Below are 115,343 nucleotides of genomic sequence, written 5' to 3' on the forward strand. Positions count from 1 at the left end.
CGCGACTGGTGGCAGAGCATCGATCAATGGCGTTCACGTCAGTGCCTCGAGTTTGACCGTACCAGCGATAAGATCAAGCCGCAGGCGGTGATCGAAACCATCTATCGCCTGACAAATGGCGATGCTTACGTCACTTCCGACGTGGGTCAGCACCAGATGTTTGCTGCGCTCTATTATCAGTTTGATAAACCACGCCGCTGGATCAACTCCGGTGGCCTGGGAACGATGGGCTTTGGCCTGCCGGCTGCACTGGGCGTGAAGCTGGCTCTGCCGCAGGAAACCGTCGTGTGTGTCACTGGCGATGGCAGTATTCAGATGAATATCCAGGAGCTGTCTACCGCGTTGCAGTACGGCATTCCGGTACTGGTGCTGAATCTGAACAACCGTGTCCTGGGCATGGTGAAGCAGTGGCAGGACATGATTTATTCCGGTCGCCATTCGCAGTCGTATATGGAATCGCTCCCTGATTTTGTCCGCCTGGCAGAGGCTTATGGTCACGTAGGTATCTCCATCAGCCATCCTGATGAACTGGAATCGAAGCTGGCAGAAGCGCTCGAACATCTGGGCCGCGAGCGCCTGGTGTTTGTTGATGTTAACGTTGACGGCACGGAACACGTTTACCCGATGCATATTCGCGGTGGCGGTATGGACGAAATGTGGTTGAGCAAAACGGAGAGGACGTAACTATGCGTCGTGTATTATCGGTTCTGCTGGAAAACGAATCCGGCGCATTGTCCCGCGTGGTAGGCCTGTTCTCCCAGCGCGGCTATAACATTGAAAGCCTGACCGTGGCACCCACGGACGATCCGACGCTGTCGCGTATGACGATTCAGACCGTGGGTGACCAAAAGGTTCTGGAGCAGATCGAGAAGCAGCTGCACAAGCTGGTTGATGTGCTGCGTGTCAGCGAACTCGGGCAGGGCGCTTTCGTCGAGCGTGAGATCATGCTGGTGAAGATCCAGGCCAGCGGCTATGGGCGTGAAGAGGTCAAACGCTGTGCTGAAATTTTCCGTGGTCAGATTGTGGATGTAACGCCATCGCTTTACACGGTTCAGCTTGCGGGCACCAGTGACAAGCTGGATGCCTTCCTCAGCGCCGTACGTGAAGTCGCGGAAATCGTTGAAGTTGCGCGTTCAGGTATTGTTGGTGTGGCGCGCGGCGAACGCATTATGCGTTGATAGCTTCCCACCCGAATCCCGAATGTTTGTTAACCCGGCGTAATGCCGGGTTTTTTTATTTTGTCACAAAGCCCCTGTCGCAGATGAAAAGCGGTTGCTCGCTAAACTATTCTGCGGTTAGATGTTACAAATACTAATCCATAGCGAATTGTGGGGTTATTGTGAAACTGGATGAAATTGCGCGCCTCGCGGGTGTTTCGCGTACGACGGCCAGCTACGTGATTAATGGCAAGGCCAAGCAGTATCGTGTCAGCGATAAAACCGTCGAGAAGGTTATGGCGGTGGTGCGTGAGCATAATTACCATCCGAATGCAGTGGCTGCGGGGTTACGCGCCGGACGCACGCGTTCGATAGGACTGGTTATTCCTGACCTGGAAAATACCAGCTACACAAGGATTGCGAACTATCTGGAGCGCCAGGCCCGCCAGCGAGGCTACCAGTTACTGATCGCCTGTTCGGAAGATCAGCCTGATAACGAAATGCGCTGTGTGGAACACCTGCTGCAACGCCAGGTGGATGCCATTATTGTCTCTACCTCCTTGCCGCCGGAGCACCCGTTCTATCAGCGCTGGATTAACGATCCACTGCCTATCATTGCTCTGGACCGTGCGCTGGATCGTGAGCACTTTACCAGCGTGGTGGGTGCCGATCAGGATGATGCCGAAGCATTGGGTGCTGAATTGCGTAAGTTGCCCGCAAAATCAGTGCTTTTCCTGGGGGCGTTACCGGAACTGTCCGTCAGCTTCCTTCGTGAGTTGGGCTTTCGGGATGCATGGAAAGGGGACGAACGGCCGATCGACTACATTTATGCCAACAGTTTTGAGCGCAGTGCCGCAGCAACATTATTTGAAAAATATCTGGAAACCCATGACATGCCTGAGGCGCTGTTTACCACATCTTTCGGCCTGTTGCAGGGCGTAATGGATGTGACGTTGCGTCGGGAAGGGCGGCTGCCGCAGGATTTGGCCATCGCCACATTTGGCGACCATGAGTTACTGGACTTCCTCGATTGCCCGGTGCTGGCCGTGGGGCAGCGACACCGCGATGTTGCGGAGCGTGTCCTTGAGTTGGTGCTTGCCAGCCTTGATGAGCCCCGTAAACCTAAACCGGGTCTGACACGAATCCGTCGTAATCTTTATCGACGGGGTCGTTTAAACCGTAAAACAAACTGAAAACTCAGGGCAGCGAAAGCTGCCTTTTTCTTATCTGTCCAACAGGGTGGGCACAATTTAGCCATGATGGTGGAGAGAGGTCGGGTAAATAAAAGTAAAAAGATAGGCTGAATGTCAGCATCTGATTATAAAGCCTGACGTTTATAAATACTCTGTAACTTGCCAGTCACAGTACCCTGCGCTGTCACTGGGGTTGTGCTGGGAAAATTTTAAGAAATAACTTAAAATGCCGCCCACGTCGCAAAGCGGGCAGCTTATTTTTTGCGATGAATAGGTGGTAAGTTTTTGAGCAATTGACAGGCTTGTGAGAATTTCCTGCCATTATTCATTAGTTTATTTTTAAATTTCCTCTTAAGGTCGTTTGTTTTTAACTTCCCCCTATTTTACCTCACGAAGAAATAGTGCCATTCAGTCATTGCTGCGGCTTGACAATGTTTTCCTCTGCTCCGTACACTCTTTTGGTGGGAATTTGTGGAGTTAAGTGGTGATCTTGGGTAACTGGGGGGTGAGACTGGCATGTTCCGAGGGGCAACGTTAGTCAATCTCGACAGCAAAGGGCGGCTTGCCGTGCCAACGCGCTATCGCGAAACGCTGATCGGGGAATCACAAGGGCAAATGGTTTGTACCATTGACCTCCACCAGCCATGCCTGTTGCTCTATACCCTGCCCGAATGGGAAATTATTGAACAAAAGCTGTCTCGTTTATCCAGCATGAACCCAGCAGAGCGCCGTGTACAACGCCTGTTACTGGGGCACGCCAGTGAATGCCAGATGGATAATGCAGGCCGTTTGTTGCTGGCGAATACCCTTCGTCAACATGCGAGTCTGACAAAAGAAGTGATGCTGGTTGGACAGTTCAACAAGTTTGAGCTGTGGGATGAACAGACCTGGTATCAACAAGTCAAGGAAGATATTGACGCAGAGCAGTCCTCTCAGGCGCCTTTGTCTGACCGGCTGCAGGATTTGTCGTTATAGCTATGCAGGATACTTTTAAACACACCACAGTGCTTTTAGATGAGGCGGTAAACGGCCTCAATATTCATTCTGACGGCATCTACATTGATGGCACCTTTGGGCGCGGTGGACATTCACGCCTGATCCTTTCCCAACTGGGAGAGCAGGGACGTTTGTATGCCATCGACCGCGATCCGCAGGCTATTGCCGCCGCTGCTGAGATCACCGATCCGCGCTTCAACATCATTCATGGCCCTTTTTCCGCACTGGCGGAGTATGTCGAAGAGCGTGGGCTCACCGGAAAAATCGACGGGATCCTGCTGGATCTGGGTGTTTCTTCACCCCAGCTTGATGATGCCGAACGTGGTTTCTCCTTCATGCGCGATGGGCCGCTGGATATGCGTATGGACCCCACGCGCGGTCAGTCGGCGGCCGAGTGGCTGCTGAAAGCAGAAGAAACAGACATTGTCTTTGTGCTGAAAACCTTTGGTGAAGAGCGCTTTGCTAAACGTATCGCACGCGCCATTGTTGAGCGCAACCGCGAACAGCCAATGACCCGAACCAAAGAGCTGGCCGACGTGATCTATGCGGCAACGCCAGTCAAAGACAAGTTTAAACACCCTGCTACGCGTAGTTTCCAGGCAATCCGTATCTGGGTAAACAGTGAGTTGGAAGAAATTGAGCAGGCGCTGAAAGGTGCACTGAGCGCATTGTCTCCGGGTGGACGTCTCTCGGTGATCAGCTTCCACTCGCTGGAAGACCGCATTGTGAAGCGTTTTATGCGTGAACAGAGTCGCGGTCCTCAGGTGCCTCATGGTATCCCGATGACCGAAGCACAGCTGAACAGCCTGGGCGGACGTCGTCTGAAAGCCCTGGGGAAAATGATGCCTGGCGACACTGAAGTTGGTGATAACCCGCGCGCGCGCAGTTCCGTACTGCGTATTGCGGAGCGCACGGCGTCATGATCGGCAACGAACGTCACAGCCTGCCGGGAGTGATCGGCGGGGACCTGCTGCGCCATGGCAAGATCCCTCTGATCCTGCTGGTTGCCTCGCTGGTTTCAGCCGTGCTGGTGGTGACGACGGCACACAAAACTCGCCTGCTGACCGCTCAGCGCGAGCAGCTTGTGCTGGAACGCGACGCCCTCGATATCGAGTGGCGTAACCTGATCCTTGAAGAGAATGCACTGGGCGATCACAGCCGGGTGGAACGCACAGCAACGGAGAAACTTCAGATGCAACACGTTGATCCTTCTCAGGAAAATATTGTGGTACAGCAATAAGGACATACGGACTCAATGAGAGCCGCAACCAAAACGCAGAAGTCGAAACGCACGGAAGATCAGGCCAGCTTTGTAAGCTGGCGTTTTGCGTTGCTGTGTGGCTGTATTTTTCTGGCGCTGGCAGGCCTGCTGTTGCGGGTTGCGTATCTTCAGGTCATTAACCCTGACCGACTGGTGCGAGAAGGGGATATGCGCTCACTGCGCGTTCAGGCCATCCCAACCTCGCGCGGGATGATCAGCGACCGTGCGGGCCGACCACTGGCGGTCAGTGTGCCGGTCAATGCGATCTGGGCCGATCCGAAAGAACTGCACGACAAAGGCGGTATTACGCTAGACAGCCGCTGGAAAGCCTTATCCGATGCGCTTTCTATCCCCCTTGACCAGTTGGCGGCACGTGTTAATGCCAATCCGAATGGCCGCTTTGTTTATCTGGCGCGTCAGGTGAATCCAGCCATTGGCGATTACATCAAGAAACTCAAACTGCCGGGTATCTTCCTGCGTGAAGAGTCACGCCGCTATTACCCTGCCGGGCAGGTGACCTCCCATCTGATTGGTTTCACCAACATCGATGGACAGGGCATTGAAGGCGTTGAGAAAAGTTTTGATAAGTGGCTGACAGGTCAACCGGGCGAACGTACGGTGCGTAAAGACCGTTTCGGCCGCGTGATTGAAGATATTTCCACGGTAGACAGCCAGGCAGCGCATAACCTGGCGTTGAGCATCGACGAACGCCTTCAGGCACAGGTCTATCGCGAATTGAATAACGCCGTGGCGTTTAACAAGGCGGAATCAGGTACGGCGGTGCTGGTGGATGTGAACACGGGCGAAGTGCTGGCGATGGCGAACAGTCCGGCCTATAACCCGAATAACCTGTCTGGTACCACCAAAGATGTGATGCGTAACCGTGCTATCACCGATATTTTCGAACCGGGTTCCACCGTCAAACCGATGGTGGTGATGACGGCGCTGCAACGTGGCGTGGTTCGTGAAGGTAGCGTACTCAACACGGTGCCTTACCGGATTAACGGCCATGAGATTAAAGACGTGGCGCGTTACAGCGAATTGACGCTGACCGGGGTACTACAGAAGTCGTCTAACGTCGGTGTTTCACGACTGGCGTTAGCGATGCCGTCCAATGCGTTAGTGGATACTTACTCTCGTTTTGGGTTCGGCAAAGCGACCAATTTGGGGTTGGTCGGAGAAAGCAGTGGCTTATATCCTCAAAAACAACGGTGGTCTGACATAGAGAGGGCCACCTTCTCTTTCGGCTATGGGCTAATGGTAACGCCGTTACAGTTAGCGCGAGTCTACGCAACAATGGGCAGCTACGGCATCTATCGCCCATTGTCGATTACCAAAGTTGACCCGCCGGGGGGGGGGCAACGCGTTTTCCCTGAAGCGCAGGTGCGCACCGTGTTGCACATGATGGAAAGCGTTGCTTTGCCCGGTGGCGGTGGCGTGAAAGCTGCGATCAAGGGTTACCGTATTGCGATTAAAACCGGTACGGCGAAGAAAGTCGGTCCGGACGGCAAGTACGTGAACAAATACATTGCTTATACCGCGGGTGTTGCACCCGCCAGCAACCCTCGTTTTGCACTGGTGGTGGTGATTAACGATCCCCAGGCAGGAAAATATTACGGCGGTGCGGTATCTGCGCCCGTGTTTGGCGCCATCATGGGCGGTGTATTGCGCACCATGAATGTTGAACCGGATGCGCTACCCACCAGTGACAAGAACGAGATGGTAACTAACAAGAATGAGGGATCGAGTGACCGATCGTAATCTGCGCGACTTACTGGCCCCCTGGGTGCCTGGCGCACCGGAGCTCCCACTGCGTGAAATGACGCTGGACAGCCGTATTGCGGCATCCGGCGATCTGTTTGTGGCGATAAAAGGCCACGCGGCCGACGGGCGCCGTTTTATTCCTCAGGCGATTGCCCAAGGCGTGGCGGCAGTGATTGCCGAAGCCGAAGGTGAAGCAGAAGACGGACAGATCGTGCAGATGCACGGTGTGCCGGTGATCTTCCTCGCACAGCTTTCTCAGCGTCTGTCTGCGCTGGCCGGGCGTTTTTATCAGCAGCCAGGTGAGAAACTGAAGCTGATTGGCGTCACGGGTACTAATGGAAAAACCACCATCACCCAGCTGCTGGCTCAGTGGGCGCAGTTGTTGGGCGAAACCGGTGCGGTGATGGGCACGGTGGGTAACGGTGTCTACGGACAACTGGCACCTGCGGAAAATACGACAGGCTCGGCGGTGGATGTGCAGCACCTGCTGGCCTCGCTGGTGAACAAAGGCGCTACGCTGGCAGCGATGGAAGTCTCCTCACACGGCCTCGTGCAGCATCGCGTGGCTGCTTTGCCGTTTGCGGCAGCTGCGTTCACCAACCTGAGCCGTGATCACCTTGACTATCATGGTGATATGACGCGTTACGAAGCGGCTAAATGGCTGCTGTTCTCCGAGCATCAGGTGGGCCAGGCGATCATTAATGCGGATGACGATGTGGGTCGCCGCTGGCTGGAAAAATTGCCCGATGCCGTCGCGGTCACGATGGAAAATAATTTACAGCCCGGCTGCCGTGGGCGCTGGCTGAAAGCAACAGACGTTAACTACCACGATGGTGGGGCCTCTGTGCGTTTTGAATCCAGTTGGGGGAACGGTGAAATTGAAAGCCGCCTGATGGGGGCATTTAACGTCAGCAATCTGCTGGTGGCACTGGCTACGCTGCTGTCTCTGGATTATCCGCTGGCTGCACTGACCTCTACCGGCCAGCAACTGCTGCCAGTGACCGGGCGTATGGAAGTGTTCAGCGCACCGGGCAAACCAACGGTGGTGGTGGATTATGCCCACACGCCGGATGCTCTGGAGAAAGCGCTGGCAGCCGCGCGACTGCACTGTAAAGGTCAGCTGTGGTGCCTGTTCGGCTGCGGTGGCGATCGTGACAAAGGTAAACGTCCGCTGATGGGGGCCATTGCCGAGCAGTTTGCCGATGTCGTGGTGATTACTGACGACAACCCACGCAGCGAAGATCCGGCGGCGATTGTTGCCGATGTACTGAGTGGACTGCTGGATGCGGGCCGTGCACGCGTGGTGATGGGACGTGCGCAAGCGGTCACTAACGCGGTAATGCAGGCGCAGGAAGGCGACATTGTTCTGGTGGCGGGTAAAGGCCATGAAGATTATCAGATCATCGGTAACCAGCGCTTTGATTACTCTGACCGTGTGACCGTCGCACGTCTGCTGGGGGTTCTCGCATGATTGCTTTTACGCTACGGCAACTGGCAGACATCACCGGCGGCACGCTGTATGGCAGCGACCTGACGATGGATGCGGTCACCACGGATACCCGTAAGGTCACCGCAGGCTGTCTGTTTATCGCCTTGAAAGGCGAACGCTTTGATGCACATGACTTTGTTGCTGATGCACTCACCTCGGGTGCGCTTGCGTTATTAGTGAGTAAGCACTTACCTGTCGCCGTGCCGCAGGTGGTGGTGGCGGATACCCGTATTGCACTGGGCCAGCTGGCAGGTTGGGTCCGTCAACAATCGGGTGCCCGCGTTGTGGCGCTGACTGGCTCCTCTGGCAAGACCTCCGTGAAAGAGATGACGGCCGCTATCCTGCGCGAATGTGGTGAGACGCTGTATACCGCCGGAAACCTGAATAACGACATCGGTGTGCCACTGACGCTGCTTCGTCTGACAACCGATCATCAGTATGCGGTGATTGAACTGGGGGCTAACCACCAGGGCGAGATCGCATACACCACTGAACTGACCCGGCCGGAAACGGCGCTGGTGAATAATCTTGCTGCCGCGCACCTGGAAGGGTTCGGGTCGCTGGCGGGCGTGGCGAAAGCCAAAGGTGAGATTTTTAACGGCCTGCCGCTGCATGGCACTGCGATTATCAACAACGACAGCAACGACTGGCCGCACTGGCAGCAGGCGCTGCATGCCAAAACGGTCTGGCGTTTTTCGCCCGAGCAGCAGGCTGACAGTGATTTTTATGCCACGGACGTGACATTTAGCACTCAGGGCACGCAGTTCACCTTACATACGCCGAAAGGCGATGTGGCGGTGATGCTGCCGCTGCCGGGGCGTCACAATATTGCCAACGCGCTGGCCGCCAGTGCACTGGCGTTATCGGTTGGCGCGCCGCTGAGTGCAGTAAAACAAGGGCTGAGTTCGCTGCAAGCCGTTCCGGGGCGTCTGTTCCCGGTGATCTTGGGTGCGGACCAGTTGCTGCTGGACGACAGCTACAACGCCAACGTGGGTTCGATGACCGCCGCCGCACAGGTACTGGCTGAGATGCCGGGTTATCGCGTGATGATCGTCGGCGATATGGGCGAACTGGGGGCTGAGGCCGCCGAGTGCCACCGTCAGGTGGGTGCAGCCATACAGGCCGCCGGTATCGACAAAGTATTAAGTGTAGGTTCACTCAGCCAGGACATCTCTGATGCCAGCGGTGTGGGTGAGCACTTCCGTGATAAGGCAGCACTCAGCGCGCGTGCGCGTGAGCTACTGTCACAACATCAACAGATTACCGTATTGGTTAAAGGTTCACGCAGTGCTGCGATGGAGCAGGTTGTGCAAACCTTACAGGAGAAAGGCGCATGTTAGTCTGGCTGGCCGAGCATCTGGTCACATTTTATTCCGGCTTTAACGTCTTTTCGTATCTGACGTTTCGCGCCATTGTCAGCCTGCTGACCGCGCTGTTTATCTCCTTGTGGATGGGGCCGCGAATGATTGCCCGCCTGCAGGAAATGTCTTTTGGTCAGGTTGTACGTAACGACGGCCCGGAATCGCATTTCAGCAAGCGCGGCACGCCGACGATGGGCGGGATTATGATCCTCACTGCCATCACGATTTCAGTGCTGCTGTGGGCCTATCCTTCCAATCCGTATGTCTGGTGCGTACTGTTCGTGCTGTTAGGCTATGGCGCCGTTGGCTTTGTGGATGACTATCGTAAAGTCGTGCGCAAAGACACCAAAGGCTTGATTGCCCGCTGGAAATACTTCTGGCAGTCGGTGATTGCGCTGGCTGCGGCTTTCGTGATGTACATGATCGGCAAAGATACCCCGGCGACCGAACTGGTTGTGCCGTTCTTTAAAGACGTGATGCCGCAACTGGGGCTGCTGTATCTGCTGCTGGCTTACTTTGTGATTGTCGGCACCAGCAATGCGGTCAATCTGACGGATGGCCTTGATGGCCTGGCGATTATGCCCACCGTTTTTGTTGCTGCGGGCTTTGCCCTGGTGGCCTGGGCAACGGGTAACGTGAAGTTTGCTGAGTATCTGCATATTCCGTATCTGCGCCATGCCGGTGAACTGGTGATTGTCTGTACCGCGATTGTCGGTGCGGGCTTAGGGTTCCTGTGGTTCAACACTTACCCGGCACAGGTCTTTATGGGTGATGTGGGTTCACTGGCGCTGGGCGGCGCGCTGGGAACCATCGCCGTGCTGCTGCGCCAGGAGTTCCTGCTGGTGATCATGGGCGGTGTGTTTGTGGTGGAAACGCTGTCGGTGATCCTGCAGGTCGGGTCGTTCAAACTGCGCGGGCAACGTATTTTCCGCATGGCGCCGATCCACCATCACTATGAATTGAAAGGCTGGCCAGAACCTCGCGTCATCGTGCGTTTCTGGATCATTTCACTGATGCTGGTGCTGATTGGCCTGGCAACACTGAAGGTGCGTTAATTATGGCTGACTATCAGGGTAAAAAAGTGGTCATTATCGGGTTGGGTCTGACGGGCCTCTCCTGTGTTGATTTCTTTGTCTCACGCGGCGTAACGCCACGCGTGATGGATACCCGTGTCGTGCCACCGGGGTTGGAAAAGCTGCCGGAAAACGTCGAGCGCTGGTTGGGTTCGTTAAATGATGACTGGCTGCAAAGTGCCGATCTGATTGTTGCCAGCCCGGGTATGGCGCTGAGCCATCCTTCGCTGATGGATGCCGCCGATGCGGGGGTGGAAATCGTTGGCGATATCGAGCTGTTCTGCCGTGAAGCGCAGGCACCGATTGTGGCTATCACCGGTTCCAATGGGAAAAGCACCGTCACCACGCTGGTGGGAGAAATGGCGAAAGCGGCGGGCTGGCAGGTGGGTGTCGGCGGCAATATTGGTTTGCCAGCGCTGATGCTGCTGGACAACCCCGCGCAGCTGTATGTGCTTGAGCTCTCCAGCTTCCAGCTGGAGACCACCGTCAGCCTTCGGGCGGCAGCGGCCACGATCCTCAACGTCACTGAAGATCATATGGATCGCTATCCGCTGGGAATGCAGCAGTATCGCGCCGCTAAGCTACGTATTTATGAAAATGCCGCCGTCTGCGTGGTGAACGCTGACGATGCGATGACCATGCCAGTCCGCGGAGCGGATAAACGCTGTGTCAGCTTTGGTGCTGATGTGGGCGATTATCATCTTAATCGCCAGCAGGGCAGTGTCTGGCTGCGCGTGAAAGGCGAGAAAGTCTTAAACACCGACGAAATGCACCTCGTCGGTCAGCACAATTATACCAATGCCCTGGCGGCACTGGCGCTGGCCGATGCCGTGGGCCTGCCGCGAGCCACCAGCCTGAAAGCATTAACCACCTTTGGAGGCCTACCACACCGCTTCCAGCTGGTGCATGAACACAATGGCGTACGCTGGATTAATGACTCCAAGGCCACCAATGTCGGCAGCACAGAAGCTGCGCTGAATGGTTTACAGGTGAAGGGAACGTTGTGGTTGCTGCTGGGCGGTGATGGCAAATCGGCGGATTTCAGCTCGCTGAGCCGCTATTTGCAGGGCGACCGTATCCGTACTTACTGCTTTGGCCGTGATGGTGCGGCGCTGGCCGCCTTGCGTCCGGAGATTTCAGTGCAGACGGAAACGATGGCTGAAGCGATGCAACAGATTGCCGACCAGGTTCAGCCGGGTGATCTGGTGCTGCTCTCTCCCGCCTGCGCCAGCCTGGACCAGTTTAAGAACTTTGAGCAGCGTGGTGACGTCTTTGCTCAACTGGCGCGGGAGGCAAACTGATGCGTGTACCGGGTCTGAGCCTGGCCGGTGGCCTCTCCGAACGCCTGAAATCCTGGGTGATGGGATCGCGTGAAAGCGATACCAACTCTATCGTGTTGTATGACCGTACCCTGCTGTGGCTGACCTTCGGCCTGGCGATTATTGGTTTCGTGATGGTGACGTCCGCGTCGATGCCGGTAGGGCAGCGTTTGTCTGACGACCCATTTTATTTTGCCAAGCGTGATGCCTTCTACATTGCGCTGGCGCTGGGGATGTCGCTGGTCACCCTGCGCATCCCGATGGATTTCTGGCAGCGTTACAGCAACATCATGCTGCTGGCCTCCGTGCTGATGCTGCTGATCGTGCTGGTGGTGGGTAGCTCGGTCAACGGGGCTTCGCGCTGGATCGCTCTTGGGCCACTGCGTATTCAGCCTGCAGAATTATCGAAGCTGACGCTGTTCTGTTACCTCGCCAGCTACCTGGTGCGCAAGGTAGAAGAAGTACGTAATAACTTCTGGGGCTTCTGTAAGCCAATGGGTGTGATGGTGGTGCTGGCTGTGTTACTGCTGGCCCAGCCTGACCTTGGCACGGTGGTCGTGCTGTTTGTTACTACGCTGGCCATGTTATTCCTGGCGGGGGCGAAACTGTGGCAATTCCTGGCGATTATCGGCTCCGGCATTTTTGCTGTGTGTTTGCTGATTGTTGCTGAACCTTACCGAATGCGTCGTGTGACCTCCTTCTGGAATCCCTGGGAAGATCCCTTTGGCAGTGGTTACCAGTTAACCCAATCGTTGATGGCCTTTGGCCGAGGCGAATTCTGGGGGCAGGGATTAGGTAATTCTGTGCAAAAACTGGAGTATTTACCTGAAGCACACACCGATTTTATCTTCTCGATTATCGGTGAAGAACTGGGTTATATCGGTGTGGTTTTAGCCCTGTTAATGGTATTCTTCGTCGCTTTTCGCGCGATGTCCATCGGACGTCGTGCTTTAGAGCTCGATCAGCGTTTTTCGGGCTTTCTGGCGTGTTCTATCGGTGTCTGGTTTAGCTTCCAGGCGTTGGTAAACGTTGGGGCCGCAGCGGGCATGTTACCGACCAAAGGTCTGACGTTGCCGCTGATCAGTTACGGTGGATCGAGTCTGATTATTATGTCGACCGCTATCGTATTTTTATTACGCATAGATTATGAAACGCGCCTGGCGAAAGCGCAGGCGTTTAGCAGAGGGTAGTCGATGAGTGGAAAGCGACTGATGGTGATGGCAGGCGGTACTGGCGGGCATGTTTTTCCCGGGCTGGCGGTCGCACACCATCTGATGGCGCAGGGCTGGCAGGTGCGCTGGCTGGGTACCGCTGACCGGATGGAAGCGGACTTAGTGCCGAAGCATGGTATCGACATTGATTTTATCCGCATTAGTGGACTGCGTGGCAAAGGGATTAAAGCGTTGCTGGCTGCGCCATTGCGTATCTTCAATGCCTGGCGCCAGGCGCGGGCAATTATGAAAGCCTGGAAGCCCGATGTTGTGTTGGGTATGGGCGGTTATGTGTCCGGTCCAGGTGGCCTTGCGGCATGGAGCTGTGGGATTCCGGTGGTGCTGCACGAACAGAACGGGATTGCCGGATTAACCAACAAATGGCTGGCAAAGATTGCGACCACCGTAATGCAAGCCTTTCCCGGCGCGTTTCCCAAAGCGGAAGTGGTGGGTAACCCGGTGCGGACCGATGTACTGGCTCTGCCGTTACCGGCGGTACGTTTAGCCGGACGCGAAGGCCCAACCCGTATACTGGTCATTGGCGGCAGTCAGGGCGCGCGCGTGCTCAACCAGACGATGCCTCAGGTGGCAGAGTTGCTGGGTGATGACATCAGTTTGTGGCATCAGGTGGGTAAGGGCGCGCTCGACGCGGTCAATCAACATTATGCTCGTGTGAACCAGACGCAACATCGGGTGTCGGAATTTATCGACGATATGGCCAGTGCTTATGCCTGGGCCGATGTGGTGGTGTGTCGTTCCGGTGCGTTGACCGTCAGTGAAGTGGCGGCAGCAGGCTTACCGGCGATCTTCGTGCCATTCCAGCACAAAGATCGTCAGCAGTACTGGAATGCCCTGCCGCTTGAGCAGGCCGGAGCCGCCAAAATTTATGAGCAGCCGGAATTTACCGCCGAGATAGTGGCTGCCACTCTGGCTCGTTGGGATCGTGCAACGTTATTGCAGATGGCTGAAAAAGCGCGTGCGGTGGCGATCCCGGATGCAACTGAGCGTGTCGCAGCTGAAGTCAGCAAAGCGGCAAAATAATTTCCAGGGGTCGGGCATACCCGACCTGATTGAGAATAGTAGGGGCCAGGCATGCCTGGCCCGCAGCAACACAGGTAAGAGATGAATACACAGCAACTGGCAAAACTGCGTTCGATCGTGCCCGAGATGCGTCGCGTCCGGCACATTCACTTTGTTGGCATCGGTGGTGCTGGCATGGGTGGTATTGCCGAAGTGTTAGCGAACGAAGGATATGAAATCAGTGGGTCAGACCTGGCACCGAATGCGGTGACGCAGCATCTGAGCGCGCTGGGGGCGACCATTTACTTTAACCATCGCCCGGAAAACGTCAGTGATGCCAGCGTCGTGGTGGTGTCTACCGCGGTATCGCAGGACAACCCGGAAGTGGTGGCCGCACGTGAAGCCCGTATCCCGGTGATCCGCCGTGCGGAAATGCTGGCTGAACTGATGCGCTTCCGTCATGGCATTGCGATTGCGGGTACGCATGGCAAAACGACCACCACCGCGATGGTGTCGAGCATTTACGCTGAAGGCGGCCTCGACCCGACGTTTGTTAACGGTGGCCTGGTGAAAGCCGCAGGGACGCATGCGCGCCTTGGCAGCAGCCGCTACCTGATTGCAGAAGCCGATGAGAGTGATGCATCGTTCCTGCATTTGCAGCCGATGGTGGCAATTGTGACGAATATCGAAGCCGATCATATGGATACTTACCAGGGCGACTTCGAAAACTTAAAGCAGACGTTTATAAACTTTCTGCATAACTTACCGTTTTACGGGCGTGCAGTGCTGTGTGTCGATGATGCGGTGATCCGCGATTTGATCCCACGCGTTGGCCGCCAGATCACCACCTACGGCTTCAGCGATGACGCTGATGTGCGCGTTGAGAACTACGAACAGCGCGGTGCACGTGGGCACTTTACGCTGGTGCGCCATGATAAGCCGCTGATGCACGTTACGCTCAATGCGCCAGGCCGTCACAATGCGCTGAATGCAGCGGCTGCAGTGGCAGTAGCGACCGAAGAGAACATTGAGGATGAAGATATCCTCAGTGCGCTGGAGAGCTTCCAGGGCACCGGACGTCGCTTTGACTTCCTTGGTGAGTATCCGGTGACGGATGCGAAGGGTCAAAGCGGTACTGCGATGCTGGTGGATGATTATGGCCACCATCCAACGGAAGTGGACGTAACGATTAAAGCAGCACGTGCAGGATGGCCGGATAAAAATCTGGTGATGATCTTCCAGCCGCACCGTTATACCCGTACCCGCGATTTATATGATGATTTTGCTAATGTTTTGTCGCAGGTTGATGTGTTATTGATGCTGGATGTCTATGCTGCTGGTGAGTCACCGATTCCCGGGGCAGACAGTCGCTCCCTGTGCCGTACTATTCGTGGTCGTGGCAAGGTTGACCCTATCCTGGTCTCTGATCACGATGCGGTATTGGAAATGCTGTTGCCAAAACTGTCCGGCAACGATCTGATTCTGGTTCAGGGTGCCGGTAACGTTGGGCGTATTGCCCGCACCTTGTCCGAGCAAAAGTTACAACTGCAGACGATTAATGAGGAACATCATGGCTGAGAAAGTAGCGGTATTGCTGGGTGGAACCTCCGCAGAACGTGACGTATCGCTGTTATCTGGCGCTGCGGTACTGAAAGGTTTGCAGGAAGCGGGTATTGATGCACATCCGGTAGATATCCGCGATGTGCCTGTTTTACAACTGAAAGCACAGGGCTTTGATAAAGCCTTTATCGCCCTGCATGGTCGTGGTGGTGAAGATGGGACATTGCAGGGCGTGCTGGAATTTCTCAACATTCCTTACACCGGCAGCGGTGTGATGGCGTCCGCAATCACCATGGACAAACTGCGCAGTAAGTATCTGTGGCAGGGGTGCGGTTTACCGGTTTCGCCGTTTGTCGCCCTGACGCGTAAACAGATGGATGACGGCCTGACGCCTGAGGAACTGGCAAGCATCGATGCGCTTGGCCTGCCGTTGTTCGTTAAACCGAGCCGTGAAGGGTCGAGCGTAGGTATTTCGCGGGTGAATGAAGCCTGGCAATTCCCTGCGGCACTGGATGAAGCTTTCCGTCATGACGATGAAGTGCTGGTTGAAGCATTTCTTAGCGGGCCGGAGTATACGGTGGGCGTGATTGGTGAAGAAATCTTACCTTCTATCCGTATTCAGACCGCCAGTGAGTTCTATGACTATGAAGCAAAATACATTTCTGACGATACTCAGTACTTCTGCCCATCTGGGCTGAGTGCGGAGCAGGAAGCGGAATTAAGTGAACTGGTGATCGCGGCATGGCGTGCACTGGGTTGCAGCGGCTGGGGCCGTGTTGATGTGATGATGGGTGGCGACGGGCGTTTCTATCTGCTCGAAGTCAATACTTCCCCGGGAATGACCAGCCACAGTCTGGTTCCGATGGCGGCCAAACAGGCTGGCATGAGCTTTTCACAGCTGGTGACGCGCATTCTGGAACTGGCCGACTGATATGTCTCAGGCTGCTCTGAATGTCCGCAACCGTGAAGCGCAAGAAAAAGCACGCCCCGGTACCGGGCGCAGCAACGGTTCGCGCCTTGCTGGGATCGTTTTCCTGCTGATGGTCATGGGTGTGATGCTGGCTGGCGGTTTTGTGGTGTTGAAGTGGATGAACGATGCCTCCAGGCTTCCGTTGTCGAAGCTGGTGGTCACCGGTCAGACGCATTACACCACGAACGATGACATCCGCCAGGCGATTTTGTCGCTGGGTGAACCCGGCACATTTATGTCGCAGGATGTGGATGTTATTCAGCAACAGATTGAACGCTTGCCGTGGATTCAGCAGGTGAGCGTACGTAAGCAGTGGCCGGACGAATTAAAAATTCATCTGGTTGAGTATGTCCCGGTTGCACGCTGGAATGATGTGCATATGGTTGATGCAGAAGGTAAATCGTTTAGCGTTCCGGCCAGTCATCTCGGCAAAGAAGTGATGCCAATGTTGTATGGCCCCGAAGGCAGCGAGTCCGAAGTGTTAACCGGCTTCCACCAGATGAGTGATGTTCTGGCGGCCAGTAAATTGAAATTGAAAGCGGCATCCATGACCGCACGGCGTTCATGGCAGTTGGTGCTAGAGAATGATATCCGGCTTGAGCTGGGGCGAAACGAAGACATGAAGCGGCTGCAACGCTTTATCGAGTTATACCCCACCCTGCAACAGCAGGCCCAGTTGGATAACAAGCTTATTACCTACGTTGATCTGCGTTACGACTCTGGCGCAGCAGTAGGATGGGCACCAGCACCTATCGCGGCCGCTGACAGTAATCAGCAACAGCAACAAACTCAGGCACAGGCACAGGCTAAACAACAATGATCAAGTCGACGGACAGAAAACTGGTAGTTGGACTCGAGATAGGCACCGCGAAGGTGGCCGCCCTGGTAGGGGAAGTTCTGCCTGATGGCATGGTGAATATTATCGGGGTGGGCAGCTGCCCGTCTCGTGGGATGGATAAAGGCGGGGTCAATGACCTGGAATCGGTAGTCAAATGCGTTCAGCGTGCTATCGACCAAGCCGAACTGATGGCTGATTGCCAGATTTCGTCTGTTTACCTTGCATTATCGGGCAAACATATCAGTTGTCAGAACGAAATAGGGATGGTTCCTATTTCCGAAGAGGAAGTGACACAGGAAGATGTGGAGAATGTGGTACACACCGCAAAATCCGTCCGTGTTCGTGATGAACACCGCATCCTCCATGTTATTCCGCAAGAATATGCGATCGACTATCAGGAAGGGATCAAAAACCCGGTCGGATTATCCGGGGTGCGCATGCAGGCGAAAGTGCATCTGATCACCTGTCACAATGATATGGCGAAGAACATCGTCAAAGCGGTAGAACGCTGTGGCCTGAAAGTGGATCAGTTAATTTTCGCCGGGCTGGCCTCCAGCTTTGCCGTATTGACTGAAGATGAACGCGAGCTGGGCGTCTGCGTGGTTGACGTGGGTGGCGGCACAATGGATATCGCTGTGTATACCGGTGGCGCGCTGCGCCATACCAAAGTGATCCCGTACGCGGGTAACGTGGTCACCAGCGATATCGCCTACGCCTTCGGCACGCCGCCGACAGATGCTGAAGCGATTAAAGTTCGCCACGGCTGTGCACTGGGTTCCATTGTCGGCAAAGACGAAAATGTGGAAGTCCCCAGTGTGGGTGGCCGTCCTCCACGCAGCCTGCAACGTCAGACGCTGGCAGAGGTTATTGAACCGCGTTACACCGAGCTGCTGAATCTGGTGAACGACGAAATCCTGCAATTGCAGGAGCAGTTACGCCAGCAGGGCGTTAAACATCACCTCGCGGCCGGTATCGTACTGACGGGTGGCGCAGCACAGATTGAAGGATTGGCGGCTTGCGCCCAGCGTGTATTCCACACGCAGGTGCGCATCGGACAGCCGTTGAATATCACGGGATTAACGGATTACGCGCAGGAGCCGTACTACTCAACAGCGGTTGGCTTACTGCACTACGGAAAAGAATCTCACCTTAACGGTGAGGCAGAAGTAGAAAAAAGAGCCTCAGTGGGTAATTGGTTCAAGAAAATCAACAGCTGGCTGAGAAAAGAGTTTTAATTTTTACCAAAGGGGATCATGCTGTACCTAAGCAATTTTTACGTTGCAGGTATAGACTTATTGGTGATCTCCAGGCGAACAGGCACATAACGGAGAGAAATTATGTTTGAACCTATGGAATTAACCAACGACGCGGTGATTAAAGTCATCGGCGTCGGCGGCGGCGGCGGTAACGCTGTTGAGCATATGGTGCGTGAGCGTATTGAAGGCGTTGAGTTCTTCGCGGTAAATACCGATGCACAGGCACTGCGCAAAACGGCAGTAGGCCAGACAATTCAGATTGGTAATGGCATTACTAAAGGCCTGGGTGCGGGTGCAAACCCGGAAGTGGGCCGTAACTCTGCAGAAGAAGATCGTGAAGCACTGCGTCAGGCACTGGAAGGTGCAGACATGGTGTTCATCGCCGCAGGTATGGGTGGTGGTACCGGTACAGGTGCTGCGCCGGTTGTGGCGGAAGTGGCTAAAGAACTCGGCATTCTGACCGTTGCTGTAGTGACTAAACCCTTCAATTTTGAAGGGAAGAAGCGCATGGCGTTTGCCGAGCAGGGGATTGCCGAGCTGTCGAAGCACGTCGACTCACTGATCACCATTCCAAACGACAAGCTGCTGAAAGTACTGGGTCGTGGTATCTCTCTGCTGGACGCATTCGGTGCGGCTAACGACGTGCTGAAAGGTGCAGTGCAGGGTATCGCAGAACTGATTACCCGTCCGGGCCTGATGAACGTCGACTTTGCTGACGTGCGCACCGTGATGTCCGAAATGGGCTACGCGATGATGGGTTCAGGCGTGGCGTGTGGCGAAGACCGTGCTGAAGAAGCCGCTGAAATGGCGATCTCAAGCCCACTGCTGGAAGATATCGACCTGTCAGGCGCACGTGGTGTGCTGGTTAACATCACTGCAGGCTTTGACCTGCGTCTGGATGAGTTCGAAACCGTGGGTAACACTATCCGTGCTTTCGCTTCTGATAATGCCACCGTTGTTATCGGTACATCGCTCGATCCAGAAATGAATGACGAACTGCGCGTCACCGTGGTGGCAACCGGTATCGGCATGGACAAACGTCCAGAAATTACCCTGGTGACCAGCAAACAGCCGACTCAGCCGCTGATGGACAACCGTTATCAGCAGCACGGAATGGCCCCGCTGCCGCAGGAACAAAAACCTGCTGCGAAAGTGGTTAATGATCCGGGTGCACAGACGAACAAAGAGCCTGATTATCTGGATATTCCGGCCTTCCTGCGTAAGCAGGCAGACTAAGAATAACCTGAGAAATTGGGATTCTTCGCTCTTTGTGTTAAAGTGTTTGCCCGTCAGTGAAGTAAACTGACGGTCGGATGACTAATTTTTGCGAGATAATACGATGATCAAACAACGGACATTAAAACGTATTGTTCAGACGACTGGCGTCGGTTTACACACCGGCAAGAAAGTCACGCTGACGTTACGCCCTGCGCCGGCTAATACCGGGGTCATCTATCGTCGCACTGACTTGAATCCACCGGTTGATTTCCCGGCTGATGCCAAATCCGTGCGTGATACCATGCTCTGTACTTGCCTGGTTAATGAGCATGACGTACGTATTTCAACGGTCGAACATCTGAATGCAGCCCTTGCGGGACTTGGCATTGATAATATCGTGGTGGAAGTGAACGCGCCTGAAATTCCTATTATGGATGGCAGCGCCGCACCCTTTATCTATCTGCTGATGGACGCGGGTATTGAAGAACTGAACAGCGCCAAGAAATTTGTTCGCATCAAGCAGCCTGTCCGGGTTGAAGATGGCGACAAGTGGGCTGAGCTTTCGCCGCACAACGGTTTCTCACTGGATTTCACCATTGATTTTAACCACCCGGCAATTGACTCCAGTTCACAGCGCTACCGCATGGACTTCTCTGCAGAAGCCTTTGCGCGTCAGATCAGCCGTGCTCGTACGTTTGGCTTTATGCGCGACATTGAAGCATTACAGTCCCGTGGCCTGTGCCTTGGCGGCAGTTTTGACTGTGCAATCGTGGTGGATGATTACCGCGTATTGAACGAAGATGGTCTGCGCTTTGAAGACGAATTCGTCCGTCACAAAATGCTGGATGCGATCGGTGACCTGTACATGTGTGGCCATAACATTATTGGTGCGTTTACCGCATTCAAGTCTGGCCATGCGCTAAACAACAAGCTGTTACAGGCTGTTCTGGCGAAACAGGAAGCTTGGGAATGGGCAACGTTTGAAGACGAAGCTGCACTCCCGGTGAAATTCAAGGCACCAAATCTGGTTCTGGCGTAAGCCTGAACTTACTTATTACGACTGGTTGAGCTGGTACCCTCTCCGGCCAGCGAGGCCAGTCGTTCTAATATTCTCTTCAGTTTTTCCGGGCTCTGGCTCGCGACACTTCGCAACATTTCTGCACTGTGCTCACTAATCTGTCGTAACGGCGGTTTTTCTGCGTCCTTTGCCTGATTGCTTCTTTCTTGTACAGATTCCTGACCTTTTGCCGCCAGCGAAGGATTTATCCTGATGTCGATTGACGTCAATGATGGTAATATTTGCGCACGTAAAGCTGACAGCAGACTGGATTGTTCATAGCGTAAGCGCATCAACCAGCTGGCATTAGCCGTTTCGATGACCAGAATCCCCTGACGGAAGTTTGCCACACGGCACCAGGGATGCAGTTGAGCGGGGATGACACCCTGCACTGCGCGATTCAATTTGTTCAGGGCAATGGCACGTTGCTGCACGTTTTGCAGCACGCTCTGGTCCTGGGCCATATCGAAAAAACTTTCAATTGATTGTGGGCGACTATCTCGCATAGCAAGCTCCGGCGGAACACAGTGATCGGTATTCTTAATCGTTGGCGACAATTTGGCAGACGCTATTTCTGGCCGCATCTCCTTTTGGGGATGGTCGCGGCGAGTCTTGGGCTGCCTCAAGCGTCAGCGCACGAGCGTACTACCTTAGCAGAAACCTCGTCACGAAGCCTGAATATTGGCACCGCCGCACGCTTTGACAGCCTGGCATTGCTCGAAAGTGCTCGACGCCCATCATTCAGCGTAGACTACTGGCATCAGCATGCTATCCGCACGGTCATCCGCCATCTGTCGTTTACGCTGACACCATCGGTGTCACCCGCAGCGGTTGCCGAACAGCCCCACGAAGCGCATAAACTGGCGCTGCTGGATACGCTCAACGCGCTGCTGACTCACGAAGCCAAACCGCCGGTCATTATTCGCTATACAGCCCAACGTCAGGTCGAAGCTGCACCCCGTCATCAAACCGGCCTCTGGCTGGCTCAGGTTCAGGGCATTCGTGCCGGACCCGTTCTCATCTCTTAATTCATAAAAAACAGTCTGTTTAAAATCAAACGTTAAGTGCCCATCGTGAACAGCGGTGGCTGAGAGAAATTATTCATTATGTTAATCAAATTATTAACCAAAGTTTTTGGTAGCAGTAACGACCGCACACTGCGCCGTATGCGTAAATCTGTAGAACAGATCAACAAGATGGAGCCGGATTTCGAGAAGCTGTCTGACGACGAGCTGAAAGCGAAAACCGTCGAGTTCCGTGCGCGTCTGGAAAAAGGCGAAGAGCTGGATAGCCTGATCCCTGAAGCCTTTGCAACCGTACGTGAAGCCAGTAAGCGTGTGTTTGCCATGCGTCACTTCGACGTACAGCTGCTTGGCGGTATGGTGCTGAACGATCGCTGCATCGCGGAAATGCGTACCGGTGAAGGTAAAACCCTGACCGCAACGCTGCCAGCCTACCTTAACGCGTTGAGCGGTAAGGGTGTTCACGTGGTGACCGTCAACGACTACCTTGCCCAGCGTGATGCGGAAAACAACCGTCCTCTGTTTGAGTTCCTCGGTCTGAGCATCGGCATCAACTTGCCAGGTATGCCCGCTCCAGCAAAACGTGCCGCTTATGCTGCTGATATTACCTACGGCACTAACAACGAATACGGTTTTGACTACCTGCGCGACAACATGGCATTCAGCCCGGAAGACCGTGTACAGCGTAAGCTGAACTATGCGCTGGTGGATGAAGTTGACTCCATCCTGATTGATGAAGCACGTACACCGTTGATTATCTCCGGCCCTGCTGAAGACAGCTCTGAGCTGTATATCAAGGTCAATAAAATCATTCCTAACCTGATCCGTCAGGAAAAAGAAGATTCTGACAGCTTCCAGGGGGAAGGCCATTTCTCTGTTGATGAAAAATCGCGTCAGGTTCACCTGACCGAACGCGGCCTGGTGGCCGTTGAAGAATTGATGGTCAGTGAAGGGATTATGGCTGAGGGAGAGTCTCTCTACTCGCCAGGTAACATCATGATGATGCACCACGTGACCGCTGCACTGCGCGCCCACGTGCTGTTTACCCGTGACGTTGACTACATCGTTAAAGATGGCGAAGTGATCATCGTCGATGAACACACCGGCCGTACCATGCAGGGCCGTCGCTGGTCTGATGGTTTGCATCAGGCCGTTGAAGCTAAAGAAGGCGTGGAAATCCAGAACGAAAACCAGACGCTGGCTTCAATTACCTTCCAGAACTATTTCCGTCTGTATAACAAACTGGCCGGAATGACCGGTACTGCCGACACTGAAGCGTTTGAGTTCAGCTCTATCTACAAGCTGGATACCATTGTGGTGCCAACCAACCGCCCAATGGTTCGTAAGGATCTGCCGGATCTGGTCTATATGACTGAAATGGAGAAGATCGGCGCGATCATCGAAGACATCCGCGAGCGCACCGCTAACGGCCAGCCAGTGCTGGTCGGGACCATTTCGATTGAGAAATCGGAAGTGGTGTCTAATGAGCTGACCAAAGCGGGCATCAAGCACGAAGTGCTGAACGCCAAGTTCCACGCACGCGAAGCGGATATCGTCTCTCAGGCGGGCCAGCCAGCAGCGGTTACCATTGCAACCAACATGGCGGGTCGTGGTACTGACATCGTGCTGGGCGGTAGCTGGCAGTCAGAGATTGCTGCCATCGAAGAACCAACGGCTGAACAAATTGAGGCAATCAAAAGCGCGTGGAAAATTCGCCATGATGCTGTGCTGGCCTCCGGCGGTCTGCATATCATCGGTACTGAGCGTCATGAATCACGCCGTATTGATAACCAGCTGCGCGGCCGTTCAGGCCGTCAGGGTGACCAGGGTTCTTCCCGCTTCTACCTGTCAATGGAAGATGCCCTGATGCGTATCTTCGCCTCAGACCGCGTCACCAATATGATGCGTAAACTGGGTATGAAGCCTGGCGAAGCGATTGAGCACCCATGGGTGACCAAAGCCATTGCCAACGCTCAGCGTAAAGTAGAAAGCCGTAACTTCGATATCCGTAAGCAGCTGCTGGAATACGATGACGTTGCCAGCGATCAGCGCCGTGCTATCTATACACAGCGTAATGAACTGCTTGATGTGTCTGACGTGTCAGAAACCATTGCCAGCATTCGTGAGGATGTGTTTAAAAGCACCATTGATAGCTACATACCGCCGCAGTCTCTGGAAGAGATGTGGGATGTTGCTGGTTTGCAGGAGCGCCTGAGCAACGATTTCGACCTCAATCTGCCGATTCAGGAATGGCTGGATAAAGAGCCAGAGTTGCATGAAGAGACGCTGCGTGACCGCATCATGGAGCAGGCGAAAGAACAGTATCAGCGTAAAGAAGAAGTGGTTGGCGTTGAAATGATGCGCAACTTCGAGAAAGGCGTGATGCTGCAAACGCTGGATTCCCTGTGGAAAGAACACCTGGCGGCAATGGACTACCTGCGTCAGGGCATCCATCTGCGTGGCTATGCGCAGAAAGATCCTAAGCAGGAATACAAGCGTGAGTCCTTCGCTATGTTTGCGGCAATGCTGGAATCACTGAAGTATGAAGTGATCAGCACCCTGAGCAAGGTTCAGGTGCGTATGCCGGAAGAAGTTGAACAGATGGAAGAACAGCGTCGTCTGGAATCTGAGCGCCTGGCACAGCAACAGCAGTTAAGCCATGTGGATGCCGATACCGAAGCGGCCCAGTCTCTGGCTGATCAGACCGGCGAACGTAAAGTCGGACGTAATGATCTGTGCCCGTGCGGCTCGGGTAAAAAATACAAGCAGTGTCACGGTCGCCTGGCGTAGTCAGCCACGAACGATAACACCAGGGGCCGGAAATTTTCCGGCCCTTTTTTTATGTGTTTTGCCAAAGGAACAGTATCCAGATCGCCGCTGCCAGCGCCGGGCCAAAGGGCAGTCGTGCCGACAGTGAGCGCTTAACCACCAGACGCGCCAGCATGAAAACAGTGATACCCAGAGATGAAGCCAGTAGTAGTAATGGCGGAAGGGTTTGCCAGCCCAACCATGCCCCTCCGGCAGCCAGTAATTTCGCATCGCCCCTTCCCAGACCTTCTTCACCACGCACGATCTGATAACACCACGCGAGTAGCCAAAATAACCCATAACCTAGCACGGCGCCGGCAATCCCCTGTTCCAGAGACACTGATGGCATCACTCCGGCAAGATGGCACAGCAGACCTACCCATAACAAAGCAAGCGTCAGGCTGTCCGGTAATAAAAAATGCATACTGTCGATGATCGCCAGCGCCAGTAATAGCCAACTCAGCAGCAGAGCGGCCAACAGCAGCAGTCCTGCAGGCAGGAGGCAGGCGACCAGTAATGTGATCAGCAGTGACAGACTTTCGATGGCGGGGTAACGCCAGGAAATGGTTTCCTGGCATCCTCTACAGCGCCCGCGCAGCCACAGCCAGCTAAACAGAGGAATGTTATCGCCCATCGTCAGTGTTATCTGACAGTGTGGGCAATAAGAGCGTGGAAATCCCAGGTTGAACCGGTGAGGGTCGTTTCGCTGTATCATTAGCGGAAGCCTGAAAACCACCACATTCAGCAGACTGCCTGCACACAGTCCAGACATCACCAGCAATGCCCAGTAAATCCATACTGATTCCGTCGCAAATTGCAGCATTATTTTCTCCCTCTCTCATCCATGATGCTGCGCACTATAGCGCCGGATACCGGGTGAAGGCAGGGCTGAATGCATTTGCACCATGTTACATTTCAGCCATGCGGCGAGGCTCGATCTTTCCGATCTTACCCGCATAACAACTTGTCATTGGGGGGCAACGCTGGAATAGTGGCGGGAAAAATAAGTCAGCCAGTGAAGTGAGGAAAACATGAAGCACCTGCAAGTGGCCGTTGGCATTATTCGTAAAGATGGAGAAATTTTTTTAGCGCAACGCTCCGCAGACTCCTATATGGCCAACCGCTGGGAGTTTCCTGGGGGGAAAATGGAAGAGGGTGAAAGCCCCGAACAGGCGCTGAAACGTGAGTTGCTGGAGGAAACCGGCATCGAGGTGGTGAATGCCACGGCGTACGATACTGTCGATCACACCTATGACGATTTGCGCGTTACGCTGCACTTTTTCATTGTCGATCGCTGGAATGGCGAGCCGTGGGGGCGTGAAGGGCAGCCACAGCGCTGGGTCAGGCAGAGCGAACTGGATGCGGAGGCATTCCCCCCCGCAAACGTTGAGATTGTTGCGCGACTGAAAGCCAGCGCTTAATCATTAATCGCGATCAAATGGCTGCTCACTCCAGTCATCGCTGTCAGTCTGGTCACCGCTGCTGGGAATACGTTTCTCTTCAGCGGCCCATTCACCCAGGTCAATTAACTGACAGCGCTTGCTGCAGAATGGCCTCCAGGTACTGAGTTCATCCCAGATAACCTGTTTACTACAGGTCGGGCAGTTCACTACGGTTACATCATTCATTACACTTACCTTAACAACAGGCCAGCTCGAAATCGAAGCGGGCAGGAACTTCACCACGTTCGCTGTCCAGTGGCAGAAAACGGATGGCATAACGGCTTTTATGGCCAGAAATCTGAGGATATAACGCATCATCCAACCGGAGTTGCATACGCAACAGGTCAGCTCCTTCCGCATTATCCTGGAAGAAACCATTCAGGCTGGTGTGATTACGGAATATCCCTGACTGGCGAATCAGATCGAGGATCATTGTCAGCGCCTGTTGTATCGGTACGAGCGATGCCATCCAGGTGGTCACCTGCTGGTCACGCAGGTGCTGTTCAATATGAAGCCAGATATGTAGCGTAGGCAGATCAAAGCTACAGCAGCCTCCTGGAATGCTCAGGCGCTGACGCACCAGGGCTATCAGCCGTTCTTCGCGTAAAATCTGGCCCATGCGGGGGGCGGACATCAACGTAGCACCGAAACTTTTAAGATCGCTGCGCAGTGTGTTAATACGCGCCATATCTACGCCAGGCACTTCCGCCCAGCCCAGCAGTTTCTGCTGCTGACGTTCAAGTTCTTTCAGGATATCTGTACGAAGCTCGCCGCGCTCAAAGACGTCCAGGAGTTCGGCAGCATTACGGAAAAAGGTCAGGGCACCCAAATGGTCGGTGATTTTCTGGCTGGCAGTCAGCTGTTTTAGTAAAAATTCGATACGCAGCCAGGTGCGCATTTTCTCATTCAGAGGGTGCTCAAATAGAACCATTGTACTCATACTGTTAATCCCGATAGCGTGTCGCAGCCAGCGCCAGATAACGCTGGTTGAGTTCGGCAACGTGCGCTGTCACCGTCTCAAGCGACCCGCAGTTATCAATAATATCATCCGCTACTGCCAGACGCGCTTCGCGTGTTGCCTGTGCAGCAAGAATATTCTCAGCCTGTTCACGGCTAATGTTATCACGGCTCATGGTCCGGGCCAGTTGCGTTTCACGGTCTACATCGACCACCAGTACCCGGTCAGCCAGATGCTGCAAATTATTCTCCACCAGTAGAGGAACCACCCACAGACACCATAGTGACTGGGTTAATGCTAGCTGCTGTCGGGTTTCTGCATGGATAAGAGGATGTAACAAATTATCAATCCAGCGTTTTTCCGCTGGAGAGCTGAAAATTTTCTGGCGTAATGCCGGCCGGTTTAACGAGCCATCCGGGTGCAGCACATCGTCGCCAAATCGGGCGTGAATAGCGGCTAGCGCGGGCTGGCCCTTTTCCACCACCTGACGTGCGATAATATCCGCATCGACAATATCAACGCCCAGTGAGGCAAAGGCATTCGCAATGGTACTTTTTCCGCTGCCGATACCACCGGTCAGCGCTACGGTATAGCGCATAGGTCTTGATTCTCTCTGCCTTGTCGTACTGGAATTTGCGCGTTGAAGGCAAATTTGAGGCACAGATCACAAGACAAATTCACAGGTAAATTTCTCGAATTGTAGCCTAAATAAATCAAATTTCGCAGTCTTGTCGGCGCGTTTTTAGCGCGTATGATAGCGTCACTGGAGCGGGCAATTTGCTTATGACCAAAAGTGTTGCCCGCAGAGTGCGTTATTGCACCAACGCCATCAACCAGGAAATCTGTTATGCGTATCGAAGAAGATATTAAGTTAGGCTTCAAAGATGTTCTTATCCGGCCAAAGCGTTCAACGCTGCAAAGCCGTTCTCAGGTTGAGCTGGAGCGTCAGTTTACCTTCAAGCATTCAGGTATTGCCTGGTCAGGCGTACCGATCATTGCCGCGAATATGGATACCGTCGGTACTTTCAGCATGGCACAAGCACTGGCCTCATTCGATATCCTCACCGCAGTGCATAAGCATTACAGCGTTGAGCAGTGGCGGGCATTTGTTGAGCGTTCCACGCCTGCGGTGCTTCAGCATGTCATGGTGTCGACCGGCACGTCTGAGGCAGATTTCCTGAAGTTACAACAAATCCTGGCGTTATCCCCGGCACTCAATTTTATCTGTATCGATGTGGCTAATGGCTACTCTGAGCACTTTGTGGCTTTCCTGCGGCGGGCACGCGAAGCCTGTCCGGGGAAAACCATCTGCGCCGGCAACGTCGTGACGGGCGAAATGGTCGAGGAACTGATCCTTTCCGGGGCAGATATTGTGAAAGTCGGTATCGGCCCGGGTTCTGTTTGTACTACCCGAGTGAAAACGGGGGTTGGCTACCCGCAGCTGTCTGCCGTTATTGAGTGTGCCGATGCGGCGCATGGATTGGGCGGCCAAATCGTGAGTGATGGTGGTTGTTCGGTGCCTGGCGATGTTGCAAAAGCTTTCGGCGGCGGAGCCGATTTTGTCATGCTTGGCGGTATGCTGGCGGCCCATGATGAATGTGAAGGGACGCTGGTCGAAGAGAACGGCGAACAGTTTATGCTGTTCTACGGCATGAGTTCAGAGTCGGCCATGAAGCGTCATGTAGGCGGTGTTGCGCAATACCGTGCAGCTGAAGGAAAAACCGTTAAATTGCCGCTTCGTGGGCCTGTTGAGTTTACCGCACGCGATATTCTCGGCGGCCTGCGTTCAGCTTGTACTTATGTGGGCGCTGAGCGCTTGAAAGAACTGACCAAGCGCACGACGTTTATTCGTGTTAATGAGCAGGAAAACCGCATTTTTAACCGATAAGAATAGCCTTTAACGCCACAAGTGCTCCCGCCCAACCGGGCGGGGACATGGTTTTTAGCCGAGCGCATCCCCTAACCGGAACACGGGCAGATACATCGCCACCACCAGCGTGCCCACAATTCCCCCAATGACCACCATCATTAATGGCTCTAGTGCGGCGGCCAGCTGGTCTGCCAACTGATGGGTCTGTTGTTCATGCCAGCTTGCCAGTCTTTCCAGTAACGTATCCAGTGACCCTGACTCTTCGCCCACCTTGACCAACTGATAACACAGTGGGGTGAACAACGTATGCGACTTCAGCGCCTGATGCAGCGGATTACCGGCAGCGATATGTTGCTGTAACTGCATGATGGCCTCACGCCAGAGTAGGGGCGAAAGCGTTTTCTCAACCGCCTGAAGGCTTTGCAGCAGAGTCAGCCCGGCACGCTGAGTCATGGAGAGCGTGGTAAATATCTGGGTCAACAGACTGCCCTGATACAGCGTGGCAATCAGCGGCAATCTGAGTAACAGACGCTGTTCTCGCCGCTGCCAGGCTTGGGATGTCCTGCGCTGAACGTTCCAAAAAACACCGATACTCACAATAAACACCATAAATATCAGTGCCTGTTGCTGTAGTAGCTTAGAAAAGGCAATGACCGCGGAGGTAAAGGCGGGGAGTGGCGCGTTGAAGGTGCGGTAAATTTCGACGAACTCCGGTAACACAAATACCAGCATACCGATGCTGACCAGCAGGGCGACTGCCAGAATAAAGAGTGGATAGCGTAGTGCTTTTTTCACTTTCAGCTGTAGCTGTTGCTGCCGTTCTTGCTGGCTTGCCAGTTGCTGGCAGCACTCATCCAGCTCCCCTGTCAGTTCGCCAATGTGCACCAGTGCCGGAAACAGCGGTGGGAAAACATCCGGCCATGCAGCCAGCGCCTGCGAGAAAGGTTCTCCGGCGGAAATGCTCTGCTGAAGCCGCAACAACAGCGCCTGCCAGCCGGGTTCAGGGTGATCTTCGCCCAGCAGCTGTAAACTGCCCGTCAGGGGAATTCCCGCTTTCAGTAACGTTGCCAACTGGCGGACAAATGCGTTCTTCTGTTGCCACTGCCAGTGACGCGGAGCATAGCTGCGGCCACGGGCGATCTTTAACGGGAGCTGATGAACAGCCGCAAGATCCTCAATAATCTGCCCGGCGCTGGTGGCAAAACTGCTTCCCTGATGTAACTGCCCGTCGTCGTCAATCGACTGCCAGCGGAAAAGTGTTCGTTTATTCATCACTACCACCCGCTACACGGGTTAACTCTTCCAGAGTGGTATCGCCACGATTCACGCAGTGAAGCCCCTCAACAAACAGTGAGTTCAGTCCTTGTTGACGTGCAATATCTGCCAGCTCTTCCGGGCGTGCCGATTTTGCCAGCGCATTTTGCAGCCGCGCAGTGATGGGTAGTAGCTCAAACAGTGGCAGACGCCCATAGAAACCAGAAAAACAGTGTTCACAACCCACCGCACGCCAGTTCTGCACGGTACCCGGCCAGATATGAGGCGGAAAATGGGCCGTTGCTTCTGCGGGCTGGCGGCAGTGTTTGCACAGCCTGCGAACCAGACGTTGAGCAATCACCAGTTTGAGCGCAGAGGCTAGCAGATAGCCTGGCACCCCCATTTGCCCCAAACGTACCAGCGTTTCAGTGGTGGAGTTAGTATGCAGAGTCGATAGCACCAGATGTCCAGTTTGAGCGGCTTTAACGGCGATCTCAGCGGTTTCTCCATCGCGGATCTCACCGATCATAATGACATCGGGATCCTGGCGCAGCAGGGCGCGTAATACGCGATGAAAATCGAGCCCGGATCGGGCATGAATCTGGGTTTGGTTCACGCCTGCCAGGGGGATCTCCACCGGATCTTCCACGCTGCAAAGATTACGTGTGGCGACATTTAGCCAACTGAGGCCACTGTAAAGCGTGAACGTTTTTCCACTTCCAGTGGGGCCGGTGACCAGAATCATTCCCTGAGGGCGGGATAATGCATCACGGTAGCGCTTGAGAAGCGGGCCAGGCATACCGATATTCTCCAGTGCAATTGCCCGCGTATCGCTTTGCAACAGGCGCACCACCGCCTTTTCACCAAAGCGGGTGGGCAGCGTCGACAGGCGAAATGATTCCGTCGTATTGTTCAGCGCCAGTGAAAACTGCCCGTCCTGTGGGACGCGGCGTTCCGCAATATCGAGGCCCGCAAGAATTTTAAGTCGTGCGATGAGTGCTGCGCTATTTTCACAGCCTGTTGCCGGCAGCAGTTGCATGACGCCATCGACGCGCAAGCGCAGACGTAACCCATTTTCCTGTGGTTCGATATGCAGGTCAGAGGCACGTTTTTGCAGTGCCTGGGCCAGCAGATAATCCACTTTTTCTACCGCTGTACCGCTATGCTCTTCCGGGGCAGGTTCTTGCGCGGCTGTTGTCATTGTCTGTCGGGAAAACTGCTCCAGCCTTGCCTGTGGCCAGCATTCGACATTAATTGCGCTATGCGTAGCGAAGCGTAATTCAGTCATCATTTCATGACTGGGTGAGTCTGCCAGCGCAATGTGAAGCCGTTGCGGATTGCATTCAATAATTACGGCTTGGTAACGGTGGCAGATAGCCTCCAGCGCCCGCTGTGTCTCTACTGTCATGGCGTCTCATCCTCATCAAAACGGAATACATCCTGACAGGCGTCCTTCAGTCCGCTATTGGTGCTGCTACAACTGCGCTGCCAGCTTAACTGGCCATCATTGCTATTCCACTGGGGGCTCAGTTTCACACTCAGCCCTTTGAGGCTCTCCTGGCCGGTAAGCGTGATGACTCCTGCATTGGTGGTCAGTGCCGAAACATAGCGTGAGGTCCGTTCAGCCGGAACCCCGTTACTCCCCGCGCTACAGTTTCCACTGCCACCGCGTTCAATGGCGCACAGCTCTACGGCGGTTTTATACGGCATCGCCGTTTGCAGCATATCGGTGAGTGCGGCTTTTTGCAGATAGCCCTGGTAAGCGGGCAGGCCGATGGCGCTGAGAATGGCAATAATCGCGATGACAATCATCAGTTCAATCAGGGTAAAGCCCTCTTGGTAGTTCATGGTAAACCTCCTTGTGTATTGAGGCTGGCAACATAAACCCGGGATGTGCGGTCAGCCAGCGGCAAACGGCAGCTTTCAGAGGAGGGACGTAAAGAGTTTTGGGCGTTACAGAGAGTTGCGGGTAACCAGGAAGCCATCTCGCAAAACCGAAACGCAGGCAGAAAAAAGGCCAGCATGTATGGCTGGCCTGGGGTACAACGAGGACATTGTCTGACGCGATATCTCTTAAGCGTCGTTACCTTTTAGCGAAAGCGCATCGACAGGTCGAGGGCACGCACATGTTTGGTCAGAGCACCTACGGAAATATAGTCCACGCCAGTTTCGGCAAAGGTCCGCAGGGTTTTATCCGTCACATTACCCGACACTTCCAGCAGTGCACGGCCATCGCTCAACGTGACGGCTGCACGCATCTGTTCAACGGTAAAGTTGTCCAGCATCACGATGTCAGCACCGGCCTGCAACGCCTGTTCCAGCTCGTCCAGCGATTCAACTTCCACTTCTACCGGTACATCAGGGCGCAGCCAGGAGGCTTTCTCGACCGCCTTGGCAATCGAGCCGCAGGCAATAATGTGGTTCTCTTTGATCAGAAACGCATCGGACAAACCCAGGCGATGGTTCGCTCCACCGCCGCACAGAACGGCATACTTCAGCGCAGTGCGCAGCCCCGGCAGGGTTTTACGCGTGTCGAGCAACTGTGTGCGTGTGCCTTCCAGCAGGGCAACATAGCGGCTGACTTCTGTCGCCACGCCCGAGAGCGTCTGCACAAAGTTCAGCGCGGTGCGTTCAGCCGTGAGGATCAACGGCGCCGGGCCGGTGACTTCAAACAGGATTTGATCGGCGGTGATCGCATCACCATCTTCAACGTGCCAGGTCACTTGCGCGTTGTCGCCCAACTGGATAAACACCTCTTCTACCCAGCGTTTACCACAAAAAACACCGGGTTCACGCGTGATGACTACCGCATGAGACAGGGTGTCGGCAGACAGCAGGCTGGCGGTGATGTCTTTACAGGGATCGATTTCCCCGCCCAGATCTTCACGCAGCGCCTGGGCAACGCCAGGGGGAATATCATCTTCAATACGGCCCATCAATTCAGCTCGGCGGCTGTCCGGATCGTAACGGCGGGAGGTCATGATCAAACTCCGAAAGGTCGGATAACAGAGGCTGACATGCTAGCGCGTTTACTGCACCCATACCAGCCAGCGCCACGTGATCATCCGTCATTCTCCACCGGCCAGTGAAAGGCGTTACCGCTGGCAAAAGACCAGTCCTCTGGCTGCGTAAAGCTCAGGGTGACCATCACATCCTCCGGGCACACCGACAGTTCAGAGGCCAATCGGTGTGCCAGATGATGATAGAACTGATGTTTTTGCTGTGTCGAGCGGGGCCGGCCGGCAGTGATATGGAACCAGATAAATCCCTCCGAGCGTGGGCCGCCAAGATAGTGGCGCGGGAACACGCGCTGGCCTGGCGCATATTCATCCAGTAGCTGAAAACAGTCGTCGGTGGGGACGTCGAAGAAGTCCACCAGGGTGCGGTGCAGAATCTCAGACAACGCCTGACGGAAAACAGGCGTTGTGCCTGCGGGCAGGGCAATACGGCTGAAAGGCATGTCGGTTACTCCTGAGGTTGATGACCGGGCTGGGTTAAATGGCCGAGGGCTGAGACGGCAGCGGGCCAGCCGCAGTAGAACGCCAGGTGCGTCATCACTTCGGCCAGTTCGGCGTTACTCAGGCCATGTTGCCGGGCATAATCCAGGTGCCAGGGTAACTGCTGGTCTCGGCCGAGGGCGATTAACGCCGCCACCGTGATCAGGCTGCGCTCGCGCTTACTCAGTTCGGGTCTCTGCCAGATCGTGCCGAACAGTGTCTGCTCAGTTATCGCTGCCAGCGTGGGCGCGACGCTGGCCAGGCTGTGACGGTCAAGAGGGGTGGTCATGTTGCTGTTCCTGTAGTGAGGAAGAAGTCAGCAGCATAGAACGCGAAAATAGTTTATAAAATCGCATAGATTGGTATCAATAATCCCGAAAAACAGGATGATTAATGCAACCGTTTAAACGTATGACTTTCGATCTGGATGCGTTACGCACGTTTGTTCTCGGTATTGAACTGGGAAGTTTTGCGCAGGCGGCCGATCGCCTGAACCGCTCGACATCTGCCGTCAGCGCACAGCTTAAAAAACTGGAACAGCAAACGGGGTTACTCCTGTTGCAGAAAAGCGGGCGACGCCTGATGCTCACCGATGATGGAGAGTTACTGATGGCTTACGGGCGGCGCCTGCTGGCGCTCAATGATGAAGCGTTTAGCGTATTGTCCGGGCGGGATATTGCTGGCAACGTGCGCATTGGGTTACAGGAAGATTTTGGCGAGACGTTGCTGCCAGCGCTGCTGGGGCAGTTTTCCCGGGCACACCCTCTGATACAGATCTCCGCGCGCATCGGGCGTAACAGCGAACTACTTCAGGGGATTCGTCAGGGAGAGCTGGATCTGGCACTGTGCTGGCAGGGTGAGGAAACCTCACGTTTCATGCAGCCACTACCCGCAGCACCGCTGTGCTGGATAGGGTGTGATGAGCAGCAGTTTACGCAATGGATTGAACAGGGCGATGTTTTACCGCTGCTGCTGTTTGATGCACCTTGTGTGATGCGGACCCGTGCTATTGATGCACTGGACCATGCCGCAATTCCGTGGCGGGTGGCATTTACCAGCCGGAGTCTGAGTGGCATCTGGGCCGCCGCTGCCGCCGGGTTGGGCGTGACGCTACGTAGCGGGTTTGGCCTGCCAGTCGGACTACAGCGACTGCAGCATCCGCTGTTGCCGCAAGTGGCCGATTTAGGCCTGGTGCTGCATCTGGGGCAGGAGATTTTACCTCCTGCCGCCGCTCGTTTACGCGAAATACTGCTTGCACAGCTGGCCCCGGTGTTGCCGCAGGCCAGCCTCGCTACAGCGGGATAACTTTACCGCTGTACAGTACGGGGCCGGTCGGCTGCCCGGTTGGGGAGCCACCGCGCGGTTCAAGACTGATAGCAAGCGTTGGCAGGCTGGCCAGCTGAATTTCCTTCACGGCCACCTGCTGAAGAGCTGAATGATCAATCAGCCCAAGCGATTGCGGTTTTTCCCCTGGCGGGATCAGCCACAGCTGCAAGCTGCGATCGGACTGCACGGCAGAGGCATTGATGGCCTGGACTGTGAGCTGCGTTTTATCCGGGCTGAGGCTGACCACCCAGGATCCTTGCTGGCTGTCACCGTTAAGGACCGCCACGGTCTGCGGTGCCGGAGGCACAGTAAACTGGTTATACAGCAATGCCCCGGCAAACGAGGCGGCCAGCGCCCAGCCGAGCCATGGCCAGCGCACACTGCTCTTACGCATTTTATCGGCAGGAAGCCCACGGGCGATGCGTTGCCACACCGCTTCCGGCGGGATAACAGGCGTAACCCGCTGATCCAGTTCAGAGAGTGAATTCTGCCAACGGCTGACTTCTGCCGCCAGCTCAGGTTCCTGCGTCAGGCGACGGGCAAAACGCTGGCGTGCTGCACCACGCAGGGTGCCAAGGGCATATTCTGCGGCCAGTGCTGAGTCAAAATCGCGTCTGCTTTTCATATGCCCACACACTCTTTTAGTTGAGTTAATGCACGGCGGATCCAGCTTTTAATGGTTCCGGCAGGCTGCTCCAGGTGCAGGGCAATTTCACTGTGCGACAGCCCCTGGTAATACGCCAGCGTGATGCTTTGCCGCTGTTCAGACGTCAACTGCGTCATACAGTCTGCCAGCCTGCGCGACTCCGAGCCTGAAGGTAACTCTGCTGGTGAACGGTCAACATCGAAAAGGGTGTCATCCTCTTCCAGTTCTTCAACGCGGTTATCCTGCAGGCGCAGATAATCAATAGCGCGATTGCGCACAATATTGGTGAGCCAGGTCTTGGGGGCACTGAGCGCCGGGTCGAAGCTGCCAGCACGCTGCCAGACAGTAAGGAAACTGTCGTGCAGAACCTCTTCTGCCCAGTCGCGTCGGCGTAACATCCGCAATGCGATGGCAAAAAGGTAGGGTGAATAACGGTGGTAGGTCGCTTCAAAAGCCCGTTTATCGCCGGCCGCAATGGCCTTCATTAACAAAATCTGGCTATCTGTTACGTCGTCCGTCATGAAACGTCCTGAAAAAAAAGAGGTGCAGAAGGAGTATGAAAAAAACCTGCTGCACCAATTATATACCCTTTATTTTTACATCAGCGGGTATATTTAATTTTTCCCTTGGTGTTGGCACACGATGGATTAAGGCATCAGTACCGTATCAATTACATCAATCACGCCATTTTTTTGTTGCACGTCATAGGTGCTGATATTGGCAACATTGCCTTTATCATCTTTTACCTGAATATTGTGTGGGCCATTCATCATCAGCCACAACGGGGCGCCATTCACGGTTTTCAGCTCAGTGCTGCCGTTGCCTTGTTTGATTTTTTTCACCAGCGTCTTCATATCATACTTTCCGGCCACCACATGGTAGGTCAGCACGCTGGTCAGCGTTGCTTTGTTTTCCGGCTTCAGCAGGTTATCCACCGTGCCAGCGGGCAGCTTGGCGAAAGCGGCATTGGTGGGGGCGAAGACGGTGAAGGGGCCAGGGCCTTGCAGTGTATCCGCGAGGCCTGCCGCTTTTACAGCAGCGACCAGCGTGGTGTGATCTTTCGAGTTCAGGGCATTCTCAACGATATTATGGGAAGGGAGCATAGCGGCCCCACCCACCATCACGGTATTCTTGGACATCTCAGCCATTGATGCGGCACTGAACAACACTGAGAGACACAGAGCGGTACGGATGAACGTTTTCATGATGAATTCCTTTGGGTAAGAGAAGGCATTTTTGCCTTACATAGTCCCGTCATGTTTGAAGCGGCAACGGCATGAGCATCATCGGATGCTGGCCTGCTGTAACCCCAATTATGCTGGTTATATCTATCTACGGTTGAGAGTGGAAATCGGATGCAAAAAGATGAAAATATTTTTTGCCACAGTAAAAAGGCCGACAGATAAGTTTGATTACGCTGAAAAAAACCATGTTAATCTGCGAGAGTCTGAACACAGGAGATGGATATGCAGTTGCAAGATGGGTGGATCGCGGGCGTGCGGCATGTTCCGTCGCCGCATGTTAATCAGCGACCTGACGATGAAGCACCTTCACTGCTGGTGGTGCACAATATCAGCCTGCCGCCCGGTGAGTTTGGTGGCCCCTGGATCGATGCGCTGTTTACCGGTCAGCTTGATCCTGGCATTCATCCCTATTTCGCTGATATCTGTCATTTACAGGTGTCTGCGCACTGTCTGATCCGCCGCGACGGCGAGATCGTGCAGTATGTGCCTTTTCATCTGCGGGCATGGCACGCCGGGGTTTCTCGCTATAAGGGGCGTGAAGTCTGTAATGATTTCTCCGTAGGTATCGAGCTGGAAGGCACGGATACGCTGCCCTATACCGATGCGCAATATCAGGCGTTGCAGGCCGTGACGCAGCTGTTAATTGAACACTACCCGATGATGGCGCAGCACATCACCGGGCACAGCGATATTGCACCTGAACGTAAGACGGACCCTGGACCCTCTTTCGACTGGGCGCGTTTTCGCGCCGACCTTGGGCATAACACCCTGACCACACTCAATGGGAGTTAAGGCATGACGTTATTCAGCCTGTTGCTGGTTCTCGGATGGGAACGATTATTTAAAATGGGTGAACACTGGCAACTGGATCATCATCTGGTGCCACTGTTCCGCGCTCGTCAGCGTTTTTCTCTGGTGCGTACGCTGTTGATGGTTGTGATGATCATGGCTATCGTCGCTCTGTGCTTACTGGCGCTAAAAGGGCTGTTTTTTGGAGTGCCTAAGCTGCTGTTCTGGATACTGATCGGTCTGCTCTGTATTGGCGCCGGGTCGGTGCGTCTGCACTATCACGCTTATCTGAAGGCGGCCAGCCATAACGACACTGATGCTCATAACGCCATGATTGAGGAATTGACGTTGATCCACGGCGTACCCGGCGAGTGTAGCGAACGTGAGTTTTTGTCTGAACTGCAAAATGCGCTGCTGTGGATTAACTACCGTTTCTATCTGGCACCGCTATTCTGGTTCGTGGTGGGGGGGCCTGGGGGGCCGGTGCTGCTGGTGGGCTATGCGTTCCTGCGTGCCTGGCAGAGCTGGCTGGCGCGGCAGCAGAATCCGCTGGTGCGCGCACAGTCCGGTGTTGATGCCATTCTGCACTGGGTTGACTGGATCCCGGTACGGTTGGTGGGCGTAGCTTATGCCTTGCTGGGGCACGGTGAGCGTGCATTACCCGCGTGGTTTGCGTCTCTGGGCGATCGCCACACACCGCAGTATCAGGTGCTGACACGTCTGGCCCAGTTCTCACTGGCGCGCGATCCCCACCTGGATAAGGTGGAGACCCCGCGTGTGGCAGTGATGCTGGCGAAAAAAGTGTCGCTGGTCCTCGTGGTGGTGGTGGCGTTACTGACTATTTACGGCACGCTGGTGTAACACGCTGTCTGCAGGTGGTGTGCCGAACTGCGGCATGCCATCGGCACTCCAGCTGAATGTTTTCACCCGGGTATGGCGGTTAGGGTCGTATAGCGGGTCACCTTCAATTTCGGTGTAATTGCGTGCGTGATACACCAACACGTCTTCGCCGTTCTCCCCGACCGTAAAACTGTTGTGGCCCGGACCATATTGATGGTTCTCCCAGTCGGTGGTAAACACGGGCGCAGCAGATTTGTGCCAGTTTTCTGGCTGTAGCGGATCCGCATCGACATCAATCCACAACAGCCCCATACAGTAATTCTCATCGGTGGCGCTGGCCGAGTAGCTGACAAACAGGCGCCTGCCGTGATGTATTGCCGCCGGGCCTTCATTGACGCTAAATCCTGCACACTCCCATTCATACTGCGGGCGGCTGAGCATCACCGGCTCGCCTTTTATCTGCCAGGGGGTAGCCAGCTCTGCCAGGTAGAGGTTGGAATTACCGGGGATGGCCGGATCTTTCTGCGCCCACAGATACCAGTTTTTCCCCTGATGGACGAAGTGTGTGGCATCCAGCGCGAAGCTGTCGATGGGGGTCAGGATCTGTCCGCGTTCGACCCATTCTCCTTTCAGTGGATCGATATCATCGCAGGTGAGGGCAAACATGCGGTGCTGGAACAGACCTTGTTTAATCTCCTGTGATGGCGCTGCTGCAAAATAGATCACCCACTGGCCGTCAATCAGATGCAGTTCCGGTGCCCAAATCAGGGCGCTCATGGGGCCATGCTCAGGTTTGCGCCAGACGACGACGGCATCGGCCTGTGCCAGTTCTGCCAGGGTAGCGGCGCGGCGGATCTCCAGCCTGTCGTACTCCGGTACCGACGCGATAAAATAGTAGCTCCCCTGATGGCGCAGAATAAAGGGATCGGCGCGCTGTTCAATCAACGGGTTAGGCCAGTGGTTCATCGTGCGGCTCCTTGTGGTTTGGTTTTCAGTTCTTTGTGTTCGTGATAGTCGTTCAGCTCCTGATAGTTTGTACGGCGCTGTTCAAGGTCACTCTGGATTTGCAGCATCAGCGTGCGGTCCACTTTCAGCAGGCGAACCACGCCAGCCGTAATCAGGTATCCCACCGCAGGGATAACGGTAAACAGCAGCACGATACCGTTCAGCGCAGCGGGGCTTTGTTGTTTCGCGCCAGCATTGTAACCGTACCAGGAGAGCAGGAAACCGACCATGGCACCGGCCACCGCCAGCCCGACTTTGAGGAAGAACAGGTTGCCGGAGAAGCTGATACCGGTAATGCGTTTACCGGTTTTCCACTCACCGTAGTCATCAACGTCGGCCATCAACGACCAGTGCAGTGGTGACGGGATTTGATGCAGGATGTTCAGCAGGAAGTACATCACCAGCACCAGCATCGTTGCCTGCGGGTCAAGGAAGTAAAAGCCACCGGAGAATGCTGCCAGCACGATGTTGGTCCAGAAGAACACTTTCAGCTTGCACCAGCGGTCGGTCAGGATCTTCGCCAGCGTACTGCCGATCATCATGCCTACCACGCCAAGGCTGATAAACAGCGTGGCGAAGTGAGTCGATTGCTGCATCACCCAGGTGACGTAATACATGGTGGCAGCCATACGAATAAAGCCAGGGCAGACGTTGCAGAAGGTCAGCAGCAATATGCGTACCCACTGATCGTTCTTCCACACGTCGCGCAGGTCAGCTTTCAGGTCGTCATTGCTGGGCACTGCCGGACGAATACGCTCGCGTACCGTGGCAAAGCTGAACAGGAACATCAGCAGTGCCACCAGCGCCATCACACCCATAGCCATCTGGTAGCCGCGCGCCTTGTTGTCACCGCCAAACCACTCTGCCAGCGGCAGCAGCGTCAGTGACAGGATCAGCGTGGCAATCCCGACCATCACAAACCGGTACGACTGGCAGGAGACGCGTTCGCCGGGATCGTTGGTGATCACGCCACCCAGGGAACAGTAGGGGATATTGATCGCGGTATAGGTCAGCGACATCAGGAAGTAGGTCGCAAACGCCCATATGACTTTGCTGTTATAGCTCCAGTCTGGAGTGGTGAACATCAGCACACTGAACAGCACATAGGGTACGGAGACCCACAGTAACCAGGGGCGGAAACGACCCCAGCGACTCTGAGTCCGGTCGGCAATCGCACCCATAATCGGGTCCGTGACTGCATCCAGCACCCTGACAGATAACAGGAGAACGCCCACCAATGCAGGCGCCAGTCCGAAGACATCCGTATAAAAATAGTTAAGAAAGAGCATGATGGCGCCGCCGATCATATTGCATCCGGCATCGCCCATTCCGTAACCAATTTTCTCTCTGACTGAGAGTTTTGAGCCCTTCATGGATAATTCTCCCGCGTGTCTTTAGTGCTTGAGAGTATTCACGCTTATCGGATGCGGTGCGCAGGTGCAAAACGTCGCAGAGATGGACAAAACGCCTGGAGAAGGGAAAGTGTGAAGCAGATAACAATTCGGCCAGCTAATGCTGGCCGAATCAATAGCGGGCGTGATGATTACGCGCGCTGCGTGCGGTTTTTAATCCAGTAACCCACGGCGAGGATCAGTACCCATACCGGGATCAGCCAGACAGAGATCGCCATGCCTGGGGTCATTGCCATCAGTACCAGAATTCCCGCGAGGAACAGCAGACAAATCCAGTTACCCAACGGATAAAGCAGCGCCGGGAAGCGGGTGGTGACACCCTGCTGATCTTTCTTACGGCGGAACTTCATATGCGCGAGGCTGATCATCGCCCAGTTGATCACCAGAGCTGAGACCACCAGCGCCATCAGCAGACCAAACGCCTCACCCGGCATCAGATAGTTGAGCAGTACGCACAATGCCGTCGCAATCGCGGAGAACAGGATAGAGATCACCGGCACGCCGCGGCTGTCGACTTTTAACAGCGCTTTAGGGGCATTACCCTGCTGCGCCAGGCCAAACAACATACGGCTGTTACAGTAAACGCAGCTGTTGTATACCGACAGCGCAGCCGTCAGGATCACCACGTTAAGGGCATTCGCCACCAGCGCATCACCCAGCTCGTGGAAAATCAGAACGAACGGGCTGGTATCAGACGTCACGCGGGTCCATGGCATCAGCGACAGCAGGACCGCCAGGGAACCAATATAGAAAATCAGAATGCGGTAAATCACCTGATTGGTGGCTTTTGGAATGCTGGTTTCCGGGTTATCCGCTTCCGCAGCGGTAATGCCGACCAGTTCAAGACCCCCGAAGGAGAACATGATAATCGCCATCATCATGATCAGCCCGCTAAAGCCATTGGGCAGGAAGCCGCCCTGTTCCCAAAGGTTACGCACGCTGGCCTGTGGGCCACCCGTGCCGCTGAACAGCAGCCAGCAACCGAACAGGATCATAGCCACCACGGCAACGACTTTAATAATCGCGAACCAGAACTCCATCTCACCAAACACTTTCACGTTGGTCAGGTTGATGGCGTTGATGAGCACAAAGAACACCGCTGCCGACATCCAGGTAGGAATATCCGGATACCAGAACTGAATATATTTGCCTACGGCTGTCAGCTCTGCCATCGCCACCAGCACATACAGTACCCAGTAGTTCCAGCCAGAGGCGAAACCGGCAAAGTTGCCCCAGTATTTATAAGCAAAGTGGCTGAAGCTTCCGGCTACCGGCTCTTCTACCACCATCTCGCCCAGCTGGCGCATGATCAGGAAGGCAATAAATCCGGCAATAGCATAACCCAGTATGACGCCTGGTCCTGCGGATTGGATGACCGATGCGCTGCCCAGAAACAGACCGGTACCAACGGCACCGCCTAATGCGATCAGCTGAATATGGCGGTTTTTCAAGCCACGTTTCAGCGTTTCGCCCTGCTGATGTTCCATGTATGACCTCATGATGTTTTATTATTTTTTATGTCTACGGCTGGCCCTGTTATCCAGGTGTATTAAAAACTTTACGACACTGTGTAAGTAAATATAATTCAAGGCGTAGCCTCAGGATGAGAATAGTGCTATGTGCAGAGGTTTGCACTCGCTTTCTGATAAACATGCGCAGGAACGACTAAAAAAGCAGCGCGGCGTCTCATTTATCGCTGTATTTGTTTTGTCATAAATTATCGAAAATGACGAATAACATTGTCTTATGACGGGGCGTTACGAGTGGGGCTGAAGAACGTTCCGGCCGTAGGCTGCCGGAACGTGGATAAAGGAGAGGGAGATCAGGTGCGCGAAGTGCGGCGCTTAACCTGGTAGCCGATAGCCAGGATGCCAATCCATACCGGGATCAACCACACCGAAATAGCCATACCCGGCGTCATTGCCATAATAACCAGCACCCCAGCCATAAAGACCAGGCACAGCCAGTTGCCAAACGGATAAAACAGGGCCTTAAAGCGAGGCTGAACCCCCTGCTCGACGAGGCGTTTGCGGAACCGCAGGTGGGAAAGGCTGATCATGGCCCAGTTGATCACCAGCGTGGAAACCACCAGCGCCATCAGCAGCTCGAAAGCAGAAGCGGGCATCAGATAGTTGAGCAGCACGCCGAAGGCGGTGGCAGTGGCAGACATCAGGATAGCGGCGACCGGCACACCTCGTGAATCAACTTTTAGCAGGGCTTTTGGTGCATTACCCTGCTGCGCCAGGCCAAACAACATGCGGCTGTTGCAGTAAACGCAGCTGTTATAGACCGACAGTGCCGCGGTCAGGATCACCACATTCAGTGCGTTAGCCACCAGAGCATCACCCAGCTCGTGGAAAATCAGTACAAACGGGCTGGTATTTGCTGTCACACTCGTCCATGGCATCAGCGACAGCAGCACGGTGAGTGAACCGACATAGAAAATCAGGATGCGCCAGATCACCTGATTGATTGCCGTCGGGATGCTTTTTTCCGGGTTCTCTGCTTCTGCGGCGGTCAGGCCGATCATTTCCAGCCCGCCAAAGGAGAACATGATGATGGCCATCATCATCACCAGCCCGCCCATGCCGTGCGGCATAAAGCCACCCTGGCTCCACAGGTTACTGATGCTTGCCTGTGGGCCGCCTGTGCCGCTGAACAGTAGCCAGCCGCCAAAGGCAATCATCGCGACAACGGCGATAACCTTAATAATGGCAAACCAGAACTCCAGTTCGCCAAACACCTTCACATTGGTCAGGTTGAGCGCATTGATGATCACGAAGAACACCGCCGCTGTCATCCAGGTCGGAATGTCCGGATACCAGAACTGGATATATTTGCCCACGGCGGTCAGTTCAGCCATCGCCACCAGCACGTAGAGCATCCAGTTGTTCCAGCCGGAGGCCAGGCCCGCAAAAGCGCCCCAGTATTTGTGGGCGAAGTGACTGAAACTGCCGGCAACTGGCTCCTCGACAACCATCTCACCCAGCTGACGCATAATCAGGAAGGCGATAAACCCGGCAATGGCATAGCCCAGAATGACTGCCGGACCGGCGGATTTGATCACCGATGCACTGCCCAGAAACAGTCCTGTGCCCACGGCCCCGCCTAATGCGATCAGCTGAATATGGCGGTTTTTTAATCCGCGCTGCAGCGTCTCTCCCGGTTGTTGCTCCATAATAATCCTCGTAATGCGCTTTCTGTGTATGACTGCATCGGCTAAAAAACCAATAACGTACTGATATATTTACACTTATGTCAGTACGAAAATGCGTATGAGTCTGGTATGGCGCAGAGAATAATGTTAGGAGCGGTACTTTGCACTTTCTTTCTCATTATGTGTGCTGGGTTGGATAAAAAACCACCGATCGCACCGGGTGCGATAAGGTAAATAACAAGATGCAGAAAAGGGTAATAACGCCTTATCTGCGAAGGTATGGGTATCGTATTCTATCCACTAAGCTGCTGCCTGCTTTCGAAAAAGTGACGAAATTTAACATTTGTCGTCAGGTAAATTCGCGTGTCAACGGCGTGCCTGTGCCCTGACAGAGAAGGAGACGGCGGTCTGGTTTCGGGCAGTTGCCATATGGACATCAGGTGAATACTTTGTTACTTTACGGGCACCTTTTTGCAATTGGTATTACCAATTTACTCTGGCAAATCGAAAAGAAGGGATGATGGCCTACAGCAAGATCCGCCAACCTAAGCTCTCTGATGCTATTGAGCAGCAGCTTGAGTCCCTGATTATGGAAGGGACACTGCGTCCCGGAGAAAAACTGCTGCCTGAGCGAGAGCTGGCCGTGCAGTTCGATGTCTCCCGTCCCTCCCTGCGCGAAGCTATTCAGCGTCTGGAAGCCAAGGGCCTGCTATTACGCCGTCAGGGCGGTGGCACTTTCGTCCAAACCAATTTGTGGAAAAGCCTGAGCGACCCGCTCGTAGAATTACTTGCCGGCCATCCTGAATCCCAGTTCGACCTGCTCGAAACACGTCATGCACTGGAAGGGATTGCTGCCTATTACGCCGCATTGCGCGGCACTGACGACGATCTGGAACGCATCCGCGACTGCCATCTGCATATTCAGACCGCCCAGCAAAATGGCGATCTCGACGCAGAAGCGGGCGCGGTGATGCAGTATCAGATCGCTGTAACAGAAGCGGCGCATAATGTGGTGTTACTGCATTTGCTTCGTAGCATGGGTCCGATGCTGGAACAGAACGTCAGACAGAACTTCGAAATGCTCTACACGCGTCGTGAGATGCTGGAGAAAGTAAGTAGCCACCGCGCCAGTATTTTTGAGGCGATTGTGGCACGTGAGCCAGAGCAGGCACGCGAGGCTTCACACCGCCACTTGGCGTTTATCGAGGAAGTATTGCTGGACAGAAGTCGGGAGCAAAGTCGTAGAGAGCGCTCCTTGCGACGTTTACAGCAACGTAAGGATTAACGCGTAAATATAACGCGGCACGTACCTATAAAGGTATAAACGACGGGCCTGTCTCTTTGTGTTTTGCCCACAGAGCACAAAGAGACAGGCTCCAGACAATTCAACGTAATTAGACACAGATAAGGAATACCCCCCATGTCAGAACGTTTAAATAATGACGTGGATCCGATCGAAACTCGCGACTGGTTAGAAGCGATCGAATCGGTCATCCGTGAAGAAGGTGTTGAGCGCGCACAGTATCTGATTGACCAGGTATTGAGCGGTGCACGCAAAGGTGGCGTTAAAGTGGCTGCCGGCGCGGGAGCCAATAACTACATTAACTCTATTGCTGTTGAAGATGAGCCGGAATACCCGGGCAACACGTCTTTAGAGCGTCGTATCCGTTCCGCTATTCGCTGGAACGCCATCATGACCGTTCTGCGTGCTTCCAAGAAAGATTTGGATCTGGGCGGCCATATGTCTTCCTTCCAGTCTTCTGCCACCGTGTATGAAGTGTGTTTCAACCACTTCTTCCGTGCGCGCACTGAAAAAGACGGCGGCGATCTGGTTTACTTCCAGGGCCACATTTCTCCGGGCGTTTACGCGCGTGCCTTCCTGGAAGGTCGTCTGACCGAAGACCAGATGAACAACTTCCGTCAGGAAGTTGATGGTAAAGGCCTGTCCTCTTACCCGCATCCTAAACTGATGCCTAACTTCTGGCAGTTCCCGACCGTATCTATGGGCCTGGGCCCACTGGGTGCGATCTATCAGGCTAAATTCCTGAAATATCTGGAACACCGTGGCCTGAAAGATACCTCTCAGCAGACCGTTTACGCCTTCCTGGGCGACGGTGAGATGGATGAGCCGGAATCCAAAGGGGCGATCACTATCGCGACCCGTGAAAAACTGGATAACCTGGTCTTCATCATCAACTGTAACCTGCAGCGCCTGGATGGCCCGGTGACGGGTAATGGCAAGATCATCAACGAACTGGACGGCATCTTCGGTGGCGCTGGCTGGGAAGTGATCAAAGTGATCTGGGGTGGTCGTTGGGATGAGCTGCTGCGTAAAGATACCAGCGGTAAACTGATCCAACTGATGAACGAAACCGTTGACGGTGACTATCAGACCTTCAAATCCCGTAACGGTGCCTACGTTCGTGAGCACTTCTTCGGTAAATATCCGGAAACGGCTGAGCTGGTGAAAGATCTGACCGACGACGAGATCTGGTCTCTGAACCGTGGTGGTCACGATCCGAAGAAAGTCTTCGCTGCACTGAAAAAAGCGCAGGATACCAAAGGTAAACCTGTGGTGATTCTGGCACATACCATTAAAGGTTATGGTATGGGTGAGACTGCTGAAGGCAAAAACATTGCGCACCAGGTGAAGAAAATGAACATGGATGGCGTACGCTATATCCGTGATCGTTTCAACGTGCCGGTCAGCGATGAAGCCATCGAAAAACTGCCGTACGTGACCTTCGATAAAGGGTCTGACGAATACAACTACCTGCATGGTCAGCGTGAAAAACTGGGCGGCTACCTGCCAACCCGTGAGCCGAACTTCAGCGAGAAGCTGTCCATGCCTGTACTGGAAGATTTCCGTCAGCTGCTGGATGAGCAGAACAAAGAAATCTCAACCACTATCGCCTTCGTACGTGCCCTGAACGTGATGCTGAAGAACCCGTCGATCAAAGATCGTCTGGTGCCAATCATTGCCGATGAAGCGCGCACCTTCGGTATGGAAGGTCTGTTCCGTCAGATCGGTATTTATAGCCCGAATGGCCAGCAGTACACCCCGCAGGACCGTGAGCAGGTTGCTTACTATAAAGAAGACGAGAAAGGTCAGATCCTGCAGGAAGGCATCAACGAACTGGGTGCAGGCGCATCATGGCTGGCGGCGGCAACGTCTTACAGCACCAACAACCTGCCAATGATTCCGTTCTACATCTACTACTCCATGTTCGGTTTCCAGCGTATCGGCGACCTGTGCTGGGCAGCAGGTGATCAGCAGGCTCGCGGCTTCCTGGTCGGCGGGACTTCCGGTCGTACCACCCTGAACGGTGAAGGTCTGCAGCACGAAGATGGTCACAGCCACATTCAGTCTCTGACTATCCCGAACTGTATCTCTTACGATCCAGCTTACGCTTACGAAGTCGCGGTCATCATGCATGACGGTCTGGTGCGTATGTACGGCGATGCTCAGGAAAATATTTACTACTACATCACCACACTGAACGAAAACTACCACATGCCAGCAATGCCGGCCGGTGCAGAAGAAGGTATCCGTAAAGGTATCTACAAACTGGACAGCAAAGAAGGTAGCAAAGGTAAAGTTCAGCTGCTGGGTTCAGGTTCTATCCTGCGCCACGTGCGTGACGCGGCAGAGATCCTGGCGAAAGACTACGGTGTCGGTTCTGACATCTACAGCGTGACTTCCTTCACCGAACTGGCCCGTGATGGTCAGGACTGTGAGCGTTGGAACATGCTGCATCCAACAGAAGAAGCCCGCGTGCCGTACATCGCTCAGGTGATGAACGATGCACCTGCTGTGGCATCAACTGACTACATGAAACTGTTCGCCGAGCAGGTTCGCAGCTATATCCCTGCCAGCGATTATCGCGTACTGGGTACTGACGGCTTCGGTCGTTCAGACAGCCGTGAGAATCTGCGTCACCACTTCGAAGTGGACGCATCTTACGTGGTGGTTGCAGCCCTGGGTGAACTGGCTAAACGTGGCGAAATCGACAAACAAGTGGTGGCAGACGCTATCGCTAAGTTCGATATCGACGCTGATAAAGTCAACCCACGTCTGGCATAAGAGGTAATAGAGTAATGGCTATCGAAATTAATGTCCCGGACATCGGCGCAGACGAAGTTGAAGTCACCGAGATTCTGGTCAAAGTGGGCGACACTGTAGAAGTTGAGCAGTCACTGCTGGTCGTTGAAGGCGATAAAGCCTCAATGGAAGTGCCGTCCCCACAGGCTGGTGTGGTTAAAGAGATCAAAGTTGCTACCGGCGATAAAGTCGAAACCGGCAAACTGATCATGATCTTCGAAGCGGCAGGCGGTGCAGCAGCACCGGCAGCAGCCGAAGAGAAGAAAGAAGAAGCGGCTCCGGCAGCCGCACCTGCAGCGGCCCCGGCGGCCAGCGCAGCAAAAGAGGTTAACGTACCGGATATCGGCGGCGACGAAGTTGAAGTCACCGAGATCATGGTGAAAGTGGGCGACAAAGTTGAAGCTGAACAGTCGATCCTCACCGTTGAAGGCGACAAAGCCTCAATGGAAGTGCCTGCACCATTCGCGGGTACGGTTAAAGAGATCAAAATCAGCGCTGGCGATAAAGTCAGCACTGGCTCTCTGGTAATGGTCTTCGAAGTGGAAGGCGCTGCGCCAGCCGCCGCTCCTGCCGAGACCACTGCTGCCGCTGCACCTGCTCCGGCTAAACAGGAAGAGAAAGCCGCTCCGGCTGCTGCGCCTGCGAAAGCGGAGGCGAAGTCAGAATTCGCAGAAAACGATGCTTACGTTCATGCCACCCCGGTTATTCGCCGTCTGGCACGTGAATTCGGTGTAAACCTGGCGAAAGTCAAAGGCACCGGACGTAAAGGCCGTATTCTGAAAGAAGACGTGCAGAGCTATGTGAAAGACGCGGTGAAACGCGCTGAAGCACCTGCTGCTGCTGGCGGCGGTCTGCCAGGCATGCTGCCTTGGCCGAAAGTGGACTTCAGCAAGTTCGGTGAGGTCGAAGAAGTTGAACTGGGCCGTATCCAGAAAATCTCTGGTGCGAACCTGAGCCGTAACTGGGTGATGATCCCACACGTGACTCACTTCGACAAAACCGACATCACTGAGCTGGAAGCGTTCCGCAAACAGCAGAACACCGAAGCTGAGAAGCGTAAGCTGGATGTGAAGTTCACCCCGGTGGTGTTCATCATGAAAGCGGTCGCGGCTGCGCTTGAGCAGATGCCACGCTTCAACAGCTCGCTGTCTGAAGACGCACAGAAACTGACGCTGAAGAAATACATCAACATCGGTGTGGCGGTTGATACGCCAAACGGTCTGGTGGTTCCAGTGTTCAAAGATGTGAACAAGAAAGGCATCACTGAGCTGTCTCGCGAACTGATGGCTATCTCCAAAAAAGCACGTGATGGCAAACTGACTGCGGGCGAAATGCAGGGCGGTTGCTTCACCATCTCCAGCCTCGGTGGTATCGGGACGACCCACTTCGCGCCTATCGTTAACGCGCCGGAAGTGGCTATCCTCGGTGTGTCCAAGTCTGCGATTGAGCCGGTCTGGAATGGTAAAGAGTTCACGCCGCGTCTGATGATGCCGATGTCACTCTCCTTCGACCACCGTGTTATCGACGGTGCCGATGGTGCGCGTTTCATCACCATCATTAACAACGCACTGGCCGACATTCGCCGCCTGGTGATGTAATCCTGAAGAAGGCCGGCGTAAGCCGGCCTTCTGGTAAGTTGTTGTAGTGATTCGTGGCGCCGCGCTTTGCAGTTTATTAACAATTCTGTAAACTCTTGCGGTGAACGCGTCCCGGTGGATGAAGGGCGTTGAAATATATACCCAAAATAATTGGAGCTGCATCAAGGCGGCAAGCGAGGGAATCCCGATGAGCTTACATAAGTCAGTGATTCGGGTGAGCGAGCGTAGCCAACACAGATGCAGATTCAAGTATGACGGGTATCAGCTCTGACGCGCCGGACAATCAATTAAGAGGTCATGATGAGTACAGAAATTAAAACTCAGGTCGTGGTACTTGGGGCAGGTCCTGCAGGCTACTCTGCAGCCTTCCGTGCAGCGGATTTAGGTCTGGAGACCGTGATCGTTGAGCGTTACAACACCCTCGGTGGTGTTTGTCTGAATGTTGGCTGTATCCCTTCTAAAGCCCTGCTGCACGTGGCGAAGGTGATTGAAGAAGCCAAAGCGCTGGAAGAGCACGGTATCGTGTTCGGCAAGCCGCAAACAGACATCAACAAGATTCGTACCTGGAAAGAGAAAGTCATCACCCAACTGACCGGTGGTCTGGCAGGTATGGCGAAAGGCCGCAAAGTGAATGTGGTCAACGGTCTGGGTAAATTCACCGGTGCTAACACGCTGGAAGTCACCGCTGAAGACGGTTCTAAAACCGTTATCACTTTCGACAATGCCATCATCGCGGCGGGTTCCCGTCCGATTGAACTGCCCTTTATTCCCCATGAAGATCCACGCGTGTGGGACTCCACTGATGCGCTGGAACTGAAAGAAGTGCCTGAGCGTCTGCTGGTTATGGGCGGCGGCATCATTGGTCTGGAAATGGGTACCGTGTATCACGCGCTGGGTTCTCAGATCGACGTGGTCGAGATGTTTGACCAGGTGATCCCGGCGGCTGATAAAGACGTGGTGAAAGTCTTCACCAAACGTATCAGCAAGCAGTTCAACCTGATGCTGGAAACCAAAGTTACCGCTGTTGAAGCCAAAGAAGACGGCATCTATGTAACGATGGAAGGTAAAAAAGCCCCGTCAGAACCACAGCGTTACGATGCGGTTCTGGTAGCGATTGGCCGCGTACCTAACGGTAAAGGTCTGGATGCAGGCAAAGCGGGCGTGGAAGTGGACGAGCGCGGATTTATCCGTGTCGACAAGCAACTGCGTACCAACGTGCCGCACATCTTCGCCATCGGCGATATCGTGGGTCAGCCAATGCTGGCACACAAAGGTGTGCATGAAGGCCACGTAGCGGCAGAAGTGATTTCTGGTCTGAAGCACTACTTCGACCCGAAAGTGATCCCATCGATCGCCTACACTGAGCCAGAAGTTGCCTGGGTCGGTCTGACCGAGAAAGAAGCGAAAGAGAAAGGCATCAGCTATGAAACGTCCACCTTCCCGTGGGCAGCATCAGGCCGTGCTATCGCTTCCGACTGTGCAGACGGCATGACCAAACTGATCTTCGACAAAACCACTCACCGCGTGATCGGTGGTGCGATTGTTGGCACCAACGGCGGCGAGCTGCTGGGTGAAATCGGTCTGGCTATCGAGATGGGTTGTGATGCTGAAGATCTGGCTCTGACCATCCACGCTCACCCAACCCTGCACGAATCGGTGGGTCTGGCGGCGGAAATCTTCGAAGGTAGCATTACCGACCTGCCAAACCCGAAAGCGAAAAAGAAATAACTCGCCTTCGTGTTTAAAAAACGGCTCCTGCGGGGGCCGTTTTGCTTTCTGTCTTTCCGTAAAAAACCGCGCAGGGCGCCGCAAAATCGCGTATCTTTGCTGGCAATTTCTGACCGGTCAAAAGGCTCGTTGTGTCGAATAAAGTTGCCCTGATCACCGGTGCCTCACGTGGTATCGGTCACCATCTTGCCCGCCATCTCCATGCTGCGGGCTATCACCTGATACTCATTGCACGGAATGCGCAGGCGCTGAACGCCTTAGCAAACAGTCTCGGCTCTGCACGCGTGCAGACGCTGGCACTGGATGTTTGCGATTATCCGGCGGTGGCACAACAGGTGCAGCAGGCACTGAGCGTGCACGCACAGCTTGATGTGCTGATCAACGCGGCGGGGATCTTCCGTGGCGGATCAACGCAGACAGCGCTGGATGATTTCAGCGCCATGCTGGCGACCAACGTCACTGCCATTCATCATCTCTGCCAGCTGTGTGTTCCCTGGCTGTCGAAATCGCCTGAGGGGCGCATCTTTAATCTCGCCTCTGTGAGCGGCATACAGCCGTATGGCAGCGTGGCCAGCTATGCCGCCAGCAAACATGCGCTGGTTGGATACAGCCGATCGATTGCGCGTGAGCTGGGAGCTCAGGGGATTAAAGTCACCACGCTGTGCCCCGACGTGGTGGATACCGATATGGCGCAGGGTTCCGGTCTGGCCGTCGATGAGATGCTGAGTACCGACGATCTGTGCCGCGCGGTTGATTTCGTGATGTCGTTGTCCCCGGCTGCGGTTGTGGAGCAACTCACCATCGGGCGGCAGTATCGTCCGCGTAAACCCGTCTGACCCAGGAGACGTTATGCTGGAACTGAAAGGGGTATCGCATGCTTATGGTGAGCGTAAGGTCCTCGATAACATCACTCTGCAACTCGCAGAAAAGCGCATTGGTATTGTTGGCAGCAACGGGTGCGGCAAAAGTACCTTTGCCCGTTTGCTGAACGGCCTGTTGCTGCCGCAACAGGGCGAGGTGCTGGTTGATGGCTTGAACACCCGTCAGCAGGGGAAAGCGGTACGGCGTAAAGTCGGCTTCGTGTTTCAGAATCCGGACAACCAGATTGTCTTCCCGGTGGTTGAAGAAGATCTCGCTTTTGGCATGAAAAACCTTGGGCTGTCAAAGCAGGTGATCCGCGAACGCACCGATGCGGCGCTGGCACGTTATGATATGCAGGATCTGCGTCAGCATCCGGCTCATCTGTTAAGCGGCGGGCAAAAGCAACTGCTGGCTATCTCTGGCGTGCTGGTCATGGAGCCGGAATATATCGTCTTTGATGAGCCAACCACGTTACTCGATCTGCGTAATAAACGGCGCATTGCGCAGGCGATTGCCGATCTCGATCAGACGGCGATCGTGGTCTCTCACGATCTGGAATTTTTACAGGATTTCGATCGCGTGCTGGTGTTTGATCACGGGCAGGTGGTGATGGATGACGTGCCCGCAGTGGCACTGAAAGAGTATGTCAGGATGATGTCATGATATTAAGCGATTACGTCCCGGGAAATTCGATCATCCACCGGCTGCCACCCGGCCTGAAGATCCTTTCGCTGGCGCTACTGGGCACGCTGCTGTTTGTGTTCCCCCGGCTGGAAACCTCGCTGGCGGCTCTGCTGCTGGTAGGATTGCTCTATCCACTGGCGCGTATCTCACCCCGTATTATGTTGTTGCAGCTTAAACCGCTGCTGTGGGTACTGGTGCTGTTGTTTGCCGTGCAGTGGTGGATGGTCAATTGGCAGTCCGGCGTGCTGGTGATTGCACGGCTGGCAGCGCTGATGCTGATGGCGGCGCTGGTGACGCTCACCACGCGCACCACTGAGATGATTGACGCCCTGGAGAAAGGCCTGTTCTGGCTGCGTTATGTACGTATCAATCCGGCGAAGGTCAGCCTGGCGCTGTCGCTGGCGATGCGTTTTATTCCGGTACTGGCAGCGATTGTTGCTGAAGTGCGGGAGGCGCAAAAAGCGCGTGGGCTGGATCGCAGCCTGATCGCCATTGCCATTCCGGTGATCGTTCGTACCCTGAAAATGGCTGATGATATTGCGGCGGCGCTTGAAGCCCGCGCTTATGACCCCCAACTGCGCCGTGAGCGCACCGATGCTGAGAAAGTGAGAGGATCTTAATGTCCACCCGAGATATTGTTTATATTGCGCTGTTTGCCGCCATCACTGCCGCGCTGGGTCTGTTTCCGGCGTTCAGTCTGCCGGTGATTGCTGTGCCGATCACCGCTCAGACTTTAGGCCCGATGCTGGCCGGTGCCATTGCCGGGGCGAAGCGCGGTGCGCTGGCACTGGTGCTGTTTGTGGTGCTGGTGGCGATTGGCCTGCCGCTGTTGGCGGGCGGTCGCGGTGGTTTAGGGATTTTCCTCGGTCCAAGCGGTGGCTTTATTCTGGCATGGCCGCTGGCAGCATTACTGATTGGCTTCCTGTATCAGCGTAACCTGCGTTCACTGACGCTGGTTAAAGAGGTGCTGTTCCTGGTGTTGGGCGGGGTAGTGCTGATCTACTCGGCAGGTATTCCGTGGATTGCGGCAGTGGCCGGGTTATCTTTAAAGCAGGCGGCGCTGGGTTCACTGGGCTTCCTGCCGGGCGATATTGTCAAAGTGGTGCTGGCGGTGCTGATCATTCGCGCGGTGCGCCGGGCTTATCCGACGTTGTAAACGGGGCGGGCATGCCCGCCCCCTACGGGGATCTGCGTGGGGGCTTATCTGACATTGTAAACGGGGCAGGCATGCCCGACCCCTTACGGGAATCTGCGTGGGGGCTTATCTGACATTGTAAACGGGTCGGGCATGCCCGACCCCTACGGGGATCTGCGTGGGGGCTTATCTGACATTGTAAACGGGGCGGGCATGCCCGACCCCTTACGGGAATCTGCGTGGGGGCTTATCTGACGTTGTAAACGGGTCGGGCATGCCCGACCCCTTACGGTGATCTGCGTGGGGGCTTATCTGACGTTGTAAACGGGGCGGGCATGCCCGCCCCCTACGGGGATCTGCGTAGGGGCGAGGCAAGCCTCGCCCGGGTTTTTTCCCGGAATAATGGTTACATCCGCAATAAAATCTTCCCTTTCAACTCCCCTGACTGCACGGCTTTGACCGCCTGGTCGATCTCCTCCAGCGCATATTCGGCGACAATCTCGGTGGCAATCACGCCGTCGCGGATCAGCGCCATCACCTCATTGATTTTGCGTTGAACCCGCGTCTTCTCATGGCCGTGCACCCACAGACGCAGATGGAAATTAGAGAAGCGAATATCCGGGCGGCTGCGCCAGAAGGTCGCCGGGATCGGCTGACCAGACAGCAGGCCATAGTGAATAAACTGCCCACCCGGCGTCAGTGCCTGGGCCAGCGCCAGAGACTCTTCACCACCGATGCAGTCGAAAATAGTCGCTACGCCGCCGCGTTGTGCTAACGCGGCCAGCGCCTGTGGATAATCTTGTGCGCTGCTGTTCAGCACCTGCTCTGTGGCATACCCGCCGAAGATGTCGAGGTTCTCTGCTTTACGCACAATTGCAATCGGCTTCAGCCCCAGATGATTGGCGATGCGGATCAGCATTTTACCGATGGCCGAGTTCGCCGCATTGATGATAATGCGCATCCCCGGGGTGAAATGCATTTCCTCGGTCAGCATCAGCAGCGCGGTCATTGGATTGACGTAGCTGGTCGCCGCCTGCTGGTCAGTCACGAAGTCTGGCAGCGTAAAACACCACTGCGGATCGCTGTCCTTATAATGCTGCCAGGCTCCCATGCTGCCAACGGGTAACACACGCTGGCCAACAGGCAACCCGGCCTCATTACTCTGGCTTATTCTGCCCATTCCCTCGAAGCCCGGCACAAAGGGCAGGGCGATACGTGAACGATAGGCACCAGAAATAGTAATAATATCAGAGGGGTTGATGGTGGCGAAGGTCATTTTCACCCGCACCTGGCCTGCGGTTAACTCTGTGAGTGGACTCTGTTCAAGCTGCATCACCTCACCGATTTTGCCGAACTCCCGGACGACTGCTCTGGTGAATAAAGTCTCTTTCATGGTATATTTTCTTCAGTGTTGTCCGGTTGACAGGTTAATGTTTTTTATGCAGGAACAGTATAATAGCGAAACATTTCGCGTATCAATGCGCGATATAGATTTAAACGGTCACGTGCATAATTCTGTTTATTTAGACTATTGTGAAGATGCCGTGGTTAATGCGTTTCGCCGCGCTGATATTCTGCCTTTATTTCGACCACACACTGCGGGTGTGGCCTACCACGTGAAAAAATGCGAAGCCACTTTCTCTCATCCGCTGTCGGTGGATGATGTGGTGTTACCTCAGGTGTTGATTGAGAAAATCGGTAACAGCAGTTTAATTTTCACCATCCGTTTAATGCTCGATGATAAAACCACGCTGTGCGCCGAAGGCAAATTCATCTGGGTCTGTGTGAATCCAACGGATAATAAGCCGTGCCCGATCCCGGATGAAGCCCGTCAGGCGCTCACCCGGCACTTTCCGTTTGTCGGGGCCTGATCGTCATGCCGGTTCACGACAGAGTTAAGCAGCATGCAGAAAACCATCCCGACCTGACCGCCGTTGATATTGAAGGTTACACGCTGAGCTGGCAGCAGCTGTGGCAGCGTGCGCAGGTGCTGTACCAGCAGCTGTGCAGGATACCTTCCACTAGTGAAAACCGCACTGTAGCAATAGCCATCGGTAACGATATTACCTTCCCCGTTGCCTGGCTGGCGGCCACTGCGCAGCCTTTTACGGCGGCGATTATCGATCCTCAGGTGCCAGTTGAACAACGCCACGATATGCTGCAACGGCTGGCGCCGGATCTGTTGCTGCTGAAAGCAGAGGATCGGGCGCTGATCGCACAGGCCGAGCAGCTGGCGATCCGCTGGCTGGCCGTCGATAGCGAAACCGCACCATGTGTTCTGCCAGAAGATCCCGCATTTACCGCCGGTATGCAGGCCGACACGCCGTTTCTGATCAACTTTACCTCCGGCACCACCAGTCTGCCGAAAGCCTTTATCCGATCGCGACGATCCTGGCGCTGTAGTTTTGAAAACGGTGAAGCGCTCTTTGGATTAAAACATGCCCCCTCAACGCTGTTTCCCGGTCCCCTCTCTCACGGTATTGGTCTTTACTGCCTGAATGAAACGCTGTACGCCGGAGGGACCTTTTACAGCCCCGGGCAGTGGCAGCCTGCGGCGGCGCTGGCATTGATTGCGCAGCGACAGATCGAACGGTTGGTGGTCGTTCCCACGATGATCGCCGGGTTTGCCCGTGTGGCAAAAGGCAGCGCATATCCCAGCCTCCAGCGCCTGTTAAGCGCGGGTGCCAAGCTGGAGCTGAATCACTACCGTCAGGCGCGGACACTGTTTCCCGCCGCGCGAATGCAGGAATATTACGGCGCCTCAGAGCTGGGCTTTATTGCCGTTTCCACCCTGGAGGATGCCGATATCAGCGCATCGCTGGCAACGGTCGGCCAGGCGTTTCCCGGCGTGGAGATTAGCATCCGTAATGATCAGGGTGAGGTTCTTCCCGCGAACCAGCCGGGCACCATTTATATTACCAGCGAACAAATTATCGACCGTTATTTGTGGGGCGATGACGGCAGCGCCTTTGTAAAAGATCAGTCAACGGCGACCGTGGCTGATATCGGTTATCTCGATGATGATGATCGCCTGCATGTCATTGGCCGTCGGGGAAATATGATCCTCAGCGGTGGCAATAATATTTATCTCTCTGAAATAGAGTCAGCGATTAAATCATTGCCGGGAATTATTGAAGCCGTAGTGATTGCGGTTGATGATGATTATCTGGGTAAGAAAATGGTCGCTATTGTTGAGGGCGCACCAGAAGAACTGACACAGTTATCACAACGTTGTCGCTCACTGCTGGCGAAATATAAAATTCCGCGCCAGTTTTATCATATTACACACTGGCCACTGACGCCGAGCGGTAAAATAAAACGCACCGAGCTGGAAAAAAGGATCGCACAACATGGCAGCAGCAAAGAGCTTACTGAATTACCAGCCTGAGGATGACTGGCAGCCAGTGATCGTCGCTGCACGACGTACTCCGGTTGGCAGAGCTTATGGCATCTTTGACGGTGTGCCAATGGCCGAGCTGCTGACACCGCTGTTTGAGCAGATCATGGCGACCCTGCCAGCGGGGTTTACCGCGATTGATGAAGTGATTATCGGTAATGCGACGGGCGGCGGCGGCAATATTGCCCGGCTGGCAGCGCTGACGGCGGGCTTGCCGCTCTCTGTTCCTGCCGTCACGGTGGATCGCCAGTGTGGTTCCGGGCTGGAAGCGGTGATTAATGCCTGCCGTCTGGTGCAGGCCAGAGCAGGGGAGTGTTATCTGGCGGGCGGCGTTGAAAGTGTCAGTACTGCACCGTGGCGCGTGGAAAAACCCGCATCGCTGAAACAGATGCCGCGTTTCTACGGGCGAGCACAGTTTTCACCGGATGATATCGGTGACCCGGAGATGGGCATGGCGGCCGAGAATGTGGCGCGCCAGTGTGGCATCAGCCGGGAGCGTCAGGATCAGTTTGCCCTGCGCAGCCATCAGCGTGCGCTGGCGGCACAGCAGCAGGGGGCATTTCGGCAAGAGATTGTCCCGGTTAGCGTCAGGGGGCGTCTGGTGGAGAACGATGAGTGTCCGCGTGCCGACACCTCGCTGGCTAAGCTCTCGGCATTGTCGCCGGTGTTTGCCGCTGACGGAACAGTAACGGCGGGCAACTGTTGCCCGCTGAATGATGGCGCATCGTTGCTTCTGGTGATGAGCCGCCGCAGGGCACGTGCCAGTGGTTTTACCGAAGGACTGCTGTTTGCGGATGCCTGCAGCGCAGGCGTCGATCCCAATCTTCTGGGCCTCGGGCCGGTGCCCGCCACGCAGAAACTGCTGGCGCGCCAGCCGGGTCTGACGCTGGATCAGGTCAACGTCATTGAGTTTAACGAAGCTTTTGCTGCCCAGGTTCTGGGGTCTGTTGATGCTTTGCATATTGATGAGATGCGGATTAACCGCCAGGGCGGCGCTATTGCTCTGGGGCATCCTTATGGCGCATCAGGTGCGATAATGGTAACGCGTCTGTTCAGCCAGCTTCTGGGCCAGCCGCACAGTGGCGGCTTTGGTCTGGCGATGTTGGGCATCGCCGGAGGGCTGGGATTAAGTGCGTTATTTAAAGCCGTGCGGCTTTAAACCTATTTTCCGCGCCACTGCGGAGCGCGCTTTTCGCTGAAGGCGAGCAGACTTTCCTGATAATCCAGGCTCGCCTGGAGCTGCTGCAATTCTGCAGCGCTGATTTGACAAAGATCCTGGGCGTGGGCTGCTTTCAGCAGGGCGTTACAGGCTTGAACGGCCAGCGGTGCGTTGCGGTTAAGGCTGGCAGCCAGCGTCAGTGTATTTTCCAAAAGGTCTTCCGCTGTGGTCACCTGGTAAAACAGGCCCAGCGCCAGCGCACGCTGAGCGTCCATGGGCTCACCAATAAGCAGCATCTCTCGTGCAACGCTCGCAGGCAGCCGTGTTGCCAGTTGGCCGATGGCCCCGCCAAGCGGCAGCAGGCCATGCTTCACTTCGGGTAGCGCAATTTTCACCTGCTCAGCGGCAATAATAAAATCACATTCCAGCGCCAGTTCCAGTCCACCACCAAAGGCATGACCATTCAGTGCCGCTATCCAGATTTTGCGCCGTGGCAGATGTTGCAACGGGTTAAACCCACCGTGCGAATTGATCAGGCCTTTGCCACCGTCGGTAAAGGCCTCCTGTAGATCGGCCCCACCGCAAAACACGGTTCCGCTGCCAGTAAGGATAACGGTGCGGATATCGGCCTGCTGTTCGCACCAGTTCAGGCACTGTTCCAGCTCGCTGATCATGACGGCATTATAGGCATTACGCGCGGCGGGGCGGTGGAGCGTCAGGCGCGCAACGTGTGGGATGGGGCGGTCGCAGCGGACCAGTTGCGTATTCGGTTGTTCGCTATTCATCGTGGCTCAGCGTGATTCAGCAAGGAATTTGAGTGTATCACGCCGCGATTGGCCTGTTGTACCCACTCAATAAAGCAGCGCATCGCGGCGGAGTGGTATTTACGGCTGGGGTAATAGAGCCAGAAACTTTCAGCTGGCGCCACATAGTCAGTCAGCAGCTCCACCAGTTCCCCGCTTGCCAGCGCGCTTTCACTCAGGTTGCGCAGCACAAAGGCGATGCCGGCCCCGGCTTGTGCGGCCTTAATCATCATCTGATCGTTATCCAGTGTCAGATTGCCGTTGACCGCAATCTCCTTCAATTTGCTCTGCACCTGGAACTCCCATTTATATTGCATTCCGCTGGGAAAACGCCGCTGGATACAGGGATAGTCTGGCAGTTCATCCGGATGCTGCGGCGCACCGTGATGGGCAACAAACGCCGGGCTGGCAATCACTGCGCCAGTGACGGGCATGCCGAAGGGGATCGCCACCATATCCTGCGGAATGACGTTGCCAAAACGTACACCGGCATCAAAACCCTCTTCCACAATGTTCACAAAGCCATCGCTGGTGGCTATCTCCAGGGCAATGTCGGGGTACTGCTGGCGGAACGGCAGCAATACAGGGTGCAGAGCAAGGGCTTCCGCATTGCGCGGCATATTGAGACGCAGTGTGCCTCGTGGATCGGCACGCCAGGTGTTCAACTCATCCACCGCACTGGACAAATCGACCAGTGCCGGTTCAATACGCGACACAAAAGCACGACCCGCCTCAGTTAACGATACGCTGCGCGTGGTGCGGTTCAGGAGCCGCAAACCGATACGCTGCTCCAGATTTGTGAGGGTATGACTCAACGTCGAAGGTGTGACATTACGCTCCTCCGCCGCCTTGCGGAAATTGAGATGGCGGGCGATGGCAGCGAAAATCTCTAATTCCTGTAGCGTAGTGCGATTTTTCATATTGATGATTATTTTTCATTAAAGCGCTTAATTAGCGTCAATTGTTGATTTTAACCGGGGAAAGTATAACGACATTGTCGCTAATCAACGGGATAAAAATGATGAAACAAAGAACATTAGGCAGTGAACATTTTCACGTTTCCGCTCTCGGTCTGGGATGCATGGGAATGAGTTTTGCCTACGGGCAGCCGGGCGATGAACAGCAGATGATCAAAACGCTGCATCGCGCCTTCGATCTGGGCATAGATTTCCTTGATACTGCGGAAGTTTACGGGCCGTTCACCAACGAGTCTCTGATTGGAAAAACACTGAAAGGCCACGCGGGTAAAGTAAAGGTCGCTACCAAATTTGGTTTTCATATCACGAATGAGGGGGAAGGCTGGGAACGTATTAAAGGCGTGAACAGCCAGCCTGAAAATATTCGTGCCTCGGTAGAGGCATCCTTACAGCGTCTGGGGGTAGAAGTGATTGACCTCTACTATCAACACCGCCTCGACCCGAGCGTAGCAGTGGAGGACGTGGTGGGAACAATGGCCGACCTGGTACGTGAGGGGAAAGTTCTGCACCTGGGTTTGTCAGAAATTTCCAGCGAAACATTACAGCGTGCACATGCGGTGCATCCCATTACCGCCGTGCAGAGTGAGTATTCGTTGTGGTCACGTGAGCCTGAACACTGCTTGCTCTCAACCTGTCGTCAACTTGGCATCGGTTTTGTCCCTTACAGTCCATTGGGCCGAGGTTTCCTTTCAGGAAAGCTTCCCGTGTTGGCAGCCGATGATTTCCGTCATTATCTGCCGCGTTTCCAGAAAGAGGCGCTGGCCCACAATCTTTTGTTAGTCGAGCAGCTAAAAGACGTGGCTTACGGCTATAGCTGTAGCGCGGCGCAGATGGCGCTGGCCTGGGTACTGGCGAAAGGTGAGAACATTGTGCCTGTTCCAGGTGCCAGCAAAATTCCCCATCTGGAAGATAACTGCCGTGCCGTCGATATCCGTCTGGCAGAGGATGACCTGGCACTGCTCGATCGTTTGTTTGCGGCGGAGAATATTATCGGTGAACGCTATACGGCACAGGAGCTTACGCTGGTGGAAAGCGATTTACCCCGCTAAGCATTATCATGTCGATAATGTCACCCGTGGGCGCAGCGTTTGCTGTTTGGCAATCCTGAAGGGCCACGCGTTGACTGAAGCATGTGCATGTTAAAAATAAATGCAGGAAAAAGTTGAACGTAGCCTAAATTATTTTCGAGTAATGGCTTTCTTGGCATGGATATTGATTTTTACCTTGTTTTTTTGCCCATTTATAATGATTTCTACCCGGTTTGGCGGACAGCTGGCGTTTATATCACCAGATTTTCTCCCTGCCTGACAATTGAGGTGATAAACACTGATAATAATCACATGGCATTAAAAACAGTATTGACTCTTGTTTTTAAAGCAGTAGATTAGAACTCACAGCACGGGAATATTACCGGGTTGTGTCAGATAAAGTTTAATGTTTATTTTGCGATGAAGGTCACGAAGTATTTTTGTATGGGAGAGTCGTTGTGAGTTTAGTTATTGTTATCCACTCGCTTCGATGATGCTTAAGGCCACGCAGTCAGTTGCGAAATCGCAGGGTGGGAACGTAAGCGCGATGACATAAGGCTATGTTTTACCGATATAAGCGAGTCCGAATGTTGTGATGTGTGTTAATAAGTCACAATGGAAGTCAAGCCACGTATCAAAGAGTCTACGTCGCGTTGGGTGTGTACTTGTTTAACCGGCCATGTCTTTCGACAGGCATGATGATGTTAACTGTCATTTATGGAGGTAAGCTAGAATCTTAGTCACTTATACTATCCGTAATAAACACGTACATTTGACGAAGTACTAATAGAAGTCATTACTCGTTAAGTTCATTAATGTTAAAGTTTGAGTTAGCAGTACCTTAAAAGCCCTGGCAATCTCTGTCAGGGCTTTTATCATTTAAGCCTGGTGACATTTTCATGAGCTCACCCACATGAGCACTTATCCTTCAGTACAACCCGCTGACCAGACGTGAACCATAAAGTTCAAAAAATATAAGTGAAATGAATCCTTGCTTGTTGAGTCTTATCCGGTCTACTATGCCTCATCGGTTTGGAATACAGACCTTATGAAAGCAGTTTTAGTAAAGCAGTCCTCAGTACAAGTGTTATCAAAGATATCCCTTCATCGAGAGCCTCCTCCTAAGTGCCCATAAGTTTAAATCTGATGAACAGGCCATGTTCGCCATGTTAAGTGGCTCAAAAATTGAAAGGAAATATCTATGTCTAACAAAATGACTGGTTTAGTAAAATGGTTTAACGCTGATAAAGGCTTCGGTTTCATCACTCCAGCAGACGGCAGCAAAGATGTATTCGTACATTTCTCTGCTATCCAGAGCAGCGATTTCAAAACCTTAGATGAAGGCCAGAAAGTTGAGTTCTCTATCGAGAACGGCGCTAAAGGTCCATCAGCTGTAAACGTTATCGCTCTGTAATTTGCGATAATCTCGCTAACACCGACGACAGCGATGAGGGCATTAGCCTGAGCAGTGATGTGTTAGTGATAAAAAAGCCGCCAAGTGCGGCTTTTTTTGTTTTTCTCCCCGCAAAAAATATCCCCTGTGTGCCCCTCTCCATAAGTCATCGAACCGCTGTTTAAAATAAGCTGCATTTATTTCCACAGGTAGTAGCGGGAGATTGCTGTGCGGCAGGAATGCGGTTTTTTAGTCGCAAGTGAAGAACATCCAATATGGTCATGTTAAAAAAGCAGCTAAAAACGCTGGAAAAAGGCTTTTTTGCCCATAAAAACTGTCAGGCTATTGATGTTGCTTTTTTGTAAACGGATTAACACGCAACCGAAATCCTGCTATGCTGGCCCTCGCGGAACCGGGCACCTTACCCTACACATGGATGGTTTTCACTTTGCGGTGAACTCAGGTAGCCCGGGATGCTAAATACAATGAGAGCGAGGAGAACGTCGTGCTAGAAGAATACCGTAAGCACGTTGCCGAGCGTGCTGCCCAGGGGATTGTTCCAAAACCGTTAGATGCTTCCCAAATGGCCGCGCTGGTTGAACTGCTAAAAGCCCCTCCAGCGGGTGAAGAAGAATTTCTGTCCGATCTGTTAATCAATCGAGTGCCGCCGGGCGTTGACGAAGCGGCGTATGTCAAAGCGGGTTTCCTGGCTGCTGTCGCGAAAGGCGAAACAACTTCTCCTCTGGTTACTCCTGAACTGGCAGTCAAACTGCTGGGCACCATGCAGGGCGGTTATAACATCCATGCGCTGATTGACGCGCTTGACGATGAAAAGCTGGCACCGATTGCCGCTGAAGCGCTGTCCCACACGCTGCTGATGTTCGACAATTTCTACGATGTCGAAGAAAAATCTAAAGCAGGCAACCCACACGCGAAAAAGATTATTCAGTCGTGGGCTGATGCTGAATGGTTCCTGAAACGCCCTAAACTTGCAGAAAAAATCACCGTAACCGTGTTCAAAGTGACCGGCGAAACCAATACCGACGACCTCTCTCCGGCGCCGGATGCATGGTCTCGCCCGGATATTCCACTGCACGCGCTGGCGATGTTGAAAAACGCCCGTGAAGGCATCGAACCCGACGATGCTGGTAACGTAGGCCCGATCAAACAGATCGAAGCATTACAGGCTAAAGGCTTCCCACTGACCTACGTTGGTGATGTGGTCGGTACAGGTTCTTCGCGTAAATCCGCTACCAACTCGGTGCTGTGGTTTATGGGCGACGATATTCCTTACGTGCCGAACAAGAAGGGCGGTGGCGTCTGCCTCGGCGGTAAAATCGCACCTATCTTCTTTAACACGATGGAAGATGCAGGCGCACTGCCAATTGAAGTCGATGTTGACCGTCTGAATATGGGCGATGTTATCGACATCTATCCGTATAAAGGTGAAGTCCGCAATCACGACACCAACGAAGTTCTGGCTAACTTTGAACTGAAAACCAACGTACTGTTGGATGAAGTTCGTGCTGGTGGCCGTATTCCACTGATCATCGGCCGTGGCCTGACCACCAAAGCCCGCGAATCTCTGAATCTGCCGCACAGTGATGTGTTCGAGCAGGCGAAAGATGTGGCAGCCAGTACCCGTGGCTTCTCACTGGCGCAGAAAATGGTCGGCCGTGCATGCGGCGTTGACGGTGTGCGCCCTGGTGCCTACTGCGAACCGAAAATGACCTCGGTTGGCTCGCAGGACACCACCGGTCCAATGACCCGCGATGAACTGAAAGACCTCGCCTGCCTCGGTTTCTCTGCAGACCTGGTGATGCAGTCCTTCTGCCATACCGCGGCTTATCCGAAGCCGGTCGATGTGACCACGCACCATACGCTGCCTGACTTCATTATGAACCGTGGCGGCGTGTCGCTGCGTCCGGGTGATGGGGTAATCCACAGCTGGCTGAACCGTATGCTACTGCCGGATACCGTAGGTACAGGCGGTGACTCACATACTCGCTTCCCAATTGGTATTTCCTTCCCGGCGGGTTCAGGTCTGGTGGCCTTTGCTGCTGCGACCGGCGTTATGCCACTGGATATGCCAGAGTCCGTGCTGGTGCGTTTCAAAGGTGAAATGCAGCCGGGTATCACTTTGCGCGATCTGGTGCATGCGATCCCACTGTATGCGATTAAAGCTGGCCTGTTGACCGTTGAGAAGAAAGGGAAGAAAAACATCTTCTCAGGTCGCGTGCTGGAAATCGAAGGCCTGCCGAAACTGAAAGTTGAGCAGGCATTCGAACTGACGGATGCTTCAGCAGAGCGCTCCGCAGCCGGCTGTACCATCAAGCTGGATAAAGAGCCGATCATCGAATATCTCAGCTCGAATATCGTGCTGCTGAAATGGATGATCTCTGAAGGTTACGGCGATCGTCGTACGCTTGAACGTCGTGTTCAGGGCATGGAAAAATGGCTGGCCGACCCGCAGTTGCTGGAAGGCGATGCGGATGCGGAATACGCTGCGGTGATCGACATCGATCTGGCAGATATTAAAGAGCCGATTCTGTGTGCCCCGAATGACCCGGATGATGCCCGTCTGCTGTCTGATGTGCAGGGCACAAAAATCGATGAAGTCTTTATCGGTTCCTGCATGACCAACATCGGCCACTTCCGTGCGGCTGGGAAACTGCTGGATGCGCATAAAGGCCAGCTGCCTACGCGTCTTTGGGTGGCTCCGCCAACCAAGATGGATGCGGCACAACTGACCGAGGAAGGCTACTACAGCGTATTCGGTAAGAGCGGCGCGCGCATTGAGATCCCGGGCTGTTCACTGTGCATGGGTAACCAGGCACGTGTGGCAGATGGCGCAACGGTGGTATCGACCTCCACGCGTAACTTCCCGAACCGTCTGGGAACGGGTGCAAATGTGTACCTGGCGTCTGCTGAGCTCTCCGCAGTCGCTTCTCTGCTGGGTAAACTGCCAACGCCGGAAGAGTATCTGACGTTTATGGGCCAGGTGGATAAAACCGCTGTGGACACCTATCGTTATCTGAACTTCGACCAGTTGAGTCAGTACACCGACAAAGCCGACGGCGTGATTTTCCAGACTGCGGTTTAATCTTCAGTTAGCGCTAAGAAACCGGGCCATGTGCCCGGTTTTTTTATGTGCTCAGTGGATGGCTGCGATCTCGAATTTCACCTGATAGCCGGCTTTGGCAAGCAGTGTGACGAGTTTATCCAGACTGAAAAGATGAAACTTTCCACTACGAATTTCGGAAATACGTGAGACGGTGACGCCGAGCAGTACGGCGGCCTCTTTGAGCGGCATGCCGTCAATTTTTTCCTGCAACGCCATCAGTAATTGTGAGCGTGCTTTGAGCTGTTCGGCCTCTTTCGGGGTGTCGGCAAGGGCATCCCAGACACTGTCGAAACGCTGGATCATGAGCTGAACTCCTGTATCAGTTGCTGATAACGCTGGCGGACCAGTGCCACATCCTGCGGGCTGGTCTTGAGCGTTTTCTTATGGAAAGCATGCAGTACATAGATAGCATCGCGGAGCTTTGACACGTAGACCACGCGAAATGTCCCGCTGTCACCATCATGTATTCGCAATTCCCACACCCCACTGGCAACAGCAGCCAGTGATTTAAAATCTGCGGGTGTCGCACCCGCCTGTAGCTGAGCGAGTTGATAACCCGCATCATGCATCACATTCCTGGGAAAGCGTTTAAGGTCGCTCAACGAGCTACCAAGAAAACAGATCTTTTTCATTCGATTCTTCCCTGTTGATGAATTTACGGAATTACGTAATTTTAAGCAACTGTTTTTCCGTGATTACGTAATTTTATGTTGCTGGTGAACGGGTATTACCGTTGTGCCGGGCAGAACATGCCATGGGGGAAAGCGGACAGGCCAGTATTTTCACTGTTCCGTTATCAATATTGGAAAGCGCTACGTAAAACCTCCTGCTTTTCCCGCGCCGGGCTGCGATAATGCGCGCCAAAGCTCAGTATTGTCGCGGCAGACGCGCAAAATGTGGTTGAGCCTGTGAGCAGGCTGGCCGGGAGGAAAGCGCGATGGAATATGAATTTTTAAGAGATATCACCGGTGGTGTGAAGGTTCGCATGACGATGGGCCATGAAGCCGTCGGTCACTGGTTTAATGATGAAGTGAATGAAGACCTCACCCTGCTGGATGAGGTCGAAGCCGCTGCCGAAGACGTCAAAGGCAGCGTGCGTCAGTGGCAGCGCGTGGGCAAAGAGTACACGCTGTTACTGGATGAAGAAGAAGTGATGATCCGTTCAAACCAGCTCAACTTTGAAGGCGATGAGATGGAAGAGGGGATGAATTACTACGATGAAGAGAGTCTGTCATTCTGCGGAGTGGAAGACTTTCTGGCCGTGATTGCCGCCTACCGGGAATTTTTACAGGGGCGTTAACGTTTACGCCGAAGCCCCGCAGGAACCGGGCATGCCCGGCCCTTGCCAATACATGCCTGTTTTATAACGATGCTCCACCGCACATCACCAGCTCCTGCCCGGTAATGGCGGCGGCGGCAGGTGACAGCAGATAGCCCACCAGTTCGGCAACTTCCTGCGGCTGAATAAAGCGGCCGATGGGTGGCAGTTTTGGCGGCGAACCTTCGCGTCCGGGGCTGTTCAACATCGGTGTCTGTGTGGCGCCAGGCGCAACGATATTGGCCGTCAGCCCACGAGGTGCCAGTTCTGCTGCCCAACTGCGAACCATACCTATCATGGCCGATTTGGTGGCGACATACTGACTACGGCCTGCTGCCCCGCGTGACGTGCGGCTGCCCAGTAGCACGATGCGCCCACCGCTGCGCATATGCGGCACAAAGGTATTGGCCAGCGTTTCCGCCACGGCAATATGCAGCTGCCACAGTTGCTGGCTGGCCGTGACATCCAGCTCCCCCAGCAATGCCGCTTTCATCATCCCGGCCGCGTGAACAATGGCCTGCGGTGTCTCCATCCCGGCAAGTACCCGGGCCAGCGCGGCATTGTCGAACAGGTCCACGCTGACAGACCGAAACTGCGGGTTATCATGTTCAATGTGGCTGCGGCTTAATCCTGTCACCTGCCAGCCCTTTGCTAACAGATGATCAACAATCGCCGCCCCAATGCCTGAACTGGCGCCGGTCACCAGCGCATGACGGCTCATAGTGTGCCCTCCAGCATTCCCACCGGGATCTTAAAAACGGCCTTGCGGACCATCATCGGTTGCCCGATGGCGCACAGTGCCTGATGCGCTTCGCCTGGTGCAAACGTTACAAAGTCGCCGGGACGCAGATGGACCTGCTGCGTCAGCTGTGGATCGGCGACGATATACAGATCCGCTTTACGTTCTTCACCGCCGGCCGGGCGTGCATCGGTCAGTCCGTAGCGGATAACCTCCTCGCCCGTCAGCACGATCTGAATATCGAGATATTCCCGGTGAAACTCGGTATGGCGTGTGACCGCTGGTGCACTCTGCTGTGAGCCGATATGACAGAACCAGGCGGCCCCCTCCGGCTGCCATCGCCCATCGGGCAGCGCACTCAATGCCGCCACGCTGTGCGCGGGCTGCGCCAGCAGTTGAAACAGCGATGCAGGCAGGGTAGCCAGCGTCAGATGGTTGAGGTTACCGGCGATCATCGGCGATCTCCTGTCACCCATTCCTCTTCCACACGCACATATTTAATCGCCTGGCGGAAATAGGTGTAGGCAATATGCAGTTCCCCGTTCAGCCCCTGCTTAATACTGGGGTAGGAGAACTCACGGTTCAGCTTCTGCTGCGAATTATTCGTCATACAGTAGCCGTCACCTTCATCCAGATTACGCCGGAACGGCCAGCTTTTTCCGCCATCACGTGAAATCGCCAGCGTCATGGGGGCTCGTGGTGCTCCCCAGAAGGCGGTTTTACCGCTGTGGATCACCGGTTCGGCGGCGACCGCCACGTCATCCTCTTCATCTTCAATTTCGTCATACAGTGAGGTGCGGCGTTCGCTGGCCCCTTCGGCACTCATGGCGTTAAACACCAACGCCAGGTCACCGTTCGCCAGCGTGGTCACCTGAATCGACGAGTTATTGTTTGGCAGTTCGGTGGCCTGTGGGGCGGACCAGCTTTGCCCGCCGTCGTCGGACCGGCTTTGATAGATATGATCTGCCCAGCGGCTACGATACAGCGCCAGCAGCGAGCCATCTTTCAGCAGCGTAATATTCATATGGACGCAGCCGGTGCTGTCCGGCACGGCCACATCGTGCCAGCTTTTGCCTTTATCCCGCGAGATTTTCACCGCGCTGTCGTCATTATTGCCCACCCATTTTTCACCCGGTTGGGTACGGCAGTAGAACACCGGCAGCAGCCAGTCGCCGTTAGCCAGCACGACTACTGGCTGACGGATAAAGGTGCCGGGCTGGTCGAGCAGCGTGGCAATCGGTCCCCAGCTCTGGCCGAAGTCCATTGACTGGCGGTAGCGCACAATTGCCGTATCCTGATTGCCGGACTTTTGCGCGGTGTACAGCAGCCACAGCACGTTGTCCGGGGCGAGGAACAGTACCGGGTTCTGCTCCGAGCGGGTCGGGTCGTCCGAGAGTTTTACCGCGTCGGACCAGCGCTCGCTCCCTTTCTCCAGGCGTGAGCACCAGACAGAAATATCGGCGATCCCTTCCTGAGTACCGCCAAACCATACGCACAGCACATCGCCATCCGGCAGCGGCAGCAGGTTAGCCGCATGATTTTGCGGGCAGGATGAGGGCAGCATCGCCTGCTGCCTGTCACCCTCGGTAGCGATAATGCCGTTACGTTCTACGGTGAGCGTTTCCAGTGTCATATCAGGCTCCACTTTTTTGAATTTGGTGTGCGGTTTTTTTCTGGCTGTCCCGCGATGGGATCATGCGATCAATCACCATCACCAGCGCCGGAACAATCAGGGCGATGTACATGTTATTGATGCCGAACGGATCGCCCATGACAAACCAGACCGAGGTCACGACGCAGGAACCAATCAGCCCCCAGTTTGCGCCGCGCGCACTTTTAAACATCGGCAGGTAGAAGGCGATAATCGCCACCACGGAAATCGACAGACGGATAGCACGGGTGAAGAATGATAGTTTCAACACTTCCGGCACCAGCAACACAAAAATCAGCGGGGCAAAGCCGATGGCCAGCGACAGCCAGCGCGTCATTTTGAACTCACGCTCTGGCGTTGGGTTACGCATCGGCACATAGAAGTCCTTCACAATCAGCGATGCAATCGCCAGCGCTACCGTACTGACGCTGACGAAGATCGAGGCCACCAGCGATGTCGTGACCACACCCGCCAGCCACGGGCTCATATCCTGTAAAAACACGGGCAGGGCATACAGACTGTTGATGTCCGGATGCAGGAATTTGGCCGCCACGCCAATCACCGCAATCGCCAGGCCAATCGGCAGACAGAAGAAGAAGGCCACCCAGGTGGCACGGCGCGCAGAGGCCGGGCTTTTGGTGGAGGAGATCGCCTGGATCACGAACTGGGTACAGAAGATCGAACCGATAGTTCCGATCAGCCACGCCATAATCGTACTGGCACCAACGTGACCATCCCAGGTCCAGTAGAACGATGGCATTTTCTCAACCATGGGCGTAATCCCGCCGGTCATCTTCAGTGCCACGCCTAGAATAATCAGAATACCGATGTACTTCAGGCCACTGTGCAGCATCGTGACCCAGGCCATCCCCTTCATACCGCCAAAGGCAAAGTAGAAGGTGCTGACAATGGCGGTAATAAAGGCCGCCACCGGCAGGTTCACTTTCAGCACGGTTGAGATCGCCGCCGCACCGCTGACGTAGTTACCCACGTTCACCAGCAGCAGGGCGTAGATCATAATCAGCGAGATAATGCATTTGGTGGTGTTGCCGTACTTCTCGGCAATGGCACCAGAAATAGTAATTTTTCCGGTGTTATAGATGCGTTTTACCAGCAGCAGACCGAAAATCGGGAAGCCAATGGCGGCACCAATCACCGACCAGGAGGCCGCGAAGCCATCTTCGAACGCCGCCTGTGCGGTACCAATGGTGGATTTGGCACCGATATATTCGGACATCAGCAGGATGCCGACGATAAACGCGGGCATGGCGCGTGCGCCTTCCATATGTTCACCGGAGGTTTTACTGCGCAGTCGCCAGGTCAGCCAACTGGTAAACAGGATGTACACCAGCACCATCCCGACGATGATCAGCGTACCTTGCGTGGTAAATTCTTTCATAACAACCTCTTAAGTTGTAGGAAGCGCGCTGGCCTTCAGGCTCTTGTGACGCTTCAGTAGGGTACAAAGGCAAAAGAGAGCGATGCACACCTCACAGGAAGGTGTGCCTGTATTGCTGTTCGTGTCTGATTTAGCCGTGACTGGCTGAAGTTTGAGAAAGAGCAGGTTGATCCTCATCGATGATGGGTTCGACCTTACCCAGCAGGAACAGGTAGTTCAGGATCCCCAACACCACCAACGCGGCTGAGAACACCAGTGCATAAGTAAAGGATCCTGTCGCGGCGACGATGGCACCGGTGATAATCGGGCCGACCGCGCCGCCCATATTGGAGACGGTGTTTTGTAGCCCGGCGACCATCGACACACTATTTTTTGGTGCCACATCGCCCGGCAGTGCCCAAACTTGAGACGCCGCTACCGTGGTGCCTGATTTGGCAACGCACAGCAGGAACACGGTCATAAAGACGGAATCTGTGAAAGGCGCGAATCCGATGCACAGTGCCATCAGCAGGCCAATCGTCAGGAACAGTTTGCGGGTGGCGGTCAGCGACAGCACTTTTTTATGGACCATACGATCGGATGCCCAGCCCGCGATCACTTCGATCACCATGCCACACAGCAACGGCAGAGCGGCAACCATCCCCATCTTGATGAAATCCATGCCTTTATCTTTCACCAGGTAGGTCGGTAGCCAGGTGATAAAGAAATAGGAGGTGTAGTTAATGGTGAAAAAGCCCAGGCACATCGCCCAGATATTGCGGTAGCGCAGTAGCTTGTACCACTTCATCGGCAACACGTTTTTATCGCCATGCTTCTGAGCCTGACCATCACGGATCAAACTGACTTCTGCCTTGCTGATTTTCGGATGATCTTCCGGGTTTTCGGCGTAAATCAGATACCATGCGATCACCCACAGAAGGCCGACGCTACCGATGATCAGGAAGGTCATGCGCCAGTCGACCATATAGATCATCCAGACGATCAGCGGCATCGCCACGGCACCGCCAAATTTCGAGGCACTGTCAAACAAGCCAGAGACGGTGGCGCGCTCTTTATCCGGGAACCAGCGCGCGGTGATCCCGGCATTGCTTGGATACGCCGCCGCTTCACCCACGCCGAGCGCCAGGCGTAATGCCAGCAGGGATTTAAACCCGGTGGCCAGGCCCATCATTGAGGTGGCAATAGACCACCAGGCAACGGCAATCCCCAGCCCTTTTTTCTGGCCGTAGCGATCGGCAAACCAACCCGCCGGGATCTGCAACAGCGAATAGGACCAGAAGAAGGCCGCCATAATAAAGCCCATCATTTCCGGATTCAGGCTAAGTTCATCGATCAGGTGCGGAGCCGCCGCTGACAGCACGGTGCGGTCAATGTAGTTAATGGCAATTGCCAGCCACATCAACCCGGCGATCCACCAGCGAATTCTGGTGCTGCTTGCAACATTATTCATCGTAGTAACCGAGGTCAAAGTTATCGTAGGCTACTGATTTAACAGCAGCGTTGTAATTTTCAGAGCTGATTCATAATATTGACGGGCTTCTGGCGTGCTTTAATGCACTGAATAATTTGCTGCACGCAGCGTTCACCCATCGCGCCAATGGCACCGTCGGTATAGCCGGCAATGTGCGACGTCGGCAGGAAATTATTCAGGGTAAAGAGGGGGTGGGCTTCCAGCGGCTCATGCTCAAAGACATCGGCTGCCGCACCGGCAATCACGTTATCGGCCAGCGCCTGATAGAGGTCGGCTTCATTAATAACGCCACCGCGTGACACGTTCACGAGGAAGGCGGATTTTTTCATACGCTTCATGCGGACAGCATCAAACAGATTGTGGGTTTCGGCCGTCAGTGGCGTGTGCAGGGTGATGAAGTCACTCTCCTGCGTCAGATGGTCCATGCTGACGAATTGAATGTCATGGTCGGCGGCAAATTGCTGGTCAGGATAGAAATCAAATGCCAGCACGCGCATATTGAAACCGCGTGCCCGCAGTGCCACCTGCTTACCAATATTGCCCAGCCCCACTATGCCAAGGGTTTTGCCGTACATATCGGTGGCAAAAATACGTGGCCACTGCCCGGAGCGGGTGTCGTTGATGGCCTGATTCAGCTGCCGGGCGCTGTTGAGCATCAAGGCAAAGGCAAAGTCAGCCACCGCATGTTTATTGGCATCCGGTACGTTGGTGACATAGATGCCGCGTTCGCGGGTAGCATTCAGGTCGATATTGTCGACGCCCACGCCGTGCTTGCAGACGATCGCCAGTTTTGGTGCGCACGCCAGTAGTGCCTGATTCACGTCCGTAAAGGCAACGATCATCGCCACGGTATCGGCCAGATGTGGCTCCAGTGCACTGAGCGGTGCATCCGCAGGCAGGCTGATCAGTTCGAAGCCCTGTTCACGCAATGTGGTGATAGGCTGGGCATCATATTTAGCAAAAGACGGTGAAGTACAAATCACTTTCATGACAGGGATCCCCGGTGTCAGAGCAGGCGGCATCGCAGTGCCGCTGCCGGAAAATTATTGAAGATACTGGTTAACGATCTGGCGAATTTTTTGCTCTTCTTCCGCGCTAAACTGCACCGCGTAGCGGCTGTCACCCACGTCAAAGCCCATCAGTGCCACGGCTTTTTTCACCGCTGCGGGTGAGAAGGCCACGGCATACAGGTCGGTACGCAGTCCGGTGACGTTCTCCTGGGCTTTGCGTGAGGCCGCGATATCGCCCGCGTGGAAGTGCGACCAGATGGCGTTGATCTCTTGCGGTGCAACGTTAGCCAGACCGGAAATACACGCCGAGCAGCCGTCCACGAATCCTTGATGGATCAACGAGTCCGGACCGTTCAGCACGTTAAAGTGATCAATACCTTCGGCTGCTTTCAGGAAGCCGCTCAGGCTCTCATAGCTGCCTGCGCTGTCTTTGATGCCGATAATGTTGGGGTGGGCAGCCAGCTGGCGAACGGTTTCCGGCTGTAAGGTATTGCCGGTACGCGCCGGGATGTTGTAGAGAAACACCGGCACCGTCAGTGCATCGGCCACGGCGGTGTAGTGGGCGATCAGCTCTGACTGTTTGAGTGGAACAAAGTACGGAGTGATCACCGACACGGCATCCACACCCAGCGCGGCAACCTGTTTACCGAGGCGAATGGTTTCACGTGTGGATATCTCGCCGACGTGGGCCACCACATTGGCTTTTCCGGCCACTTCGTCGACGCAGGTGGCCGTCACAGCCAGCTTTTCCTGTTCGTTTAATACGAAGAACTCACCGTTGGTGCCGCCGCAGAAAATACCGTTTCCGGCCGCCAGCTGGCGCTGCACCTGACGGCGCATGGCTGCTTCAGCATAGGCGCCGTCATGATCGAAAGGTGTGACGATGGCGGTCAGTACGCCCTGAATAGTTTTGCTCATCATAATCTCTCTGTTAGTGATTCAGTGCCGGAAACAGCGTCAGGTACACGTTACGCACGTCGTTTGCGCTCACCGGTGCCGGGACATTTTTCATCAGGCGCTGCACATCGAGTGCCGCTTCCACTAAATAAGGCAGGTGTTCTGAGGTGATCCCCAGCTCGTCGAGGCTGGCAGGCAGCTTCAGTCGCTGGACCAGGGCCGCGAAGTAATCCACCAGTGCGTGAGACTTCTCCTCCGCGTTGAGCTGCGGGTTAGCCTCTGGCAACAGATCGTAGACTTCGGCGAATTTGCTTACCGCCGCCGGGCGCACAAAGCGCATGCAGGGAGCGAGCAGAATGGCGTTCGCCACGCCGTGCGGCAGGTGATATTTGCCTCCCAGCGGGTAGGACATGGCGTGCACCAGATGAGTCCCGGCATGGGCGATGGCCGCCCCGCCGTAATAAGACGCCCACAGCATATTCAGTCGGGCTTCCAGGTTACCGGGTTCAGCCACGGTGGTTTCCAGGCTGGCAAACAGCTTCTTCATCCCGATCAGCGCGTAGTTGTCACTCACCGGGTTTGAAACCGTCGCGGTAAAGCACTCAATCAGGTGGCAGAGCGCATCAATCCCGGTTGAAGATGCAATATGTGCCGGCATGCTGGTGGTCAGTTCCGGGGCCAGAATCACATAGTCCGGCAGCATCACTGGGGAAATAATGCCGACTTTCGTCTCTTTCTCCGGGATGGCCAGAATGGCGTTTGGCGTGGCTTCTGACCCCGTACCTGCAGTGGTCGGGATCAGCAACGAGGAGGTGCGTCTCTGAGGTTTCTCTCCGGCCAGCAGGGCCTCTAGCGTAGGTGCATTCTCAACGCACAGCACCGACAGCAGTTTTGCCACGTCCAGCACGCTGCCACCGCCTACGCCAATCACCAGATCCACATCGCGCGAGGCCAGGCCGGCGAGGATCTCTGCTACATCATGCTGGCTCGGCTCGGGTGGCACGTTGCTGACGGTATGTAAGGTTGAGACCTGACGGCGTACCTGCTCCGTCAGCGTCTGCACTGCCGGGATCGCCGCAATATTCTTATCGGTGACCAGCAACACACGCTGCTTACCTTTTAACAGGTAGCCAATGTCATTGAGTGTCTGGTAGCCCGCGATCACGGTACTGTTTATGTTCATGCCTGATTTCTCCTCATCACGCCGCTTTCAGTTACGGGTGATTGTATTTCGTCATTTGTAAGGGCTTTCCGACTTTGATGGGTAATTTATAGGGCATATTGATTCTGATTAATTTGAACTTGCTCACATTTAATCAAATGTGATTGAATATAATCATATTCAGATAATGAGTGGTGTCCTGAACCTCTCTTCACAGACAGGCACCTCAATGTTCCGTACAGGAGTGGCGATGACGCAGCGTAAATGGCAAACGCCGGTACTGGTGATTGCGGATGATTTTACCGGGGCCAATGATGCGGGCAGCGGGCTGGCCAGAGCGGGAGCGCGGGTGAATGTGCTTTTTGACAGCCAGTCACCGCGTGGTGACGAGCAGGCCGACGTCTGGGTGGTTAGCACGGACAGCCGCGCGCTCTCTGCCCAGGATGCTGCAGAGCGGGTGCATCGTGCGCTGATGCACTGGTCGCCGGTTGCCCGCGAAGGCTGGCTGTTTAAGAAGATGGATTCCACTCTGCGCGGCAATCTGGGCGCAGAAACCGAAGCGGCTCTGCTGGCCAGCGGTGCATCGCTGGCGCTGGTAGTTCCGGCGGTTCCACGGCTGGGGCGCATTACCCGCGACGGCGAGTGCTTTATTCACGGCTTGCGACTGACCGAGACCGAATTTGCCAGCGACCCGAAAACGCCGGTGACAACGGCGAACATTGCCCGGCGGTTATTGGAGCAGAGCACATTGCCTTGCGGCGGCCTGACGCTGGCGCAGGTGCGCGGGCCACAGCTGCTGGCGCTGATGCAACAGGCCGCCGACAGCGCACCGTCGCTGCTGGTGGTGGATGCAGAAACCGATGATGACTTACAGCGCATTGCGCAGGCAGCGTCCCGCCTGGCACAGCGTCCGCTGCTGGTCGGTGCTGCCGGGCTGAGTGATGCTCTGACGGCGTTGCTGGTGGATCGCCACCCGTCACCGCTGCTGGCAGTGGTGGGCTCGATGAGTGACATCGCCCGTCAGCAAATTGACCGGATTCAGCAGCAGCATCCTGTGACGCTGGTGGATATCGATATTGCCGAACTGTTTTATCGCCCGCGTTGGGTATCGTTTCCCACCTGGCGCCAGACCGTGACCAATGCATTACGCGCCGGGCAGCACTGTGTGGTCCGCACCTGCCAGCATAACGGGCAGCGTGAAGCGATTGCTGCACTGTGTGAAGAACATCAGCTGAGCCGTGCTCAACTGGGTGAAGAAATTTGCCAGCTACTGGCACAGCTCACGGCTGAAGTGCTGGCAGAAGCCCAGCCTGGCGGGTTGTATCTTTCCGGCGGTGACGTGGCGATTGCCGTGGCGCGCGGGCTGGGTGCCAGTGGATTCCAGATTCAAGGCCAGATTGCGGGCTGTGTGCCCTGGGGCCGCTTATTAAATGTGACTGAACCCTTGCTGGTGATGACCAAAGCCGGTGGCTTCGGTGATGCAAACACCCTGGTCGACGTTATTCGTTTTATTGAGGAGAAATCGAGTGAGTAAAATTATTGCGATCACTATGGGCGACCCGGCGGGTATCGGTCCGGAAATCATTATCAAATCACTGGCCAGCGGTGAGCTGTCCGGGGTTCCGGCAGTGGTGGTGGGCTGTGCCAGTACCCTGCGGCGCGTGCTGAGCCTGAATATTACCCCGCAGGCAGAACTGCGCGTGCTGGATCGCGTGGCCGATGCTCACTTCGCCCCTGGTATTATCAATGTTATCGATGAACCGCTGACCGATCCGGCTGCCCTGAAGCCCGGAGTCGTGCAGTCGGAAGCGGGTGATCTGGCGTACCGCTGCGTTAAACGTGCCACGGAACTGGCGCTGGCGGGGGAAGTACAGGCGATTGCCACCGCCCCGTTAAATAAAGAAGCGCTGCACTCAGCCGGGCATCTTTATCCCGGGCATACCGAACTGCTGGCGAAGCTGACCGACAGCAAAAATTACGCGATGGTGCTGTATACCGACAAGCTGAAGGTGATCCACGTCACCACGCATATTGCGCTGCGTCAGTTCCTTGATACCCTGGGGCGTGAACGTGTTGAGACGGTGATCGGCATGGCGGATACCTTCCTCAGGCGCGTTGGTTTTGAGAACCCGCGTATTGCCGTGGCCGGGGTGAATCCGCATGCGGGTGAAAATGGCCTGTTTGGCGATGAAGAGATCACTATCGTCGGCCCATCGGTAGAGGCGATGAAAGCGCAAGGGCTGAACGTGACCGGGCCGTGCCCGCCGGATACCGTTTTCCTGCAGTGCCAGGAAGGCCAGTACGATATTGTAGTGGCGATGTATCACGATCAGGGGCACATTCCGCTCAAGCTGTTGGGCTTTTACGATGGGGTCAATATTACCGCCGGGCTGCCGTTTATCCGTACCTCGGCAGACCACGGCACGGCTTTTGATATTGCCTGGACAGGAAAAGCGAACTCTGCCAGCATGGCGATCTCTATTCAGTTAGCGATGCAGCTTGCATAAGGACATATGAAGGGACAAAGCCGCCTCGATCAGATTATGGACTATCTGAAAAGTCATAATCTGGTCACGGTCGAACAGCTGGTGGCTGCCATTGCGGCGTCACCCGCCACCATCCGACGCGACCTTATAAAACTCGATCAGGAAGGGGTGATCAGCCGTAGCCACGGTGGGGTAACCCTGAACCGCTTTATTCCCAATCAGCCCACCACGGTTGAGAAGATGCAGCGCCATCTGGCAGAGAAACGGGTTATTGCGCATACCGCGGCCAGCCTGGTGAAATCCGGTGATGCTGTGGTGCTGGATGCCGGCACCACCATGCTGGAGCTGGCACGTCAGCTGACGCATTTGCCGCTGCGGGTGATCACGGCTGATTTGCATATCGCGTTGTTTCTTTCCGAGTTTAAGCAGATTGAAGTGACGATTATCGGCGGGCGCATCGACGACTCCAGTCAGTCCTGTATTGGTGAGCACGGACGCCGTCTGCTGCGTAATATCTATCCGGATATCGCTTTTGTCAGCTGTAACTCCTGGAGCCTGGAGAAGGGCATCACGGCACCGACGGAAGAGAAAGCCGGACTGAAGCAGGACCTGCTGGCCAATGCGCGCCGCCGGGTGCTGCTGGCCGACAGCAGTAAGTACGGTTCCTGGTCGCTGTTTCAGGCGGCACCGCTTCAGCAATTGACGGATATTATTACCGACAGGCTGCTAACCGATGAATCTCAGAGTGAGCTGAGTGAGCAGGACTTTACGCTGAGGCTGGCGCTGTAACCACAAGGCTCTGAACTCACCTCCACGATTGAAAACCTTAAGCCTTCCGTCTTCAAAGTTGGGATTAATCCCAACTTTGAATATCATCACTGTGTAGTCATGCGCACCTGATAAACCTTTTTTCACTATGTTTAACTTTACCCGATGGCAATTTTTTTTGAATAGCCAGAAAAAGCTGTGTAATATTTGATGGTTCTGAATTAATTATCCCTTTTAAGGGAATGAGTTGGGATAGGGATGAACCCATTTTTTTATTCTAAAAAAAGTATTTTTTCAAAAGTGAACATGACAGTTTTGGCCATGTTTTTGGTAATGGGTCTTTGGTTCTGGTACATGATATGGGCTTCCATCCTATCACATCGAACTGTTTTGATGGAGTTTGTTCCTGAATGGATGGTGTATATCACCACTGGAGCAGTTATTGGGCTTTTTTTTGCGGGGAGAACGGTTTACAGACGCCCAGTCAATAAAACACCGAAGTATGTTCTGGAGATGTTCTTTGGTGGTTTCTGTTTTGGCTTTATCTGCGTGTTGAATATTTTCGATGTCTATATTTATTGCTTCCCTGATAATTTAATCCGTTATGAGTCAGAGTATGAGGTGGTTTTTCCTGGTCCATCGAGAGGAAAATCTGGTCATTGCGAAGCAGGACTCTGGATTAAAGATCCTCACACCAACAGATGGTTACAACTTTGTACTAATAAAAAAGAGCTAAGCTATAAACGTAGGCAAGGGATGGATCGTGTATGGGTGACGGCAAAAGTGAATCATATTGGTTCTTATATCGTTGAGTATGAATTTGTTTATCATTAAAAGCTTTTTTTGATAAAAAGCGACCCGAAGGTCGCCTTTTTGCGGATATCAATACACCCAACCAGTTACTGCGTTTTTAATCCCAACGACGGAATATTGCGGCCGTAATAAATCTCACGCATCTCTTTCCACAGTAAATCCGTAATGCGTTTATGTTCCTGTGGACTCAGATCGGCGGGTTCGGTATTGAACAGATAGTGTTTCAGATCGAACTCTTTCAACAGCATTTTGGTGTGGAAGATATTTTCCTGATACACATTCACATCCATCATGTCGTACATCGATTTCATATCATCCGACATGAAATTCTGAATAGAGTTAATCTCGTGATCGATAAAGTGTTTCACCCCGTTCACATCGCGGGTAAATCCACGTACGCGATAATCGATGGTGACAATATCGGATTCCAGCTGATGAATTAAATAGTTCAACGCTTTCAGTGGTGAAATGACACCACAGGTCGAGACTTCAATATCTGCACGGAAGGTACACAGACCGCCTTCAGGGTGGCTTTCCGGGTAGGTATGTACGCAGATATGACTTTTGTCGAGGTGCGCCACAACGGAGTTGGGCAGCGGGCCAGGATGTTCGGAGGTGTCGATGTCGCGCGGATCGATCGGCTCTTCACTGACCAGAATCGTAACGCTGGCCCCCTGGGGTTCATAATCCTGACGCGCGATATTCAGCACGTTGGCACCGATAATTGAGCAGGTCTCGCTCAGGATCTCGGTCAGGCGGTTAGCATTATACTGCTCATCAATGTATGCAATATATCCGTCACGCTCCGCATCGGTGTTTGCGTAACAGATATCGTAGATACAAAAACTCAGGCTTTTCGTCAGGTTGTTGAAGCCATGTAGTTTAAGCTTTTGCAATTTAGTTCACCCCCTTGAAATACCTGGTTAGTCGGCCAGCGCATTTAACAGATATTGCGGCAGGGCAAAGCTGCCAGTGTGGATCGCCGGATTGTAGTAACGGCAGTTCAGGCCTGCTTGTGCAAAGCGTGAGGCAATCGTCGCAGCATCGAGCTGGCGCAGCGCCGGATTATCACTGGCCCAGGCGAAGGTCATAATGCCGCCGTAGTAGGTCGGGATCGCGGCCTGGTAGAAGCTGACATCAGCGAAATAGTGGCTGAGTTTGCGATGGCTGTTCACCGCTTCATCCTGCTGCAGGAAACAGACGCCGTTTTGTGCCACGAAGATGCCATTTGGGTTCAGGCAGCGGTGGCAGCCTTCATAAAAATCGGATGTGAACAGGCTTTCTCCCGGCCCAATCGGGTCGGTGCAGTCAGAGATAATTACATCGAATTTTTCGCTGGTCTGTGTAACGAAATTCACGCCATCGTCAATCACCAGGGTAAAGCGCGGGTCGTCATAGGCGCCCTGGCTGTGGTTCGGCAGGTGTTCTTTGCAGAAGGTCACCACGCCAGCATCGATTTCAACCATCGTAATCTGTTCGATGTTTTTATGCTGGGAGACTTCACGCAGCATGGCACCGTCACCGCCGCCGATGATCAGCACTCGCTTTGCTGCGCCGTGGGCCAGCAGCGGAACGTGGGTCATCATCTCGTGATAGATAAACTCATCGCGTTCGGTGGTTTGTACCACACCGTCCAGCGCCATCACCCGGCCTAACGCCGCATTCTGGAAGATAATCAGATCCTGGTGTTCGGTCTGCTCGCGATACAGTACGTTGTCGACAGAAAAATACTGCCCGAATCCGGCATGAAGCGTTTCATACCACATTTCTTTATCGGTCATGGTGGGGGTTTTCATCCTCATATACTCTCCGTCATGCACGTTGCAGCCCGGCGGCACCCGTGTGAACACTGTGTGACGGGGGAGCAAACGTGGCCTGCGCAGGTGCAGGCTGAATCAGGGCGAATATAACAGCCGCGAAAAATGGGCCAGTATCATAGCGATTAATGACCGCAGTTGCACGGTCAAATCAGCAGCAGGAGGGCGAGAGAACGATTACTTCACGTAGGCCAGCAGGCTCAAAGAGTCACGCGCCAGAGATTTACACTTAGTATCGTTCGGTACGGCAATACCACTGAGATCGCGATAGCTGTCTTCACCTAATGCTTTCATATTAAAGCTGTTGTAATTGGTTAAATCCCAACGATTTTGCTGTGCGAAAAACACCAATGCACGGCGAATTTGCCCGTCGGGGAGATCCTGATAACCACAATCGTTTTTCAAATAAACAAATACGGCGGTTAAATCTGCCAAATCTTCTGCTTCCGATTCGCTGAGGGCGAAACTGGTGGAGGAGAAGCCAAACAGCCCTAACAGCAACAGAGCCTTGATGCTTTTCTTCATGGTTTATCTCATACGTGTGCAATAGCTTGACGTTAGCACAGTTCAGGCCGGGTGCCAGCCACTTTTAAGACAGAAAAGTCCTGAAGGGCTTATCTGCATTCTTTTAGCAGGCTTGACCTTCCCGCTGGGGCAGGGTTTATGCTGTCAGTCGCTATCGATATCTGACACAGACATCTTACACAAGGACTGAATAAGGAATGGATGATGCAACGTCGTGATTTTATCAAATTAAGCGCCGCTATCGGCGCAGCCAGTGCCTTGCCACTGTGGAGCCGTTCATTAATGGCGGCTGAACAGCGCCCGCTGTTGCCGATACCCACGTTACTGACGGCCGATGCGCGCAGTGAAATCACCCTGATTGCCCAGACCGGTAACAGCCTGTGGCGCGGTAAAAACGTGCCAAGCTGGGGCTATAATGGCAGCCTGCTTGGCCCGGCGATCCAACTGGATCGTGGCAAAGAGGTCAACATCACCGTGCATAATCGTCTGCCCGAAACGACGACGGTGCACTGGCACGGTCTGGAACTGCCGGGCAACGTCGACGGTGGGCCACAGGCGCGGATCGCGCCGAACAGCAGCCGCCGGGTGACATTCACGCCCGATCAACCGGCTGCGACCTGCTGGTTCCATCCGCATCAACATGGCCGTACCGGTTACCAGGTCGCGCAAGGACTGGCTGGGCTGGTGCTGATCAACGACCCGGAAAGCGGCAAGCTGCTGCTGCCCAAACAGTGGGGCGTTGATGACATTCCCGTGATTTTACAGGATAAGCGACTGAGTGCTGACGGCAGCCAGATCGATTACCAGTTGGATATTATGAGTGCGGCGGTGGGCTGGTTTGGCGACACGATGCTGACGAATGGGGCTATCTACCCGCAGACCGGCGTACCGCGAGGCTGGCTGCGCCTGCGTCTGCTAAATGGCTGTAATGCCCGTTCGCTCAATCTGACCACCAGCGATCAGCGCCCGATGTATGTGATTGCCAGTGATGGCGGCCTGCTGGCTGAGCCCGTGCAGGTCAGCGAGCTGCCGATGCTGCCGGGTGAACGTTATGAAGTGCTGGTAGATACCTCTGACGGTAAACCTTTCGATCTGCAAACGCTGCCGGTGCGTCAGATGGGCATGACACTGAAGCCCTTTGATCAGCCGTTGCCGGTGTTGTCGATCAACCCATTGCGGGTGTTGGCCAGCGGAACGCTACCGGACAAGCTGGTGGATATGCCCGCTGTTCCTGCGACTGACGGGCTTAAAACTCGCTGGATGCAATTAATGATGGATCCGGAACTCGACCGTCGCGGCATGATGGCGCTGATGGAAAAATACGGACATGCGTCAATGGCGGGTATGGCGATGGACGGGCACGACAGCGATAAACCGGCAAGCCCGGCGAAATCTGATATGGCTGGAATGGATCACGGCAACATGGCCGGAATGGATCATGCAAAACCGGTGAAAGGCTATGATTTCCATAACGGTAATCAGATCAACGGCGTGGCCTTTAATATGGATAAACCCTCGTTTGAGGTCGCGAAGGGCGTGTATGAGAAGTGGACCATTTCAGGTGAAGGCGATGAGATGCTGCATCCGTTCCATATTCACGGCACCCAGTTCCGTATCCTGTCGGAAAATGGCAAACCCCCTGTCGCACATCGCAGCGGCTGGAAAGACACCGTTCGTGTTGAGGGCTGGCGCAGCGAGGTGCTGGTGCGCTTTAACCATCAGGCCGATGCCGCCAATGCTTATATGGCGCACTGCCATCTGCTGGAGCATGAAGATACCGGCATGATGCTGGGCTTTACCGTGGCGTAATCACCACGGTGTGACAGACCCTTTTTTTAGATGTGTTTTTATCTAACTGATTTATATCAGTATAGGGATATGGCGATCAAAAAGGGTCTGGCATGATAAAAAGTGATAAAAGGTAATTAAGTTAACAGGTTAGCGTTGTAAGCTAACGGGTTCACTGCCGTACAGGCAGCTTAGAAAAGGCGGACCGGAAAAAGGGTCCGCCCCAACATTGGGCTGGCGCAGCGCAAAACGTTATATCTCGCGCTCTACAAACGAGAGCTTCTCTGCGCTGCGGATAACACGTTTAGCCCAGCGATAACCTGACGTCTTCAATCAAATCATCTTTATTCTCAATACCAATCGACAGACGAATGGTGGATGAGGTGATACCAAAACGGTTGCGCACATCAAGCGGTACGCCGGAGTGGGTGGTGCTGGCCGGGTGGCTGGCGAGGGATTCGGTGCCGCCCAGGCTCACCGCCAGCTTAAACAGTTGCAGACTGTTGAGGAAACGGAACGCTGCTGCCTCGCCGCCGCGAATATCAAAGGAGAAGGTCGAGCCTGCGCCGCTGCACTGAGTGGTATACACCTTGCCCTCTGGGGAGGCCGGGTCCAGGAACGGCAAATAATGGACGTGCTCCACCTGCTGATGGCTGCGCAGGAACTCAGCAACCGCCGTGGCGTTATCGTTGGCGCGTTCCATACGCAGCGCCAGCGTCTCCAGCGAGCGGCCAATCATCCAGCTGGAGTGTGGGTCCAGTTGGGTGCCAATGGCACTGCGCAGGGCTTTTACCTGGCGAATTAACGCCTTGCTGCCCATGGCGGCTCCGGCAATCAGGTCGGAGTGGCCGCCTACGTATTTGGTCAGTGAGTAGAGAGAAATATCGGCACCGTGTTCCGTCGGTCGTGAAAACACCGGGCCGAGCAGGGTGTTATCGCAGGCGATCACCGGGCGATGCTGCTGCTGGCGCTCAATATGGTCGGCTACACGCTTAATCAGCGCAATATCCACCAGGCTGTTGGTCGGGTTTGCCGGGGATTCAATCAGGATCACCGATACCCGTCCCAGCTTCATCGCTTCTTCAGCGGCGGCTTGCACCACGGCTTCGTTCACACCATCCGCAAAGCCAAGCGTCGAAACGCCCAGATTACGGAAGGTTTTACTCAGCAGCGTCTCTGTGCCGCCATACAGCGGCTGTGAATGCAGGATGGTATCGCCCGGTTTGACGAAAGCCAGCAGCGTGGTGGAGATCGCTGACATGCCGGAAGAGAACAACGCAGCGCTGTCGGTGCGTTCATAAATTGCCAGGCGGTCTTCAACTATCTCGCTGTTCGGATGGTTAAAGCGCGAGTAGACCAGCCCGTTGCCCTCGCCGGCAGGCGGTTCACGGCGGCCGGAAACATAGTCAAAGAAGTCCCGCCCCTCTTCTGCGCTGTTAAATACGAACGTGGAGGTGAGAAACACCGGCGGTTTGACCGCGCCTTCTGACAATGACGGATCATAGCCATAGTTGAGCATCTGGGTTTCAGGATGTAGCTCGCGGTTACCGATATGTGTTTTTTTCGAATGTTAAGAAGGCATGCAAACTCCGGCTATCAGGCCTGTGACTTATTATTGTTGCGCATAAGCTAGCATGTGGCAGGAGTGAGAGATAAATGAATAATCGCTCTATGGTTAAATCAAAAAGCCATATGAAATAGGGCTGTCTGAACGTATGGCAGTCTATATGTCTGTGGTGCGGGGGCGGTAAGCGACGTTGCGCAACAGTGAGGGAAAGCGACGAAGTGTGATAAACTTCACCGCTTTCCCTGAACAATCGACGAACCACTATCTATGAAACACACCGTTGAAGTGATGATCTCCGAAGCTGAGATCAAATCCCGCGTTGCCGAACTCGGCAAGCAAATCAGTGACCACTACCGTGACAGCGGCAGCGACATGGTGCTGGTGGGCCTGCTGCGTGGCTCCTTTATGTTTATGGCCGACCTGTGCCGCACGATCGATGTTTCTCACGAAGTCGACTTTATGACGGCGTCCAGCTACGGCAATGGCACCTCAAGCACGCGTGATGTGAAAATCCTGAAAGATCTGGATGAAGATATCCGTGGCAAAGACGTACTGATCGTCGAAGATATTATCGATTCAGGTAATACGTTGAGCAAAGTGCGTGAGATATTCAGCCTGCGTGGGCCAAAGTCGCTGGCGATCTGTACCCTGCTGGATAAACCGTCGCGTCGCGAAGTGGATGTGCCAGTAGAATATGTTGGCTTCGCCATCCCCGATGAGTTTGTGGTGGGCTATGGTATTGACTACGCTCAGCGCTATCGCCACCTGCCCTATGTGGGCAAAGTGGTCATGCTGGACGAATAATCCGGCAGAGCACAATCGACCAAGGCCGGATCCTCCGGCCTATAATAATATGTGCCGCTTAAGGATTAAGGTCCGGGTCATTGAGCAGGTTAGCAATGCCCTGGCGATAGCGCTGTTCCAGGGTTTCACGATTGGTTGAGCTGACGCCCAGATCGCGCAGATAACCATCCATGATGCCGTAAACCCAGCCATGAATATTGACCTTCTGCCCGCGTTTCCACGCTGACTGCATCACGGTCGAGTGACCCAGGTTATACACCTGCTCAATCACGTTGATTTCACACAGTTTGTCGAAACGCTTTTCTGGCGGCAGCTCACCCAGTAACGAACTATGCTTGTACCACAAATCGCGAATATGCAGCAGCCAGTTGTTGATCAGGCCAAGCTCTGGATTTTCAACTGCCGCTTTAACGCCGCCGCAGCCGTAGTGACCACAAATAATAATGTGTTCCACTTCCAGCACTTCAACCGCGTATTGCACGACCGAAAGACAGTTTAAGTCAGTATGGATCACCAGGTTAGCGACGTTACGGTGAACGAACAGTTCACCCGGCTCCAGCCCGGTCAGGCGCTCGGCAGGTACGCGGCTGTCTGAACAGCCAATCCAGAGAAAACGGGGGTTTTGTGCCTGAGCAAGGCGCTCAAAGAAACCGGGATCTTCCTCTTTCAGCAACCTGGACCACTGGCGGTTGTTGCTGATAAGGGTATCAATGTCTTTCATAATGGTGTCGGCCAATAACTCGAAATGCGTACAGTAATATAGGGTAATGCGGCGCAATTGAAAATGACAAACAAGAAACCACAACAAAACAGGGCACTCTTTAATCTATGACTTATGCACTGGAGCTTGAAAAGCTAACCAAAACCTACGCAGGTGGGGTTCAGGCGCTCAAAGGAATCGACCTTGCGGTAGAAGCCGGTGACTTCTATGCACTGCTGGGGCCTAACGGCGCAGGGAAGTCCACCACCATTGGCATTATCAGTTCGCTGGTCAATAAAACCGCCGGTAAGGTGCGCGTGTTTGGCTACGACCTCCAGCAGGATGTGGTTAACGCTAAGCGTCAACTGGGCCTGGTGCCGCAGGAATTCAACTTTAACCAGTTTGAAACGGTGCTACAGATTGTGGTCAGCCAGGCTGGACTGTACGGCGTGGAAAAACCGGAAGCGCAGAAACGCGCTGAAAAGTATCTCAAACAGCTGGATCTGTGGGAGAAACGCAACGAACGTGCGCGGATGCTCTCCGGTGGGATGAAGCGCCGTTTAATGATTGCCCGTGCGCTGATGCATGAGCCTAAGCTGCTGATCCTCGATGAACCCACCGCGGGTGTCGACATCGAGTTGCGTCGCTCAATGTGGACTTTCCTGCAGGAGCTGAACGCCCAGGGCACCACCATTATTCTCACCACCCACTATCTGGAAGAAGCCGAGATGCTGTGCCGCAATATCGGCATTATCCAGCGCGGTGAGCTGGTGGAAAACACCTCGATGAAAGGCCTGCTCTCTAAGCTGAAATCAGAAACCTTTATCCTCGACCTCGCGCCAAAAAGCCCGCTGCCGAAGCTGGAAGGGTTCCAGTATCGTCTGGCGGATACCTCAACGCTGGAAGTGGAAGTGCTGCGTGAGCAGGGGCTGAACAGTGTGTTCAGCCAGCTGAGTCATCAGGGGGTTCAGGTGCTCAGTATGCGCAACAAAGCCAACCGTCTTGAGGAGCTGTTTGTCGACCTGGTGAACGGTCGCAAAGGAGATAAAGCATGACACATTTGTACTGGGTGGCGCTGAAAAGCATCTGGGGCAAGGAAGTGAATCGTTTCGCGCGCATCTGGATTCAGACGCTGGTGCCGCCGGTGATCACTATGACGCTCTATTTCATTATTTTCGGCAACCTGATTGGTTCGCGCATCGGTGAAATGCACGGTTTCAGCTATATGCAGTTTATCGTGCCGGGTTTGATCATGATGGCGGTGATCACCAATGCCTATGCCAACGTGGCCTCATCCTTCTTCAGCGCCAAGTTCCAGCGCAACATTGAAGAACTGCTGGTGGCACCGGTGCCGACGCACGTGATCATTGCCGGATACGTGGGCGGCGGTGTGGCGCGCGGTATCTGTGTGGGTGTGCTGGTGACGGCGATTTCACTGTTCTTCGTGCCGTTCCAGGTGCATTCATGGCTGATGGTGGCGGTTACGCTGGTGCTGACGGCGGTGCTGTTCTCACTGGCGGGTCTGCTGAACGCCGTATTTGCCCGGACCTTCGATGATATCAGTCTGATCCCGACCTTTGTGCTGACGCCGCTGACCTATTTGGGGGGCGTGTTCTACTCGCTGACGCTGTTGCCACCGGTCTGGCAGATGGTGTCTAAGCTGAACCCGATTGTCTATATGATCAGTGGCTTCCGCTATGGTTTCCTGGGGATTAACGATGTGCCTCTGGTGTTTACGCTGGGCGTGCTGGTGGCGTTTATCGTGGTGTTCTATGCGCTGGTGTGGGTGTTAATTCAGCGGGGACGCGGGTTACGTACTTAATGTGAGATAGCGGGTTGACCGAAAAAGAGGGTCAACCCCTACAGGTCACAAAGGGGCCGATCATTTTTCCGATCGGCCCGTTAAATATCACTTACGCGACCTGAACCGGCACGGCTTTCGCCAGGCGCTTCATCTGGTTGTCGCCTTCAAAATAGGCCACTTTAGGCTGCCATTCACGCGCTTCGGCATCGGACATCTGCACGTAAGAACAGATAATCAGCAGGTCCCCTTCGCAGGCACAGCGCGCTGCCGCACCGTTCACCGAAATGATTTTTGAACCCCGTTCGGCAGCAATCGCATAGGTGGAAAAACGCTGGCCGTTGTTCACGTTATAGATATCAATCGCTTCGTATTGCAGAATGCCGGAAGCGTCGAGGAAGTCCTGGTCGATGGCGCAGGAACCTTCGTAATTCAGGTCCGCCTGAGTCACTTTGACCCGGTGAAGTTTGCCCTGCAACATAGTACGTTTCATAAAGAGTCACTCTGCAATCAATTCAAAAAAACGGTCGTCAGTATTGCCTGAGAGGGCGCGGCTGTCTACTGCGTCAGATCAACCTGTTGGTTATCAATCAAACGCGCTTTACCCAACCACGCCGCCATCAGGATGACTGCGCGCTGGCTGTCGACATTCAGCGGTCGCAGCGTATCGGCATCGACAATCGCCAGGCCGTCAGGCTGTAACCCCTGATCGCTGAGGGCGTTTTCGGCCTCTGCAATCAGTGTGTCCACATGGCGTTCACCCTGGCTCAGTTTTTCCGCAATACCGTTCATGACCTTGCTCACCACGGGCGCAATTTTGCGCTCATCGGCGGTGAGGTAACCGTTACGCGAACTGAGCGCCAGGCCATCTTTGGCGCGCACGGTTGGCACACCAACGATGTCAATATCGTAGCCCATATCCGCCACCATTTTGCGGATCAGCGCCAGTTGCTGATAATCTTTTTCGCCAAAGCACGCGAGGTCGGGCTGCACCAGATTAAACAGCTTGCTGACGATGGTGGAGACGCCACGGAAGTGACCGGGACGGCTGGCACCTTCCAGCAGCGTGGAGAGGCCGGGAACCTCAACGAAGGTCTGTTCACCCAGACCTTGCGGGTAAACGTCGCCAGGGGCAGGAGAGAACACCAGGTCAACGCCACGGCGATTCAGCTTTTCGCAATCTTCCTGCAACGTACGCGGGTAGCGTGCCAGGTCATCAGCGCGTTCGAACTGCATCGGGTTAACGAAAATCGACACCACGACGATATCGGCACTCGCGCGTGCTTCGTCGACCAGCGTCATATGCCCGTCATGCAGGTTACCCATCGTGGGAACCAGCGCGATACGCTTGCCATCCTGGCGCCAGCGCCGCACTTCACGACGCAGCAGCGGCAGGGTTTCAATAATCAGCACGGCTTACTCCTCGGTTACTGGAAACTGTGTTGGGCAGCCGGATAGCTTCCGGCTTCCACTTCTGCCACATACTGGCGCACTGCAGCGCGGATTTCTCCAGCCTCAGCGAGGAAGTTCTTGGCGAATTTGGGGATATGGCCGCCGGTGATGCCAAAGGCGTCGTGCATCACCAGGATCTGACCATCGGTAACGTTACCCGCACCAATGCCGATGGTTGGAATGGTCAGTGCTTCGGTAATACGCTGCGCCAGTGCAACCGGCACGCACTCCAGTACTACCAGTTGCATACCTGCGGCTTCCAGCGCCAGCGCATCATCCAGCAGGCGGTCAGCATCGCTGCTGGAGCGCCCCTGGACTTTGTAGCCGCCGAAAATATTGACCGACTGGGGCGTCAGACCCAGATGCCCGCAAACGGGCACTGCGCGTTCAGTCAGCTGTTTTACCGTTTCTGCCAGCCATTTCCCGCCTTCCAGTTTGACCATATTGGCCCCGGCACGCATCAGCTGCGCGGCGTTATCAAAAGTCTGTTGCGGTGTGGCGTAACTCATAAACGGCAGATCGGCGAGCAGCAGGGCATTGGCGCTGCCACGGCGCACTGCCTGAGTGTGATAGGCAATATCTGCAACCGTCACGGGCAGTGTGGAGTCATGGCCTTGTACGACCATGCCGAGCGAATCCCCGACCAGCATCACTTCAATGCCTTCATCGGCAAAGAGTTTGGCGAAACTGAAATCGTACGCGGTAATTGAGGCGAATTTACGCCCCTGTTGTTTCCACTGATGCAGGGTCGAGACAGTTGTCGGTTTCATCATTCCACCTAATAAAATCCAGTTGGGCAGTATCTTAAAGGAAGGGAAGAGGGATGTCAGCACTGTCGCGGGTGAGGCAGGTCAGCATGGTCGCGGGCGAGGCATGTCAGCACTGTCGCGGACGAGGCATGCCTCGCCCCTACGGGTAAGGGAACAGACGTGTGATTTTCCCGTAGAGGTGGGAACAGACGTGTGATTTTACCGTAGAAGTGGGAACAGACGTGCGATTTTCCCGTGGAGTGGGAACAGACGTGCGATTTTTCCGTTGGGGTGGGAACAGACGTGTGATTTTTCCGTAGGGGTCGGGCATGCCCGACCCTTATGCTTTACCAGCGCCGGATACTGCTGCTGTCGAGGGTGGCCAGAATATCCGCCAGCCGCGTGCCATCTGGCAGGCAAAGCTCTGGCGCTATCTCCAGTAACGGCAGCAGCATAAAGGCGCGGTTGTGCATATCATAATGCGGCACTGTCAGGCGCGGCGTGTTCAGCGTCTGCTCACCAAACAGCATGATATCCAGGTCGAGGGTGCGTGGCCCCCAGCGGTGTGCTTTACGTACGCGGCCCTGCTCCAGCTCAATACGCTGGGTATGGTTCAGCAGGGATTCAGCGTCAAGTCGGGTATCCAGCGCCACGGCGGCGTTGAGGAAATCAGGCTGATCCGGCGGACCGTAAGGTGGGGTGCGGTAGAGGGACGAGGTGGCAACCAACGTAGTATCGGGAATGGCCGCCAGCGCATTCAGTGCAGACTGCACCTGATGCAACGGGTCGGCCAGATTACTGCCCAGCGCCAGATAAACACGGATCATGCGTCGTTATTATGATCGCGACGTGGGCTGCCCGGTACGCGTTTACGCGGACGGCGCGTACGACGGCGTGGCACCGGATCGTCGCCCAGGGTATTGAGCATGGTTTTCTGCTGCGGTGGCGCAGAAACCTGGAACTCGCTCCACCATGTGGTCAGTCGTTGCAGCTCGTGGTTATGTTCCACTTCAGCACGCAGTGCCAGCAGGTCGTAGGCGGCACGGAACTTAGGATGCTCCATCAGCTTCCACGCACGTTTGCCGTGACGGCGTGACAGGCGGAGTTGCAGCGTCCAGATGTCACGCACCAGCGTGGTAATACGTTTTGGGATCGCCAGCGAACGACAGGCTTCATCCAGCACATCATTCATCGACAGGGCGAAGGCATCGTAATAAGCGAGGCCGCTTTCCTGAGCAATTTTCTGTGCCGCTTCCAGCTGTGGGTACCAGAAGATGGCGGCAAAGAGGAACGCCGGATTAACACGCATCTGGTTGTGGATGCGGCTGTCGGTGTTTTTGAGCACCTGAAGGATCATCCGCTCCATATTACTGTCACCCTGTTCGGTGAAGTAGCGAGTGATGATTGGGAACAACGGCTGGAACAACTGGTGTTCACGCAGTTTCAGGTAGGTATTGTGGCCGTAGCCCGCCTGCAACAGTTTAAGGGTTTCCTCAAACAGACGCGCCGGGGGAATATCATTCAGCAGCGTTGCCAGACGCGGGATAGGTTCACCTGTCTCGGCCGCGATGCTCATATCCAGTTTGGCGGCAAAACGCACTACGCGCAGCATACGCACCGGGTCTTCACGGTAGCGGGTTTCCGGGTCGCCGATCATGCGAATAATGCCTTGCTGCAGATCGCTGAGCCCACCAACGTAATCACGTACGGAGAAGTCAGCCACGCTGTAATACAGGCTGTTAATGGTCAGATCGCGGCGCTGGGCGTCATCTTCAATTGAACCAAAAATATTGTCGCGCAGCAGCATGCCGTTCTGGCCGCGCTGCGAGCTGTTGCGGTCATCGGCGACCTGTTGTTCGGCTTCGTGATGCCCACGGAAGGTGGCAACCTCGATAATTTCGGGGCCAAACATCACGTGTGCCAGACGAAAGCGACGGCCAACCAGGCGGCAGTTGCGGAACAGCTTGCGCATCTGGTCCGGCGTGGCATTGGTGGTCACATCGAAGTCTTTCGGTTTTTTACCCAGCAACAAATCGCGCACGCCGCCGCCTACCAGGTAGGCTTCATATCCGGCTTTATTCAGGCGATACAGAACCTTGAGGGCATTTTCACTGATGTCCTTGCGCGAGATGTTATGGGCGTCACGCGGAACGATGGCCATCTGGCGCACTTCCTCGACCACGGCTGGCGCCACCTCATCACGACTGAGGACTTTCCGGCAAAAATTAGCAACTCGGGTAAAAATGGGACACCTCGATAGTGACATTGAAATCTGGTCAGTAAAAACAGCGGCTAATCATAGCTCAGAGTGAGCCGTTTGAGAATGCCGAAGTCGCGGTATGCGCCAGCCTGGCATCGTTAATGGGGATTTTTTCGCAATCCCAGCCATCAACGGCCTGCTGTAATAGTGTTGTTAGCGTTAAATCGCGCCAGCCAGCGGTGACGGTCTGGCCGAGAAAACGCAATGCGTCAACCAGTGCCGGGCGTGCATCGCCTGCGGGCAATGCCGGGGCATGATTTTGCTTGGACAGTTTATTGCCGTCTTGATTAAGCACCAGCGGCAGATGTAAATGTGCGGGCGCAGTCCAGCCAGACTGTTGATACAACGTTATCTGGCGCACCGTGGGTTCAATCAGGTCTGCCCCGCGCACCACTTCAGTGATGCCCTGAAAATGGTCGTCGACCACCACCGCCAGATTGTAGGCAAAGAGCCCATCACGGCGATGAATAATAAAGTCTTCACGTGCCAGTGCAGGATCGGCCTCAACCCGCCCGCGCAGCCGATCGTTAAACGCCAGCACCGGATGGTCGACTTTTAAACGCAGCGCAGCCTGATGCGGGCCATGACCTAGCGTGCGGCAGTGGCCGTCATACAGTCCGCCTGTTTGCTGGATCCGGCTACGGGTACACGTGCAGTAATAGCCATGACCCTGCCGTTGCAGATCGTGGAGTGCTGCACGGTAAGCGTCATGGCGTTGCGACTGCCACAGCACATCGCCATCCCATTCCAGCCCGTGATCTTCCAACTGCTTCAGGATACGCGTTGCGGCGCCGGGAATTTCGCGGGGAGGGTCGATATCTTCAATACGGACACGCCAGAGGCCACGTTGCGCACGTGCCTGTAGGTAACTGCCTAAAGCAGCAATCAGTGAGCCGAAATGCAGGTCGCCAGACGGGGAGGGGGCGAAGCGCCCAATATAAGATGATGACATCATGAATAAGAGAGGCAGTGAAGCGGCAGCGGAAACCGCTCCCTGCTTCACTGCACAATCAATGCGCCGTTAACCGGCCATTTGTTTTTCGCGGATTTCCGCCAGCGTTTTGCAGTCAATGCAAAGATCAGCCGTTGGACGTGCTTCAAGGCGACGAATACCGATTTCAACACCACAGGAATCACAGTAGCCAAAATCGTCATCCAGCACTTTCTTCAGCGTCTTCTCGATCTTTTTGATCAGCTTGCGCTCACGGTCACGGTTACGCAGTTCAAGACTAAACTCTTCTTCCTGAGTTGCGCGGTCAGCGGGGTCCGGGAAGTTAGCGGCTTCATCTTGCATATGCGAAACAGTGCGGTCCACTTCATCCCGAAGCTGGTTACGCCAGGCTTCAAGAATTTTCTTGAAGTGCTCCAGCTGGGCTTTGTTCATATACTCTTCGCCCGGCTTCTCCTGGTATGGTTCCACACCAGCAATGGCGAGAATACTCAGGGACGATGTTTTACGGTTTTGCCCTTCTTGCATGTTGTTTCTCCTGGATAACACGCACTACACCCTTTGTCTTTAAGCTGCAGGTGCGTTAGCAGCCACCCTGCAACCCGAATCTTCGGGTATCGATCCCACTAAGGGGAAAAAACAGGCCGCTATAAATAACAGAAGCGGTCAAGGTTAGCAATTATTCCTGAACATCTATTGACAAGCATGTGAGGAAAAGCGTATTTAGCGCGGCTCATCTTCCTCTCTCAATCCACAGCGATGTTGGCTTCTTCTTTTTCCCCCTGCACTTAACATGATGTAAGCATTGGGAGATTCTTTCGGTTGCCCTTTTTCTGCCGTTTGAAATCGGTTGGAAATGCAGATTTGCCGTATCAAAACAAATTGCGCTAAATTTTACAACTCTACCGTCAGGGGGCTGTGCAGGTTGATCCCTTCGGGTGATAACTGCGCCTTATAACAGAGCAGTTCAACGCCACTCTGTTGTGCCTGTGCCAATAGTTCCGCGTAGCGTACATCGATATGACGCGCCGGGGAAACGTCCTCAATCCCCGAATGCAGAACGGCGAAGAACAGTACCGCACGATGGCCCGATTGCGCGATCTGCATGAGTTCGCGCAAATGCTTCTGGCCACGCTCGGTCACCGCATCCGGAAAATACCCTTTACCCTGCTGTAATAGCGTCACGGATTTGACTTCAATATAGCAGTTACTGCGATTATCCGCCTGTAACAGGAAGTCAATCCGGCTGTTTTCGCTGCCGTATTTCACTTCAGGTACGATTTTATCGTAACCGGATAACTCTGGAATCCGATCGGCGGCGAGTGCTTCACGTACCAGTCCATTAGCGCGCAGGGTATTAACACAAATCCAGTGCCCCTGCTGCGTGTGCGTCAGCTCCCAGCTGTGCGGATATTTCCGCGTCAGGCTGGCCGATGTCGAGTACCAGACCGTATCGCCCGGCGTGGCACATCCGGTCATCGCACCGGTATTGGCACAATGGATGGTCAGGGCCTCTCCTTCGGGCGTCACAATATCGGCCAGAAAGCGTTTATAACGTTTAACCAGTCGTGCTGACAGCAGTCCGGGCGTAAATTACATAGGAATTCCTTATCGTAAATTGCCCGGCAGCAGCACGTCAGGCTGCGTAGCGTTGCGCAGAAATGTGACAGGCAGATGAATAGGGTGGATAGTTGCAAACACGCATTGCGTCCTGCGGTCAATCCCTCGCGGGCAATGCTACAATGCCCGCAAAAATTAGACCATGTTGTTCTGGAGCAAAACGTGAGTTCATTACCCGTCAGTGTCGTATTACCTGAGCTGCTGGCCGCCTTGCAGACATCGCAGCAGGTGTTGCTGGCTGCGCCCACCGGGGCCGGGAAATCCACCTGGCTGCCGCTGCAAATCCTGCAACAGGCCGGTTTTGACGGGCGTATTCTGCTGCTTGAACCCCGCAGGCTGGCAGCACGTAATGTGGCGCAACGGCTGGCCGAACTGCTGGGGGAGGAGCCGGGTGCCACCGTGGGTTACCGTATGCGGGGTGAAAGCCGCAGCGGAAAACATACCCGCCTGGAAGTGGTGACGGAGGGGATCCTGACGCGCATGCTGCAACAGGACCCGATGCTGGACGGTGTGTCGCTGGTGATCCTCGATGAGTTCCACGAACGCAGCCTGCAAGGCGATCTGGCACTGGCGTTGCTGCTGGATGTGCAGGGGGGATTACGTGATGACCTGAAAGTACTGATCATGTCAGCGACGCTGGACAACTCACGGCTGCGCGAAAGGTTACCCGAGGCACCGTTGATCAGCTCAGAGGGGCGATCGTTTCCGGTGGAGCGCCGTTATCAGCCTTTGGCGGCCAACCTGCGTTTTGAAGAGGCGGTGGCGCGGCAGGCCAGCCAGTTATTGAATGAAGAGTCGGGTTCGATGCTGCTTTTTTTGCCCGGCGTGGCCGAAATTCAGCGCGTGCAAACGCAACTGGCCGAACGAGTCGCCAGCGACGTTGACCTCTGCCCGCTTTACGGCGCGCTGTCGCTGGCGGAACAGCGCCGGGCGATCCTGCCTTCCCCTGGCGGGCGGCGTAAAGTGGTGCTGGCGACCAATATTGCGGAAACCAGCCTGACGATTGAAGGCATTCGCCTGGTGGTGGACAGCGCTCAGGAACGTAGCGCGCAGTTTGATCTGCGCAGCGGCGTGACCGGCCTGCAAACGCAGCGCGTCAGCCAGGCATCAATGACCCAGCGCGCCGGACGTGCCGGGCGTCTGGAGCCCGGCATCTGTCTGCATCTGATTGCCCGTGAACAGGCGGAGCGTGCCGCTGCCCATAGCGAACCGGAAATCCTCAACAGCGATCTGGCTGCGCTGTGGCTCGATCTGTTGCAGTGGGGATGCCTGGAGGTCAGCCAGCTGAAGTGGCTGGATGTGCCTCCGGCGGCAGGGATTGCGGCCGCCCGACAGTTACTGCGCCAGCTGGGCGCAACCGATGATGAAGGCCGCCTGACGTCGCGCGGGCGAAAAATGGCGACGCTGGGCAGTGAGCCGCGCTTTGCTGCGCTGCTGATGGCGGCGGGGCAGGAGGCGAATGCGGTAGCTACCGCTGCGGAGCTGGTGGCGATGCTGGAGGAGCCGGTGCGCGGCAGCACGGATCTGCGTGACAGTTTTCATCGCCGCCTGCCACAGTGGCAGCGCCGCGCACGTCAGCTTCAGCAACGGTTAAACATCACCGGAGGACGGGCTGACGACGATCTTATTGCGCCGTTGCTGGCGGCGGCGTTTCCAGACCGGATTGCACGGCGGCGTGGTGTGGACGGGCGCTATCAGTTAGCGAACGGCAGCGGTGCTTCGCTCGATCGTGAAGACGGTTTAACTCGCCATGAATGGCTGATCGCCCCGGCCCTGTTGCAGGGAAACAGCCAGCCGGATGCACGTATGCTACAGGCGTTACCGCTGGATATTGAGCGTCTGGTCAGTCAGTGTCCTGAGCTGGTGCAGCAGCAGACTGAGGTTGAATGGGATGAAGAAAAAGGCACCTTGCGTGCCTGGCGGCGCGAGCAGATCGGCCAGCTGGTATTGAAATCCCAGCCGCTGGCAAAACCTGAGGAAGGTGAGCTGCATACCGCGATGCTGCGCTGGGTGCGGGCGAAAGGGTTGTCGGTGCTCAACTGGACACCGCAGGCAGAACAGCTGCGCTTACGTCTGGTGTGTGCCGCGCAATGGTTACCGGAAGGGGACTGGCCCGATGCAGAGGAGCCTGCGTTGCTGGCATCGCTGGAACAATGGCTGCTGCCGGCAATGAGCGGTGTGCGTGATGGTAAAGGATTGCGACAGCTCGATGTGACCAGCGCGCTAGCGCAGCTGCTGAGCTGGGCGCAGCGCCAGCAGCTGGACGCGGTACTGCCGACTCATTATGTCGTGCCCACCGGTAGCCGCTTACCTGTTCACTATCATCAGGATAAGCCCCCGGCGCTGGCGGTGCGTTTGCAGGAGATGTACGGCGAGGCGAAGAACCCAAGCGTGGCGAACGGACGCGTGCCGCTGGTACTGGAGCTGTTATCCCCGGCGCATCGGCCGTTGCAGATAACGCGGGACCTGGCAGCATTCTGGTCGGGTGCCTATCGGGAAGTGCAAAAAGAGATGAAAGGGCGTTATCCAAAGCATTTGTGGCCTGATGATCCCGCCAATACCCTGCCCACCAGCCGGGTGAAACGGTTTTCCCCGTCTGCAACCAAGAAGTAACTTTCCGCTGTCAGTGCGCCTGACGACAATCGCCCCGGCAACGTGCCAGGGCGATAAGCCTTTGCGAAACCCGCGATAATCAGGTTCTGATCCTGAGCCGTGCTTCCAGTTTGTCAGCCACTTTGGTGATCACCCAGGCGATCACCATATAGAACACCACCGCCACCAGGAACGCTTCAAGATAGTAATAGTTCAGTGCCGCCGTCAGCTGTGCCTGCGCAAAGATATCCACTACTTCAATGGCGAAGGCCAGCGAGAGCGCCTTCATGATCACCATAAAGGAGTTTGCCAGATCCGGGATCGCGGCAATGATCGTCTGAGGAAACAGCACGCGCCGGAACAGCTGGCCGTTGGAGTAGCCCAGCGAACGCGCGGCGTCCGACTGCCCGGTATCAAAGGAGTTCAGCGCCCCTTTGATCACTTCGGCCTGGAAGGCGGCCACGCAGGCCGTGAGCGCCACGATAACGATCACCCAGTTCGGCATGGAGTGGCCGTTATAGTCAACACCGACCAGCGATGCGCTGAAATGCAGTGCCGGAGGCAGACCGTAGTAGGCAAGGAAAATCATCACCACCATCGGCACGCCTTTAAACACCACCTTGTAACCGACAACCAGTTGTCGCAGCACCGGGATTTGTCGGTATTCGATCAGGGCAAACAGACCCCCTGCCAGCGTCGAGAAGATAAAAATCGTCACAGCCATCATCAGCGTTAATGGCACAGCGTCCATAATGCTTAAAAAATCCGGCAGCAAGACATCTAAATCAAACATGGTTAATCACCTTCTTCAGTCAGATGCTCGCCGTGAGCTTAATTCTGGACGGGGCGGTTTTCGAGGTGTAGCGAGAGAACCGACGCTCGAAGACGCGCACAATCAGCCAGGAAATCAGGCACAGCAGGGAGTAAATCACCCCCAACACCAGATAGGTGCTGAACTGATACTGGTTGTAATCCCGCTCCATCACCAGGTGCGCGGTCGCCATGATATCGGCAGCCCCGATATACATCACCAGCGCCACATTGTGGATCATGTAGATCACCGCATTGCCGTAACCCGGTAACGCAATGTGCAATGCCTGTGGCCCGGCGACGCGGGTGAGTTTTTGCCAGAAGCTGTAACCCAGGCTGTCTGCGGCATCATGCTGGCCGCGTTCAACCGCCAGCCAGGCCGGGCGAATCACCTCTGACAGATAGCCGCCGTGATACAGACTCAGCCCAACCATTGACGCCAGCGTGGGCGTGACGAAATCTTTCATATCAAACAGGGCAACAAAAACAGGCAGGCCGTAGAACGCCACGAACAGCTGCAATACCACCGGCACGCTGCGGGCATAGGAGACGTAAAGGTCGGCCAGTTGGCTGAGCACCAGTACCCTGCGAACCCTGAAGGTTGTGGCAATCAGTGCCAGCACGAAGCCAGCGATGAGCGCTACAAACATAATCGCGAGCGTTAACGGCAAGGCCGAGAGTAGCTCTGGGATCATGACGGTAAGATCCATGGTGAAACACTCCTGCTAATAATGTCGGCATTGACCGTTGACCCGGCAACGCCGGGCCATCGTCAGAGTTACTTGATGTACTTCACCACGTCTTCGCCGAACCACTTCTGCGACAGTTTGTCGAGAGTGCCATCGGCTTTCAGCGTTTTCAGCACGCCATCAATATCATCTGACAGACGCTGGTTCTCTTCTGAGCGGTGGATCAGCACGTAGGTATTGTTGATTGACACCGGCTCACTGGCTTTGATATCGAGTTTCTGTGTTTCGATAACCGTCTGCTCACCCAGGTTTGAAGGCAGGATCAGGGCATCGTACTTACCACGCTGCACTTCTTTCAGACGGTCCGGGTAAGGAATACCGGCACTGGACGCTGAGATTTTCACCGCATCGTTCGGGTTCTCTTGCTGCCACTGAGTCACAAATTTATAGACGCCACCGCCGGCAGTGACCGGAACAATTTTCTTACCCACCAGATCCTTCATGGTGTTGATGTTGCTGTCCTTGCGGCTGTAGATTTTCATCATGCTGGCCCCCATCGGGGTGGCCGGGATCAGGAACTGCTTGCTGCGTGCCGGAGCGGTGTAGAAACCGCCGGTCGCCATATCGTATTTGCCGGTGGCCAGCCCGGTTTCCTGGGCAATATCCGCGGCCCCTTCCAGCTCGAAGCGATACTGCGGAAGTTTGGCGTTAATCGCTCTCAACAGATCGGGCTCGTAGCCCTGGGGTTCATGGCCGATGGCGCCCCAGGAGAGCGGCTTAGATTCTGCAGCGGTAGCCACTTTAATAACGCGTACAGGCGTTTGTGCAGAGGCGGAACCCATGCCGGATGCCGCGATGGCGACACCGGCAAGTAATGCCAGGGTCAGACGACGGAAAGGGGTAGTGTTTGCAGGCATTGTTATTATCCTTTTAGTTAGTAGAGCGTTGTTTCGGACTGGAGGAACTGCGCGAGTCGTGGATTTTACGGCGTGTCAAAAATCTCCGTCGGGCTACCTTCCGCCGCGACAACGCCCTGATCCATAAACACGATGCGGTTTGAGACATTTTTAGCAAATTGCATCTCATGGGTGACCAGCAGCGAAGTGATCCCCGATGAAGTCACCTCTTTGATCACTTTCAGTACTTCGCCGACCAGCTCCGGGTCCAGTGAGGAGGTCGGTTCATCGAAGAGGATCACATCCGGCCGCACCGCCAGCGCACGGGCGATGCCGGTACGCTGAAGCTGCCCGCCGGAAAGCTGAGACGGATAGTGGTCGCGCTTGTCAGACAAACCGACGCGCTCCAGTTCTTCAAGGGCAATTTTACGCGCTTCATCAGCAGACTTACGCTGTACGACAATCAGCGGATCCATCACGTTCTGAATGACCGTCATGTTTTTAAACACGTTAAACTGCTGGAATACCATGGCGGTACGCAGACGGATCGCCTGAACGGCGTTTTTGTCGACGGACTGATAATCCATGCGGATTTGATCGAACGTGATGCTGCCGGATGAAGGCTTTGCCAGATAGTTAATACAGCGCAGCAGCGTGGTTTTCCCGGTGCCGCTTGGGCCAATAATCGACAGCACATCACCGCGTTTCACCGAGAGGTTCACGCCTTTCAGAATTTCTGAGCTACCGTAGGCGAGCTTAATATTGTCAAGTTCAAGCATGTTGGTCAGTTTCCTGGCACAGGTGGCGTTAAGGTGCTTCAGTTTCCGCTATCGGCGTGGCCGAGAACGTGCATCAGGCGATTTGCCCAGCCGAAGATGGAGATGGCGTGGATCAGGTCGACGATGTCGACGTCATCCATGCCAACGGATTTCAGCAGGGCGATATCTTCCGCCGTCGCTTCCGAGGGCACGGCCGACAGACGACGGGCAAAGCGGTGGATCGCCGCATCGCGTGGGCCGAGCTGCTCGGGTTTATCGAAATAGAGTGCGCTGACTACGTCGTTGCTTTTGGTCAGGTTGGCATGGCGGCGCGCATGAACCACGGCGCAGAACTTGCAGCCATTCACCATTGACGCTCCAAGCGCACCCAGTTCGCGGTCGGCATGGGGCAAACCGCCGTCAACATACATAATGGCATTGAACAGCACGGTACGGGCTACGTAGCTCTCGGGGTCGTGCGCCAGCGTGCGCACATATTCCGAGACCTTCTTATTCGATGGCGTGACCTTCATCGCTTCAATCTGCTGTGGCGTGGCTTCAGACAGCTCGACCGGAGCGATATGCGGGTGCCAGGTCAGGGGCTTCAGGGTAACGGATGGGATCATAACAACCTCATCAGGCGCAAACCGCTGGCCACTTTAGTCTGGAAATTCACGAAGGCAATCAGTTCAGATAGCGCGACGATCTGCGGATTGTTGAAGCCCGCCCCGGCCAGCCGGGCGATATCATCGGCTTTGGCTTCACCCGGAGTCAGTGTGATCCGGTCAACATGGCGAGCGAGGGTCGCCAGCGGTTCGTCGCAGACGGATGCTCCACTGGCGAAAGCCAGCAGCGTGTCGTCAGGCGTCAACGCCGCCAGCTGTGCGCTGTATTCGGCTATCAGTGCTGTATCCGCATTCAATGTGGCGATGCGCAGGGCCACCGCATGGCGCCATGCCGCAGACAGACCCTGATCGTTTTCGGGGTGCAGCACCGAGAGACGGCACAGTTCGGCCCCCTGAACAAATTCTGGGCGAAAACGCCGGGTTGCGTACAGTGCATCCTCGGCGGCAAGGCCTGCCGCCTTATCGATAGCATCAATCACAATGCGTTATCCTTTTGAAGTTGGGGAGTGGAATCAGTCCATTCATCTCCCTGGAGTTCTGGGATGTCATAAGCCATCAGGCTGGTGAAGTGTGCATCGACATCTTCAGCAAATAATGCAGCGGCAATGCCGCGCACAAGACGTTCTGTCCCGGCGCTGACCGCCGGGATATCACCGGACACCTTCCCGTGCGTCAGCATGGCGGCATCGTTAAAGCAGTGAATATTCGCCAGCATCGGGCAGGCACCCGGTACACGCTCTCGGAATTCAAACGTTGGCCCCAGGTCCGGTGACGCCAGCATGCCAGGGCGCGGTGCACCCATTTCCGGCGTGTAGCGGCCATCCGACCAGGTGCGGATATGCGGCGCTATGGCAGCAAATTCCGGGCGGCCGTTAAAGTCATTGGAAAAGCCGGTGGCGGCGATGAGAAAATCGTAATGCAGCGGACCCTGAGTGGTGTCAATGCGTAGCGCGCCCGCGTTTTCTTCAACCGCCCTGATACCGCAATCGAGCAGGAAGCGGGCATTCGCATGACGGGAAACGCGCAGGGTGGAGGAGCGTGGCGGCGGCGTCTGGGTGGTGTTGGTGTAGTCGACAAACTTCCATTTCCACGCGTCAGGCAGCAGATGCATACCGTGCACCACGCCCTGGCTGCCGATGCCGGTCATTTTGTTGATGCGTGGCATCTCTTTGCGGCGGATCAGCAGGTCAACGGAGCCGACACCGGACTCCAGTGCCGCAGCGGCATTGTCCATCGATGATGCACCCGCCCCGATCACCGCCAGGCGCTTGCCCTTCAGTGCAGCGAAATCGATATCATCGGCAGAGTGTGCCCAGAGGGCGTGGTCGACCCCTTGCAGGAAATCAGGAACGGCAAAGCCGCCCAGCCCTGAACGTCCCGTTGCCAGCACCAGATGCCGGGTATAGACCCGGCCCGTTTCTGCGCCCTCAAGATCGATAGCGATCAGATCGTCCGCTGCAGTGATGCTGGTCATGCGCACATTGTTACGCACGGGTAGCGCCAGCACCTGGCGATACCAAACCAGATAATCCATCCACTGACCTTTCGGAATTTTATCCAGCGCTTCCCAGGCTTCTGCTCCCCACTGCGCCGTGAACCAGGCACGAAAGGTCAGTTGCGGCAGGCCGAGTGCCGGGCCGTGCAGCGTTTTGGGGGATCGCAGTGTTTCCATACGGGCAAACGTTACCCACGGCCCTTCCAGCCCGGCAGGCGCGGCATCATAGGCAACGACATTGGTGATCCCGCTCAGGATCAGCTTTGCCGTGGTAGCCAGGCCGCACATACCGCTACCAATCACCACCACGTCACGCACAGCGGTACCATGGTAAACACGTGTGGGAACCCAGGGCCTGGCGGGCAGTTCCAGCAAAGACAAATCCTCAGCCAGGCGTTGTTGCAACGCGTCTAAACCGGTTTTGTTTGCACCCTTTGCTGACATCATTAAGCCCCTTTTCGTCATCTCAATGCATATAATGGATTATATGAAAAACGCATTATGAATTAGTGTGTATGCGTATTCTTAATACTAATTAATAATTAGCTTATTCAAAAATTGCACTTGATAATTATGGCTGTTGAAAAATAAAGGATTCCCGTATGCAGAACCTGGCTTCACTTAACGATCTTGACCTTCGCCAGTTACAGGCTTTCTCGGCGGTCATCTCGTCCGGCAGTGTGACGGCAGCGGCTAAAGTTCTGCAACGTTCGCAGCCTGCCGTGACCCGGCTGATCCAGGATCTGGAGAACACCCTTGGTTATCCGCTTTTTTTGCGTAACGGGCCACGTATCTACCCGACCGAGCAGGCACTGCGTCTGCATGAGTACGTTGAGACGGCGTTGACGTCGTTGCAACAGATACGCCTGCGCGCCAATGAGATCTGGAAAGAAGAAAAAACCCCGCTGCTGATTGCCGCTACGCCATCAATGTCCTCCGGCCTGCTGCCCGTGGCACTGGCGCAGGTGAATCTGGATGACTCGGTGCAAATCCTGAGTGATTCCGCAGAACAAACGGCGCACGCCATTATTACCGGCCAGGCGGAGTTGGGGATCAGCAGCCTGCCGCTGGAGCATCAGGGGGCGCAGGTTCACTGGATTGGTCAATCACGCTGCGTCATGGCGCTGAGAGAAGATGACCCGTTGGCCCAGAAAGAGCAGGTGCTGTTAACCGACTTAACGTCACGCAAGCTGATCACACCTTACAACCCGTATCGCCTGCGCAGGCGCTATGAGCAGGTATTACGTAAGGCAAAGGTCAAACCGGCGGGTGTGATTGAAACGAACTCATCGGTGAATATTCTCTCCTGCATTCGTTCGGGATTAGGCGTGGCGATTATGGAACCCGTCACCGCTTACGGTTTGCCCGTGGCAGGTGTGGTGATCAGAGAGCTGGATGTGGACATTCCTTATTACTTTGGGGTCACCACTCCGCAATCCCGCCCACCGCGTTCCAGCGTTCTGGCCTTGATCGATGCCTTGAAACAGGCGGCTACCAGCCTGCTCCCGGAGTTTATCTGCCTTGATGCGAATGAACATGCGCGTGTGATGCAGTCCCTGCATCAGGAGAATTAAGGTTTTTTGTTGCAAAGGCACAATAGATGCTCGCCAGTAATAAATGGTATTCTGTCGCGCTTGTGTGACTGCCAGAGGCTTTCAGAAGGTTCTGGTTCCGCAACTGTCGTCATACGACGAAAGTAGTCGGCCCGGCCGACGCCTGCTTCTGGAGAAATAAACAAGATGTCTGACGATCGCGAACCTATCGGGCGTAAAGGAAAACAGCCCCAGCCTGCGCGCAACAAAGCGGGGCGTGGTCGCCGCAGGGAAGAAGAATATGATGACTATGACGATCAGGATGATGAAGATCTGGATGAGGAAGAGGTAACTTCGATGCCACGTAAAGGAAAAGGGCGCGGGACGCGTAAAAAAAGAGGCTGGATAGGCTTATTGTTTAAGCTTTTCCTGATCTTCGCGGTGGTCATGGCCATTTATGGTTTCTACCTCGATTCACAGATCCGCAGCCGTATTGATGGCAAAGTCTGGCAGCTACCGGCCACGGTCTATGGCCGCATGGTCAACCTTGAGCCAGGTATGTCGTACAACAAAAAAGAGATGATCACGCTGCTGGAAGGCACACAGTATCGCGAAGTGACGCGCATGACGCGCCCGGGTGAATTTACCGTGCAGGCCAACAGCATTGAGATGATCCGTCGTCCGTTTGATTTCCCCGACAGCAAAGAGGGGCAGATCCGCGCACGTCTGAGCTTCAGCGGCGATCGGCTGAGCGATATTAAGAACCTCGACAATGGACGCAGCTTCGGCTTCTTCCGCCTCGACCCGCGTCTGATCACCATGTTGCAGTCGCCTAACGGCGAACAGCGCCTGTTTGTACCACGCGCCGGGTTCCCGGACCTGTTGGTGGATACGCTGGTGGCGACCGAAGACCGTCATTTCTATCAGCATGATGGCATCAGCCTCTATTCGATTGGCCGTGCTTTTGTCGCCAACATCACTGCCGGACGTGCAGTGCAGGGCGGAAGTACGCTGACCCAGCAGCTGGTGAAGAACTTGTTCCTCACCAACGAACGCTCGCTGTGGCGTAAAGCCAACGAAGCCTATATGGCGCTGATCATGGATGCGCGCTACAGCAAAGACCGCATTCTGGAGCTGTACCTCAATGAGGTGTATCTCGGCCAGGCAGGCAACGATCAGATCCGTGGCTTCCCGCTGGCCAGCCTCTATTACTTTGGCCGTCCCGTGGATGAGCTGAGCCTTGACCAGCAGGCACTGCTGGTGGGCATGGTGAAAGGCGCATCGCTGTATAACCCGTGGCGCAACCCGCAGTTGTCACTGGAGCGTCGTAACCTGGTGTTGCGCCTGTTGCAGCAGCAGAAGGTGATCGACCAGGAGCTTTACGACATGCTGAGTGCGCGTCCGCTTGGCGTGCAGCCGAAAGGCGGCGTGATCACCCCACAGCCAGCGTTTATGCAGATGGTGCGTAACGAGTTGCAGAGCAAACTCGGCGATAAGGTGAAGGATCTCTCCGGGGTGAAAATTTTCACCACGCTGGATTCGGTGTCGCAGGATGCTGCTGAGAAGTCAGTCGAAGAGGGGATCCCGGCGCTGCGTAAACAGCGTGGGGTCAACGATCTGGAAGCGGCGATGGTGGTGGTGGACCGCTTCAGCGGTGAAGTGCGCGCCATGGTCGGTGGTGCCGATCCACAGTTCGCGGGCTACAACCGTGCCTTGCAGGCGCGTCGTTCGATTGGTTCACTGGCAAAACCGGCGACCTATCTGACCGCGCTGAGCCAGCCGGATACCTACCGTCTGAATACCTGGCTCGCGGATAATCCGATTGCGCTGAAACAGCCTAACGGCCAGGTGTGGAAACCGCAGAACGACGACCGTCGTTACAGCGGCCAGGTGATGCTGGTGGATGCACTGACCAACTCCATGAACGTGCCGACGGTGAACCTGGGGATGACGCTCGGTCTGCCGCAGGTGGTGGATACCTGGACCAAGCTGGGTGTACCGAAAGATCAGCTGAATCCGGTGCCGGCGATGTTACTGGGTGCACTGAACCTGACACCGATTGAAGTGGCACAGGCTTTCCAGACTATCGCCAGCGGCGGCAGCCGTGCGCCGCTGTCGGCCGTACGTTCCGTGATTGCTGAAGATGGTAGCGTGCTGTATCAGAGCTTCCCGCAGGCCGAACGTGCCGTTCCGGCGCAGGGGGCTTACCTGACGCTCTACAGCATGCAGCAGGTGGTGGATCACGGTACGGCGCGTGCGCTTGGGGCTAAGTATCCGAAAGCGACGCTGGCAGGCAAAACCGGCACCACCAACAATCAGGTAGATACCTGGTTTGCCGGGATCGATGGCAAAGAAGTCGCCATCACCTGGGTGGGTCGTGATAACAACCAGCCGACCAAACTGTATGGTTCCAGCGGGGCGATGCAGCTGTATCGTCGTTATCTGGAAATGCAGGCGCCGATGCCGTTAACTCTCACGCCACCAGAAGATATTGCACTGATGAACGTCGATTCTGCCGGTAACTTTGTCTGCGGTAGTGCCAGCAGCAGCTGGCGTAGCCTGCCGGTCTGGACCACGGATGCTAACGCCCTGTGCCAGCAGCAACAGCAGCAGGTTCAGCAGCAGCAACAGATGTTGCAGCAGCAGAATCAACAGCAGAATCAGCAACAGAATCAGCAACAAGGGCAGCAACCGCAGAATCAGCAAAAGGAAGGCGATGGTGTGGCTGGTTGGATCAAAGATATGTTTGGTCAGTAGCCTTCATTGTTATCTGAATGAAAAAGCCGGGAAACCGGCTTTTTTTTTGGCTTTTTTCCGCGCCAGGTCAATGCCCATGCCGCTTGTGTGGCAGATCATGTGGGGCGTTTTTCCTTGCAGAACTGACTTTGTTTCGCATATTATCCGAGCGTTATAATAATAATTATCGTTTCGTTTCACATTCAACAATCCTTGTTCAGAGAAAAGCTAAATGGCCAATGTGCGCGATTTATCCACTGATTTTACACACCTGAAAACAGCAAAACGACAACTGGCGGCGCTGGTCGCTCTCTCACTCACCAGTGGTGCAGCCTTTGCTGCCGCTGAGCAGACGATTAATGTCACGGCGGATGCTGGCAGTGCGCCGCAGGAAAGTGCCTGGGGCCCGGCCCCGACCATTGCGGCAAAACACAGCGCCACCGGCACCAAAACCGATACACCGATTGAGAAGAATCCGCAGTCTGTGTCTGTTATCACCAGCCAGGAAATGCAAACACATCAGCCTTTGTCAGTAAAAGAAGCGCTGGGTTATACCACCGGAGTGATGGTAGGTAACCGCGGTGCGTCAAACGTGATTGATGCATTATCCATTCGTGGTTTTAGTGAAACGAATACCAATCAGTATCTCAATGGCCTGAAATTACAGGGTGATAACTACTCCGAATTTGCTGTTGACCCTTATTTCCTGGAACGCGTTGAACTGATGCGCGGGCCAACGTCTGTGCTGTATGGAAAAAGTAACCCGGGTGGCATTGTATCGATGGTGAGCAAGCGCCCAACCACCGAAACTCTGCGTGAAGTCCAGTTCCAGATGGGGACCGATAACCTGTTTTCTACCGGCTTTGATTTCGGAGGCGCTCTGGATGACAACGGCGAGTTCTCTTACCGCTTAACGGGTCTGGCACGCAGCGCAGATGCGCAGCAGCAGATGAATAAAGAGAAGCGTTATACCATCGCGCCATCTTTCAGCTGGCAACCGGATGAGAATACCCATTTCACCTTCCTGAGCTACTTCCAGAATGAACCGGAAACCGGTTATTACGGCTGGTTACCGCGTGAAGGCACGGTCGTGCCCATTACGGATGCCAACGGCAATCAGCACAAGCTACCAACCGATTTTGATGAGGGTGAAGACAGCAATAAAATCTCCCGCAACACCAAAATGATCGGTTACAGCTTCGATCATGCGTTCAATGATACCTGGACCGTACGTCAGAACCTGCGTTATGCGCAGATGCGTACCAATTACTTGAGCATTTATGGCAACGGCCTGAATACCGCTAACAACACTATCGATCGCGGTTACGCGCATTCACAGGAAAAGCTGAATCAGTTTGCGGTTGATACCCAGGCCCAGGCGAAGTTTGCTACTGGTCAGGTGGATCACACTCTGCTGATGGGCGTGGATTATCAGCGTTCACGCAATGATATTGATGCGATTTTTGGCGCCGCCGCTCCGCTGGATGCGTTGAATCCCGTGTACGGGAACGATCAGCCAACCGCGCTTTATAATCCTTATCAATATCTGAATAAGCAGGAACAAACCGGTCTGTATGCGCAGGACCAAATGGAGTGGGATCGTTGGGTGCTGACGCTGGGTGGACGCTATGACTACCTGACCATGTCGGCGTTTGACCGTAATGCCAGTGAAAACAAAACCCACGACCAGGCCTTTACCTGGCGCGGCGGGGTGAACTATGTCTTCGATAATGGTATTGCACCTTATTTCAGCTACAGCGAGTCGTTTATTCCCAACACCGGAACAACAATTGGTGGTGAGACGTTCACACCTTCCCGTGCCAAGCAGTATGAAGCGGGCGTGAAATACGTACCGAAAGATCGTCCTATTGTGCTGACTGGGGCGATTTACCAGTTGACCAAAAATAACAACCTGATGGGTGACCCGACAGCGCCACTGTTTAGTGTACAGGGCGGGGAGATTCGTTCCCGTGGGTTCGAGTTTGAAGCCAAAGCCGCAGTCAATGCCAACATCAACGTGACTGCGTCATACAGCTATACCGATGCTGAATATACAGAAGACAATTACCTGCGTGGAAAAACACCAGTGCAGGTGCCTAAACATATGGCATCACTGTGGGGCGACTACACATTCAATGAAAGTGCCTTATCTGGCCTGACGCTGGGCACGGGCTTGCGCTACGTGGGTGAGAGTAAAGGTCTGTATCGTCATCAGGCGAGTAATGGCGATAACCAGGATCAGAATTTTGATGTTGCCGGTTATACGCTGGTTGATGCCGTCGTGAAATACGATCTGGCACGCTTTGGTCTTCCGGGATCATCGGTCGGTATTAACGTCAACAACTTGTTTGACCGTGAGTATGTTGCCAGCTGTTATCGTGAACATGCCTGCTACTGGGGCGCAGAGCGTCAGATTGTCGGTACTGCCACCTTCCGTTTCTAAATATCTATCCGGGCGCGGTTCGCCGCGCCCGCCAATCAGAAGATCACCATGCAACAACAGCACACGTCAGAAACGACCTTCACCCTGGACCGTGTCAGTTTTAGCGTTCCAGGCCGTACCCTGTTACAACCGTTGTCGCTGGCCTTTCCCGCCGGAAAAGTCTGTGGGCTGATCGGCCATAACGGTTCAGGAAAATCCACACTGCTGAAAATGCTCGGCCGCCATCACGCGGCATCGGCCGGGCAGGTGCTGCTGAATGAGCAGCCGGTGGCCAGCTGGCAGAGTAAAGCCTTTGCCCGTGAAGTTGCCTATTTGCCTCAGCAACTGCCTGCGGCGGAAGGGATGACAGTACGTGAACTGGTCGCCATTGGCCGCTATCCATGGCACGGTGCGCTGGGGCGTTACGGTGTGGAAGATCGCGAACGTGTTGATGAAGCCATTGCACTTGTCGGGTTGAAGCCTTTTGCCCATCGCCTGGTGGACAGTCTGTCCGGCGGTGAGCGTCAGCGTGCATGGATTGCCATGCTGGTTGCGCAGAACAGCCGTTGCCTGCTGTTGGATGAACCCACTTCCGCGTTGGATATCGCCCACCAGGTCGATGTGCTGGCGCTGATCCAGCGTCTCAGCCGTGAACGTGGCCTGACGGTGATTGCGGTACTGCACGATATCAATATGGCTGCGCGTTATTGCGACCACCTGGTGGCGCTGCGCGGTGGCGAAATGATTGCTCAGGGCGAGCCTGCTGAGATTATGAACGGGGATGTGCTGGAACAGATTTATGGCATTCCTATGGGAATTTTACCGCACCCACAAGGTGGCGCGCCGGTAAGCTTTGTTTACTAAGCGCTTAGGCTCTGAGAATTGGATGTTGTGATGCCGGATATTTTGCGTCGCCGTTTACTGACGGCACTGGCTTTTTCCCCGCTGCTGGCCCAGTTTCCCTTCCCGCTGCGTGCTGCGACAGAACAACGCATTATCGCACTCGAGTGGTATCCCCTTGAGCTGCTGCTTGCGCTGGGCGTGATGCCGATCGGCGCCGCCGAGCTTTACGGTTATGGCCAGTGGGTTGGTGAACCGAAGTTGCCCGCCTCCGTGGTCGATGTCGGGCTGCGAACCGAACCTAATCTTGAACTGATAACTCAGATGAAGCCTTCTCTGATCCTGTTTTCACAGGGCTATGGGCCCGATCCGACTCGCTTTATGCGCATCGCCCCGGGAATGGGGTTTGCCTTTAACGAAGGCGGGAAGGGGAAACCGCTGACCAGTGCGCGTCACGCACTCATGGAGCTGGCAAAGCGGGTCGATCGCGTCCCGCAGGCCGTGGCGAATCTGGCCGAACTGGATAGCCAGACTGAGCGCCTGAAAACCAAACTGGCAAACAGGCCGAAGCGCCCGCTGCTGCTGTTGTCGATTGTCGATCCGCGTCATGTGATTGTGTTCACTGAAAACGGACTGTTCCAGGAAGTGCTGGATAATCTCGGGCTGGAAAATGCCTGGAAAGCAGAAAGCACTTTCTGGGGGAGCGTGATCATTGGCATTGAACGTCTGGCCGATCTGGGGGATGTCGATGCCATCGGCTTCGAACATGACAATCAGGCGATTGTTGATCAGGTGACCGGGACCGCACTCTGGCAGTCGCTGCCGTTTGTGCGTGCCGGGCGTTTCAGGCAGATGCCGCGCGTGTGGTTCTACGGTGCCACACTGTCGGCAATGCAGCTGATCCACAGCCTTGACCATGCGCTGGAGGTGAAATGATGCGTCACTATCGTTTAGCCATCCTGCTGTTAACAGCATTGTTTGCCAGTGCACTGGCTCTGACGCTGATTAACCTGCAACAGCGGCTGCCTGGTGCGCAGTGGCTGACGGCGTTGCTGTCCCCGGACACCAACCGCATTGAGCAGATGGTGTTTCATTACAGCCTGATGCCGCGCCTGTCGCTGTCATTGCTGGCGGGCGCAGGCCTGGGGCTGGTGGGCCTGCTGTTTCAGCAGGTGCTGCGCAATCCCCTGGCCGAACCGGCAACCCTGGGCGTCGCCAGCGGTGCGCAACTGGGGCTGACCGTTGTCACGCTGTGGAGCGTGCCGGGCGGTATGGTCACGCAGCAGCTGGCCGCGATGATCGGTGCGGTGCTGGTGGGGCTGATTGTGTTCGGCGTCGCCTGGGGCAAACGGATGTCGCCCGTAACGCTGATCCTCGCCGGGCTGGTGGTGTCACTTTACTGTGGTGCGGTGAACCAGATTTTTGCCATCTTCAATCACGACCAGCTGCAGAATATGTTTCTGTGGAGCACCGGTTCACTGAATCAGATGGACTGGAGCAACGTGGAGTTCCTCTGGCCACGGCTGCTCGGCGGGCTGCTGCTCACGCTACTGATGTTACGTCCGATGACCCTGATGGGGCTGGATGATGGTGTGGCAAAGAACCTGGGCCTGGCGATCTCGCTGGCCCGCTTTGGCCTGCTGGCACTGGCGATTTTAATCAGTGCTTCCCTGGTAAATGCTGTCGGTATTATCGGCTTTATCGGGCTGTTCTCTCCTCTGCTGGCGCGGATGCTGGGCTTCCGTCGTCTGATCAGCCGTTTGCTGGTGGCGCCGATTATTGGGGCGCTACTCCTGTGGCTGGCGGATCAGTCGGTGCTCTGGCTGACCAGTCGTCTGGGAGAGATCTCTACGGGAACCATCACTGCGGTTATCGGTGCGCCGCTGCTGCTGTGGCTGCTGCCGCGTCTGCGAACCGGTTCGGTGCCGCCAGCGATGAACCAGGGTGACAATGTGCCGACAGAACGTCACCGGGTACTGTGGTGGGCGCTCATCGGGGGCGGTGCACTGCTGTTGCTGATGGCTGTGGCGTTGAGCTTTGGACGCGATGCTCACGGCTGGGTATGGGCCAGCGGTGAACTGTGGCAGCAACTTCTGCCGTGGCGCTGGCCGCGCCTGGTGGCCGCGATGGCGACCGGGATGATGCTGGGTGTGGCAGGGTGCGTCGTGCAGCGTTTGACAGGCAACCCGATGGCCAGCCCTGAAGTGCTGGGGATTAGCTCCGGGGCGGCATTTGGCGTCGTGGTGATGCTGTTTATTGTACCGGGTGATGCGTTTGGCTGGCTGCTGCCTGCCGGGAGTATTGGCGCGGCCCTGACGCTGCTGGTGATCTCGATCGCTGCCGGGCGCGGGGGGTTTTCACCGGAGCGGATGCTGCTGGCCGGGATGGCGCTCAGCACGGCCTTCACCACGCTGATGATGCTGCTGCTGGCCAGCGGTGACCCGCGTATGGTGAATCTGCTGACGTGGATCTCCGGCTCAACCTATAACATTGATGTTTTGCAGGCGAAGCGCACGCTGATCATTATGGTCGTGCTGCTGGCGCTGGTGCCGCTATGCCGTCGCTGGCTGACCATCCTTCCACTGGGCGGTGCCACGGCGCGCGCAGTCGGTATGGCGCTGACGCCAACGCGTCTGACGCTGCTGCTGCTGGCTGCGGTGCTGACTGCTGCCGCAACGCTGACCATTGGGCCATTAAGCTTTGTGGGGCTGATGGCACCGCATATTGCGCGGATGCTCGGTTTCCGCCGGGCATTGCCGCAGCAGGTGATGGCGGCACTGTTGGGCGGTGGATTGATGGTGGCGGCAGACTGGTGCGGCAGAATGCTCTCGTTCCCGGATCAGATCCCGGCAGGGCTGCTGGCGACCTTTATCGGTGCACCGTACTTTATCTATCTGCTGCGTAAGGTATAAAAAAAAGGGTCAGGCATGCCTGACCCCTTCGGGTCGGGGCGGGGCATGCCCCGCCCGTCTGGATGTTACAGCTTCGCGAAACTACGGCGTGCCGCATCGATGGTGTGCTGAATATCATCCGGGCTGTGCGCCAGCGACATAAAGCCTGCTTCAAAGGCGGACGGTGCCAGATACACACCTTCTTCCAGCATCAGATGGAAGAAACGCTTAAAACGCTCAACATCGCACTTCGTCACATCCGCATAGCAGGTCACGCTGTCTGCATCCGTGAAGAAAATCCCAAACATCCCGCCGACATGGTTGATCACCAGCGGGATATTTTCGGCTTTTGCCGCAGCGAGCAGGCCATCGGCCAGTTGGGTGGTCAGACGGGTCAGCGTCTCATGCGTGCCCGGGCGGGAGACTTCCGTCAGACAGGCAAAGCCCGCTGCCATCGCGATCGGGTTACCGGACAGCGTACCCGCCTGGTATACCGGGCCGGTCGGTGCCAGCGCATCCATCACTTCGCGACGACCACCAAAGGCGCCCACTGGCATACCGCCACCGATGATTTTACCCAGGCAGGTCAGATCCGGTTTCACACCGTAATGGGCCTGTGCACCTGCCAGCGCAACGCGGAAACCGGTCATCACTTCGTCGATAATCAGCAGCGCGCCAAATTCGTCGCACAGTTCACGCAGGCCCGGAAGGAAGTCCGGCTGCGGTGGAATGCAGTTCATGTTGCCCGCGACCGGTTCAACGATGATGCAGGCGATCTCTTCCGGGTACTGCTCAAAGGCCGCACGTACGCTGGTGAGATCGTTGAAGGTGCAGGTCAGGGTATGTTTGGCAAAGTCAGCGGGCACGCCCGGTGAGTTCGGCTGGCCCAGCGTCAGTGCGCCAGAGCCCGCTTTCACCAGCAGGCAGTCAGCGTGGCCATGGTAGCAGCCTTCAAACTTAATAATTTTGTCACGGTGGGTGAAACCGCGTGCCAGACGAATGGCACTCATGGTGGCTTCTGTACCGGAGTTGACCATGCGAACGGTATCCATGGTCGGTACCAGTTGGGTGACCAGTTCGGCCATTTTGACTTCCATCTCCGTCGGCGCGCCGAAGCTCAGGCCGCGTTCGGCAGCGTCGATAACGGCATGACGGATGGCGGGATGGTTGTGACCCAGCACCATTGGGCCCCATGAACCGACATAGTCTATATAGGCTTTACCATCGACATCGTACAGCAGGGCACCGTCAGCACGTTCGATAAACAGCGGCACGCCGCCCACGCCGTTAAAGGCCCGCACCGGTGAA

General features: G+C 55.0%; 107 protein-coding genes and 1 pseudogene (1 of these 108 only partly in view). 56 read left to right on the top strand and 52 right to left on the bottom strand.

The window, feature by feature from the left end:
- The 19 genes from WH277_RS25475 to lpxC form a co-directional block, all read left to right on the top strand.
- On the top strand, nt 1–684 hold a 684-nt coding region (locus WH277_RS25475; protein ID WP_339507319.1), incomplete at its 5' end, for a thiamine pyrophosphate-dependent enzyme.
- A gap of 2 nt (nt 685–686) precedes the next feature.
- A complete protein-coding gene (gene ilvN / locus WH277_RS25480) occupies nt 687–1,178 on the top strand; it encodes an acetolactate synthase small subunit (RefSeq protein ID WP_133842312.1) in 492 nt (163 codons plus the stop codon).
- Nucleotides 1,179–1,339: 161 nt separating this feature from the next.
- A complete protein-coding gene (cra, locus tag WH277_RS25485; protein WP_133842311.1) occupies nt 1,340–2,350 on the top strand; it encodes a catabolite repressor/activator in 1,011 nt (336 codons plus the stop codon).
- A gap of 516 nt (nt 2,351–2,866) precedes the next feature.
- The gene (mraZ, locus tag WH277_RS25490; RefSeq protein WP_133842310.1) at nt 2,867–3,325 is read left to right on the top strand and encodes a division/cell wall cluster transcriptional repressor MraZ; all 459 of its coding nucleotides are present in this window, start codon (nt 2,867–2,869) and stop codon (nt 3,323–3,325) included.
- Nucleotides 3,326–3,327: 2 nt separating this feature from the next.
- On the top strand, nt 3,328–4,269 hold the full coding sequence (gene rsmH / locus WH277_RS25495) for a 16S rRNA (cytosine(1402)-N(4))-methyltransferase RsmH (RefSeq protein ID WP_133842309.1): 942 nt from the start codon (nt 3,328–3,330) through the stop codon (nt 4,267–4,269).
- Entirely contained in the window at nt 4,266–4,586 is a 321-nt protein-coding gene (gene ftsL, locus WH277_RS25500; protein ID WP_133842308.1) for a cell division protein FtsL, read from the top strand. The genes rsmH and ftsL overlap by 4 nt, the downstream gene beginning before the upstream one ends.
- A gap of 15 nt (nt 4,587–4,601) precedes the next feature.
- Nucleotides 4,602–6,368 carry a peptidoglycan glycosyltransferase FtsI gene (locus tag WH277_RS25505; RefSeq protein WP_339507320.1) on the top strand — a complete coding sequence of 589 codons (1,767 nt, stop codon included), beginning with the start codon at nt 4,602–4,604 and terminating at the stop codon, nt 6,366–6,368.
- Nucleotides 6,355–7,842, top strand: coding sequence for a UDP-N-acetylmuramoyl-L-alanyl-D-glutamate--2,6-diaminopimelate ligase (gene murE, locus WH277_RS25510; RefSeq protein ID WP_133842306.1), 1,488 nt, complete (start codon nt 6,355–6,357; stop codon nt 7,840–7,842). Before WH277_RS25505 ends, murE begins: the two co-directional genes overlap by 14 nt.
- A complete protein-coding gene (gene murF, locus WH277_RS25515) occupies nt 7,839–9,200 on the top strand; it encodes a UDP-N-acetylmuramoyl-tripeptide--D-alanyl-D-alanine ligase (RefSeq protein WP_133842305.1) in 1,362 nt (453 codons plus the stop codon). Before murE ends, murF begins: the two co-directional genes overlap by 4 nt.
- Nucleotides 9,194–10,276 (top strand): phospho-N-acetylmuramoyl-pentapeptide-transferase, encoded by a 1,083-nt coding sequence (gene mraY / locus WH277_RS25520; RefSeq protein WP_133842304.1) that lies wholly within the window; start codon nt 9,194–9,196, stop codon nt 10,274–10,276. Before murF ends, mraY begins: the two co-directional genes overlap by 7 nt.
- Nucleotides 10,277–10,278: 2 nt before the next feature.
- On the top strand, nt 10,279–11,595 hold the full coding sequence (murD, locus tag WH277_RS25525; RefSeq protein WP_133842303.1) for a UDP-N-acetylmuramoyl-L-alanine--D-glutamate ligase: 1,317 nt from the start codon (nt 10,279–10,281) through the stop codon (nt 11,593–11,595).
- Nucleotides 11,595–12,803, top strand: coding sequence for a cell division protein FtsW (ftsW, locus tag WH277_RS25530; RefSeq protein ID WP_133842302.1), 1,209 nt, complete (start codon nt 11,595–11,597; stop codon nt 12,801–12,803). Before murD ends, ftsW begins: the two co-directional genes overlap by 1 nt.
- A 3-nt stretch (nt 12,804–12,806) precedes the next feature.
- Complete coding sequence (murG, locus tag WH277_RS25535) at nt 12,807–13,865, top strand: undecaprenyldiphospho-muramoylpentapeptide beta-N-acetylglucosaminyltransferase (RefSeq protein WP_133842301.1); 1,059 nt, start codon at nt 12,807–12,809, stop codon at nt 13,863–13,865.
- Between the two features lie 81 nt (nt 13,866–13,946).
- Complete coding sequence (murC, locus tag WH277_RS25540; RefSeq protein WP_133842300.1) at nt 13,947–15,422, top strand: UDP-N-acetylmuramate--L-alanine ligase; 1,476 nt, start codon at nt 13,947–13,949, stop codon at nt 15,420–15,422.
- Complete coding sequence (locus WH277_RS25545; RefSeq protein WP_339507321.1) at nt 15,415–16,335, top strand: D-alanine--D-alanine ligase; 921 nt, start codon at nt 15,415–15,417, stop codon at nt 16,333–16,335. Before murC ends, WH277_RS25545 begins: the two co-directional genes overlap by 8 nt.
- Before the next feature lies 1 nt (nt 16,336).
- The gene (gene ftsQ, locus WH277_RS25550) at nt 16,337–17,194 is read left to right on the top strand and encodes a cell division protein FtsQ (protein ID WP_133842298.1); all 858 of its coding nucleotides are present in this window, start codon (nt 16,337–16,339) and stop codon (nt 17,192–17,194) included.
- Complete coding sequence (gene ftsA / locus WH277_RS25555) at nt 17,191–18,447, top strand: cell division protein FtsA (protein ID WP_048914885.1); 1,257 nt, start codon at nt 17,191–17,193, stop codon at nt 18,445–18,447. Before ftsQ ends, ftsA begins: the two co-directional genes overlap by 4 nt.
- Before the next feature lie 102 nt (nt 18,448–18,549).
- On the top strand, nt 18,550–19,704 hold the full coding sequence (gene ftsZ / locus WH277_RS25560; RefSeq protein WP_133842297.1) for a cell division protein FtsZ: 1,155 nt from the start codon (nt 18,550–18,552) through the stop codon (nt 19,702–19,704).
- A 103-nt stretch (nt 19,705–19,807) separates the two neighbouring features.
- On the top strand, nt 19,808–20,725 hold the full coding sequence (gene lpxC / locus WH277_RS25565) for a UDP-3-O-acyl-N-acetylglucosamine deacetylase (protein WP_133842296.1): 918 nt from the start codon (nt 19,808–19,810) through the stop codon (nt 20,723–20,725).
- 8 nt (nt 20,726–20,733) lie between these two features.
- On the opposite strand, the gene WH277_RS25570 is transcribed toward lpxC, so the two are convergent.
- Complete coding sequence (locus tag WH277_RS25570; RefSeq protein ID WP_133842295.1) at nt 20,734–21,249, bottom strand: DUF721 domain-containing protein; 516 nt, start codon at nt 21,247–21,249, stop codon at nt 20,734–20,736.
- Nucleotides 21,250–21,270: 21 nt separating this feature from the next.
- Here WH277_RS25570 and secM point away from each other — a divergent pair, with 21 nt between their 5' ends.
- A complete protein-coding gene (gene secM, locus WH277_RS25575) occupies nt 21,271–21,771 on the top strand; it encodes a secA translation cis-regulator SecM (protein ID WP_159336885.1) in 501 nt (166 codons plus the stop codon).
- 78 nt (nt 21,772–21,849) lie between these two features.
- Entirely contained in the window at nt 21,850–24,555 is a 2,706-nt protein-coding gene (secA, locus tag WH277_RS25580) for a preprotein translocase subunit SecA (protein ID WP_159336886.1), read from the top strand.
- 49 nt (nt 24,556–24,604) lie between these two features.
- Here secA and WH277_RS25585 read toward each other — a convergent pair whose 3' ends face one another.
- Nucleotides 24,605–25,396: a prepilin peptidase gene (locus WH277_RS25585; protein WP_133842292.1), complete on the bottom strand. Its 792-nt coding sequence runs from the start codon at nt 25,394–25,396 to the stop codon at nt 24,605–24,607.
- Between the two features lie 208 nt (nt 25,397–25,604).
- On the opposite strand from WH277_RS25585, the gene mutT reads away from it, so the two are divergent.
- Nucleotides 25,605–25,994, top strand: coding sequence for an 8-oxo-dGTP diphosphatase MutT (gene mutT, locus WH277_RS25590; protein ID WP_133842291.1), 390 nt, complete (start codon nt 25,605–25,607; stop codon nt 25,992–25,994).
- Between the two features lie 3 nt (nt 25,995–25,997).
- Here mutT and yacG read toward each other — a convergent pair whose 3' ends face one another.
- Genes yacG through coaE form a run of 3 tightly spaced genes read right to left on the bottom strand, consistent with a single transcriptional unit; the run spans nt 25,998 to nt 27,571 of the window.
- Nucleotides 25,998–26,201 (bottom strand): DNA gyrase inhibitor YacG, encoded by a 204-nt coding sequence (gene yacG, locus WH277_RS25595; protein ID WP_133842290.1) that lies wholly within the window; start codon nt 26,199–26,201, stop codon nt 25,998–26,000.
- A 10-nt stretch (nt 26,202–26,211) separates the two neighbouring features.
- A complete protein-coding gene (zapD, locus tag WH277_RS25600; protein ID WP_133842289.1) occupies nt 26,212–26,955 on the bottom strand; it encodes a cell division protein ZapD in 744 nt (247 codons plus the stop codon).
- A 4-nt stretch (nt 26,956–26,959) separates the two neighbouring features.
- Nucleotides 26,960–27,571 carry a dephospho-CoA kinase gene (coaE, locus tag WH277_RS25605; RefSeq protein ID WP_133842288.1) on the bottom strand — a complete coding sequence of 204 codons (612 nt, stop codon included), beginning with the start codon at nt 27,569–27,571 and terminating at the stop codon, nt 26,960–26,962.
- Between the two features lie 249 nt (nt 27,572–27,820).
- Between coaE and WH277_RS25610 the strand changes: the two genes are divergently transcribed.
- A complete protein-coding gene (locus WH277_RS25610) occupies nt 27,821–28,861 on the top strand; it encodes a GMP reductase (protein WP_133842287.1) in 1,041 nt (346 codons plus the stop codon).
- A gap of 54 nt (nt 28,862–28,915) precedes the next feature.
- Here the strand turns inward: WH277_RS25610 and hofC are convergent, their stop codons facing one another.
- From hofC to WH277_RS25640, 6 genes are all read right to left on the bottom strand, one after another.
- Nucleotides 28,916–30,115: a protein transport protein HofC gene (gene hofC / locus WH277_RS25615; RefSeq protein WP_133842286.1), complete on the bottom strand. Its 1,200-nt coding sequence runs from the start codon at nt 30,113–30,115 to the stop codon at nt 28,916–28,918.
- Complete coding sequence (gene gspE / locus WH277_RS25620) at nt 30,108–31,505, bottom strand: type II secretion system protein GspE (RefSeq protein WP_159336887.1); 1,398 nt, start codon at nt 31,503–31,505, stop codon at nt 30,108–30,110. The genes hofC and gspE overlap by 8 nt, the downstream gene beginning before the upstream one ends.
- Entirely contained in the window at nt 31,502–31,945 is a 444-nt protein-coding gene (gene ppdD, locus WH277_RS25625) for a prepilin peptidase-dependent pilin (RefSeq protein ID WP_159336888.1), read from the bottom strand. The genes gspE and ppdD overlap by 4 nt, the downstream gene beginning before the upstream one ends.
- A 242-nt stretch (nt 31,946–32,187) precedes the next feature.
- On the bottom strand, nt 32,188–33,078 hold the full coding sequence (nadC, locus tag WH277_RS25630; RefSeq protein ID WP_133842283.1) for a carboxylating nicotinate-nucleotide diphosphorylase: 891 nt from the start codon (nt 33,076–33,078) through the stop codon (nt 32,188–32,190).
- An 80-nt stretch (nt 33,079–33,158) separates the two neighbouring features.
- Complete coding sequence (locus WH277_RS25635; RefSeq protein ID WP_339507322.1) at nt 33,159–33,557, bottom strand: tautomerase family protein; 399 nt, start codon at nt 33,555–33,557, stop codon at nt 33,159–33,161.
- Nucleotides 33,558–33,562: 5 nt separating this feature from the next.
- Nucleotides 33,563–33,883 carry a carboxymuconolactone decarboxylase family protein gene (locus tag WH277_RS25640; RefSeq protein ID WP_339507323.1) on the bottom strand — a complete coding sequence of 107 codons (321 nt, stop codon included), beginning with the start codon at nt 33,881–33,883 and terminating at the stop codon, nt 33,563–33,565.
- 104 nt (nt 33,884–33,987) lie between these two features.
- Between WH277_RS25640 and WH277_RS25645 the strand changes: the two genes are divergently transcribed.
- A complete protein-coding gene (locus tag WH277_RS25645; RefSeq protein ID WP_339507324.1) occupies nt 33,988–34,899 on the top strand; it encodes a LysR substrate-binding domain-containing protein in 912 nt (303 codons plus the stop codon).
- Here WH277_RS25645 and WH277_RS25650 read toward each other — a convergent pair.
- The 3 genes from WH277_RS25650 to WH277_RS25660 form a co-directional block, all read right to left on the bottom strand.
- On the bottom strand, nt 34,886–35,545 hold the full coding sequence (locus WH277_RS25650; RefSeq protein ID WP_159336890.1) for an anti-sigma factor: 660 nt from the start codon (nt 35,543–35,545) through the stop codon (nt 34,886–34,888). The genes WH277_RS25645 and WH277_RS25650 overlap by 14 nt on opposite strands.
- Nucleotides 35,542–36,087: an RNA polymerase sigma factor gene (locus tag WH277_RS25655; RefSeq protein WP_133842278.1), complete on the bottom strand. Its 546-nt coding sequence runs from the start codon at nt 36,085–36,087 to the stop codon at nt 35,542–35,544. Before WH277_RS25655 ends, WH277_RS25650 begins: the two co-directional genes overlap by 4 nt.
- A 126-nt stretch (nt 36,088–36,213) precedes the next feature.
- Entirely contained in the window at nt 36,214–36,771 is a 558-nt protein-coding gene (locus WH277_RS25660; protein ID WP_133842277.1) for a fasciclin domain-containing protein, read from the bottom strand.
- Nucleotides 36,772–37,032: 261 nt separating this feature from the next.
- On the opposite strand from WH277_RS25660, the gene ampD reads away from it, so the two are divergent.
- Together ampD and ampE are read left to right on the top strand one after the other, a co-directional pair.
- The gene (gene ampD / locus WH277_RS25665; protein ID WP_339507325.1) at nt 37,033–37,602 is read left to right on the top strand and encodes a 1,6-anhydro-N-acetylmuramyl-L-alanine amidase AmpD; all 570 of its coding nucleotides are present in this window, start codon (nt 37,033–37,035) and stop codon (nt 37,600–37,602) included.
- Nucleotides 37,603–37,605: 3 nt separating this feature from the next.
- Nucleotides 37,606–38,460: a beta-lactamase regulator AmpE gene (ampE, locus tag WH277_RS25670; RefSeq protein WP_339507326.1), complete on the top strand. Its 855-nt coding sequence runs from the start codon at nt 37,606–37,608 to the stop codon at nt 38,458–38,460.
- Here the strand turns inward: ampE and WH277_RS25675 are convergent.
- The 4 genes from WH277_RS25675 to aroP (WH277_RS25690) all read right to left on the bottom strand — a co-directional run bounded on the left by WH277_RS25675 (nt 38,431) and on the right by aroP (WH277_RS25690) (nt 44,034).
- Nucleotides 38,431–39,405: a glycoside hydrolase family 43 protein gene (locus tag WH277_RS25675; RefSeq protein ID WP_167863370.1), complete on the bottom strand. Its 975-nt coding sequence runs from the start codon at nt 39,403–39,405 to the stop codon at nt 38,431–38,433. The genes ampE and WH277_RS25675 overlap by 30 nt on opposite strands.
- Nucleotides 39,402–40,817, bottom strand: coding sequence for a glycoside-pentoside-hexuronide (GPH):cation symporter (locus tag WH277_RS25680; protein ID WP_159336894.1), 1,416 nt, complete (start codon nt 40,815–40,817; stop codon nt 39,402–39,404). Before WH277_RS25680 ends, WH277_RS25675 begins: the two co-directional genes overlap by 4 nt.
- A 170-nt stretch (nt 40,818–40,987) precedes the next feature.
- Nucleotides 40,988–42,343: an aromatic amino acid transporter AroP gene (gene aroP, locus WH277_RS25685; RefSeq protein ID WP_133842272.1), complete on the bottom strand. Its 1,356-nt coding sequence runs from the start codon at nt 42,341–42,343 to the stop codon at nt 40,988–40,990.
- 335 nt (nt 42,344–42,678) lie between these two features.
- Nucleotides 42,679–44,034, bottom strand: a complete 1,356-nt coding sequence (aroP, locus tag WH277_RS25690; RefSeq protein WP_171149227.1) for an aromatic amino acid transporter AroP — start codon at nt 44,032–44,034, stop codon at nt 42,679–42,681.
- 499 nt (nt 44,035–44,533) lie between these two features.
- On the opposite strand from aroP (WH277_RS25690), the gene pdhR reads away from it, so the two are divergent.
- The 8 genes from pdhR (at nt 44,534) to WH277_RS25730 (ending at nt 54,142) form a co-directional block, all read left to right on the top strand.
- Nucleotides 44,534–45,298 carry a pyruvate dehydrogenase complex transcriptional repressor PdhR gene (pdhR, locus tag WH277_RS25695; RefSeq protein WP_133842270.1) on the top strand — a complete coding sequence of 255 codons (765 nt, stop codon included), beginning with the start codon at nt 44,534–44,536 and terminating at the stop codon, nt 45,296–45,298.
- A 135-nt stretch (nt 45,299–45,433) separates the two neighbouring features.
- Nucleotides 45,434–48,097 (top strand): pyruvate dehydrogenase (acetyl-transferring), homodimeric type, encoded by a 2,664-nt coding sequence (aceE, locus tag WH277_RS25700; RefSeq protein ID WP_159336895.1) that lies wholly within the window; start codon nt 45,434–45,436, stop codon nt 48,095–48,097.
- Nucleotides 48,098–48,111: 14 nt separating this feature from the next.
- Entirely contained in the window at nt 48,112–49,713 is a 1,602-nt protein-coding gene (gene aceF, locus WH277_RS25705; RefSeq protein WP_159336896.1) for a pyruvate dehydrogenase complex dihydrolipoyllysine-residue acetyltransferase, read from the top strand.
- Between the two features lie 300 nt (nt 49,714–50,013).
- Nucleotides 50,014–51,441: a dihydrolipoyl dehydrogenase gene (gene lpdA / locus WH277_RS25710; protein ID WP_339507349.1), complete on the top strand. Its 1,428-nt coding sequence runs from the start codon at nt 50,014–50,016 to the stop codon at nt 51,439–51,441.
- Between the two features lie 131 nt (nt 51,442–51,572).
- Nucleotides 51,573–52,277 (top strand): SDR family NAD(P)-dependent oxidoreductase, encoded by a 705-nt coding sequence (locus WH277_RS25715; RefSeq protein WP_339507327.1) that lies wholly within the window; start codon nt 51,573–51,575, stop codon nt 52,275–52,277.
- A 13-nt stretch (nt 52,278–52,290) separates the two neighbouring features.
- The gene (locus WH277_RS25720; protein ID WP_200641624.1) at nt 52,291–52,965 is read left to right on the top strand and encodes an energy-coupling factor ABC transporter ATP-binding protein; all 675 of its coding nucleotides are present in this window, start codon (nt 52,291–52,293) and stop codon (nt 52,963–52,965) included.
- A complete protein-coding gene (locus tag WH277_RS25725) occupies nt 52,962–53,606 on the top strand; it encodes an energy-coupling factor transporter transmembrane component T family protein (protein WP_200641623.1) in 645 nt (214 codons plus the stop codon). Before WH277_RS25720 ends, WH277_RS25725 begins: the two co-directional genes overlap by 4 nt.
- Nucleotides 53,606–54,142 (top strand): biotin transporter BioY, encoded by a 537-nt coding sequence (locus WH277_RS25730; RefSeq protein ID WP_133842257.1) that lies wholly within the window; start codon nt 53,606–53,608, stop codon nt 54,140–54,142. Before WH277_RS25725 ends, WH277_RS25730 begins: the two co-directional genes overlap by 1 nt.
- A gap of 385 nt (nt 54,143–54,527) precedes the next feature.
- On the opposite strand, the gene WH277_RS25735 is transcribed toward WH277_RS25730, so the two are convergent.
- Nucleotides 54,528–55,514 carry a zinc-dependent alcohol dehydrogenase family protein gene (locus WH277_RS25735; protein WP_339507328.1) on the bottom strand — a complete coding sequence of 329 codons (987 nt, stop codon included), beginning with the start codon at nt 55,512–55,514 and terminating at the stop codon, nt 54,528–54,530.
- A gap of 37 nt (nt 55,515–55,551) precedes the next feature.
- Between WH277_RS25735 and WH277_RS25740 the strand changes: the two genes are divergently transcribed.
- The 3 genes from WH277_RS25740 to WH277_RS25750 are packed head-to-tail and all read left to right on the top strand — an operon-like array spanning nt 55,552 to nt 58,677.
- On the top strand, nt 55,552–55,992 hold the full coding sequence (locus tag WH277_RS25740; RefSeq protein ID WP_339507329.1) for an acyl-CoA thioesterase: 441 nt from the start codon (nt 55,552–55,554) through the stop codon (nt 55,990–55,992).
- Nucleotides 55,993–55,997: 5 nt separating this feature from the next.
- On the top strand, nt 55,998–57,509 hold the full coding sequence (locus tag WH277_RS25745) for an AMP-binding protein (RefSeq protein ID WP_339507330.1): 1,512 nt from the start codon (nt 55,998–56,000) through the stop codon (nt 57,507–57,509).
- Nucleotides 57,472–58,677: a thiolase family protein gene (locus tag WH277_RS25750; RefSeq protein WP_133842253.1), complete on the top strand. Its 1,206-nt coding sequence runs from the start codon at nt 57,472–57,474 to the stop codon at nt 58,675–58,677. The genes WH277_RS25745 and WH277_RS25750 overlap by 38 nt, the downstream gene beginning before the upstream one ends.
- A 2-nt stretch (nt 58,678–58,679) precedes the next feature.
- Here the strand turns inward: WH277_RS25750 and WH277_RS25755 are convergent, their stop codons facing one another.
- Both WH277_RS25755 and WH277_RS25760 read right to left on the bottom strand, forming a co-directional pair.
- Entirely contained in the window at nt 58,680–59,462 is a 783-nt protein-coding gene (locus WH277_RS25755) for an enoyl-CoA hydratase/isomerase family protein (RefSeq protein WP_167863212.1), read from the bottom strand.
- On the bottom strand, nt 59,459–60,400 hold the full coding sequence (locus tag WH277_RS25760) for a LysR family transcriptional regulator (RefSeq protein ID WP_339507331.1): 942 nt from the start codon (nt 60,398–60,400) through the stop codon (nt 59,459–59,461). The genes WH277_RS25755 and WH277_RS25760 overlap by 4 nt, the downstream gene beginning before the upstream one ends.
- 101 nt (nt 60,401–60,501) lie before the next feature.
- Here WH277_RS25760 and WH277_RS25765 point away from each other — a divergent pair, with 101 nt between their 5' ends.
- The 3 genes from WH277_RS25765 (at nt 60,502) to acnB (ending at nt 65,981) form a co-directional block, all read left to right on the top strand.
- Nucleotides 60,502–61,506 (top strand): aldo/keto reductase, encoded by a 1,005-nt coding sequence (locus WH277_RS25765; RefSeq protein WP_339507350.1) that lies wholly within the window; start codon nt 60,502–60,504, stop codon nt 61,504–61,506.
- Between the two features lie 1,180 nt (nt 61,507–62,686).
- Complete coding sequence (gene cspE, locus WH277_RS25770; RefSeq protein ID WP_133842250.1) at nt 62,687–62,899, top strand: transcription antiterminator/RNA stability regulator CspE; 213 nt, start codon at nt 62,687–62,689, stop codon at nt 62,897–62,899.
- A 484-nt stretch (nt 62,900–63,383) separates the two neighbouring features.
- Nucleotides 63,384–65,981, top strand: coding sequence for a bifunctional aconitate hydratase 2/2-methylisocitrate dehydratase (acnB, locus tag WH277_RS25775; RefSeq protein ID WP_133842249.1), 2,598 nt, complete (start codon nt 63,384–63,386; stop codon nt 65,979–65,981).
- A gap of 51 nt (nt 65,982–66,032) precedes the next feature.
- Here acnB and WH277_RS25780 read toward each other — a convergent pair whose 3' ends face one another.
- Complete coding sequence (locus WH277_RS25780) at nt 66,033–66,305, bottom strand: helix-turn-helix domain-containing protein (RefSeq protein ID WP_159336903.1); 273 nt, start codon at nt 66,303–66,305, stop codon at nt 66,033–66,035.
- Nucleotides 66,302–66,634, bottom strand: coding sequence for a type II toxin-antitoxin system RelE/ParE family toxin (locus tag WH277_RS25785; RefSeq protein ID WP_159336904.1), 333 nt, complete (start codon nt 66,632–66,634; stop codon nt 66,302–66,304). Before WH277_RS25785 ends, WH277_RS25780 begins: the two co-directional genes overlap by 4 nt.
- Before the next feature lie 305 nt (nt 66,635–66,939).
- Between WH277_RS25785 and yacL the strand changes: the two genes are divergently transcribed.
- Nucleotides 66,940–67,302 (top strand): protein YacL, encoded by a 363-nt coding sequence (gene yacL / locus WH277_RS25790; protein WP_133842246.1) that lies wholly within the window; start codon nt 66,940–66,942, stop codon nt 67,300–67,302.
- A gap of 61 nt (nt 67,303–67,363) precedes the next feature.
- On the opposite strand, the gene WH277_RS25795 is transcribed toward yacL, so the two are convergent.
- The 8 genes from WH277_RS25795 to WH277_RS25830 form a co-directional block, all read right to left on the bottom strand.
- Nucleotides 67,364–68,041, bottom strand: coding sequence for an SDR family NAD(P)-dependent oxidoreductase (locus WH277_RS25795; protein WP_339507332.1), 678 nt, complete (start codon nt 68,039–68,041; stop codon nt 67,364–67,366).
- Nucleotides 68,038–68,514, bottom strand: coding sequence for a YhcH/YjgK/YiaL family protein (locus tag WH277_RS25800; protein ID WP_133842244.1), 477 nt, complete (start codon nt 68,512–68,514; stop codon nt 68,038–68,040). Before WH277_RS25800 ends, WH277_RS25795 begins: the two co-directional genes overlap by 4 nt.
- On the bottom strand, nt 68,511–69,692 hold the full coding sequence (locus tag WH277_RS25805; RefSeq protein ID WP_339507333.1) for a sialidase family protein: 1,182 nt from the start codon (nt 69,690–69,692) through the stop codon (nt 68,511–68,513). The genes WH277_RS25800 and WH277_RS25805 overlap by 4 nt, the downstream gene beginning before the upstream one ends.
- Nucleotide 69,693: 1 nt before the next feature.
- Entirely contained in the window at nt 69,694–71,109 is a 1,416-nt protein-coding gene (locus tag WH277_RS25810; RefSeq protein WP_133842242.1) for a sodium:solute symporter family protein, read from the bottom strand.
- A gap of 130 nt (nt 71,110–71,239) precedes the next feature.
- On the bottom strand, nt 71,240–72,559 hold the full coding sequence (locus WH277_RS25815) for an MFS transporter (RefSeq protein WP_133842241.1): 1,320 nt from the start codon (nt 72,557–72,559) through the stop codon (nt 71,240–71,242).
- A gap of 59 nt (nt 72,560–72,618) precedes the next feature.
- On the bottom strand, nt 72,619–73,569 hold the full coding sequence (locus tag WH277_RS25820; protein WP_133842240.1) for a phosphoglycerate dehydrogenase: 951 nt from the start codon (nt 73,567–73,569) through the stop codon (nt 72,619–72,621).
- Between the two features lie 54 nt (nt 73,570–73,623).
- Complete coding sequence (locus tag WH277_RS25825; protein WP_159336948.1) at nt 73,624–74,508, bottom strand: dihydrodipicolinate synthase family protein; 885 nt, start codon at nt 74,506–74,508, stop codon at nt 73,624–73,626.
- A 13-nt stretch (nt 74,509–74,521) separates the two neighbouring features.
- Complete coding sequence (locus WH277_RS25830; protein ID WP_167863210.1) at nt 74,522–75,670, bottom strand: iron-containing alcohol dehydrogenase; 1,149 nt, start codon at nt 75,668–75,670, stop codon at nt 74,522–74,524.
- 229 nt (nt 75,671–75,899) lie between these two features.
- On the opposite strand from WH277_RS25830, the gene dtnK reads away from it, so the two are divergent.
- The 4 genes from dtnK (at nt 75,900) to WH277_RS25850 (ending at nt 79,737) form a co-directional block, all read left to right on the top strand.
- The gene (gene dtnK / locus WH277_RS25835; RefSeq protein ID WP_133842238.1) at nt 75,900–77,183 is read left to right on the top strand and encodes a D-threonate kinase; all 1,284 of its coding nucleotides are present in this window, start codon (nt 75,900–75,902) and stop codon (nt 77,181–77,183) included.
- The gene (locus WH277_RS25840) at nt 77,176–78,156 is read left to right on the top strand and encodes a D-threonate 4-phosphate dehydrogenase (protein WP_159336909.1); all 981 of its coding nucleotides are present in this window, start codon (nt 77,176–77,178) and stop codon (nt 78,154–78,156) included. The genes dtnK and WH277_RS25840 overlap by 8 nt, the downstream gene beginning before the upstream one ends.
- 6 nt (nt 78,157–78,162) lie before the next feature.
- Nucleotides 78,163–78,924 carry a DeoR/GlpR family DNA-binding transcription regulator gene (locus WH277_RS25845; RefSeq protein ID WP_133842236.1) on the top strand — a complete coding sequence of 254 codons (762 nt, stop codon included), beginning with the start codon at nt 78,163–78,165 and terminating at the stop codon, nt 78,922–78,924.
- A gap of 285 nt (nt 78,925–79,209) precedes the next feature.
- Complete coding sequence (locus WH277_RS25850) at nt 79,210–79,737, top strand: hypothetical protein (RefSeq protein ID WP_133842709.1); 528 nt, start codon at nt 79,210–79,212, stop codon at nt 79,735–79,737.
- 65 nt (nt 79,738–79,802) lie between these two features.
- On the opposite strand, the gene speD is transcribed toward WH277_RS25850, so the two are convergent.
- The 3 genes from speD to WH277_RS25865 form a co-directional block, all read right to left on the bottom strand.
- On the bottom strand, nt 79,803–80,612 hold the full coding sequence (speD, locus tag WH277_RS25855; RefSeq protein ID WP_133842235.1) for an adenosylmethionine decarboxylase: 810 nt from the start codon (nt 80,610–80,612) through the stop codon (nt 79,803–79,805).
- Between the two features lie 27 nt (nt 80,613–80,639).
- Complete coding sequence (speE, locus tag WH277_RS25860; protein ID WP_159336949.1) at nt 80,640–81,497, bottom strand: polyamine aminopropyltransferase; 858 nt, start codon at nt 81,495–81,497, stop codon at nt 80,640–80,642.
- A gap of 213 nt (nt 81,498–81,710) precedes the next feature.
- Nucleotides 81,711–82,058: a YacC family pilotin-like protein gene (locus WH277_RS25865; protein ID WP_048914955.1), complete on the bottom strand. Its 348-nt coding sequence runs from the start codon at nt 82,056–82,058 to the stop codon at nt 81,711–81,713.
- 204 nt (nt 82,059–82,262) lie between these two features.
- Between WH277_RS25865 and cueO the strand changes: the two genes are divergently transcribed.
- The gene (cueO, locus tag WH277_RS25870; RefSeq protein WP_339507351.1) at nt 82,263–83,867 is read left to right on the top strand and encodes a multicopper oxidase CueO; all 1,605 of its coding nucleotides are present in this window, start codon (nt 82,263–82,265) and stop codon (nt 83,865–83,867) included.
- A 283-nt stretch (nt 83,868–84,150) separates the two neighbouring features.
- Here the strand turns inward: cueO and WH277_RS25875 are convergent.
- Nucleotides 84,151–85,416: pseudogene (locus tag WH277_RS25875) on the bottom strand (cystathionine gamma-synthase family protein); the annotation flags it as partial.
- Between the two features lie 264 nt (nt 85,417–85,680).
- Between WH277_RS25875 and hpt the strand changes: the two are divergent.
- Nucleotides 85,681–86,217: a hypoxanthine phosphoribosyltransferase gene (gene hpt / locus WH277_RS25880; protein WP_133842233.1), complete on the top strand. Its 537-nt coding sequence runs from the start codon at nt 85,681–85,683 to the stop codon at nt 86,215–86,217.
- Nucleotides 86,218–86,275: 58 nt separating this feature from the next.
- Here the strand turns inward: hpt and can are convergent, their stop codons facing one another.
- Nucleotides 86,276–86,938 (bottom strand): carbonate dehydratase, encoded by a 663-nt coding sequence (can, locus tag WH277_RS25885; RefSeq protein ID WP_133842232.1) that lies wholly within the window; start codon nt 86,936–86,938, stop codon nt 86,276–86,278.
- A 107-nt stretch (nt 86,939–87,045) separates the two neighbouring features.
- Here can and WH277_RS25890 point away from each other — a divergent pair, with 107 nt between their 5' ends.
- Nucleotides 87,046–87,972: an ABC transporter ATP-binding protein gene (locus WH277_RS25890; protein WP_133842231.1), complete on the top strand. Its 927-nt coding sequence runs from the start codon at nt 87,046–87,048 to the stop codon at nt 87,970–87,972.
- Nucleotides 87,969–88,739 carry an ABC transporter permease gene (locus tag WH277_RS25895; RefSeq protein WP_159336910.1) on the top strand — a complete coding sequence of 257 codons (771 nt, stop codon included), beginning with the start codon at nt 87,969–87,971 and terminating at the stop codon, nt 88,737–88,739. Before WH277_RS25890 ends, WH277_RS25895 begins: the two co-directional genes overlap by 4 nt.
- A gap of 91 nt (nt 88,740–88,830) precedes the next feature.
- Here WH277_RS25895 and panD read toward each other — a convergent pair whose 3' ends face one another.
- The 8 genes from panD to sfsA all read right to left on the bottom strand — a co-directional run bounded on the left by panD (nt 88,831) and on the right by sfsA (nt 95,709).
- Nucleotides 88,831–89,211, bottom strand: a complete 381-nt coding sequence (panD, locus tag WH277_RS25900) for an aspartate 1-decarboxylase (protein ID WP_133842229.1) — start codon at nt 89,209–89,211, stop codon at nt 88,831–88,833.
- 65 nt (nt 89,212–89,276) lie between these two features.
- A complete protein-coding gene (gene panC / locus WH277_RS25905) occupies nt 89,277–90,131 on the bottom strand; it encodes a pantoate--beta-alanine ligase (protein ID WP_339507334.1) in 855 nt (284 codons plus the stop codon).
- A 14-nt stretch (nt 90,132–90,145) separates the two neighbouring features.
- Nucleotides 90,146–90,940, bottom strand: coding sequence for a 3-methyl-2-oxobutanoate hydroxymethyltransferase (panB, locus tag WH277_RS25910; protein ID WP_133842702.1), 795 nt, complete (start codon nt 90,938–90,940; stop codon nt 90,146–90,148).
- A gap of 326 nt (nt 90,941–91,266) precedes the next feature.
- Nucleotides 91,267–91,746, bottom strand: a complete 480-nt coding sequence (gene folK / locus WH277_RS25915) for a 2-amino-4-hydroxy-6-hydroxymethyldihydropteridine diphosphokinase (RefSeq protein ID WP_133842227.1) — start codon at nt 91,744–91,746, stop codon at nt 91,267–91,269.
- The gene (gene pcnB, locus WH277_RS25920; RefSeq protein WP_207105627.1) at nt 91,743–93,164 is read right to left on the bottom strand and encodes a polynucleotide adenylyltransferase PcnB; all 1,422 of its coding nucleotides are present in this window, start codon (nt 93,162–93,164) and stop codon (nt 91,743–91,745) included. The genes folK and pcnB overlap by 4 nt, the downstream gene beginning before the upstream one ends.
- Nucleotides 93,165–93,222: 58 nt before the next feature.
- Nucleotides 93,223–94,131: a tRNA glutamyl-Q(34) synthetase GluQRS gene (gene gluQRS, locus WH277_RS25925; RefSeq protein ID WP_339507352.1), complete on the bottom strand. Its 909-nt coding sequence runs from the start codon at nt 94,129–94,131 to the stop codon at nt 93,223–93,225.
- Nucleotides 94,132–94,200: 69 nt separating this feature from the next.
- A complete protein-coding gene (gene dksA, locus WH277_RS25930) occupies nt 94,201–94,656 on the bottom strand; it encodes an RNA polymerase-binding protein DksA (RefSeq protein ID WP_133842225.1) in 456 nt (151 codons plus the stop codon).
- A 366-nt stretch (nt 94,657–95,022) separates the two neighbouring features.
- Complete coding sequence (gene sfsA, locus WH277_RS25935; protein WP_339507353.1) at nt 95,023–95,709, bottom strand: DNA/RNA nuclease SfsA; 687 nt, start codon at nt 95,707–95,709, stop codon at nt 95,023–95,025.
- A 201-nt stretch (nt 95,710–95,910) separates the two neighbouring features.
- On the opposite strand from sfsA, the gene hrpB reads away from it, so the two are divergent.
- Nucleotides 95,911–98,361 carry an ATP-dependent helicase HrpB gene (hrpB, locus tag WH277_RS25940; protein WP_339507335.1) on the top strand — a complete coding sequence of 817 codons (2,451 nt, stop codon included), beginning with the start codon at nt 95,911–95,913 and terminating at the stop codon, nt 98,359–98,361.
- A 79-nt stretch (nt 98,362–98,440) separates the two neighbouring features.
- Here the strand turns inward: hrpB and WH277_RS25945 are convergent, their stop codons facing one another.
- From WH277_RS25945 to WH277_RS25975, 7 genes are all read right to left on the bottom strand, one after another.
- The gene (locus tag WH277_RS25945; protein ID WP_339455262.1) at nt 98,441–99,133 is read right to left on the bottom strand and encodes an amino acid ABC transporter permease; all 693 of its coding nucleotides are present in this window, start codon (nt 99,131–99,133) and stop codon (nt 98,441–98,443) included.
- Nucleotides 99,134–99,152: 19 nt separating this feature from the next.
- Complete coding sequence (locus WH277_RS25950; protein WP_159336913.1) at nt 99,153–99,860, bottom strand: amino acid ABC transporter permease; 708 nt, start codon at nt 99,858–99,860, stop codon at nt 99,153–99,155.
- Between the two features lie 68 nt (nt 99,861–99,928).
- Nucleotides 99,929–100,756, bottom strand: coding sequence for a transporter substrate-binding domain-containing protein (locus tag WH277_RS25955; protein WP_133842220.1), 828 nt, complete (start codon nt 100,754–100,756; stop codon nt 99,929–99,931).
- A gap of 65 nt (nt 100,757–100,821) precedes the next feature.
- Entirely contained in the window at nt 100,822–101,514 is a 693-nt protein-coding gene (locus WH277_RS25960) for an amino acid ABC transporter ATP-binding protein (RefSeq protein WP_339507336.1), read from the bottom strand.
- Between the two features lie 38 nt (nt 101,515–101,552).
- On the bottom strand, nt 101,553–102,119 hold the full coding sequence (locus tag WH277_RS25965) for a peroxidase-related enzyme (protein WP_167863203.1): 567 nt from the start codon (nt 102,117–102,119) through the stop codon (nt 101,553–101,555).
- A complete protein-coding gene (locus WH277_RS25970; protein ID WP_159336915.1) occupies nt 102,116–102,598 on the bottom strand; it encodes a CMD domain-containing protein in 483 nt (160 codons plus the stop codon). Before WH277_RS25970 ends, WH277_RS25965 begins: the two co-directional genes overlap by 4 nt.
- Nucleotides 102,595–104,058, bottom strand: a complete 1,464-nt coding sequence (locus tag WH277_RS25975) for an NAD(P)/FAD-dependent oxidoreductase (protein ID WP_339507354.1) — start codon at nt 104,056–104,058, stop codon at nt 102,595–102,597. The genes WH277_RS25970 and WH277_RS25975 overlap by 4 nt, the downstream gene beginning before the upstream one ends.
- A 167-nt stretch (nt 104,059–104,225) precedes the next feature.
- Between WH277_RS25975 and WH277_RS25980 the strand changes: the two genes are divergently transcribed.
- The 6 genes from WH277_RS25980 to fhuB all read left to right on the top strand — a co-directional run bounded on the left by WH277_RS25980 (nt 104,226) and on the right by fhuB (nt 114,056).
- The gene (locus WH277_RS25980) at nt 104,226–105,188 is read left to right on the top strand and encodes a LysR family transcriptional regulator (protein ID WP_197931242.1); all 963 of its coding nucleotides are present in this window, start codon (nt 104,226–104,228) and stop codon (nt 105,186–105,188) included.
- Nucleotides 105,189–105,353: 165 nt separating this feature from the next.
- The gene (gene mrcB / locus WH277_RS25985) at nt 105,354–107,903 is read left to right on the top strand and encodes a bifunctional glycosyl transferase/transpeptidase (protein WP_339507337.1); all 2,550 of its coding nucleotides are present in this window, start codon (nt 105,354–105,356) and stop codon (nt 107,901–107,903) included.
- A gap of 211 nt (nt 107,904–108,114) precedes the next feature.
- Entirely contained in the window at nt 108,115–110,325 is a 2,211-nt protein-coding gene (fhuA, locus tag WH277_RS25990; protein ID WP_133842213.1) for a ferrichrome porin FhuA, read from the top strand.
- Between the two features lie 48 nt (nt 110,326–110,373).
- On the top strand, nt 110,374–111,168 hold the full coding sequence (fhuC, locus tag WH277_RS25995; RefSeq protein WP_133842212.1) for a Fe3+-hydroxamate ABC transporter ATP-binding protein FhuC: 795 nt from the start codon (nt 110,374–110,376) through the stop codon (nt 111,166–111,168).
- 30 nt (nt 111,169–111,198) lie between these two features.
- Nucleotides 111,199–112,080, top strand: a complete 882-nt coding sequence (fhuD, locus tag WH277_RS26000; RefSeq protein ID WP_133842211.1) for a Fe(3+)-hydroxamate ABC transporter substrate-binding protein FhuD — start codon at nt 111,199–111,201, stop codon at nt 112,078–112,080.
- Nucleotides 112,080–114,056 carry a Fe(3+)-hydroxamate ABC transporter permease FhuB gene (gene fhuB, locus WH277_RS26005; RefSeq protein WP_339507355.1) on the top strand — a complete coding sequence of 659 codons (1,977 nt, stop codon included), beginning with the start codon at nt 112,080–112,082 and terminating at the stop codon, nt 114,054–114,056. The genes fhuD and fhuB overlap by 1 nt, the downstream gene beginning before the upstream one ends.
- A 65-nt stretch (nt 114,057–114,121) precedes the next feature.
- Here the strand turns inward: fhuB and hemL are convergent, their stop codons facing one another.
- Nucleotides 114,122–115,343: the 3' portion of a glutamate-1-semialdehyde 2,1-aminomutase gene (gene hemL, locus WH277_RS26010; protein WP_133842210.1), read on the bottom strand. 59 nt of this gene lie beyond the right edge of the window; the window shows 1,222 of its 1,281 coding nt (coding positions 60–1,281); its start codon lies beyond the right edge, outside the window; the stop codon is at nt 114,122–114,124.

The organism is Erwinia sp. MYb416 (assembly GCF_037479575.1).
Taxonomy (GTDB): Bacteria; Pseudomonadota; Gammaproteobacteria; order Enterobacterales; family Enterobacteriaceae; genus Erwinia; species Erwinia rhapontici.

Bases quoted from the DNA above. Each gene is read 5' to 3' on its own strand.
- ilvN (WP_133842312.1), top strand. From the start codon at position 687: ATGCGTCGTGTATTATCGGTTCTGCTGGAAAACGAATCCGGCGCATTG.
- mraZ (WP_133842310.1), top strand. From the start codon at position 2,867: ATGTTCCGAGGGGCAACGTTAGTCAATCTCGACAGCAAAGGGCGGCTT.
- rsmH (WP_133842309.1), top strand. From the start codon at position 3,328: ATGCAGGATACTTTTAAACACACCACAGTGCTTTTAGATGAGGCGGTA.
- ftsL (WP_133842308.1), top strand. From the start codon at position 4,266: ATGATCGGCAACGAACGTCACAGCCTGCCGGGAGTGATCGGCGGGGAC.
- WH277_RS25505 (WP_339507320.1), top strand. From the start codon at position 4,602: ATGAGAGCCGCAACCAAAACGCAGAAGTCGAAACGCACGGAAGATCAG.
- murF (WP_133842305.1), top strand. From the start codon at position 7,839: ATGATTGCTTTTACGCTACGGCAACTGGCAGACATCACCGGCGGCACG.
- mraY (WP_133842304.1), top strand. From the start codon at position 9,194: ATGTTAGTCTGGCTGGCCGAGCATCTGGTCACATTTTATTCCGGCTTT.
- murD (WP_133842303.1), top strand. From the start codon at position 10,279: ATGGCTGACTATCAGGGTAAAAAAGTGGTCATTATCGGGTTGGGTCTG.
- ftsW (WP_133842302.1), top strand. From the start codon at position 11,595: ATGCGTGTACCGGGTCTGAGCCTGGCCGGTGGCCTCTCCGAACGCCTG.
- murG (WP_133842301.1), top strand. From the start codon at position 12,807: ATGAGTGGAAAGCGACTGATGGTGATGGCAGGCGGTACTGGCGGGCAT.
- murC (WP_133842300.1), top strand. From the start codon at position 13,947: ATGAATACACAGCAACTGGCAAAACTGCGTTCGATCGTGCCCGAGATG.
- WH277_RS25545 (WP_339507321.1), top strand. From the start codon at position 15,415: ATGGCTGAGAAAGTAGCGGTATTGCTGGGTGGAACCTCCGCAGAACGT.
- ftsQ (WP_133842298.1), top strand. From the start codon at position 16,337: ATGTCTCAGGCTGCTCTGAATGTCCGCAACCGTGAAGCGCAAGAAAAA.
- ftsA (WP_048914885.1), top strand. From the start codon at position 17,191: ATGATCAAGTCGACGGACAGAAAACTGGTAGTTGGACTCGAGATAGGC.
- ftsZ (WP_133842297.1), top strand. From the start codon at position 18,550: ATGTTTGAACCTATGGAATTAACCAACGACGCGGTGATTAAAGTCATC.
- lpxC (WP_133842296.1), top strand. From the start codon at position 19,808: ATGATCAAACAACGGACATTAAAACGTATTGTTCAGACGACTGGCGTC.
- WH277_RS25570 (WP_133842295.1), bottom strand. From the start codon at position 21,249: ATGCGAGATAGTCGCCCACAATCAATTGAAAGTTTTTTCGATATGGCC.
- secA (WP_159336886.1), top strand. From the start codon at position 21,850: ATGTTAATCAAATTATTAACCAAAGTTTTTGGTAGCAGTAACGACCGC.
- WH277_RS25585 (WP_133842292.1), bottom strand. From the start codon at position 25,396: ATGCTGCAATTTGCGACGGAATCAGTATGGATTTACTGGGCATTGCTG.
- mutT (WP_133842291.1), top strand. From the start codon at position 25,605: ATGAAGCACCTGCAAGTGGCCGTTGGCATTATTCGTAAAGATGGAGAA.
- yacG (WP_133842290.1), bottom strand. From the start codon at position 26,201: ATGAATGATGTAACCGTAGTGAACTGCCCGACCTGTAGTAAACAGGTT.
- zapD (WP_133842289.1), bottom strand. From the start codon at position 26,955: ATGAGTACAATGGTTCTATTTGAGCACCCTCTGAATGAGAAAATGCGC.
- coaE (WP_133842288.1), bottom strand. From the start codon at position 27,571: ATGCGCTATACCGTAGCGCTGACCGGTGGTATCGGCAGCGGAAAAAGT.
- WH277_RS25610 (WP_133842287.1), top strand. From the start codon at position 27,821: ATGCGTATCGAAGAAGATATTAAGTTAGGCTTCAAAGATGTTCTTATC.
- hofC (WP_133842286.1), bottom strand. From the start codon at position 30,115: ATGAATAAACGAACACTTTTCCGCTGGCAGTCGATTGACGACGACGGG.
- gspE (WP_159336887.1), bottom strand. From the start codon at position 31,505: ATGACAGTAGAGACACAGCGGGCGCTGGAGGCTATCTGCCACCGTTAC.
- ppdD (WP_159336888.1), bottom strand. From the start codon at position 31,945: ATGAACTACCAAGAGGGCTTTACCCTGATTGAACTGATGATTGTCATC.
- nadC (WP_133842283.1), bottom strand. From the start codon at position 33,078: ATGACCTCCCGCCGTTACGATCCGGACAGCCGCCGAGCTGAATTGATG.
- WH277_RS25635 (WP_339507322.1), bottom strand. From the start codon at position 33,557: ATGCCTTTCAGCCGTATTGCCCTGCCCGCAGGCACAACGCCTGTTTTC.
- WH277_RS25640 (WP_339507323.1), bottom strand. From the start codon at position 33,883: ATGACCACCCCTCTTGACCGTCACAGCCTGGCCAGCGTCGCGCCCACG.
- WH277_RS25645 (WP_339507324.1), top strand. From the start codon at position 33,988: ATGCAACCGTTTAAACGTATGACTTTCGATCTGGATGCGTTACGCACG.
- WH277_RS25650 (WP_159336890.1), bottom strand. From the start codon at position 35,545: ATGAAAAGCAGACGCGATTTTGACTCAGCACTGGCCGCAGAATATGCC.
- WH277_RS25655 (WP_133842278.1), bottom strand. From the start codon at position 36,087: ATGACGGACGACGTAACAGATAGCCAGATTTTGTTAATGAAGGCCATT.
- WH277_RS25660 (WP_133842277.1), bottom strand. From the start codon at position 36,771: ATGAAAACGTTCATCCGTACCGCTCTGTGTCTCTCAGTGTTGTTCAGT.
- ampD (WP_339507325.1), top strand. From the start codon at position 37,033: ATGCAGTTGCAAGATGGGTGGATCGCGGGCGTGCGGCATGTTCCGTCG.
- ampE (WP_339507326.1), top strand. From the start codon at position 37,606: ATGACGTTATTCAGCCTGTTGCTGGTTCTCGGATGGGAACGATTATTT.
- WH277_RS25675 (WP_167863370.1), bottom strand. From the start codon at position 39,405: ATGAACCACTGGCCTAACCCGTTGATTGAACAGCGCGCCGATCCCTTT.
- WH277_RS25680 (WP_159336894.1), bottom strand. From the start codon at position 40,817: ATGAAGGGCTCAAAACTCTCAGTCAGAGAGAAAATTGGTTACGGAATG.
- aroP (WP_133842272.1), bottom strand. From the start codon at position 42,343: ATGGAACATCAGCAGGGCGAAACGCTGAAACGTGGCTTGAAAAACCGC.
- aroP (WP_171149227.1), bottom strand. From the start codon at position 44,034: ATGGAGCAACAACCGGGAGAGACGCTGCAGCGCGGATTAAAAAACCGC.
- pdhR (WP_133842270.1), top strand. From the start codon at position 44,534: ATGGCCTACAGCAAGATCCGCCAACCTAAGCTCTCTGATGCTATTGAG.
- aceE (WP_159336895.1), top strand. From the start codon at position 45,434: ATGTCAGAACGTTTAAATAATGACGTGGATCCGATCGAAACTCGCGAC.
- aceF (WP_159336896.1), top strand. From the start codon at position 48,112: ATGGCTATCGAAATTAATGTCCCGGACATCGGCGCAGACGAAGTTGAA.
- lpdA (WP_339507349.1), top strand. From the start codon at position 50,014: ATGAGTACAGAAATTAAAACTCAGGTCGTGGTACTTGGGGCAGGTCCT.
- WH277_RS25720 (WP_200641624.1), top strand. From the start codon at position 52,291: ATGCTGGAACTGAAAGGGGTATCGCATGCTTATGGTGAGCGTAAGGTC.
- WH277_RS25725 (WP_200641623.1), top strand. From the start codon at position 52,962: ATGATATTAAGCGATTACGTCCCGGGAAATTCGATCATCCACCGGCTG.
- WH277_RS25730 (WP_133842257.1), top strand. From the start codon at position 53,606: ATGTCCACCCGAGATATTGTTTATATTGCGCTGTTTGCCGCCATCACT.
- WH277_RS25735 (WP_339507328.1), bottom strand. From the start codon at position 55,514: ATGAAAGAGACTTTATTCACCAGAGCAGTCGTCCGGGAGTTCGGCAAA.
- WH277_RS25740 (WP_339507329.1), top strand. From the start codon at position 55,552: ATGTTTTTTATGCAGGAACAGTATAATAGCGAAACATTTCGCGTATCA.
- WH277_RS25745 (WP_339507330.1), top strand. From the start codon at position 55,998: ATGCCGGTTCACGACAGAGTTAAGCAGCATGCAGAAAACCATCCCGAC.
- WH277_RS25750 (WP_133842253.1), top strand. From the start codon at position 57,472: ATGGCAGCAGCAAAGAGCTTACTGAATTACCAGCCTGAGGATGACTGG.
- WH277_RS25755 (WP_167863212.1), bottom strand. From the start codon at position 59,462: ATGAATAGCGAACAACCGAATACGCAACTGGTCCGCTGCGACCGCCCC.
- WH277_RS25760 (WP_339507331.1), bottom strand. From the start codon at position 60,400: ATGAAAAATCGCACTACGCTACAGGAATTAGAGATTTTCGCTGCCATC.
- WH277_RS25765 (WP_339507350.1), top strand. From the start codon at position 60,502: ATGAAACAAAGAACATTAGGCAGTGAACATTTTCACGTTTCCGCTCTC.
- cspE (WP_133842250.1), top strand. From the start codon at position 62,687: ATGTCTAACAAAATGACTGGTTTAGTAAAATGGTTTAACGCTGATAAA.
- WH277_RS25780 (WP_159336903.1), bottom strand. From the start codon at position 66,305: ATGATCCAGCGTTTCGACAGTGTCTGGGATGCCCTTGCCGACACCCCG.
- WH277_RS25785 (WP_159336904.1), bottom strand. From the start codon at position 66,634: ATGAAAAAGATCTGTTTTCTTGGTAGCTCGTTGAGCGACCTTAAACGC.
- yacL (WP_133842246.1), top strand. From the start codon at position 66,940: ATGGAATATGAATTTTTAAGAGATATCACCGGTGGTGTGAAGGTTCGC.
- WH277_RS25795 (WP_339507332.1), bottom strand. From the start codon at position 68,041: ATGAGCCGTCATGCGCTGGTGACCGGCGCCAGTTCAGGCATTGGGGCG.
- WH277_RS25800 (WP_133842244.1), bottom strand. From the start codon at position 68,514: ATGATCGCCGGTAACCTCAACCATCTGACGCTGGCTACCCTGCCTGCA.
- WH277_RS25805 (WP_339507333.1), bottom strand. From the start codon at position 69,692: ATGACACTGGAAACGCTCACCGTAGAACGTAACGGCATTATCGCTACC.
- WH277_RS25810 (WP_133842242.1), bottom strand. From the start codon at position 71,109: ATGAAAGAATTTACCACGCAAGGTACGCTGATCATCGTCGGGATGGTG.
- WH277_RS25815 (WP_133842241.1), bottom strand. From the start codon at position 72,559: ATGAATAATGTTGCAAGCAGCACCAGAATTCGCTGGTGGATCGCCGGG.
- WH277_RS25820 (WP_133842240.1), bottom strand. From the start codon at position 73,569: ATGAAAGTGATTTGTACTTCACCGTCTTTTGCTAAATATGATGCCCAG.
- WH277_RS25825 (WP_159336948.1), bottom strand. From the start codon at position 74,508: ATGAGCAAAACTATTCAGGGCGTACTGACCGCCATCGTCACACCTTTC.
- WH277_RS25830 (WP_167863210.1), bottom strand. From the start codon at position 75,670: ATGAACATAAACAGTACCGTGATCGCGGGCTACCAGACACTCAATGAC.
- dtnK (WP_133842238.1), top strand. From the start codon at position 75,900: ATGACGCAGCGTAAATGGCAAACGCCGGTACTGGTGATTGCGGATGAT.
- WH277_RS25845 (WP_133842236.1), top strand. From the start codon at position 78,163: ATGAAGGGACAAAGCCGCCTCGATCAGATTATGGACTATCTGAAAAGT.
- WH277_RS25850 (WP_133842709.1), top strand. From the start codon at position 79,210: ATGACAGTTTTGGCCATGTTTTTGGTAATGGGTCTTTGGTTCTGGTAC.
- speE (WP_159336949.1), bottom strand. From the start codon at position 81,497: ATGACCGATAAAGAAATGTGGTATGAAACGCTTCATGCCGGATTCGGG.
- WH277_RS25865 (WP_048914955.1), bottom strand. From the start codon at position 82,058: ATGAAGAAAAGCATCAAGGCTCTGTTGCTGTTAGGGCTGTTTGGCTTC.
- cueO (WP_339507351.1), top strand. From the start codon at position 82,263: ATGCAACGTCGTGATTTTATCAAATTAAGCGCCGCTATCGGCGCAGCC.
- hpt (WP_133842233.1), top strand. From the start codon at position 85,681: ATGAAACACACCGTTGAAGTGATGATCTCCGAAGCTGAGATCAAATCC.
- can (WP_133842232.1), bottom strand. From the start codon at position 86,938: ATGAAAGACATTGATACCCTTATCAGCAACAACCGCCAGTGGTCCAGG.
- WH277_RS25890 (WP_133842231.1), top strand. From the start codon at position 87,046: ATGACTTATGCACTGGAGCTTGAAAAGCTAACCAAAACCTACGCAGGT.
- WH277_RS25895 (WP_159336910.1), top strand. From the start codon at position 87,969: ATGACACATTTGTACTGGGTGGCGCTGAAAAGCATCTGGGGCAAGGAA.
- panD (WP_133842229.1), bottom strand. From the start codon at position 89,211: ATGAAACGTACTATGTTGCAGGGCAAACTTCACCGGGTCAAAGTGACT.
- panB (WP_133842702.1), bottom strand. From the start codon at position 90,940: ATGAAACCGACAACTGTCTCGACCCTGCATCAGTGGAAACAACAGGGG.
- folK (WP_133842227.1), bottom strand. From the start codon at position 91,746: ATGATCCGTGTTTATCTGGCGCTGGGCAGTAATCTGGCCGACCCGTTG.
- gluQRS (WP_339507352.1), bottom strand. From the start codon at position 94,131: ATGTCATCATCTTATATTGGGCGCTTCGCCCCCTCCCCGTCTGGCGAC.
- dksA (WP_133842225.1), bottom strand. From the start codon at position 94,656: ATGCAAGAAGGGCAAAACCGTAAAACATCGTCCCTGAGTATTCTCGCC.
- WH277_RS25945 (WP_339455262.1), bottom strand. From the start codon at position 99,133: ATGTTTGATTTAGATGTCTTGCTGCCGGATTTTTTAAGCATTATGGAC.
- WH277_RS25950 (WP_159336913.1), bottom strand. From the start codon at position 99,860: ATGGATCTTACCGTCATGATCCCAGAGCTACTCTCGGCCTTGCCGTTA.
- WH277_RS25955 (WP_133842220.1), bottom strand. From the start codon at position 100,756: ATGCCTGCAAACACTACCCCTTTCCGTCGTCTGACCCTGGCATTACTT.
- WH277_RS25960 (WP_339507336.1), bottom strand. From the start codon at position 101,514: ATGCTTGAACTTGACAATATTAAGCTCGCCTACGGTAGCTCAGAAATT.
- WH277_RS25965 (WP_167863203.1), bottom strand. From the start codon at position 102,119: ATGATCCCATCCGTTACCCTGAAGCCCCTGACCTGGCACCCGCATATC.
- WH277_RS25975 (WP_339507354.1), bottom strand. From the start codon at position 104,058: ATGTCAGCAAAGGGTGCAAACAAAACCGGTTTAGACGCGTTGCAACAA.
- mrcB (WP_339507337.1), top strand. From the start codon at position 105,354: ATGTCTGACGATCGCGAACCTATCGGGCGTAAAGGAAAACAGCCCCAG.
- fhuA (WP_133842213.1), top strand. From the start codon at position 108,115: ATGGCCAATGTGCGCGATTTATCCACTGATTTTACACACCTGAAAACA.
- fhuC (WP_133842212.1), top strand. From the start codon at position 110,374: ATGCAACAACAGCACACGTCAGAAACGACCTTCACCCTGGACCGTGTC.
- fhuD (WP_133842211.1), top strand. From the start codon at position 111,199: ATGCCGGATATTTTGCGTCGCCGTTTACTGACGGCACTGGCTTTTTCC.
- fhuB (WP_339507355.1), top strand. From the start codon at position 112,080: ATGCGTCACTATCGTTTAGCCATCCTGCTGTTAACAGCATTGTTTGCC.